Raw genomic sequence first — 111,917 nt, 5'->3', positions numbered from 1 at the left:
CTGGTCGTGGTCGCGGTCCTGCGGCCGCCGTCGCTGGCCCGTTCGTGCGCGATCTTCCTGATCACCTACTGCCTTTCCGCCTCCTACACCGAGGCGGGACTCGGCGACGCGTCGCCGTACCTGCTGCATCTGGCCCTGGCCGCGTCGCTTTTGGTGCGCGCACCAGCCGAAGAACCGGAATTCCTCACGGCGAAGGAGACCGCGTGAAGGTCCTCGTGGTCCACAACCGCTACCGATCCGAGCAGCCGAGCGGGGAGAACAACGTCGTCGACCAGGAGGTCGCGCTGCTCGCCGAAGCCGGGCACGACGTCAGCCTGTTCGAACGGCGCAGCGACGACATCGCCGAGATGTCCTTGCCGCGCAAGGCCATCGTCCCGCTGCAGGTGCCGTGGAACCGGGCGGTGCGCGCGGAACTGGCGCGGCTCCTGAACGACGACCGGCCGGACGTCGTCCACATCCACAACACGTTCCCGTTGCTTTCGCCGTCGGTGCTGGCCGCGTGCGCCGAGGCCGGGGTCCCGACGGTCGCGACCGTGCACAACTACACGCTGATCTGCCCGCCCGGCACGCTGTACCGCGAGGGTTACGTGTGCACCGATTGCGTGGGGCGCAAGCCGATCCCGGCCGTGCGGCACGGGTGCTACCGCGGTTCGCCGCTCGCGACCGTGCCGATGGCGGCGAGCATGGTGCTGAACCGCAAGCGCTGGTGGTCCGGCGTCTCGCGGTTCTTCTGCATTTCGCGGGCACAACGCGAGATCCTGATCGCCGCCGGGATGCCCGCCGAACGGCTCGCGGTGAAGTACAACTACGTCGCCGACCCGGGTGCCACTCGCAAGGGGGCGGGGGAGCACGTGCTGTTCCTCGGCCGGATCACCGAGGAGAAGGGCGTCGGGCTCCTGATGACGGCGTGGGACCGGCTCGCCGCCACCGGCTGGATCGGCCTGCCGCTGGTGATCGCCGGCACCGGCCCGATGCAGGACGAGGTCGCCCGCTGGGCCCACGGCCGCGACGACGTGTCGTATGTCGGGCTCCAGTCCAAAGAGGGCTGCCGCGACCTGATCGCCCGCTCGAACGTCGTCGTCGCCCCCTCGGAATGGCTCGAAGCGTTCGGCCTGGTCGTGGTCGAGGCGATGGCCGCCGGTGTCCCCACGGTCGCCGCCGCGCACGGCGCGTTCCGCGAGCTCGTCGAGGACGGTGTCACCGGCCTGCTGCACGAACCCGGGAACCCCGACTCCCTCGCGGCACGGGTACGGGAGATCGTCGGCGACGCCGAGCGGAACTACGAGATGGGCTGGGCGGCCCGGCTGGTGTACGAGCAGGAATTCACGCCGAAGGTCGGCCTCGAACGACTTATCGGCGGGTACCGTGCCGCGATCGACGCCGCTGAGGGAGTATCGGCCGAGTGATCACCGGCCCACCCGCACTCCCGCCGCAGTCGCGGGCACCGCTGTCGATCCTGGGCGTTTTCGGTTTCCTTGTCGCACTCGTGCTCGGCCTGCGCTACGCCGGGACCTCCGACACCACCGGGCTGGACGCCATCCTGCTCCCGGCCTTCGAGCGGGTCGAGGGGCCTTTTTGGTACGTGGCGACCGTCATCGACTTCGCCGGCGAACCGGTGGGCGCGGTGGTGGTCATCTCCGCGTTCGGCCTGGTGTGCCTGCGCCACGGGCGGCCGCGGACCGCGATCCTGCTGATGGCCGCGTCCGGCGTGACGGTGGCCCTGACCACCGGCCTCAAACCGATCATCGGCAGGCTGATCCACGGCGAGTTCCTGTCCTTCCCCAGCGGGCACACCGCCTTCGCGGTGACAGTGACGACGGTGGTGGGTCTGCTGGTCATCGACGTGCGCGACCTGGGGCCGGTCGCCGGGGCTTCGGTGCTGGTGGGGCTGGTCGCGTTCTCGGGGCTGGCGATGGGGTGGGCCGAGGTGGCGCTGGGGGCGCATTTACCGACGGACACTTTCGGGGGCCTCGGGGTCGCGCTGGCGGTGGTTCCGGTGGCGGGGTGGGCGGTGGACCGGCTCACGGACCAAGGGCAGTGACGATGTGGGAATTGGGACGTTGAGTGTCCCAATTCCTACATCGTCGAGCAGTTCCTGAGCAGGATGTTCGGGCGCGGGCGGGCTTGCGCGGTCCGGAACGCGGCGTGAAGCTCGCCGAGTACCAGGTCGGGCTCGGTGCGCAGGCGCGACGGCAGGGTCTGGAGCACGACGATCCCGGCGCGGACGTACCTGGCGTTGCGGGCGACGGTGGCGCGGTGGTCGTCGAGACTCGTGTGATGGCGGTAGGAGTCGATCTCCCAGGCGAAGGCGACGCGGTCGTACCAGAAGTCCGGGGTGGCGATGTAGGTTCCGTCGGCGTCGTAGATCGGGACGTTCCATCGGCCTGGCGGGAGGCCGGATCTTCGCCAGAGTCGCCAGGCGTCGGCTTCGGCGACGGAGTTGGCTCCGGCGAGGAGTGGGGTCAGGGCTCGCCTCGGGATGGCAGTTCCGGCTCGGCCTGCTTGGTCGAGTTCGTCCTCGAGCATCGCGGTCGTGCAGAAGCGGCGTTGGACCGACTCGGCCATCATCGCTTGGATCTCGTCGTCGTCCGTGAGCCTTCTAGCTGCGTCGATGACCGCTCGGGGCACGGGCGCGGCAGGTACACCTTCCCTCAGGCGCGGGCGTGGTAGTCGGTGAGTCCGCTCCACATGGGCGAACCCGACGTCGGCGACGCCACGGTTCGCCGGAATGAGGACATGGACTTCTTCCTTGGCGGGGACCCTTTCCAGACCGTAGCGACGGAGCGCCCAGGTTCCGGTGAGCACCGCGTCGTTCCGAGCATGGAGCAACGCGCCACGGACGCGGTGCTCGTCGGTCGGTTCGCCGTTGCTCAGCAGGATGATGCCGGGCAGCAGTGTTCGCCAGGGGCCGTCCGGCGCGCATCGACGGGAGATGGTCCGGCGCGGCACGCCGATCTGTTCGAGATCGGTCGCGCGGACCACTTCCGGTCGGTCCGGAGCGGTGAGTAGTGGGTCGGTGGGCCAGGTTCCTCGTCGCACCTGATCATCGTGCGACCACGCACCGACAATTCCCGCTTCTCGCTTGCACCAAAGTCCCAGTCACGCTCGCCCTAACACCCACCGTCCCCGAAGGAACTGCAAGCGTCCTGAAGGTAAGGAGCCTCCTGCCAGGCCGAAGCTCCCACAACCCGCGAAGTGTCATGAACGACGAACCGCCAGTCGCCCACATAAGCGTTGTCGTACCACCGGTTGTCCTGCCGGAACGTGACCGCGTCCGAGACCACGGCACCCTTGTACGGCGACCACTCCGGATAGGTCCCGTAGTTCGACAGCATCGCCATCCGCCCGCAGAATCCCGAGCAGCCGGACCCGATCCGGAAAGCGTTCCCGTGCACCGAAACCCGCTGCGTCTTCCACCGGCAATCGTCGTATAGCGGCTTCGACGCGATCCCCGGCGAAGAACAAGACGAGACCGAAGAAACGAGACGTGTACAAGAGCCGGAGGAAGTGTTCGCCGGGCTGTTGCAGAACCGGTCCGCGTTCTCCCACAGGGTGATCCCGGCCCAGTTGTCCTCGAAGACGTTGTCCGTGATCTCCACCAAAGACGTCCGCGCTGGAACACGCGGTTCCCCGCCGGCTTCGGACAGGTAGATCGTCCCGACCGGGAAGTCGTCCCCGCGCGCGGCGAACTCGCGTCCTTGCGTAAGGGTGTTCCGCCGGAAGGTGTTCCCGCGCACCACCAGGTTGTAGGAGATTTCGTAGAACAACGCCTCCGCCGCGTTGTCCTCGATCAGGTTGTCCTCGATGAGGAAGTCGTTGTTGTTCGTGTCCGCCCACAGGCCCGCGCCGTGGTTGTGGTGGACCCAGTTGCCGCGGACGTCGGCGCCGTCGACCGCCCAGAACTTGGCGCCACCGCTGCAGCCGCAGCCGGGGACCTTCTTCTCCCAGTCGTCGGTGTTGTTCCCGGAGATCTCGTTGCCCTCGACGACCAGCCCGGTGATCCCGTCGCCCGCGCGGTAGGCGTTGATGCCGTACTGCCCGTTGTCGCGCAGGCAGTTCCCGCGTACCTCCTGCCGCGCGCCGGCCATCATCGCGGCGCCGCGGTTGTCCTCGATGGTGTTGCCTTCGATGATCCAGTGCTCACCGGAGTCGTGGTTGACCACGCCCTGGTCCTGCGGTGCGGCGAAACCCCGGATCGTCAGGCCTTTGATGACGACGTCGCGCGCTTGCTGGGTGAACGCGTAGCGGTTGACGCCGGCGCCGTCGAGGACCGCGCCAGGCGCGCCGAGGTAGGCGTTGCCGTCCTTCGGGATGATCTGGCCGAACTCGTCCGCGCCCAGCGTGTGCTTGCCCCCGGCCAGCCAGAACGTCGTGCCGGCCGGGAGCTCGCGGGTCTTCAGCGATAGGTCGGTCCCTGGTTCGACGACCACCGCGCCCTCCGGGAGAGACGGGCTCGCCGGTCCTCTCTCACAGGCCGCCGCGGGCGCGGCCGAAGCCGGTAGGGCCGAGACGAGCCCGGCCACGAGCAGCATCGACAGAACCACGGACACGGGTCTCCACGAAGGCATACCCGAAACGGTAGGCCACCTGGGACGGTCCCAGATGGACACTTACAGGTGAATTCAGCAGGTCTCGGACTCGCCGAAGCCGCTGCAGACGTCCTGCAGATATGGCGCGGCCTGCCACTGCGCCGGGGTCAGCCGCCGCGAAGTGTCGTGGGCGACGAACGTCCACGGACCGTAGTACTTGTTGTCGTGCCACCGGTTGTCCTGCCGAAAGGTGACCGCGTCCGAGACCACGGCACCCTTGTACGGCGACCACGCCGGGAAGGTCCCGTAGTTCGACAGCACCGCCATCCGCCCGCAGAGTCCCAGGCAGCCTTCCATCGACGAATCGAATTCGAAGGTGTTGTCCCGCACCGAAACGCGCTGGGTCTTCCAGCGGCAGTCGCTGTACAGCGGTTCGGTGGCGATCCCCGGATCGGAGCAGGCGGGAGTCGGTGATACCAGCGCCGTGCAGGACAGCGTCGACGTGTTGGCCGGACTGTTGCAGAACCGGTCCGCGTTCTCCCACAGGGTGATCCCCGACCAGTTGTCGGAGAACATGTTGCCCCGGATGTCGATCCGGTCGGTCCGGGCCGGAAGCCTGGGTTCTCCGCCGGATTCGCTGATGTACACCGACCCGACCGGGAAATTGTCGCCCTTGGCCGCGCGGGTGCGGCCCTGGACCAGGGCGTTCCGGTTGAAGGTGTTCCCGACCAGTTCGAGGTTGTAGGAGATCTCGTAGAACACGCCTTCGGACGCGTTGTCCTCGATCAGGTTGTCCTCGATGAGGAAGTCGTTGTTGTTCGTGTCGGCCCAGATCCCGACACCGTGGTTGTGGTGGACCCAGTTGCCGACGATGTCGGCGCCGTTCACGGCCCAGAACTTGACCCCGCCGCTGCAGCCGCAGCCGGGGATCTTCGTTTCCCAGTCGCCGGTGTTGTTCCCGGCGATCTCGTTGCCCTCGATGACCAGATCGGCGAGCCCGCCACCGAACCGGTAGGCGTTGATCCCGTACTGGCCGTTGTTCCGCAGGCAGTTGCCCACCACCCGCTGGCCGGTCCCGGCCATCATCGCGGCGCCCTCGTTGTCCTCGATGACGTTGCCTTCGATGACCCAGCGTTCACCGGAATCGTGGTTGACGACGCCCTGGTCCCGTTCGGCGACGAAACCCCGGATCGTCAGCCCGCGGATCACCACGTCCTTGGCCGCCGTGGTGAAGGCCGCGCGGTTGATCCCGCGTCCGTCGAGAATCGCCCCGGGGGCACCGAGGTAGACGTTGCCGTCCTTCGGCATCACCTGCCCGAACTGGTCCGAGCTGAGCGTGTGCGTGCCGGGGGCGAGCCAGAACGTCGTCCCCGGTGGACTGAAGCGGGTCCTGTCGGTCAAGTCGGTACCTGGTGGGACGACCTCGGCGCCTTCCGGTGCGGAGGGGACGCCGACAGCGGTGCCGCAGGCCCTGGCCGCGGCTTCTTCGGATGCCACCGCTGGGGATGCTATGCCCGCAACGGTGACCTGGAGCAGTAATACCGACAGCGCGATCGACAGTGCCGTTGAAAGCACGCGCGAACCGGTCGAGCGACGGGAGAACCCGAACGTCATACCCTTCTCCGAAATACCGGCTTCACCGGACGGCCACCCAGCCACGGCGCCGGATCATCCGCGTCGAGCGCTTTGCGGTACACAAGACAAGCCTGCGAGACCACTTCGACCGTCCGGTCGATGTCTTCTTCGGACAGTGCGCTGCTGACCACAAAGGACGGTCCGATGATCCCGCCCGTGACCAGTTGCCGCAGGAACAACGTTCGGTAGTCCTGCGACGGTTTCTTCTCCGCGTCGAGCGTGCCGAAGACGAGGTTGCTCGCCCGGCCGCGCACGACGACGTTTTCCTCGACCCCCGCCGAGGCCGCGACCTCGCGGACGCCGGCGGCGAGCCGTTCACCGAGGGCCATCAGGCGCGCGGAAATGCCTTCCTCGGCGTAGGTCTCCATGACCGCGATCGCCGCGGCCAGTGAATGCGTCTCGGCGCCGTGTGTGGTGGAGAGCAGGAAGACCCGCTCCCCGCCGGTGCGGAGCCCGCCGAGTTCCATCAGTTCCCGTTTGCCCGCCAGCGCCGAGACAGCGAACCCGTTGCCGAGCGCCTTGCCGAACGTGGAAAGGTCCGGCGTGACGCCGTAAAGTCCCTGCGCTCCCGCCTCGGACCAGCGGAAGCCGGTGATCATCTCGTCGAAGATCAGCACACAGCCGTACCGGGTGGTGAGTTCCCGAAGGCCGGCCAGGTAGCCGGGCGGCGGTTCGTGCTGGGTCGACGCTTCCAGGATCAGGCAGGCGATCCGCCCGGCGTTGTCCTGCAGCACCTTTTCCGTGGCCGGAAGGTCGCCGTACGGGAACGACACGGTCAGATCCGTGATCTCGCCCGGGATCCCGGCCGACATCGGCGTCGTGCCGATGAACCAGTCATCGATGGAGAAGAAGGCGTGGTCAGCACAGATCGCGACCAGCGGCCTGCCCGTGGCCGCCCTGGCGAGCTTGACCGCCGCCGTGGTGGCGTCCGAGCCGTTCTTGGCGAACTTGACCATCTCCGCGGTGGGTACGGTCGACAGGAACTTCTCGGCCGCCCTCTCCTCCACAATGGACGGACGGACGAAGTTGGCGCCCCGGTCGATCTCGCGGCGGGCGGCCTCGGAGACCCGCGGATGGACGTGCCCGAGGCTGACCGCGCGCAGCCCCGAGCCGTACTCGATGTATTCGTGCCCGTCGACGTCCCAGACGTGCGAGCCGCGCCCGTGGGAGATGACCGGTGCCAGGTTCTCGGGGTACTGGTCGTCGCCCTTGGCGTAGGTGTGGGCGCCTCCGGGGATCATCGCGTGGAGGCGTTCGTTGGCTCGCATGGATTGGGGAAGATGCCGGTGCACCGGTCTCACCTCGTCTTCAGTAGGGCCTCGGAGAGAGTGAGGGCCTTGCGGTCCCGCTCCGAGATGAGGGACACCGGAAGCGGCCAGGAGATCGCCAGTTCGGGGTCGTCATGGGCGATCGCGACGTCTTCGGCGGGATCGTGCGCGCGGTCGATCCGGTAGGAGACGTCGGCGATCTCGGTGAGCGCCTGGAATCCGTGCGCGCACCCGGCCGGGATGTAGAGCGAGACCTGGGTTTCCCCGGACAGCTCGAACGTCTCCTTGCCGAGGTAGGTCGGCGAATCCGGCCGGAGATCGACGACGACGTCGAAGACGGCGCCCCACGAGCACCGGACCAGTTTCGCCTCGCCGAGGCCCGAACGGAGATGCATCCCGCGCAGTACTCCCTTGCGGGAGCGGGAAACGCTGTCCTGGAGGAAGCCGTTCGGGTCGATCCCGGCCGATCGGACGACGTCGGCGTCGAAGGTGCGGCTGAAGAAGCCGCGTTCGTCGGCGTGCGGCGTCGGTTCGAACAGGTACGCACCCGCGATGGCGGGTACTCCGGTCGCCTTCATCGGACTCCCATCGGCAGGAAGGTGGCCGACAGTTCGGAGAACTGCCGCTCCAGGAGCCGTGTCTGCTCGGCACCGCGTTTCGCCAGCGTCTCGGACAGCTCTTCCGCCCGGCTCTCGAGTTCGGTGAACTGGCCGACCAGCCCGTCGACATCGATGTCCCGGGCCGACTGGCAGAACTCCCCGAGGCCCAGCTGGGCCATCAGGACCTCGTTCTTGCGGGCATAGCCGACGGACAACGTCGGTTTCGCCAGCTTCAGCGCGCACAGGATGTTGTGATACCGGGTGGCGACGACGGTTTCGACCGTCGACATCGCCCGCATCACGTCGTCCAAAGTGGACGTGTCGGCGGCGGAGATCAGCGGCGAGTCGAGCTCCTTCATGATCTCGTCGACGACCTGATGGTCGGCCAGGTCCCCGATGAACAGGCGGACCGGGCGGCCGTCCTCGACCAGATGGGCGACGAACTTGGTCATCTTGTCCACATAGGACTCATAGATTTCGTGGGCACGGGCCCGGTCGTCGTTCCCGCCGTGGTAGGCCATCACACCGACCCCGACGGAACGGGGGACCACCGGTTCCGACGGTGCCTGGAGGGCGAAGGCGAGGTCGGGGTAGACGCGGTCGTTCGTGACGTCCACCCCCATCTCCCGCATCGCCTCACGCGACGGCTCGTCCCGGTAGGACCGGAACGACGCCAGCCGCGCGGCCCGGCCGATGATCGACCGCGTGGCCCGGTGCCCGCTCACGTTGGCGCCGACGCTGACCAGCGCCACCTTGGTGCCCACGAGCCTGCCGGACGCCGAAAGCAGCAACAGCGAGTACGGGAAACCCCACGGGCGCAACGGAAGCGTGGATTCGAGGACACCCATGCCCGGCACGATCACGACGTCCTGTTTACGTACCCAGGACGCCGTGCGGCCGATGTCGACGAGCTTGCCCATCGCCTTCGTGGCGATGGCCCAAGGTCTCGACGCCGTCCGGTATTCCCCCTGGTACCAGTTCAACGCGATCGTCTCGATTTCGTGGCGTGACGCGACGATTTCCGGACCGCCGCACATGACGCTGATCGCGGCGTCCGGATGTTCCGCACGCAGGTAACCGAGAACCGCCTCGAAGGAACCGTCGTTGCCGAGGTTCCCGGACCCGAGGAGCCCGAACAGCCCGATCCTGACGGACGGGATCAAGGGACTCTTCCCTCCTGGCCGGCGACGACCGAGACCACGGACACCTGGCGCGGTCCGAGTTCCGCCTCGGCCTGCTCCGGCATCTTGCCCATGGCCGGGTTCCCCGCCCGGTTCAGCATCCATTGCCGCAGGTAGCGGAAGCACTCGCGTTTGTCCGCGGCGGAGATCGGCGCGCGCCGGATCCCGTTGACGTAGCCCAGCACGTACTCGCCGAGCAGCCGGACCATCGGGTGGCGCAGCTTGTCGGCCCGCTTCGGGTCCAGGTTGCTGGCCCGTTTGCGGACGGTCGGGTACTCGTGCTCGGACCGCCCGGGGTGGTCGCGGCGGAAGTACAGCCAGTCCGGCACCTGGTGGAACGGGCCGTGCAGGGCCAGTTCCGTGATGATCGTCCGGTCCGCGTGGTGGTAGCTGTCCAGCGGCGCGACCCGGCGAAGCACCTTGGTCCGGATGACCGCCCCGTCGTCGTCCCCGCCGGGGGCGAAAAGCGTGCTGCGGAAGCGTTCCGGGGCGTTCGGCGACATCGTGTTGAGCGGGTATTCGAGCGCCTGCGTGACGACGGCCTTCTCGTCGATCATCGCGGTCCACGAGTGCGACAGCACGAACTCGGGGTGCTCGTCGAGCGCCTCGATACAGCGTTCGAGCAGGTCACGCGCGTAGAGATCGTCGTCGGAAGCCCACTTGAACAGCTCGCCGCGGGCAACGTCGAGACAGTAGTTGTGGTTGGGCGCGCAGCCGATGTTCACCGGCTGGCGCACATAGCGCACGCGGGAATCCAGCTTCGCGTACTCACGGCTGATCTCTTCGGTGCGGTCCGCCGAAGCGTTGTCCGAAATGATCAGTTCGAAGTTCTCGTAGCTTTGGCCGAGGAGCGCGTCCAGTGATTCGGCGAGGTAGTCCTCGCCGTTGTAGACCGGGAGCCCGATGCTCAGCCGAGGAGCGGTGCTCATGACGTCCTCATCTCTTTCTTCTCCGAAGTCAGGTGGTCCTGAAGAGTCAGGTGGTCCTTGATGCCGGCGTGGAGCTGGAGCCACCACACCGCTGAACCGCTGGTGATCGCCAACGCGACCCCCCAAGCGGATCCGGGCGCCCCGGCCAAGAAGGCGCCAATGAGCCCGAAACCGACATAGCCGGCCGAGTTGATCAGCTGGGCGCGAAGGCTCCTTTTCGCAGCGCCGAGCGCACGCAGTCCGGCTGCCGCTCCGGTGTTGAATCCCGCCGCGGCGATACCGATGGTCACCGGGAGGATCAGTTCCGACGCGGGATCCCAGACGTCACCGAGCACGAATCGGCCGGCGTCATGGGGTACCAGAAGCAGGGCCAGACCCCAGAGCAGGGCCGCGGCCGCCTGGCCGGCACCGAGAATGGCGCAGAAGTTCCGAAGGCGGTGCGGGGCCCGTTGGAGCACCCGTGCGCTTTCGGCCACCGTGACCAGGGAAAGTCCCATCAAGAGGGCGAAGAACGGCCCGAGCAGCAGTTCGGCGCCGCGCACCGCGCCGACGCTCGCCAGCCCGGCGATCGCGCCGAGGCCGTACATCCGCAGTTGCGTCGAGCCGCTGTTGCTGACGTTTTCGATCAGGTACCGGGTGCCGAGGTCGCGGTGCCGTTTGAGCCATTCGCGCGCGCCGCGCGGATCCGGCCGGACCCCCGCCTGCAGGCAGCCGTAGACGGCGGCGACCGCGCCGGACAGGCCCCACGCCAGGATGAAGGCGACGACCGTGTCGAACCACCGGTGCGCGATGAACAGTGCCGGGAGCAGGGCGATACCCCAGACGACGTCGTTGATGAACGCCTTCTTCCCGTGCCCCGCGGCGAAGAACGTGAACCGCCAGGCGTCCTGCAGCAGCAAACCCGGGATGACGAACCCGAGCGCGACGAACGCCATCCCGATGTCCGCGCCGACCAGGAGCCCGGCCGTCACACTGACGGCGCTCGCCGCGACACCCGCGGTGAGCGCCGTGCCGGTCGCCTGCGCGGTCGCCCTGCGCCAGGACTCGGTGGACACCCCGGAGAACCGCACCATCAACGGGTCGGTCGTCAGGCCGCGCGACAGGTTGAGCACCACGCCGTAGCTCACCCACGCGAGGCTGAACATGCCGAACGCCGTCGTGCCGAGCGATCGCGCGACGTACAGGCCGACGACGAAGTTGGTGATGCTGGAGACGGCCTGGTCGCCCAGGCCCCAGCTGAGCCGTCCGGCCATCGCCCGGACGGCCTGGGAACGCAGAAGTGATCGCATGGGCCTCAATCCTTGAGCAATCCGGCGTCGTGCAGCGCCTGAGCGGCGGCGGCGACGGAATCGAACGGCAGCCCGGACCGCTCGGCGACGTCGAGCAGGCTGTGCTCGCCGTCCGAGAGGTTGAGCACCCAGAGCATGGCCATCTGGGCGTTTTTGGCGTCACTGCGACCGCCGAGCGAGTCGTACAGCCCGCGCTTGCCGAGTTGCGGCTCGCCGTAGGGGCTGAGGTTGACGTAGCTGCGGTTGCGGTCGAGGACGGCGTGGGTGTCCCGCAGGGTCTGGAGGGTTTCCTCCATCGCCTCCGTGGAGAGGAAATCGAGGTTGTCGGCCGACGTGTGGTACTCGGGATAGCCCGCGTACGGCGTCCTCGTCAGCGATCCGACACCGAGGTTGAAGCCGGGGGAGCAGAACTGCCGCTCGTCGTACCCGTACGGCGAGAAGTCGACGATCTTGTGCGTGCGCCCGGAGAGGACGTACTCCAGCACACGGTCGATCTCGGCGTCGCCGCGGCGGCTTCGCTTGTAGGTCAGCGATCCCGGGTCACCGGCACACGCCAGCACGAGCCCCGCCTTGATCCGGCCGACGCGCTCGTGGTTGCGCGCGAGCCAGGTGATGGCGCCGATCGTGCCGGGCATGAACAGGAACCGGTAGGTGTAGTACGGGTTTTCCAGCTTCTGCGCGAACGCGGCGGCGATCGCGATCCCGGCGACGTTGTCGTTCGCCAGCGAGGGATGGCAGGTGTGGCAGGAGATGATCACCTCTTCGGCGACCTGGCCCGGCACGACGTGCTCGGCGTAGGTCAGGTGCCCGTCGTCCAAAGTGGAATCGACGCACACCTCGTAGTCGCCGTCCGGCAGCGCGTCGAGGGTGTCCTGCGCCAGGCAGAAACCCCACACCGGCGAGTAGTAGCTGGTCCGGTACGGCACCCAGGCCGGGTGGTCGGGCAGCGTGTGCAGATGTTCGCGCAGTTCGGCCAGCGGCATCGTCCGCGAAACCGGGACGCTGTAGCCGACCACGTGCAGGTTCGACTCCTGGAAGTCGATCACGCGGCGGCCGGCGGCGTCCTTGACATAGGCGTCGCGGATGTTCCATTCCTGCGGAACGGTCCAGTCCAGCACCTGAGTCCCGGTGGGGACCTCGTGGACCTCCAGCGGGATGTACTCGCCGAGGATCTCCAGCGTGCGGCGGACGCCGTCGCCGGTGATGCTGCGGCAAAGCGGATACAGGCGCGCGACCAGCTCTCGCAGGTCGGCGCCCGTCTCCAGGTCCCGGTGTGTCGTCACCGTCGTCGCAGCGTTTCGTCGATCTCGCCGGCCGCGGTCCGTGCGTTGAGCACGCTCAGCCGGGTGAAGCGCTGCTTGAAGTCCTGCTCGGTCAGGCCGTGCCGCCGGTAGGCGTAGATCAGGTCGAGCGCGCCGTCCTTGACCGACCAGTCGCATTCGAAGCCCGGGATCGCCTCACGGAACCGGGCGAAGTCGACGCGGTAGGACCGCGGGTCGGCGCCGGACTCGCCGGTGATCCGCAGGGTCGCGCTGGGCATGGCCTCGACGACCTGCTGCGCGATCTCGGCCACGGTCACGTTGTTGCGTTCGGTGCCGATGTTGAACGCCTTGCCGTGGACGGCCTCCTTCGGCGCGTCCAACGCCGCGGTGAAGGCGCGCGCGATGTCCTTGGCGTGCACCAGCGGCCGCCACGGGGTGCCGTCGGACAGCACCAGGACCTCGCCCGAAACGTAGGCGTGGGCGGTGAGGTTGTTGAGCACGATGTCCGAGCGCAGCCGGGGCGAGAAGCCGAACGCGGTGGCGTTGCGCATGAACACCGGGGAGAAGTCGTCGTCGGCGAGGTCCTGGACGTCGTCCTCGACCCGCACCTTCGACTCGGCGTACGGCGTCACCGGGCGCAGCGGCGCGTCCTCGTCGACCAGGCCGTCGCCGCCCGAAGCGCCGTAGACCGAACACGTCGAGGCGTACAGGTAGCGCTTGACGCCCGCTTCCTTCGCCAGCTTGGCCAGCCGGACCGACGCGTGGTGGTTGATGTCGTAGGTCAGCTCTGGCGCCAGCGAACCGAGCGGGTCGTTGGACAGCGCGGCGAGGTGGATCACGGCGTCCACACCGGACACGTGCTCGGCGGTGACGTCGCGGAGGTCGACCTCGTAGCCGTCGGGATCCTTGGGGAGCGGACCCAGCACGCACGACTCGAAGAGGCCGGAGTCGAGCCCGATCACCTCGTGGCCGGCTTCGGCCAGCACCGGGGCCATCACCGTGCCCAGGTATCCCTTGTGCCCGGTCAGCAGCACACGCATCGCTTTCAGCCTTTCGAGGAGAGATCGAGCGTCATTTTCTTGATGTCGAAGGCTTCCGCATAGCGTTGCCCGCATTCGATGCCACGAATGCGGGCCAGGCCGAGGAAGGCTTCCCGGTCGTACCAAGGGCGGTGCCGCTGCGAGGCGTAATGCTCCTGCAGCAGACGGACCTTCTCCTCGGCGCGTTCCGGGGAAAGCGGGACGTACGCGGAGGGTTTGCCGAGGTCGCCGTCCCATTTGGCGATCTCGTACTCCAGGTGCAGATGCGTGCGGAAGACCGTCGGCACCAGCGTGGCCAGGCCGCGGTGGTCCTGGTGCGCGTCGGCCGTGCGCGGCGACAGGACCAGGTCCGGATCGGTGCGCCGGCGCAGCTCCTCCAGCCCGTTCTTGGCCTCTTCCCAGTGCGCGGGGAACCGGCCGTCGGGCAGTTTGAGCACGGTGACCTCGACGTCGGCGCCGGGGCAGAAGGCCGTGAGCGCGGCGCGCTCCTCGGCCTCCCGGTCGGTACCGCCGCCGGACAGGACGAGCGCGTCGACCCGGACACCCGGGTTGTCGCCGCAGATCGTCAGCAGTGTGCCGCCCGCCCCGATGGCGATGTCGTCACAATGCGCTCCGAGAGCGACGATCCGCTCGAGCCCGCCCGTTCCGAGTCCGATCACGCCGAGCTCGCCGGCGCCGGTTCGTGCTCCCACAGCGCCCACGGCTTGTTGCCGTGCGCGTAGGCGTCGTCCAGCTGGACGCGCTCCTTCACGGTGTCCGTCGGTTTCCAGAACCCGCGGTACGGGTAGGCGAGCAGCTTGCCCTGCTTGGCGAGTTCGCCGCAGCCGTCGGCGACCAGGTCGCCGCCCTCGGGGATGTGGTCGAAGACCTCCTGGCGCAGCACGAAGTAGCCACCGTTCTCCCACAGCGGCATTTCGCTCACCGGGGTCAGCGCGTCGATCCGGCCGTCTTCGCCCATTTCCACGCAGTGGAACGACGATTGCGGCGGCACGACCATCATCGAGGCGCCGGCGTCGGAGGCGGTGAACCGCTCGATCATCGCCGGCAACGGCGCGTCGGTGAGGACGTCCGCGTAGTTGGCGAGGAACATCTCGTCGCCGTCGAGGTGCGGGCGCACCCGGCGCAGCCGCTCGCCGATGGCCGATTCGAGGCCGGTCTGCACGAACGAGATCGACCAGTCCGAGATATCGGTCGAGAGGAGCTCCGCCTTGCCGCCCTTGAGGACGAAGTCGTTGGAGGTGGTCTCCTCGTAATGGAGGAAGAATTCCTTGATGTGGTGCGCGCCGTAACCGAGGCACAGAATGAACTCGGTATGCCCGAAATGCGCGTAATAGCGCATCACGTGCCAGATCAAGGGTCTCGGACCGACCATGGCCATCGGCTTGGGTACGTCGGACGCGTCACCATTGCGCATCCGCATGCCGTACCCGCCGCAGAAGAGGACTACCTTCACGACTTCACCTCGACGATTTCCAGGTGCGGGATGGGGAAGACCAGTTTTCCGCCCCATTCATCCACAAAGGACAATTGGGCGGTGAGTTCCTTCCGGAGGTTCCAAGGAAGGACGAGCACGTAATCGGGCCGGTCCGCCTCGATGTGCTCCGGCGGGAGGATGGGGATCCGGGTGCCGGGGGTGAACCGGCCATGCTTGTACGGGTTGCGATCCACGGTGTACCGCAGGACGTCCGGGCGGATGCCGCAGTGGTTCAGCAGCGTGTTGCCCTTGCCCGGCGCGCCGTAGCCGACGACGGTCTTGCCTTCGAGCGCCGCGTCGGTGAGGAACTTGTTCAGGTCGAGCCGGACCTTGGTGACCCGCTCGGAGAACTCGGTGTACCCGGACATTTCGTGCAATCCGGCGGCCTTCTCGGCGTCGAGGATCTCCATCATCCGCTGGCTCGGCTCGCCGGCCACGGCGTCCGGGCGAGCCCACAGGCGGATGGACCCGCCGTGGGTGGGGAGGAGTTCGACGTCCACAACGGACAAACCGCCGCGCGAGAGGGCCCGGCGCGCCGATTCCACCGTGTAGTACTGGAAGTGCTCGTGGTAGATCGTGTCGTACTGGTTCTCCTGGATCAGCGTCAGCAGGTGCTGCACCTCGATGCTGACCCAGCCGTCATCGGCGACGAGGGCGCGGAGCCCGTGCGTGAAGCCGATGATGTCCGGAATGTGCGCATAGACGTTGTTCGCCACGACGAGGTCGGCGGGACCGTGTTCCTCACGGACGTCGCGCCCGGTTTCGGGGCTGAGGAAAGCGGTCTTCGTCGGCACCCCGGCGTCACGCGCGGCTTGGCCCACGTTCACCGAAGGTTCCACGCCGAGACACCGGATCTGCTGCGCCACAACGTGTTTCAACAGGTAGCCGTCATTACTGGCGACCTCGACGACGAAAGAGGACTCGTCGAGACCGAGCCGTTCGACGGCGCCGTCGAGGAACGTCTTGGCGTGTTCGACCCAGGAGGCGGAATACGACGAGAAATACGCGTATTCGGTGAAAGTCTCTTCCGGGGTGATCAGCGGCGGGATCTGGGCGAGCCAGCATTCCGTGCAGACCTGCAGGTGCAGGGGGTACGTCGGCTCCGGTTCCGCGAGCTGTGCCGCGGTCAGAAAACGTTCGCACGGCGGCGTCGCCCCGAGGTCGACGACACTGGCGAGATGGGCCGAGCCGCAGAGTCGGCAGGTGGTCATCGAGAAGCTCCTTGGCTCGCGTCACGTATCCCAGACGTCGGCACCTCGGGTCGCCTCGTTACATGCCTTCCAGGGCTCTCACGCTTCTGTCTCACAACCGAAACCTGACGTCTCGGCCATCGGCGCAGACGTCTCGCCCATCCGGGCGCGGGCAATGCGCAATTTATGCGCGTGAAGGCCCCCTTCCCTCGACTGAGCCGAGGGAAGGGGGCCTTCACGTACTAAGGATTGAGGTGCCTCTCACATGTCAAGAAACCACCAGCGCGTAGTCGGCATCGGTCGCCGACGTTTCCGGGTGCCCGTCCGCGTTGACCTGCGTCGCGACGACCTCGACCGTCCACGTGCCCGCGGCCGGCCTTTCGAGGATGACGTTCTCCACCGTGTCGAGGGTGTTCGGCGAGCCGCCCGCGGTCGAGAAGTTGCCCGCACGCAGGCCGTTGTTGCCGTAGTAGACGGTCCCGTTCGGAGCGGTGACCTTCAGTGTCAGGTCGTTGACCCGGGTGACCGAGGCGCTCGGGGAGCCCGCCGGGTCGGTGTAGGCCAGCGTCGCCTTGAACTGCTTCGATCCGTTCACCGCGACCGTGTACTTCTTGGCCTGGCCGGTGCTCAGCAGGTCCGTCTCGTTGACCAGCACCGGCAGCTTCCACCCGTTCGCCTTGGCCTGCTCGTGCAGGTAGCGCACGTTCGCGGTACCCCAGCCCTGGTGCGTCCGGGTCATGTCGTGCGCGGTGCCGGTGAACGCGAACTGGTCGGCGCCGTTGATCAGCAGCGCCTTCGCGGTCGAGGCATGCGGGCGGCTCGTGAAGACGTCGCGGGCCTTGCCGGGGGCGCCGTCGAACACGCCGTCGGCCCACATCTGGAACAGCAGGCCGGCGTTCCCGCAGGTGATCGGGGTCGCGCCGCTCGTCCCGCCGAACGACGTCGTGTACGAAGTGTCGCTAGTGGACGACGTGGTGTCGATCCGGTCGTAGTAGTTCGACAGTTCCGGCTTGATCCGGCCGTCGGCGGCCGGGCCGATGCTGGCGCCGCCGCTCCACTTGTCGTCGGTGCGGCCCAGGGTGTTGTAGTGGTACTGCCCGCCGACCGAAAGCACGTTCTTCGACCACGCCTGCGGCCGCGACTGCTGCGTGCCCGCGTTGCTCTGCGACTGGCAGATCAGCAGGTCGTGGTCGAAGACGATCTTGTCGAGTTCGGCCGAGACCGAGTTGTACGCCGTGGTCAGCCCGCCGCCCCAGCTGTTGCTCTGGAACACCGCGCGGTACTTGCCCGCCGGGTCGACCAGTTCCTTGGTGTGGGCGTAGCGGTCGGGCTTGTTGTAGGTCGCGAAGATGCCCTGGGCCTCGGGCAGCAGACCGCGCTGCGGCGCGCTCACCCCGGAGGCGAAGATCTGCCCGTACGTCGACGTCCCATGGCTGGTGCTGGTCGAGTTCGAGCCGTGCAGCACCGTCGGCCGCGCCTTGAACTCCTGGTGGGTGACGCGCAGGCCGCCGTCCATCACCTCACCGCGCACCCCCTGCCCGCGGTAGCCGCCGACGCTCTCGATGTAGTTCGCCCCGCTGCTTTCCCGGGCGTTGGCCATGTCGGTCTCCGGAGCGGTCACCGCGCCGACGGCGAGCACCTCGGCACCTTGCGCCACGGCGGCGACCTGGCCGGAGCCGAGCTTGGCGACGATGTGCTGCCCGCTCTGTGAGATCGCCTCGATGCCGCCACCGAGCCGGAGGATCCTTTCGGCCACCGCGCGCTGGTCCCTCGCATCGGGCTCGACCAGCGTCACCAGATAGCTTCCTGTCCCGCTCACCGAGAATGTCGACGCCTCGATCTTGTCGTCCGGCCGGTATTCGCCGACCCAGCGGACGAAATTCAATTTCTCGACCGATTGCCTGCTTTGTGCCGGTAGCCGGACCACGTACGCGAAATCGGGAATGTAGGTGCCGATTCGCACGCCGAGTCCGCGCAATCGCGTGCGCTGGGCGTCGGTCAGCGCGCTCCGGACCTGCAGCAGGTACGCGCCCCGCCAGTCCTGGCTCGCGGCGCCCTGACCTGCGTTTAGCCGCCTAATCGCGATCTGGCCGGAGGCGGTCTCCTGGGTGAGTGGATCGAAGGTTCTGCTGGCCAGGCGGATGAACTGGGGATCGCCGTCGGGTGGTGCGGCGGCGGCCGTCGCGGCCACCCCGCTCGAGAGGAGTAGTGCGCCGACCAAGGGCGCGAGAATGCGGACAGACTTCGGCCGTGGCATGAAATACCTCCGGGGGTCTCTGCAGGGAGAGGCTCTTTCGAAGGTACCGGCCAAAAGGGGTGATGATCAGCCGCTGAACGGCCCAGCCGTATTCGACGGGCTGAGGGAAATGGAGCATAAACTGTTAAAAAGAATTCCGGCCCGGGTCTTGCTCAGTGTGCGGGGATCTCGTCGACCGTCCCGCTGAACCGCGTCAGCCGTGCGCGCTCTTCCTCGTCGAGCCGCCGCGCCGTGCCTTCGGGCAGGGTGCACGCGACCCAGATGGTCCGGCATCGCGAGTAGACGAAACCCCGGTCGTGCAGCCTGCTGCTGACCACGATGTCGCAGGTCCCGATCCGGCTGACCACGGTTTCGACCTCGACCGGGTTGTCGCGGAACGTCAGTCGTCGCACAAAGCTCACGTTGTGCTTCGCGATCAGGAAAGCGGGCCCCCGGGTCTGGAAAAGATGCTCACGGCGCGGGTCGAGCAGGGCGAACTGCGCTTCCTGGAAATAGTCCAGCAGCCGGGCGTTCCCGACGTGCCCGAGGTGGTCCAGGTCGGTGACACGCAGGCGATGACGGTGAAGGTGGATCTCGGGAGCGGGACGCGCACTCGTCGTCCCCAGTGGATGTGCGTGCACGAAGTGGATCTTCAACGATCACGCCGTTCCGGCCGCGCGGCGCAACGAGCGCCGTCCCGGGTTCACTCCATCAGGGCTTCGGAGAGTTCACGGATCGCGGCGGTCTCGGCCTCGTGGATGTCGTGGATCTTCGCGCTCAAGGTGTCGAAGAGTTCCCTGGCCTCGGCCGAGGTGAACGGCGTTTCGTCGTTGTAGTGCGCGCGCAGTTTCCACATCTCCTCGCCCGCGGCGGCGGCCGCCTCCTGGCCCGCGTCGCCTTCGCGGACGCCGGCCGAGACCGCGCTGACCAGGCCTCGCACCCAGGCGAACTCCGCGTGGGAGGCCGGGACGGCGACCTCGGCCAGTTCGGCCCAGCGCTCGGCGATCCCGCGCCAGGTCGACGCCTGTTCGCCCAGCGCCGGGAGGTCCAGCAGCCCGGAAGCCTCGGTGAGCGAGTCGGCGAACAGCCCGCGCAGGTGCCCGCCCTCCATGCCGGCCGGGGTGACGTTCTCCCAGACGTTCAGCAGCGCCCCGACGAGCCCGCGCCGCTCGCCGAACGCCCGCGGCCAGCCCTTGGGATCGCGTTCGTCGGTCAGGGCCTTCGCCCAGCGGCCCCAGGCCGGCAGCGAGAACGACTTCGACGGCGCCGAGAGGTTCTTCGCGCAGTCGGCCAGCCCGCCGCGCACGGCCGCCGGCCAGTCGGTGACCTCGCCGGGCTCGATCGTCGCGAGCAGGTTCTTGTACGAGCCGACCCGGGCACGCGCGGCGTCGAACGCCTTCCGCTCCACGGTCAACGGCGCGAGGTTCCGGTCGTCGACCAGGACACGGCCGTCCTCTTCGCCGTACGCGACGACGAAATGCCCGCCGCCACCGGACCTCTCCGCGGGCAGGTGCCAGTAACCGAGCGCGTGCAGGTCGGGGAGGACGATCACCGGCCGTCCCGCTTCGAGGTCGGCGGTGAGCCGTTTCGCGGCGGCGCGTTTGCCGCCGGTGGTGTGGATGTCGACCGCGAGGCCGAGACGGTCCACTGTGGACTTGAGCCAGTCCTGCGGATACTGCCAGCGCGCGCGGAAGCCGAAGACGACCGTCGACATCGTCTCGTGCGCGAAGTCCCAGAGGATGTAGCCGGCCCCGATCCCGCCGGACGCGGCGAACACCAGCGCCTCGCCGGGTGCCGTCCCGTCCGGTCCTTCGACGCCGTAGTGCGCCAGCACGGCGGTCACCGCCGAGACGTCCGGTTGCAGTCCGCCGCGCAGTTCGTACTCGCTCACCCCGCCATCATGCCTTCCGGCGGCGGGGTGAGCGAGCGTCAGAGTTTCCCGGCCGCGGGAATGACGTCGGTGGCGAACTTCTCGATCAGGATCGGCGGACTCGGTTCCGAAAGCGCCTGCGGCACGTTCAGCAGCCGCTCGGCCTCGACGTGCGTGCCCTGGAACGGCCCGTCGTCGGCCGACCACATCCGTTGGAAGAAATGGTCCATCACCGAGAGAGAGGCGAATCCGGCGTCGTCGGTCGCGCGGGCGACGGCGGCGAGGTCGGTGCGCAGCCCCGGAGCCCCGTTCGGCCAGGTGAAATCCGGCAGGTGCAGGCCCAGTTTCACAGGTCCTCCAGTTTCACAGCTTCGCGGCGACCGGGATGACGTCGCTGCCGATCTTCTCGATCAGATCGAGATCGGGAAGGCCGGGGATCGCACCGAGCGCGACGTCCACGCCGAGTTCGGCCAGCTTGCCCAGCGCGTCGTTGAGTTCGCCGGCCTTCTCGCCCTTCGGCCCGACGTCGAGGATGTGGTAGACGGTTTTGGTGATGTCGTTGTAGTCGCGGCCCTCGTTCTCGCAGTGCTGCTTGAGGACATCGAGTTTGCGTTCGAGGTCCGGGCCGTTGAAGAGATTGCACATGTCGCCGTACTTCGCGACGAAGCGCAGCGTCTTCTTCTCCCCGCCGCCCCCGATCATGATCGGCGGACGCGGTTTCGCCAGCGCCTGCGGCACGTTCAGCAGCCGCTCGGCCTGATAGTGCTTGCCGCGGAACGGACCGTCGTCGTCGCTCCACATCTGCAGGACGTACTGCAGCGTCTCTTCGAGCCGTTCGAACCGCTCGGCGGTGGAGGGGAAGGGAAAACCGAGCCCGAGCGATTCCTCTTCGTTCCAGCCCGCGCCGATCCCGAGAATGGCGCGACCGCCGGAAAGGACGTCGAGTGTGGTAACTGCTTTGGCCAAGAGTCCGGGCTCGCGGTAGTGCACACCGGTGACGACGGTGAGCAGCTTCGCGCGTTCGGTGTGCGCGGCCAGGAAACCGAGCGCGGTGTAGGCCTCGATCATGTCGTTCTCGGGCGGGCCGACCACCGAGATCTGGAAGAAGTGGTCCATCAGCGCGATGGAGTCGAAGCCGACCTCGTCGGCCTTCCTCGCGACCGCCGCCAGATCGGCGCCCAGCGCACTCGCGCCGTTCGGCCAGGTGAGGTCCGGGATCTGCAAACCGAGTTTCATGCCTTCGACGGTATACCCGGAGTTACTCCACGTGAGAAGTCAGAAATCCCTGATCAAGGAAACCCTGCCACGTAAGGGATCCGTCACGTACACCGCTTTGGAGCGCTGATCGACCGCGACCGCACCGGGGTTCACACCGAGGGAAAGATCGCCGGTGAGCAGGTTCGTCACGCCGTCGATCCGGGCGACGCCGTTGGGGCCTCCGTTGGCGTACACGGTGTTCGAGCTTTCGTGGATCGCCACCGCCGAAGATTCGGAGCGCAGCAGCACCGTCGCCTTCTCCTTGCGCGCGGCGGAGTCCACAACGGACAGATGATGGATCGCCGAATTCGCCACGAACACCGTCCCGGACCCGCGGTGCACGGCGACACCGGTCGGGGCCTTGCCGACCTTGACCCCGGCGGTGAACGCGCCGGCGCCGGCGTCGAAGACCTCCAGGGAATCGGTGGTCGTGCTGGTGCAGTGCACGAGTTTGCGGCCGGTGTCGACCGCGACCGCGGACAGTCCCGAGGTGGGCCCGGGGACCATTTTCAGCAGGCGGCAGCCGACCCCGTCGATGACGGCGAGCATGCCGGTGGTGCCGCTGACCGCGTAAATCCGGTTCGCCTGCTCGTCGACGCCGATACCGGACGCGCCGGGCCCGGCGGGGACCACGCTGACGACGTCGTGGGTCAGCCCGTCGACGACGAGGACGGTCCCGGCGGGCGGGTTGGTGACGTAGACGCGGTTGGTCACGGTGTCCACGGCGAGATCCCCGGGCTCGCCGCCGACCTGGATCACCGCGCCGACGGTCGCGGTCCGCCCGTCGATCACGACGACCGTCCCGGTGCGGGGATCGGAAACGTAGGCGAAGCCGGTGACGGAATTCACCGCGATGGCTTCCGGAGCGCCTCCGACCTCGATCAGGAGGACCTTCTCGGCTCTGGCCGCCGGCGCGAAGGCGACCGCCGACGCACCGGCCGCGGCCAGCGTGAGCAGGGCTCGGCGGCTCAGTTCGGGTCCTCGCATGCGCGCCTCCCCATGATCGTTCCGGGGCTCGACGATAACCCGCCCCACGCCGGAGTGAAGGAACTTCGCGTCCCCCGATCGCGTTGTTTCCGGTGAGTAACCACCCTCGTGGGCAGACCCGGAGAAAGAAAGGAGCAGGACGCCGTGCACAAACACCAGAACGAGCTGAAGACCGTCGTCCTGCTGGGCGTGCTGTCCGCGATCATCGTCGGGATCAGCGGATTCTTCGGCCGGGGAGCCCTGTTCATCGGCCTGGTGGTGGCACTGAGCGTCAACGCCTACGCCTATTTCAAGTCCGACAAGCTGGCTCTGCGGGCGATGCGCGCGCGGCCGGTCTCCGAGGCCGAGCAGCCCGCGATGTACCGGATCGTGCGTGAATTGGCGACCACCGCGCGCCAGCCGATGCCGCGGCTCTACATCAGCCCGACACAGGCCCCGAACGCCTTCGCCACCGGCCGCAGCCCCCGGCACGCGGCGGTGTGCTGCACCACCGGCATCCTCGACCTCCTCGACGAGCGCGAACTGCGGGCGGTGCTCGGGCACGAGCTGTCCCACGTCTACAACCGCGACATCCTCATTTCGTGTGTCGCGGGCGCGCTGGCGAGCGTGATCAGCGTGGTCGCCAATATCGCGATGTTCTCGAGCATCTTCGGCGGCAACGACCGTGAAGGGGGTGCGAATCCGCTGGTCACGGTGGTGCTGGTGCTTCTCGGGCCGATCGCGGCCGCCGTCGTGAAGCTCGGCGTGAGCCGGTCGCGCGAGTACCAGGCCGACGCGTCGGGCGCGGAGCTGACCGGCGACCCGCTCGGGCTCGCGTCGGCGCTGCGGAAACTCGACCGGGGGACCCGCGCGGCGCCGCTGGTCCCGGAGCCGAAACTGGTGTCGCAGTCCCATCTCATGATCGCGAACCCCTTCCGTCCGGGTGAGGGCCTCTCGAAGCTCTTCTCGACCCACCCGCCGATGGACGAGCGCATCCGGCGCCTCGAAGAGATGGCCCGCCGCCCCTTCTGAATCCCGCCCTGACCCGCGTTTCGTCCTCTAGTTGCGGTAGTTGGCGATACGAACGACCGCAACTAGAGGACGAAACGCGAGGGTAAAGGCGGTGTCTCACCTCGTGGGAGCGGGAATCGAGGGTCCGGCGGGGGAGTTCCCCGGGCATGGGATCCGCACAGCAGTTGCACTTCGGGGTCGCCCTCGACGGCGCCGGGCAGCACCCGGCCGCCTGGCGGGTCTCCGCCGTCCCGCCGGCCGCCTTGTTCACCGCCGCCCACTACCTGGCCCACGCGAAGCTCGCCGAAGCGGCTTCGCTCGACTTCGTCACCCTCGACGACACTCTCGGGCTTCACCCCGGCGGTGAGGACGTCGTCCGAGGACGGCTCGACGCACTACTGACCTTCGCCGCCATAGCTCCCGTGACCAGCGGAATCGGCCTGGTCCCGACGATCACCACCACGCACACCGAGCCGTTCCACGTCTCGACGGCCGTCGCGTCGCTCGACCACGCGAGCCGTGGCCGTGCCGGGCTGCTCGCGGTGCCGTCCCGGACCGAAGCGGAGGTCGCTCACTTCGGCAGGCGAACCCTTCCGTCCGAGGTGGACGCCGAGGCGGAGAACGCCGAGGTCGTCGACGTCGTCGCCCGCCTCTGGGACAGCTGGGAGGACGACGCGATCATCCGCGACGAGCCGACCGGCCGGTTCATCGATCGCGAGAAGCTCCACTACGTCGACTTCGAGGGCCGCTTCTTCAGCGTCAAGGGACCTTCGATCACGCCGCGTCCGCCGCAAGGACATCCCGTGGTCGCGGTGTACGGCGACTCGCCGTACGCGCACGGCGCCGACGTCGTCCTGGTCGACGAGGTCCGAGGAGCCCGCGAGCGGTTCCCGGACGCCAAGCTCCTCGCCGGTCTCACGATCGTGCTCGCCGAGACCGAGCAGGCGGCGATCGACCGGCGACGCGCACTGGAGGCCTACGCACCCTTCCCGGCCGGCGGCCGCACCTTCACCGGTACCCCGGCCGAACTCGCCGACGAACTGCCCCGCCTCGCCACCGCGAACGGTCTCGACGGCTTCCACATCCGGCCCGCCGTCCTGCCCGACGACCTGGAGCTCTTCACCGCCGAGACCATCCCCGCGCTCCGGGCCGCGGGCGCGTTCCGGCAGGCCTACACCGGCACCACCCTGCGCGAGCACCTCGGCCTCGGGGTCGCCGCCAACCAGTACGCGGAGGCGTGACAGATGCCCAAGCAGGTCAAACTCGCCGCACATTTCCCCGGCGTCAACAACACGACCGTGTGGAGCGATCCACGCTCGGGTAGCCAAATCGACTTCTCGTCCTTCGAGCACCTCGCGCGCACGGCTGAGCGGGGCAAGTTCGACTTCCTGTTCCTCGCCGAAGGCCTGCGCCTGCGCGAGCACGCCGGCGAGATCCTCGACTCCGACGTCGTCGGGCGGCCGAACACCACCACCGTGCTGGCCGCGCTGTCCGCGGTCACCACCCGGCTCGGGCTGGCCGGAACGCTGTCGTCGACCTTCAACGAGCCGTACGAGGTCGCGCGGCAGGTCGCCAGCATCGACCACCTCTCCGGCGGCCGCGCCGCCTGGAACGTGGTCACCTCACCCGACGGGTGGACCGGGCAGAACTTCCGGCGCGGCGGCTTCCTCAACCGCGAGGACCGCTATCACCGCGCCGAGGAATTCCTCGCCACCGTGAGGGAACTCTGGGACAGCTGGGCGCCGGACGCACTGGTGGGGGACAAGGAGAACGGCGTCTTCGCCCGCGGTATCTCCCGGTTCGTCCACAAGGGACCGCAGTTCGACATCCACGGCGAGTTCACCGTGCCGAGGACACCGCAGGGGCAGCCGATCGTCATCCAGGCCGGGGATTCCGACGAGGGCAGGGAATTCGCCGCGAAGACCGCCGACGTCATCTTCAGCCGCCACGGTTCGCTGGAGAGCGGCAAGGAGTTCTTCGCCGACGTCAAGCGGCGGCTGGGTACCTACGGTCGTGAGCCCGGCGAGCTGCTGATCATGCCCGCCGCGACGTTCGTGCTCGGCGACACGGAGGAGGACGCGCACGAATACGCGCGCGAGATCCGCTACCAGCAGGTGCGCCCGGCGACCGCGATCCAGTTCCTCGAACAGGTCTGGAGCCGCGACCTCTCCGCCTACGACGCGGACGGCCCGCTACCCGAGATCGACCCGGACCCCGACGCCGAACCGCTGACCTGGGGCCGGGTCCGGCACGAGAAGGATCCGCTTGCGGTGGCGGCGAAGTGGCGCGTGATCGCGGAGGAGAAGAAGCTCTCGATCCGCGAACTCGTCATCGAGGTGACCGCGCGCCAGCAGTTCGTCGGCACGGCCCGGCAGATCGCCGATTCGGTCAACGAATACGTGCAGAGCGACGCCGCCGACGGGTTCGTGCTGGTGCCGCATCTGACCCCGGGCGGGCTGGACGAGTTCGTCGACGACGTCGTCCCGCATCTGCAGGAGCTGGGTGTCTTCCGGACCGATTACACCGGAGACACCCTGCGAGAACACCTGTTCAGCTAGGGCGGGTCGCTTGGCAAGGGCTCGTGAGTGATTCGGGTCGTTCTAACGACCCGAATCACTCACGACAACCCAGGCGCGTAGTTCAGCCGGTAGCGCCTTGCGTCCTCGCGACGTTCATCAGGTATTCGCCGTAGCCGGACTTCGCCAGCTTCGCGCCCAGCGCGAAGCACTGGTCCGCGTCGATGAAGCCCATCCGCAGCGCGACCTCTTCGAGGCAGGCGATGCGGACTCCCGTCCGGTGCTCGAGGACCTGCACGAACTGGCCCGCTTCCAGCAGCGAGTCGTGTGTGCCGGTGTCGAGCCAGGCGAACCCGCGGCCGAGGTCGACCAGGGTCGCGCGATCCTGCCGCAGGTAGGCGAGGTTGACGTCGGTGATCTCCAGTTCGCCGCGCGGGGAGGGCTTGAGGTCGCGGGCGATCTCGAGGACGTGGTTGTCGTAGAAGTACAGGCCGGTGATCGCCTTGTTCGACTTCGGCTTCTCCGGTTTTTCCTCGATCGAAAGGAGTTTGCCGTCGGCGTCGATCTCGCCGACGCCGTAGCGCTGCGGGTCCTTCACCGGGTAGCCGAACAGCACGCAACCGTCGAGCGCGGTCGCGGCGGCCTGCAGCCTGGTGGAGAAACCCTGGCCGTAGAAGATGTTGTCGCCGAGCACCAGCGCGACGTCGTCGTCGCCGACGAAGTCCGCGCCGATGACGAACGCCTCGGCCAGCCCGTTGGGCGCCGCCTGCTCGGCGTAGCTGAAACTGAGCCCGAACTGGCTGCCGTCACCGAGGAGTTTGCGGAAACTCGGCAGGTCGGCCGGGGTGGAGATGATCAGGATCTCGCGGATCCCGGCGAACATCAGCACCGAGATCGGGTAGTAGACCATCGGTTTGTCGTAGACCGGGAGCAGCTGTTTCGAAATCGCCTGGGTGATGGGATGCAAGCGCGTCCCGCTGCCCCCCGCCAGCACGATGCCCTTCATCCAGTGCCCCCGCTTCGTAGCCCGTTTCAGTCAACGGATCACACTACCGGGTAAATGCCGGGTACTGCTTCTCGCTGGACGCGACCTAGAAAGCCGGTCCCTTGGCGAAGTACGCCTTGCAGCCCTTATCGAATTCAGTGGAGATCTGCACCACATTCTTGCCGCCGTCGACCGGGAGCAGCGTCGAGCTGTAGTTGGGGCAGAAGTTGTCGTAGATTCCGGTGATGTGCAGCGGCGCGGGCAGTTCGTACCAGTTGCCGGAGCCGAAGTTGTCGTTCGCGAGCAGGACCCGGCCGTTCTTGTCCTGCGGGACGCCGCGGGCGTTGGTGTAGATCTGCCCGACCATCACCAGCCGTACCCCCTTCGGGCCGCCGGGGAACAACGTGATGGTCTGCGCGTGCTGGAAGTGGTTGCCGTTGGCGGTGTCGACGCGGGTGCCAGGATCGGCGGGGTCGCCCCAGTTCGCCCCGTCGGCGGAGATCTTGAAGTACGGATCGCAGAAGCGGTCGCGGAAGTTGCAGATCTCGTAGGCCAGGTAGTACCGGCCGTCGGGCAGCCGGCGGATGATCGGCATACCCGGGCGTACCCGGTGCGGCGGGATGGCCATGGTGCGCTGCTTGGTGCCCCAGTTCACCCCGTCGGTGGTCGCGACCCGGTTCATCACCTGCGCGTGCTGCGGCGACTCGGTCTCGTCGGCGTAGTGCAGCCACAGCGTGCCGCCCGCGTCGACGACGAACTCGGGCTCCCAGATGCCGTCGTGGTTGTGCGACCGGGCGGCCTCGGACAGGAACGACCAGCTGCGGCCGGCGTCGCGGCTGTACCAGATCCGGATGCCGATCCGGCGCTGCGGACCGGCCTCCTGGCGGTAACTCGCGGCCCACAGCAGTGTGCCCGCGCGCAGCCTGCCGACGCGTTGCGGCAGCTCGTACAGCGTTCCGCAGCACATGCCGACCCGGCCGTCGGGATCGCGGACCTCGCCGATCTTGTGGAAGCTCTGGCCTTCGTCGGTGCTCTCCATGATCGGCGTGAACTTGCCGCGCTCGTCCGCGCTGGTCAGCGACGCGACGATGCGGCCACGGCCGATCGGCGAGTGCTCCAGCCGGATGAGCCGCGCGTAGGAGCCGTAGCCCGGCACCAGCTGTTTCCGCTCGCCGGCCTGTGCGGACGTGAGCAACGACGCGATCACGGTAAGTGACAGCGCGAGGGCGAGTGCGGAGCTGAAACGGCGCTTCATGGAAACCTTCCTTTACGCAACCGCGCGATTACAGCACGTGTATTTGCCCTCCTGCGGGGGCGCGCGGAGGCGTTGCGGGAGAAACCCTCGCCCGGGTGGTCCCCCTCGCCCGGCCGGGTCACCCGGTAACGCTGGGCTACCGGGCGGCGAAGATTCATTGACTGCTCGAATTGGGGGAAATCACGTGATCAGGCGCCTTTGCGCGGCCTTGGGTGCCGTGCTGCTGACCGTCGGCCTGGCGGCCTGCTCGACGGAGAACTTCGGCCGCGTCGTCCCACGCGCCGCCGCCGACGGACTGCACTCGCCCGGCGCCCCCACGCCGTCGTCCCCGCCGACGTCCACGACCACCCCGCCGCCCGGCCCGCAAGAGACGGAAACCCACTCGGGCAAGGGGAACGCGACGGTCACCACGTCCTGGCCCGCCCGCCTCGGCTTCGTGAGCTTCGACTGTCCTAAGTGTTCCGGGCACGTCGCGGTCAACACCGAGAACGAGCTGATCGTGAACGACGTCGGCCCGTACAAGGGCACGCAGTGGATCAACGACATGCCCGACGACCAGGCGAAGACGTTCACCGTCAAGGCCAACGCCGCCTGGACGCTGACCATCACCGACGAACGCGGCGTGCCCATGCTGGAGAAGGGGAAGGAACTCAAAGGCAAGCGCGACGCCGTGCTCACCGTTCCCGCCGGCGCCTCGGCGGTCGCCGTCACCACCAAGGGCAACGGCAACACCGCGATCTGGGTGCACCACAGCGGCGACTACTCGGACCTGCCGGTGAACCAGCTCGGTGACTACAAGGGCACCGTGCCCGTCTCGGGCCCGGCGTTCGTCTCGCTGGAAGGCGACGGCACCTGGACGATCACCGCGTCGTAGACAGGGCGAAGGCCACCTTCGGACGTCCGAAAGTGGCCTTCTGCCGCGCTGGGATCAGCGGAGGAGCGCCCGAAGTGCGGTGGCTTGTTCGGCGAGCAGAGCGGGAGCGATCGGAGCTTCGTCGCCGCGCTGGGGCAGCGGGAAGGGCCGACCGGGGGCGGGGTCCTCGACAAAGCGGGGGAGCAAGTGAGTATGGAGATGTGGAACGGTGTTCCCCAGGGTCTGGTAGTTCATCTTGAGTGGTTGGTAGAAGGCGGCTAAAGCCTTCGCCACGGTCAAAGTCGCCTTCCCATAGGAATTCGCCTCTGACTCGGTCAATTCGAACGGTTCGACAACATGGCGTCCACGCCAGATAATGATTGTGTACCCGCGTTGAATATCTGCCCGCTGGAGAACCGCGTCAACCTCCGGCGTGCTGTAAATGCGCACGCCATAGGAGTCTTCATCCAGTCGTGGAGATTGGCACATCTCGCAGGCGTGACCACTGATTCGATCGATCCAGTTGCTCGGCCATTCCATTCTCATGGCTCGATTTTACCTTCTCGTCAGCCAAAGACGAGCTCATGCTCGGCTCCCGCGTAGACGTCATGGGCTACCTGGAGTGGCTTGTCATCTCTGTCGGTTTCTTCCGGTTTTGGCATGTGGGTGCCGAATACTTCGACCCTTGGAAGAAAGACGTGCCATAGCGGGGTAGTAGCGGGCCCGTCGACCTTGTGTTCACCCGGGGTGACGGTCGCCCGATCCGCCGGGGCCGGCTGGTCGTACATCTGGCATCCGGCTGCGAAGGCTGTGGGTCACACCACGCCTACAGTGACGCTCAACACCTACGTCGGCTACTGGCCGGACGTCGTCACCAGACGCGCACGCGCGCCGAGTTGTACCGGGGTTGTACCCACGGGCACCCGTTGACGGATACCCGCAGGTCAGAGCCCGTCGATCAGCGGTAGTTCGTGAACTGCAGCGCGATCTCGAAGTCCTTGCCCTTCAGCAAGGCGATCACGTCCTGCAGCTGGTCCTTCTTCTTGCCGGACACCCGCAGCTGGTCGCCCTGGATCTGCGCCTGGACACCCTTCGGGCCCTCGTCGCGGATGAACTTGGCGATCTGCTTCGCCTTGTCCGACTCGATGCCCTGCAGGATCTTGCCGCTCAACTTGTAAATCTTGCCGGACAGGGCCGGCTCGTCCGCCTCGAAGGCCTTCAGGGAGATGTTGCGCTTGATCAGCTTCTCCTTGAACACCTCGACCGCCGCCAGAGCCCGCTCTTCGGTCTCCGACTCGATCGCGATCGCCTCTTCACCGGACCAGTCGATCTTCGTCCCGGTACCCCGGAAGTCGAACCGGGTGCCGAGTTCTTTGCTGGCCTGGTTCAGGGCGTTGTCCACCTCCTGGCGATCGACCTTGCTCACCACGTCGAAAGAGGGATCCGCCACGTGTTCTCACACCTCGTACTCGCTTGTCAGGAGCCTCCACCCTAGCCCTGTGCAACCCGGTTGACCGGGCCGCCACGGCGTTGGGTATTCTTTCGTCTCGGCCGGGCTTGCTCGGCCACGGCGAGTTGCCCGAGCGGCCAAAGGGATCTGACTGTAAATCAGACGGCTCAGCCTTCGGGGGTTCGAATCCCTCACTCGCCACCCGCGATCGCCTCGTGACCGAACAGGTCACGGGGCGATCGTCTTATGCGGGCCGGTACCGCGACAGCACGATTCGCGAGGTGAACGCCCGGTTCTCGACGAGCCGCAGCTTCGGGACCGCGGTCGCGCCGTCGAACAGCCGGTGTTCTCCCACTCCGGCTCCGTCCCGCATTCGAACTCCCGCCCACCGGTCCGCCAAAGCCCGACCGTACCGCCGACGTCGGACAAGAACGGGCTGCTTCTCTAGGTGTCCGAACGGCCGTGAACGGCTCGCCTCGACTCGTACCAGGTCTCGCCGACGGGTTCACCCGCCATGTTCCAGCTCCACGACACCGTCGGCGTGACGCGCGCGTAGATCCCCGGGCCGACGACGCCCACGCGCTCGACCGGGTCGGCGGCCTCCCCGTAGATCCGGATCCCGCGCGCGACGAACGGCTCGAACGAGACCATGTCGTCGACGACGAGGGCCACCTTCCGCTTACCCGCCTTGATGTTGCGGAACTTCCGGGTCGCCAGGACCGATTCGCCGCCTCCGCCCACCCAGAAGTCCGTTCCGTCGAACTCGAACGACAGCGGGACGACGTCGGGCTGCTCGCCGTCGGGGGACAGGGTCGCGACGCGGGCCAGAGGCTGCGAGCGCAGGTAGGCGATTTCTTCGTCGGTGAAGGACATGGCGGACTTCCTTTCCCTAGGATGGCTCCCTCGATGAAGGGGGACTTGAGTGTTCGCGATCCAGCCGTGGCATCTGATCATCCTGCTCTTGGCGGTCGTTTTCGTCGCGGCCGTGGCCGTCGCGGTGGTGCTGGCCACGAAGAAGCGGTGACTCACTCCGTTCGGATCGCGTAGTCGCCGAACGACGGCTCCAGCAGCTCGAAGGCTCGCTTCGTCGCCTTGGTCAAGGCCACGGCGATGTCCTCGTTGCTCTCCCCGGCGCCTGAGCGCCGAAGCACCTCGCGGAACAGCACACGGTCGATCGCGTTGAGTTCGGCCGCGGCCATGATCGGGGTGACGTCGTCCGCGGCGGCGCCGGTCTCGGTCGCGAGTTGCGTGGCCAGCGCCTCCTCACGCAGTTCGTGCAGCTCTCGCAGGCGCGCCGTCAGCGTCGGGCTCTCCAGCACCATTTTCGCGAACACCGGACCGGTGAACCCGATCACCGGCGAGTGTTCCGCCACCGCGTCCAGGAAGGTGTGCCGTAGCGCGGCCAGCGCCGACTCACCGGCCTTCCTGGAGCCGACGGCCTTCGCCAGTCCGTTCGTGAACTCCTCGTGCTGGTCCAGCGCCAGATCCTCCTTGCGGGGGAAGTAGTTGGTGACGGTCTTCTTCGCGACCCTCGCCGACGCTGCGATCTCCGCGATCGTCGTCTCTTCGAAGCCCTTCGCGATGAAGAGGACGGTCGCGTGGTCGGAGATCAGCTGCCGCGTCTCCTGCTTCTTGAGCTCTCGCAAGCCCACATCCGTGCTGGTCATGAGCGAACTTTACCACCGGCGTAAAAATATCCTTGACGTTTGGTAGTTCCGATGTAAACTTACGTCCGTACTACCGACCGATGAGAGAGAAGAGGCTCCTTGACTGCTCGAATCCCCCAAGGCAACGAAGGCTCCAACCGCGCTCAGGTCCGCCGGAACGACCGCCGTCACCAGCAGCCGTTCACCGGCCGCACCCTGCCGGCGCGCCGCTCGACCGGTGTCCCGCGGCGCCGGTCGTACTGACCGCCCGCTCGTCCGAAATCACTCGCTGACCAAAGGGGATCGCCCATGAACGTCCTTGCTTCCACTCTTTCGCTGACCGTCGACGACGTCGCCGCTTCCAGCCGCTTCTTCACCGAGCACTTCGGCTTCACCGAGCAGATGGCCGCGGAAGGTTTCGTCTCCCTCGGGCACGAGACCGCCAAGCTGTCGATCGTCCTGCTTGCGGCGGGGATCGAGGTCCTGCCGGAGAACCTGCGGCAGCAGCGTGCGTCCGGAGTGATCGTGGCCTTCACTGTCGAGAACCTCGAAGCCGAGGAGAAGCGACTTCGCGAGGAAGGTGTCGAGATCACCTTGCCGCTGCGGGAAGAGCCGTGGGGTGAACGCCTCTTCATGGTCACCGACCCGAACGGGGTGCCGGTGGAACTGGTGGAGTGGGTTCAGCGGTAAAGGAAACGCCGAAACGGGGCTTGGTCCGCAATGTCCATAGTGGACACTTCGGATCAAGCCCCGCTTTTCGTTGTGCGTCAGGCGACCGGCCGGTCGAGGAAGGCCGGGATGATCGGCGTCAGCATCGCCGCCTGGTGTACCAGCGTGACGTGCGTCGTGCCGGGCAGAATGGCCAGCTGCGAGTCCGGCAGCCCGACGTTGTCCCCCACGACGCCGCCGCCGAGCAGGCGGAACAGCTCCACCGAATGCTCGGGCCGCACGATGTCCGAGTCACCGGTCAGCAGCAGGGTCGGCTTCTTCATCGCGCGGATCCGCTCGTCGGCGATGGTCGGCATGTGCCGGTTCATGTCCTTGACCTGCTCCACCAGCCGAGGGAAGTCCTCCGGTCGCGGCGCGGTCCGCAGGTACTCCTCGTGGAACGGCGACCCGTGCAGGTCTTCGGGCTTGAGCTGGTCGAGTCCTTCGAGCAGGCCTGGGTGCAGACCACCCGGCTTCGACGTCACCGACGCGAGTACCAGCTTGCCGACGATTTCAGGCCGGCTCACGCCGATCTGCAGCCCGATACCCGCGCCCATGCTGTAGCCGAAGAAGTCGGCCTTGCCGACGCCGATCTTCCGCAGGAGCGCGGTGGTGTCCTCGGCCATCTGCTCGATCCGCAGCGGGCGGTCGATGTCCGCCGTATGGCCGTGTGCCTGCTGCTCGATCGAGATGATCTTGCGGTGCTTCGCGAGCGCCGGGAGCAGTTCGCCGAACGAGGTCCCGGTCGCCGAAAAGGCGCCGTGGAGCAGGACGAGCGGCCGCTGGCCGGGTTTCCCTCTGCCATGGACCTCGTAGTACATGTTCAGCCCGTTGACCTGCTCGTAGTGCCCTCGGCCGCGCGAGCCGGAGTCTTCGGTGCCCGCTTGGGCGGCCCCGGCCGCCAGCAGTGACGTGACCAGCGTGATCGCGGCGAAAATCGTCTTCTTCATGTGGTGTCCCGCTCCCTCGGTAGGCGTTTCTGCCTACGCGTCGATCGCGGGACGGCGGATTCGACAAGCCGCCGGGACTTTCTGTTCCCGCCGGTCAGGAGCCCAGATACCGCAGGATCGCCAGCACCCGGCGGCTGTACCCCGAGGTGTTGGCCAGGCCGAGCTTGTCGAAGATCGCGTTCACGTGTTTCTCGACGGCGCTCTGCGACACGTAGAGCGACTCGGCGATCCCGGCGTTGGTGTGCCCCTGCGCCATCTTCTCCAGCACTTCGCGTTCGCGTGCGGTCAGCTTCGCGAGCGGGTCGGCGTGCGTGGTCCGGGCGAGCAGCCGCCGCACCACCTCCGGATCGAACGCCGCCCCGCCCGCGGCGACCCGGTCGAGCGCGTCCAGAAACTCGCCGACCTGGGCGACCCGGTCCTTCAGCAGGTATCCGACACGTTCGCCGTCGCCGGTGATCAGCTCGGCGGCGTAGCGCTTCTCGACGTACTGCGAGAGCACCAGCACCCCGATCTCCGGCCAGCGGCGCCGGATCTCCAGCGCCGCGCGGAGTCCTTCGTCGGTGTGGGTCGGCGGCATGCGCACGTCGGTGACGATCACGTCCGGCTGATACGCGGCCGTCGTCGAGAGGAGCGCGTCGCCGTCGCCGACCGACGCCACCACGTCGTGTCCCTCTTCGACCAGCAGCCGGACCAGGCCTTCCCGCAGCAGAGTCGAGTCCTCGGCGAGGATCACTCGCACGGCAGCACCGCCGTCACCACGGTCGGACCGCCGTGCGGACTGTCCACAGTGAACTCCCCGTCCGCCGCCGCGACGCGCCGCGCGAGACCGGAAAGGCCGCCCCCGGACTCCTGCGCGCCACCCGTGCCGTCATCGGCGATCCGCACCCGCACCCTGTCCCCGTCCCGCTCGGCCTCGATGTCGATCCGCGTCGCCGCGGCGTGCTTGATCGTATTGGTGACGGCCTCGGACGCGACGAAGTAGACGACGGTCTCGATCGCGGCCGGTGGGCGTTCCGGCAGGTCGACGCGGAGATGGACCGGGACATCAGAGCGTTCCGCGAGCGCTTCCAGCGCCGGGTGCAGCCCGTCGGTGTCCAGGGCGATCGGGTACACCCGCCAGGACACTTCCCGCAGGTCGTGCAGGGAACGCTGGGATTCCTCGTGCGCCTGCCGCAGCAGTTCCGACGCGTGTCCGGGGTCGCTCGTGCGGCGGGCCCGGCCGAGCAGCATGCCGAGCGCGACGAGCCGCTGCTGGACGCCGTCGTGCAGGTCCCGTTCGATGCGGCGGCGTTCGTCGTTGACCGCCTCGACCACTTCGGCGCGGCTGGTCGCCAGCTCCGACACCCGGCGGCGCAGCTGTTCCTTCTTGCTGGGGCCGAAAAAGCGCCTGGCCAGCTTGCGTTCCAGTGTCGCGATCCCGATGAGTCCCTGCACGGAAAGGAAGATGAGCAACGCGCCGAAGAGGCCGGTGGTGATGAAGTCGTACCAGTCCGCGGGCGCCCCGCCGCCGGGCGACTGGCCGTTGAGGAGCTGATAGACGATGACGGCGCCGGATCCGGCGCCGAACAGGATCAGGAGGAAGATCCCGGCACCGAGCAGGCCGACGACGCTGCGCGGGATGAGGTAGGCCATCGCCCGGCGCCCGGTGTAGTCGGTGGCGTTCTCGGCGTCGAGGTATCTCTCCAGCCGTCGTCGCTCCACTTCGGACAGAACGCGGGCGCCGGCGAAGACGGGCCCTCGCAGGTGAGGGATCGCGAGCGCCAGGCCGCCGAGGACGACGTAGAAGAGCTCCGCGAACGCGGTCGCGGAACCGATCGCCAGGCCCAGCGTGCCGCGGAGCATCTTGCGCAGGTAGCGGCGTGAAGGGGCCGGAACAGGCATTACGCCAGGTTAGCGGGGTATCCGGAGGCCGGTACTGCGGTTTTCCCCAGTGATCTGTGCCGCTTCACCGCAGGGTGTGGAACTCGGGCAATTCGTACGTTCGTTGGCACCAGCAGACGACCACGAAAGGCCGCCATGAACCTCCACCTCGCCGATGCCGCCAACGAATCGATGGGCGGCCTCGCCGGCTGGGCAGTCTCACTGATGGACTCACTGGGAGGTCCGGGGGCCGCGATCATCGTCGGCCTCGACAACCTGTTCCCGCCGATCCCCAGCGAACTGGTCCTGCCGCTCGCCGGATTCTCCGCCAGCCAGGGGACGTTCTCCCTGATCGAAGCGCTGGTGTGGACCACTTTCGGCTCGGTGGCGGGCGCGATCATCGTGTACTACCTCGGAATGCTGCTGGGCCGTGACCGTACGCGCCGCTGGATGGCGAAGATCCCGCTGATCAAGGCCTCCGACTTCGACAAGACCGAAGCCTGGTTCCAGAAGCACGGCGCCAAGGCGGTGTTCCTCGGCCGGATGGTGCCGATCTTCCGCAGTCTCATCTCGCTGCCCGCCGGGATCGAACGGATGCCGTTCTGGCGCTTCCTGACCTTGACCACCCTCGGCAGCCTGATCTGGAACACGGGATTCGTCCTGGCCGGATACGGGCTCGGCGAGAGCTGGCACCTCGTCGAGGAGTACGCCGGGTTCTTCCAGTACTTCGTGGTCGCGGCCGTCGTGATCGCGCTGTCCCTGTTCGTCATCACCCGGCTCCGGGACAAGTCCCGCACCGACGCCTGAGAAGTCCGTGAAGGACTCCTTGAGGGACTCAGAGTCCCTCAAGGAGTCCTTCACGGAACATCAGGAGCGGAAGGGACCGGTCACCTCGTAGGTGATCCCGCCCGAGGAAGAGCCGGAAGTGCCACGCTGCGAGGAGAAGTACAGCCGCGTCCCGGCCGGGGTGAACGCGGGACCGCAGATCTCCGACGAACCCTGGCCGCTGATCCGCAGGAACGGCGCCACGATGTCGTTCGGCGTGATGATGCAGATCTCCATGTTCCCGCCGTCCTCGGCGACGAACAGGTCACCCGACGAGGTGCCGGTGACGTTGTCCACGCCGGTCAGGGGCGCCGAACCGGGGCTGACCAGCGAATCGTCGTAAGCCAGCTCATACGTGTTGTTCGTCAGGTTGAGCTGCCAGACGCGGTTGTCGCCCTTGGTGGTGAACCACGCGGTGTCGTTCGCGTAGTGCAGGCCTTCGCCGCCCGTGAACCGCTTCGCGCCGGACACCTGATTGCGGGTCGCGGTGGGGGAGCCGTCGGGGTCGGGCACGTTCGCCCAGGTGAAGCTGCCCGACGTCGCCGAGCCCGCCTTCAGCACTTGCAGTGTTCCGGCGGCGAGGTTTCCCCAGGTCGTCGGGATGAAGCGGTAGAAGCAGCCGTCCGAGACGTCTTCGGTCAGGTAGACGACCTTGCGCACCGGGTCCGCCGCGGCGGCCTCGTGCTTGAACTTCCCCATCGCGGGCCGCTGGACCGCCGCCGAAGCCGGCCCGTTCGGCTGGCATTCGTAGACGAACCCGAGGTCGACCTCCTCGCAGGAAAGCCAAGTGCCCCAAGGGGTCTTGCCGCCCGCGCAGTTCTGCCTGGTGTTGGCGAGGATGCGGTGGGCGCCGGTGATGTTCGCGCTCGCGTCGAATTTGACGGCGCTCGCGCCGCCGCTCGGGGTGATCTCGGAGTTCGACACGTAGATCCAGCCGCTGCCGTCGGCGAACACCGCACCGCCGTCGGGCGCGCTGTGCCAGGTGTAGCCGGTGCTCGCGACCTGCCGGCCGGAACGCGCGATGACGCGGCTGGTGAACCCCGCCGGCAGCTGGATCCCGTTGGCGTCGGCCGCCTGGAGCGCGCCGTACGGGCTGGGGCCGTTCTGCGCGGGCGCCGCCAAAGCTGACCCCGAGAGCCTGTTGCCGAACGCCGTCACGCCGGCGCCGACCACGGCCGCGCGCAGGAAATTCCGTCGCTTCACTCATGCCTCCAAGACATCCGCTGATGTGGTGGTGCGGGAAGGAGCGGATCGGAGGTTACGGGCGAAACGGGGCCGATAGGTGAATTCCCGACGTACTCCATGGTAGGTCGGAACTTTCGTAGTACGCGGGAACCCCGTGCTTCGTCGACGAAGCACGGGGTTCCGGGCACGTCAGGCCGCCTGGGCGACCGGAGCCGACGCCGGAGTCAGGGCGATGTCCAGCACTTCGCGGACGTTCGCCACGGCGTGGACGTCCAGCTGTGCCAGCACCTCGGCCGGGACGTCGTCGAGATCCGGCTCGTTGCGCTGCGGGATGATCACCGTCTTCATCCCCGCCCGGTGCGCGGCCAGCAGCTTCTGCTTGACCCCGCCGATCGGCAGCACCCGCCCGGTCAGCGACACCTCACCGGTCATCGCGACGTCCGTCCGCACGACCCGGCCCGAAAGCAGGGACGCCAGCGCGGTCGTCATCGTGATCCCGGCGCTCGGCCCGTCCTTGGGCACCGCGCCCGCCGGGACGTGCACGTGGATGCCGCGGTCCTTCAGGTCGCCGACCGGCAGTTCCAGCTCCGCGCCGTGCGAGCGCAGGTAGGACAGCGCGATCTGCACCGACTCCTTCATCACGTCGCCCAGCTGGCCGGTCAGCGCCAGCCCGGTCGCGCCGGATTCCGGATCCGCCAGCGACGCCTCGATGTAGAGGACGTCACCGCCGGCACCGGTCACCGCCAGGCCGGTCGCCACGCCAGGGGTCGACGTGCGCTGCGTCGACGCGGGCAGCGAAGACTCCGGCAGGTGCCGCGGGCGGCCGAGGAAGGTCTCGAGCCCGTCGGCGTCGATCGTCAGTGGCAGTTCGACCTCGTCGAGCGCCACCTTGGTCGCCACCTTCCGCAGCACCTTCGCGATGGTCCGGTTCGCGTTGCGCACCCCGGCTTCCCGCGTGTACTCGGCGGCGATGCGGCTGAACGCGTCGTCCGTCAGCGTGACGTCACCCTGGTCGATGCCGGCGCGTTCCAGCTCGCGGGGGAGCAGGTGATCGCGGGCGATGGTGACCTTCTCGTGCTCGGTGTAGCCGTCGAGGGTGACCAGCTCCATCCGGTCCAGCAGCGGGCCGGGGATGGACTCGAGCGCGTTCGCCGTCGCCAGGAACACGACGTCGGACAGGTCCAGCTCGACCTCGAGGTAGTGGTCACGGAACGTGTGGTTCTGCTCCGGGTCCAGCACCTCCAGCAGCGCCGCCGTCGGATCGCCGCGGTAGTCGGCGCCGACCTTGTCGATCTCGTCGAGCAACACGACCGGGTTCATCGAGCCCGCTTCCTTGATGGCGCGGACGATCCGGCCGGGCAGCGCGCCGACGTAGGTGCGGCGGTGACCGCGGATCTCGGCCTCGTCGCGGATGCCGCCGAGCGCGACGCGGACGAACTTGCGGCCCATCGCCTTCGCCACGGACTCGCCGAGCGACGTCTTGCCGACCCCGGGCGGACCGGCGAGCGCGAGCACGGCACCCGAACGGCGTCCGCCGACCGGTCCCAGCCCGGATTCCGCACGGCGCTTGCGCACGGCCAGGTACTCGATGATGCGTTCCTTCACGTCGTCGAGGCCGGCGTGATCGGCGTCGAGGATGTCGCGCGCCGCGGCGATGTCGTGGACGTCGGTGGTGCGCTCGGTCCACGGCAGTTCGAGGACGGTGTCGAGCCACGTGCGGATCCAGCCGCCTTCGGGGGACTGGTCGGAGGTCCGCTCCAGTTTGTCCACTTCGGACAGTGCGGCCTTCTTGACGGCGTCGGGAAGTTCAGCACCCTCGACCCTGGCCCGGTAGTCGTCGTCGCCGGCGGTGCCGTCGAGTTCGCCCAGCTCCTTGCGGATCGCTTCGAGCTGGCGGCGCAGCAGGAACTCCTTCTGCTGCTTCTCCATGCCCTCCTGGACGTCCTTGCGGATGGTGTCGGTGACCTCCAGCTCCGCGAGCTGCTCGCGGCTCCATTCCAGGGCCTTTTCGAGCCGCGTCGAAACGTCGAGGCCGGTGAGCAGTTCGAGCTTCTGCTCGGTGCTGAGGTAGGACGAGTTCCCCGCGAGGTCGGCGAGCGCGGACGGATCCTCGACCTCCTGGACGGCGTCGATCATCTGCCAGCCGCCGCGCTGCTGGAGGATCGCGAGGACGACGGACTTGTACTCCGACGCGAGCTTCGCGGAACGGTCGTCGGTGGTCTCGGTGGCGACGTCGGCGTGGACCCAGCGGGCGGCGCCGGGGCCGTCGGCGATGCGGCCGACGACGGCGCGGCGGGTACCGCGCAGCAGCACCGCGGTCTTGCCGCCGGGCACGCGCCCGATGCGTTCGACGGTCGCGATGGTGCCCACTTCGGCGTACTCGCCGTGGACGCGGGGGACGATCAGGACCTCGGCCTTGGCCGTGGCGGCGCCGGACCGGATCCCGGGGAAGGAAGCCTGGGCAGGCGTGTTGGCCTGGGCGGACTCCACCGCGGCCCGCGTCTCCGTGTCGGCGAGGTCGAGCGGGACGATCATGCCCGGCAGCACGACGTCGTCATCGAGCGGGAGAACGGGCAGGAGGCGGTTGTCGGTCATCTGTGCACTCCTCGGGTAGTTGAGTCTGTCTACCTCAACTCTCCGATCGACCCGTTTGTTTCCTTTCGTTGTTCGCCCTCAGCGGATTGCCCACCCCTCCGACCTCTGCGCGCAAAAGCATCGCGATTAGGGGGCTAAACGCAAGTGCTCGGGGTCAGAGGTCGGAGGTCAGGGGTGGACGGAGACGCCGCACCAGGCGAAGGGCCGGGCGCCTTCCTCGTCTCGCCGGAGCTCGCGCACGGGGCGCCAGTCGGGCAGGTGGACGACGCCGGGGTCGAGAAGCGGCCAGTTCGCGAAGAGCACTTCGATCTCTTCGCGGTCCCGCATCCACACCGGGTTGCTCGTCTTCCGATACTGCTCGACGAGCCAGTGGAGCCCGTCGGCGTCCTCGCCGGTCTGGCCGCCGAAGCTCATGTGCGAGAGCCCGAGCCAGCTGCCCGGAGCGAGCGCTTTCCGATACGCCGAGACCAGTCCCGGCGGATCGTCTTGCGGCCCGGCGAAATGCAGGACGGCCATCATCATCAGGCATACCGGCTGCTCGAAGTCGATCAGCCGCCGCGTCTCCGGATGCCGCAGGACGTCCTTCGGCCGCCGCATGTCCGCCTGCACGATCCCGGCCCAGTCGGTCGCCTCATGCCGTTCGAGGATCAGCTCCGCGTGCGCCACCGCCACCGGCTCGTAGTCGACGTACACGACCTTCGCCTGATCGCCCGGCTCCAGTTCCTCCTGGACGATCTCGTGCACGTTCCCGGAAGTCGGGACACCGGAACCCAGATCGACGAACTGCCGGATACCCGCCTTCAGCGCCGCACGCACCACGCGGTTCATGAACTCTCGGTTGTGCTGCGCCCCGGGTTTGACCCAGCGCCACTGCTGTTCCATCTTGCGGGCGAACTCGCGATCGACGGCCCAGTTGTGGGTCCCGCCGAGATACCAGTCGTAGATCCTCGCCGCGGACGGCTTTTCGGTGTCCACCCCGGTCGGCGCCACCGGCGCCGAATCTTTGTCGCTGGTCAAAGAAACCCCCTGATCTCCCGTAGATCAGCGTAGCGGGATCAGTACACCGCCGGCCGCCGCTGCCAGTACGTCCACAGCGGCCGGTAGCCCTGCGCGTACCAGAACGGCGTCGAGCGCGGATTGGCCAGTGCGTGGTGCAGCAGCACGGCTTCGGTCCCGGATTCGTCGAAGACCTGGTGCGCGTGCGCGGCGAGGGCGGTGCCCACCCCGCTCGACCGCGCCTCCTCGGCCACCGCCAGCGACGACAGGTAGCCGACCCGGTCGGCGGCGACCCGGTCGCGGATCCACGCCGTTTCGGCGGGGAACTGCACCTGGACCATGCCGAGCGGGCGCCCGTACAGCTCGGCGATCCACAGCGTGGGATTTTCCCGCTTCAACTGTTTCGACAGGTCGGCCGTGATCGCTTCCTTCGCGCCCTCGCGCAAAGTGACAGAACCGAACTGCGCGTCATAGCGCTGCAATTCCAGCTGGAGTCCGACGGCGGTTTCGAGATCATCCGCTTCGGCCGGCCGGATGTGCACTCCAGGAGTCTTGGGAGGACCGGTCGCGGCGAGCCGGTCGGCCGGGCGGACCGCGATCACCAGCACCGGCGCGAATCCGCGGCGCAGCAATTCGGCCGATCCCGGCGAATCGCGACTCGGCCGTACGACGGTCGCCGCCGTTTCGACATCCCCCGCTGGGGCGACGGTCTTCAGATGTTCATCCCATCGGGTGAGTAAGGCGTCAAGAGCCGCTTCCGGGCGGGGTCCGGTGAGCCTGGCATCGAGGCGATGTTCGACGAGGGCCCGCCACGGAGCGTCAACAGAATCGGGGCCCGCCTCGGTCCGTACCGACAATCCGGCGGCGGCCGAGTCGCCGTCTGTCGCGGAGAGTGACACGGCGCCGTCCGCAGGCTCCAGTGCAGGCATTTCCGGGAGCAGGGCGTCCACAGTGGCGAGCCGCGCGGCATGGCCGGCGGCGATCGCGTGGCTATTCATAGGACTATTCAAGCCCCTGCCGACCGACACTGACAGGTCGGCGGGGAACTTCACGAGATTGGCTCGACCGTGGCGCCAGGTGACTTCCGGTAGTCGGCGGGAACGCGAATAACGCTCCCATTTCACCCCTTGGTCCACGCAGGTCAGCGCGACGAGCCCATTGTTAACCCTGGGGTGATCTCATACTGTCTCGAATGGGACTTGGGTACGCCCTCCGGGGTACTGTATTGCCCCTGTCCCCGAGGTCGCGGTAGGACAAGGCCGGTTGGGCAGCCGGGAAGGAAGGTCGGATGCCGGACACGAACGGCAGGCCCGGGAGCGCCGCACAGGCGGCACCGGGCAAGGGAGGCGCCGTTACGGAGGCTCGTACCGACGAGCGACGGTTCCGCGTCTACACCTTCGCGGTACTCACCATGGGCATCGCCGCCGCCGCGGCGGTCAGCCTGTGGCTGGACTTCGAGGCCTCGGACGACCTGTTGTGGATCGGGCCGATCCTCGCGCTCGCCTTCCTCCTCGCCGAACAGCTCGGGATCAACGTCGACGTCCGCAGCGGCATCTCCTGGACGATCTCGTTCACCGAGATCCCGCTGGTCATCGGATTCTTCGTCGCACCTTTCGAAGTCGTCCTCGCCGCGCATCTCGCGGCGGGCATCGGAACCCTGCTGGCACGCAAGGTCGCCGGCCGTGTCCTCTACAACGCGGGCGCGTTCCTGCTGGAGATCACCGGCGCGTTCGCCGTGGCAGGCCTGGTGAAACAGGCCTCCGGCGCCCACGACATGACGTGGATCGCCGCGCTGGCAGGCACTTTGACCGCACCGCTGGTCAGCACGCTGCTCGCGCTGGCCGCCGTCCGCGTGCTGCGCCGCCGGATGCGGGTCAGTACCGCCATCCGGCTGACCGGCCGCATCCTCGTCGTCGGTTTCGTCAACGCCTCGGTCGGCCTTTCCGGCTACCTCGTCATTTCCGGCACGCCGAAGGCCTGGCCGCTCGTGCTGGCCGTGTTCCTCGGGCTCACCGCGTTGTACTGGGCCTACTCGGATCTCCTCCGCGAGCAACGCGACATGGAAGCGCTCTCCGACGTCAGCCTGATGGTCGCGCGATCCGGTCAACAGGCCGCCGCTCGCCCGGCCGGGCGAGCGGACGAACTCGTCGGCGGTGTGGACGTCCGCGAGTGGGCGACCATCGCCGAACGCATCAAGGACCAGCTTGCCGCCGGCCGCGTCGTGCTCAGGCTGCGGCTGGAACCCAAGGACACCATGCGGATGGTCGTCGCGGGCGACGAACTGCCGCCGGTCGACCCGGCCGCCGACGACCCGTTGCTGCGCCTGCCCGGCGCGCACGTCCGGCATTTCCGGATCACCGAAGCCAATCCCGACGTCCGGTCCGCGTTGCTCGACCGCGGCGCGCAGGAGGCGCTGGTCGTCCCGTTGCGCAGTGCGAACCAGCTTCTCGGCGTCGTCGAGGCGCACGACAGGCTTTCCCGCTGGCGTGGTTTCGGCAAGTACGACGTCCAGCTGCTCGGCACGATGGCCAGCCACCTCGCGACGTCGCTGGACAACCGCCGTCTCCTCGCGACCCTGCGCCACGACGCCTACCACGATCCGCTGACCGGCCTGCTCAACCGGCCGGGCTTCCGCCAGGTCGCCAAGGAACCGTTGCGGGAACAGGTCAACGCGGTCGTGCTGCGGGTCGACCTGGACGTCTTCTCGACGGTCAGTGACGCGCTCGGCTACGTGTGGGCCGACCGGATGGTCATCGCCGCCGGCCGCCGCATCCGCGACGCGCTCGGCCCCGACGTCCCGCTCGCCCGCCTCGAAGGCGCGTCGTTCGCGGCGCTGCTGGTCGGCTGCCCGCCGGAACGCGCGCAGGCCGCCGCGGAACTGCTCCGCGCCGAACTCGTCGCGCCGTACCCGGTCGACAGGCTGTCCGTCGAAGCCAACGCGATGATCGGCTACGCCACGTCGTCGGCGGACGACGAAGGCGACCAGGTCGACATCGACGGCCTCCTGCAACGCGCCGACGTCGCTGTCCGGGCGACCAAGGGCGGCGAAGAGGTCAAGGGCTACATGGCCAGCATGGGCCACATCTTCATGCGCCGGTTCCAGATGGTCACCCAGTTCCGGCAGTCGCTCGAAGAAGGTCAGCTCAGCGTCCACTACCAGCCCAAGATCACCTTGCCGAACCGGCAGATCCAGGGTGTCGAGGCGCTGGTGCGCTGGGTGCACCCCGAGTTCGGCAGGCTCGGCCCGGACGAGTTCGTCCCCGCCATCGAAGCGGCCGGCCTCATCGGCGTCCTGACTTCCTTCGTGCTCGAAGAGTCGCTGAAGCGCGTACGCAAGTGGCTCGACGAAGGCCTGCGCATCTCGGCGGCGGTCAACCTGTCGGTGCGGAACCTGGCCGACGAGGACTTCCCGACGAAGGTCGCGCGCGAACTCGACCGCTTCGGCATCCCGCCCGAACTGCTCACCTTCGAGCTGACCGAGTCCGGTGTGATGTCCGACCCGCAGAAGGCGCTCCCGATCCTGCGCGAACTGCACTCGCTGGGCATCGTGCTCGCCGTCGACGACTTCGGCACCGGGTACTCGTCGCTGGCCTACCTGCGGCAGCTCCCGGTCGACCAGGTCAAGATCGACAAGAGCTTCGTCCTCGGCATGGGCACCGACCTCGGCGACCTCGCCGTCGTGCGGTCCATCGTCGAACTGGGCCACTCGCTCGGCCTCACCGTCGTCGCCGAGGGCGTCGAAGAAGACGTCGCGAGGGATCAGCTCGAGGCGATGGGATGTGACGTCGCCCAGGGCTACCTCATCTCGCGGCCGTTGCCGGAGGACCGCCTGGAGGCGTGGCTGCAGGCGCGCACGGCGCGCTCGCCGGGCCGACACTCCGAGACCGTCTTGACCCTGCTGACCTGAGGTTTTCCGGTAAAGTGACCCCTCCTTCACGGGGCTCGCGAAGGTGTTGCTAGTCTTTCCAAGTCCTCGCGAGAGGCCAGGCCCCTTTAGCTCAGTCGGTAGAGCGTTTCCATGGTAAGGAAAAGGTCTACGGTTCGATTCCGTAAAGGGGCTCGCAACCTCAGCCGCGTCACGCATGCGTGTCGCGGCCAGGGTTATGTAAGGGCGGTGTAGCTCAGCTGGCAGAGCAAGCGGCTCATAATCGCTGTGTCGCCGGTTCAAGTCCGGCCACCGCTACGCGGTAACCCTGGGTTTCCCAGGCCTAGTAGAGAAGGAAATGCTGTGGCTGCCACTGACGTGCGACCGAAGATCACGCTCGCGTGTGAGGAGTGCAAGCACCGCAACTACATCACCAAGAAGAACCGGCGGAACGACCCGGATCGCCTGGAGATGAAGAAGTTCTGCCCGAACTGCGGTACGCACCGGACTCACAAAGAGACCCGCTGAGCGACTAGCGGTTCTACACGCCTCACCCGAAGCCGTCCTGGTTCACCAGGGCGGCTTCGTGCTTTGTAGGGGTTCTGTAGCCTGCTCGGGTGGCCTTGGACCAGTCGTTCACCGGGCGGGTGTACCCGCCGACAAGCACCTATGAAGTGAGCCGCGAGAAGATCCGGGAGTTCGCCGACGCACTCGGCGACGGCAACCCGCTCTATCGCGACGCCGAAGCGGCGAAGGCGGCCGGGTATCCCGACGTCATCGCGCCGCCGACGTTCCTCACGATCATCAACCTCGCCTCGATCAACGCGATCGTCACCGACCCCGAGCTCGGCCTCGACTATTCGCGGATGGTCCACGGCGACCAGCGCTTCACCTATGTGCGGCCGGTGCACGCGGGCGACGTCCTGTCGCTCACCACGCATATCGACGGCATCATGGCCCGCGCCGGGAACGACTTCATCAACCTGCGCGCCGAGATCGCCGGCGCCGACGGCGGCTCGATCGCCACCACGCACGCCCAGCTCGTGGTCCGAGGGGAGGGCGCGTGAGCACGTTCACCGCCGGGGAAGAGCTGACGCCGCTGACCGTCGACATCACCAGGGAACAGCTGGTGCGCTACGCCGGGGCTTCGCTGGACTTCAACCCCATCCACTGGAACGAACCCTTCGCCAAGAACGTCGGGCTCCCGGACGTCATCGCGCACGGGATGCTGACCATGGCGCTCGGCTCGCGGCTCGTCACCGACTGGCTCGGTGACCCGGGACGTCTCATCGACTACTTCGCGCGCTTCACCCGCCCCGTGGTCGTGCCCAGCGACGGCGCGGCGCGGGTCGAGTTCACCGGCAAGGTCGCCGTGGTCAACGACGACGGCACCGCCCGGATCGACATCACCGCCAAGTTCGACGGCAAGGCCATCCTGGGCAAGGCCCAAGTGGTCGTCCGAGCCTGACCCGAAACAGGAGCAAGGGACCTTTGCTCCCGCTCGCTTAGCGTGCCTAAGTAAGCGGTAGCAAAGGTCCCTTGCTCTCTTTCCGCAGGTCAGTCAGGTCAGTCAGGTCAGGGGAGCTTCAGCAGCTTCTGGATGACCTCCGCCATGCCTTCCTCACCTCGCGCGTTCGGATGCAGCGGAGCCGCGGGGACGGCGGGCGCGGGGCCTTCGACCCAGCGCCGGTTCGCGGCGCTGCACATGTCGCGCCCCTTGCTCGCGGTCGACATGTCGGCGAAGCCTGCTTCGTGCGACTTCGCGGTCTCCTGCAGCGCGGTGTTCAGCCGCTCCAGCGAGTCTCGGAAGTAGGCGACGTCCCCGGCGCCCACCGGCAGGACCGGCCAGCAGCCGCTGTCGTCGTCCGGAAGCACGGTCGGGTACCCGACGACCACGATGCGGGCTTCGGACGCCTTCGCGCGGATCTGATCGAGGATCCCGCCGAGCCGGTCGGTCGCGGCCTTGATCCGCTCGGCGAGCTGATCACGTCCGCCTGCGGTGAGCTGGGTCTTGCAGGGCGAAGCGGTCGAGTGCTGCGTCGCGCATTGGGCGGCGAAGCCGACGAAGCCCACGTCGTTGCCACCGATCCCGACGGTCACCAGGGTGGTGTCGCCGTTGATGGCGTCGAGCTGTGCCGCGTTCGTGCCGTCGCGGGTCTTCTGTTCGCCGGTGAGGTGCTCGGTGGTGGCGCCACCGCAGCTGACGTCGGCGAACTCCGCGGGACGCAGCTTCGCCGACAGCAGGTTCGGGTAGTTGTTGTCCGAGCGATCGCACCCCTTGGGCGTCCCTGTCGGCCGCCCGGTCCCGGGCGAAGACGTGTACGAATCGCCCATCGCCACGTATCGGCCCGCTCCGCCCGGCGTGCTGACCCCCGGTGGCGTGTCCGACGTGCCGCTCTCCCACAGGTGATAGGCGATCCCCAGAACGGACAGCACGATCACCAGGAACAGACAGCCGCCGCCAGTTCTCCGCTGCGTCACCCATTCGTTGTACGCGAGCCAGGTCACATTTGTCATCGGTACTACCGTCGGTGAACTTCGCGTGAACGGGTGATCACCGGTTGCTTAGATCGTGGATCAAGTTCAGGGTTGGGCACGTACCTAGCCCCGAGGAAAGGCGAAAGACGTGAGCCTGAACTTGAACAAGCTGGTCGACAAGGCGTGGGAGGACAAGAGCATCAACGAGCTGCTGGACGCACCGCCGTCCGCGCTCGAGGGTCTGACCTCGAAGCATGACGAACTCCTCGCGGAACTCAAGATCAAGACCGTCCGGGACCTCGGCAACTGGAAGTACGCCGCGAAGGCCCACGCGCTCATCCAACTGGCCGACGGCGAATCCTGAGCCCTCTGAAGGCCTCTTCCCGCCAGGGGAGGGGCCTTCAGTCGTTCGGGACGAGAGCGCGCAGCTCGGCGGCGATGTCGAGGGCGTGGTCGACGTCGCGGGCCAGGTAGTGCGGGTCGACGAAGGCCTCGCCGATCCCGGTTTCGGAAGCCGCGGCCAACTGCGCCGCGACGTCCTTGAGATCCGTGCCGGGCTTCGGGTTGATCCGCAGCACCCGGCGCAGTGTCCCGGGATCCCGGCCGGCCTTCTCGGCGGCGCCCACCACGGTATCCCAGAGCTTCGCGAGACGGGGCGCGGGCAGCCCGGCGGGCAGCCAGCCGTCCGCGCGGCGGCCGACGCGGTCCAGCGCCGCCGCCGACAGCCCGCCCAGCAGTACCGGCGGATGCGGGCGTTGCGCGGGCCGCAGACCCACCTTCGACGCGGGGATCTGCCAGCGCTCGCCCTTGTGCTCGACCGGATCGCCGGTCCAGAACTCCCGAAGGACGTCGAGCAGCTCCTCCAGCTGCTTGCCGCGGCCCTTCCACGGCGTGCCGGTCGCGGTGTATTCGTCCCGGAGCCAGCCGGTGCCCAGGCCGACGTCCAAGCGGCCGCCGCTCACCTGATCCAGTGAAGTGAGCATCCTGGCGAGCAGCACGGCGGGATACACCGTCCCGGTGAGCGTGCTGGTTCCCAGCCGCACCGTCTTCGTGGCGCCGGCCGCGACCGTCAGCAGGATCAGCGGGTCGGCGAAGGTGACGAATTCGGGCGGATACGGCCGTTCGGGCGTGCCGCCCGGATAGAGGTCCGACGGCGAGACCGGGGTCAGTACCCGATCGCCGACCCAGAGTGACGTGTAGCCGAGTTCCTCGGCGGCCGTCGCGAAACCCGCGACGGCGTCCATCGTCGCAAGTGGACCGTACTGCGGAAGGGTGATTCCCAGGCGCATAGCGGTCACCGTGCTTCGGCGAGCAGGTCCGCCATCCTGGTGATCCCTTCGACCAGATCGTCTTCCGCCAGCGCATAGGAAATCCGGAAGTACCCGGGCGTCCCGAACGCCTCACCGGGGACCACGGCGACCTCGGCCTCACGCAGGATCAGGTCGGCGAGGGCCACCGTATCGGCCGGTCGTTCGCCGCGGATCTCCTTGCCCAGCAGGGCTTTCATCGACGGGTACAGGTAGAAGGCGCCGAGTGGCACCGGAATCTCGACACCCGGGATCGCGGACAGCAGGGAAAGCGCCCTTTTACGTCGCGTATCGAACGCCGAGCGCATCGCGAAAACGGCGTCGAGCGGCCCGCTCACCGCCGCCAGCGCGGCCCGCTGCGCCACGTTCGAAACGTTGCCGCACAGATGCGACTGGTACGCCGTCGCGGCCTTGACGACGTCCTGCGGACCGATCAGCCAGCCCACCCGCCAGCCGGTCATCGAGTACGTCTTCGCGACGCCGTTGAGCACCACCGTCCGGTCCGCGAGTTCCGGCACCACGACGGGCATCGAGGGTGCTTCGGCGCCGTCGTAGACCAGGTGCTCGTAAATCTCGTCGGTGATCACCCAAAGGCCGTTCTCGTGCGCCCAGCGCCCGATCGCCTCGACCTGCTCGCGCGGGTACACCGCTCCGGTCGGGTTCGACGGCGAGACGAACAGCAACACCTTCGTGCGCGGCGTCCTGGCGGCTTCGAGCTGCTCGACGGTGACCAGGTAGCCCGTCGTCTCGTCCGCGGTGACCTGCACCGGAACGCCGCCGGCGAGCACGATCGACTCCGGATACGTCGTCCAGTACGGCGCTGGCAGCAGCACTTCGTCGCCTGGGTCGAGCAGCGTCGCGAAGGCCGAGTAGACCGCCTGCTTGCCGCCGTTGGTCACCAGGACACGCCCCGGGTCCTGGTGACCAACGTCGAACCCGGAGTCGCGGACGGTCTTCGCCGCGATCGCCTCGCGCAGCTCCGGCAGCCCGCCCGCCGCCGTGTAACCGTGGTTCCCGCGATCCCGCACGGCCGCCTCCGCGGCTTCGAGCACGTTGTCCGGGGTGGGGAAGTCCGGCTGACCCGCACCGAACCCGATCACCGGCCGGCCCTGCGCTTTGAGCTCCCTCGCCTTCGCGTCGACAGCCAGCGTCGCCGACGGTGTGATGCCGCCGATCCGGGCCGAAACGCGGGAGGACGAGGGTGCGGGAGCGCTCATGGCGACATCGTGGCACGATCATGAGGTCGGCCGCGGGGGAGTTTCCTCACGGAAGGCTGCTCCGCGCCGGTTCGAGGGGCGCGGTTGCGAAGCTGTTCGGGGGTTACCGTAGACTTCTGGTCTTGGAACGCACTACGGTCATCCCCGCCACGGCGGTGGGGATGCTGGAATGTGTCCTCGGGAGCCCCAGACAGCGGGGCTTCAAAGGGGTGTAGCTCAATTGGCAGAGCAGCGGTCTCCAAAACCGCAGGTTGCAGGTTCAAGTCCTGTCACCCCTGCGTAAGCGAACTGGTGAAGGCGGAGGAGTGGTCGTGAGCGACAGCGACGCCAACGGCGATAAGGCGCGGGACGGCGCCGGGCAGAAGCCCGAGGAGCAGTCCCGTCCCCTGACCGCCGCTGCCCGGCGTGAGCGCCGCGCGTCCGCGCGCCCATCCGGTAAAGCCGACGCGAAGTCGGACGACAAGACCCGCCCCGCCGGCAAGGCGAAGGCCGGGGACAAGACCGACAAAGCCAAGGACGCCAAAGGCACGGCGACCCCCAAGCGCGACCGCAAACCGAAGCAGGCGTCGATCTTCGCCCGCCTCATGCGGTTCGTCCGCGAGGTCTGGGCCGAGCTGCGCAAGGTCATCTGGCCGAACCGCAAGCAGATGGTCACCTACACCGCGGTGGTACTGGTCTTCGTGGTGTTCATGGTGGCGCTGGTGAGCGGCCTCGACCTGGCCTTCAAAGAGGTCGTCGGTGCCGTTTTCGGCTGAGGCAATCGTCGGCGATGTCTTGTAGCACATCGCACGCCTGCCTTACGCCACGGCAAGCGATCAACTGAGAGGACGGAACGTGACCTCCGAAAACGGCACAGCAGCCGGTCATGAGCTGACCGAGCTTTCCGACGAGCAGGTGCACGCGGCACTCGGCGACGAGCAGTCCGAGCACCTGGACTCCGTCGAGGTGCCAGCCGCAGGCGACGAGGTCGACGAATCCGGAGATGTCGCGGAGGCCGAAGAGGCTTCCGACGAGACCGAAGACGCCGCCCCCGCCGAAGAGGCCGAGGAAGAGGACGTCGACCCGGTCGCCAAGCTGCGCGCGGAACTCAACGCCGCTCCCGGCGAGTGGTACGTCGTGCACTCGTACGCGGGTTACGAGAACAAGGTGAAGACCAACCTCGAGACCCGTACGCAGACGCTGGACGTCGAGGACTACATCTTCCAGATCGAGGTCCCGACCGAAGAGGTCACCGAGATCAAGAACGGCCAGCGCAAGCTGGTGCAGCGCAAGGTGCTGCCCGGTTACATCCTGGTCCGGATGGACCTCAACGACGCCTCGTGGAGCGCGGTGCGCAACACGCCGGGCGTCACCGGGTTCGTCGGAGCCACCTCGCGTCCGTCGCCGCTGACCGTGGAAGAGGTGCTGAAGTTCCTCGCCCCCAAGGTCGAGGCCGCCGCACCCGCCAAGTCCGGCAAGGGAGACTCCTCCGCCGAGTCGCAGCTGGGCGGCCCCGCGGTCGAGGTCGACTTCGAGATCGGCGAGTCGGTCACCGTCATGGACGGCCCGTTCGCGACGCTGCCCGCGACGATCTCCGAGGTCAACGTGGACGGGCAGAAGCTGAAGGTCCTGGTGTCGATCTTCGGCCGGGAGACCCCGGTCGAGCTGTCGTTCACCCAGGTCTCCAAGATCTGACGGCCGCCAGACGGCCGGCAGTCCCCGCGTACTGGCAGGTGTGCGGGGGACTCAAAGTCAGTAAGAAGGAACAAACGAAATGCCACCCAAGAAGAAGAAGCTTGCGGCGATCATCAAGCTGCAGATCAAGGCCGGTGCGGCCAACCCCGCGCCGCCGGTCGGCCCCGCGCTGGGTCAGCACGGCGTCAACATCATGGAGTTCTGCAAGGCCTACAACGCCGCGACCGAGTCGCAGCGCGGGGACGTCGTCCCGGTCGAGATCTCCGTGTACGAAGACCGTTCGTTCGACTTCAAGCTCAAGACGCCGCCGGCCGCGAAGCTGCTGCTGAAGGCCGCGGGCGTGGAGAAGGGCTCCGGCGAGCCGCACAAGACCAAGGTCGCCAAGGTCACTTGGGACCAGGTCCGCGACATCGCGAAGACCAAGGAATCCGACCTGAACGCGCACGACGTCGACCAGGCCGCGAAGATCATCGCCGGCACCGCCCGCTCCATGGGCATCACGGTCGTCGACTGAGCTTTTTTCCAGCACCACGTGGGAGAGCCCGTGCCGGCTCAAGCACCACACTGATCCGTTTGAAGAGTTAAGGACAGAAGCATGACCAAGCACAGCAAGGCCTACCGTCAGGCCCTTGAGCTGGTGGACCGTGAGCGGCTGTACGCCCCGCTCGAGGCCGCGAAGCTGGCCAAGGAGACCTCCAAGACGAAGATGGACGCCACCGTCGAGGTCGCCATGCGCCTCGGTGTCGACCCTCGTAAGGCCGACCAGATGGTCCGCGGCACCGTGAACCTGCCGCACGGCACCGGTAAGACCGCTCGCGTCATCGTCTTCGCCGTCGGCGACAAGGCCGCCGAGGCCGAGGCCGCCGGCGCGGACGTGGTCGGCACCGACGAACTGATCGAGCGCATCCAGGGTGGCTGGCTCGACTTCGACGCCGCGATCGCGACGCCGGACCAGATGGCGAAGGTCGGGCGCATCGCCCGCATCCTCGGCCCGCGTGGCCTGATGCCGAACCCGAAGACCGGCACCGTGACCCCCGCGGTCGCGAAGGCCGTCTCGGACATCAAGGGCGGTAAGATCAACTTCCGCGTCGACAAGCAGGCCAACCTGCACTTCGTGATCGGCAAGGCGTCGTTCGACACCGAGAAGCTGGTGGAGAACTACGCGGCCGCGCTGGACGAGGTCCTCCGCGCCAAGCCGTCGTCGGCCAAGGGCCGTTACCTGCGCAAGGTCGTCGTCTCCACGACGATGGGCCCGGGTATCCCGGTCGACCCCTCCCGGACCCGCAACCTCCTCTCCGAGGAAGCGTAAGTCTGATTGTCTGTTGTGGACCTGTGTGGCTGATTTCCGCTGCCGCCCAGCTCCGCCACCGGCTCTGAGTCACACATCACTGATGAAGGGGCGGTCCCGCTACAGCGGGGCCGCCCCTTTTTCGTGTTTGCTGAAGGGCATGCCTACTTTCGCGTCGTTCGACGGGCTCCAGCTGAGCTACACCGTGTGGGAGGGCGAAGGACGTCCGGTGCTCCTGCAGCACGGATTCGCCGCCGACACGAACGCCAACTGGATCGCGCCCGGCGTCGTCTCCACCCTCCAGGTGGCGGGGCTGACCGTGATCAGCCTCGACGCGCGGGGGCACGGGCGGTCGGCGAAGCCGCATGACGAGGCGAGCTACGGCGACAACGCGATGGTCCGCGACGTCTCCGCGCTGCTCGACGAGCTGGGGCTCGACGAGGTGTCGATGGTCGGCTACTCGATGGGCGCGATGATCGCGCTCGGCGCGGTGGCCGCCGACCCGCGGATCCGGTGCCTCGCGATCGGCGGCGTCGGCTCGGGGATCGTCGACTTCGGCGGCGTGGACACGCGAGTCGTGACGCCGGAGGCGATCAGCGAGGCGCTGCTCGCTTCGGACCCTTCGACGCTGCCGCCGTCGTCGGCGCCGTTCAGGGCGCTGGCCGAGGCAGTCCGCGCGGACCGGGTCGCGCTGGCCGCCGTCGCCCGTGGGACGGCGAACCCGAAACTGGACCTGACGGCGATCGCAGTGCCGACGCTGATCCTCGCCGGCGACACCGACCCGCTGGCCGCCGAACCCGAACGCCTGGCCGCCGCCATCGCGGGCGCCCGGCTGGTCCGGATCCCCGGCGACCACATGACCGCGGTCCTGCACCCCGCCTTCGGCTCCGCCCTGACCGGCTTCCTCACCTCGCACGACCTCTGACTTGCGTTTAGCCCCCATATCGCGATCTGTCCGGCCCGGCGACCTGATCGCGATATGGGGGCGAAACGCAAGTCAGCGGGGGGTGGTGGACGGGGGCGGCGGGGGGCAGATCTTGGGGCCGGGGGCGTGCCTGGTGATCAGCCACTGGCCCTTGTCGACCTGGGTGACGGTGAACGTGCCGAGCGCGGGGCCGCCCTTGACGGCATAGGTGCACGAGTCGATGGTCAGGGTGGTCCCCTCGACCGGCACGGACGTGTAGGACGGCAGCGATTCCGCGTAGTCGTTCTTCTTGGTCACCTGGGCGTGCAGGCCCTCGACGGCGAGACGGCAATCCTCGTAGCCCAGGTCGAGGGCGAAGGTCGTCTGGATGTTCTCTTCGAACCGGCCGCACGCGTCGTCGACCCGGCCCTGCGCGACGTTGTGATAGACGAACCGGACGGCTTCGTACGGGCTCGTCGAGAAGACGTGGTTGGTGCGGTACCTGCCGCCACCCTCCGCGGCGATCTGCTCCGACGTCTTGCCTTCGTCACTCGGGAAGATCTGCCGGTAGACGATGGTGCCCGCGATGGCGATGAGCAGGATCGCGATCAGCCAGGCGACGACCTTGCCGCCCAGGCGCCGCAGCCAGCGTGGGGCGCGCGGCCGGGGCGGCTTGACGAGCTCGCCGGGAGGTGGTCCCGGAGGCGCCGGAGGTTGCCCTCCGTAGTGCTGGGTCAGGGGCTGCGCGGGCTCGGACGGCGTGAGGCCCTGCTTCTGCGCCTCGGTGAACTTCAGATAGTCCTGGAACTGCTGAAACTGCTGGAACTGGCGCAGCTGCTCCTCGTCGATCCGAGGCGCGGGCTGACCTCCCGCCTTGGGCTCGATGTCCGTGCCGGGCTCGTTGCCCGGCTTTCCGTCATCACGCTGCTCCGCCACGTCACCATGATGCCCCGCGACACCGCCGGGGAACTCCGCCGGTCGCGTTTAGCGAGCTGAACGCAACTTGGGAGGGGGTGTGTGAGGAGGTCAGAGGGGTGTCGTATTCTTATCGAGGTTCTACCGAAGACCGCTGGTCTTCTCCTGGTCATCTGGCCTGGAGAACGAAGGCCCCGCTAGGGCGGGCGACCCGCGCAGGAGGAACGAGGCTCGCCCGCGATGCTCGTCATCGTGTGCCCCGACGCCCCGCGCCTGTCTGCGCTGGGGCGTTTCGTCGTTTCAGGGCTCTCAAGGCCAGTGGCCACTAGCCAAGAGAGGAGGCGACCATGGCGAAGCCCGATAAGGAGGCGGCCGTCGCCGAGATCGCGGAGAGTTTCCGCAGCAGCTCGGCCACAGTCGTTACCCAGTACACCGGCCTCTCCGTGTCCCAGCTGTCCCAGCTGCGCCGCGCTCTCGGCACCAGTGCCAAGTACCGGGTCGCGAAGAACACCCTCGTCAAGCGTGCCGCCACGGACGCGGGCATCGAGGGCCTCGAAGACCTGTTCGTCGGCCCGACCGCCATCGCCTTTGTCGAAGGTGAAGCTGTTGACGCCGCGAAGGCGCTTCGCGACTTCGCGAAGGACAACAACGCGCTTGTGATCAAGGGCGGCTTCATGGACGGCAAGACGCTGTCCGTGGCCGAGATCAACCAGATCGCCGATCTCGACAGCCGTGAGGTCCTGCTCGCCAAGGCGGCGGGCGCGTTCAAGGCGAAGCTTTCCCAGGCCGCCGCGCTGTTCCAGGCGCCGGCGTCCCAGGTCGCTCGCCTGGCTGCCGCGCTGGAGGACAAGCAGCGCAACGCCGGTACCGAAGCAGCCGAAGCACCCGCCGAGAGCTGAACAACCCCCACCTCGAACTTTTAGTTCGTTTCAGAGAGGAAAGCCACCATGGCGAAGCTGAGCACCACCGAGCTGATCGACGCTTTCAAGGAGCTCACCCTTCTTGAGCTGTCCGATTTCGTCAAGGAGTTCGAGACCACCTTCGACGTGACCGCTGCCGCCCCGGTCGCCGTCGCCGCCGCCGGCCCGGGTGCCGCCGCTGCCGCGCCGGTCGAGGAGCAGGACGAGTTCGACGTCGTTCTCGAGTCCGCCGGCGAGAAGAAGATCCAGGTCATCAAGGTCGTCCGTGAGGTCGTCTCGGGTCTGGGCCTGAAGGAGGCCAAGGAGCTGGTCGAGGCCGCTCCCAAGGCCCTCCTGGAGAAGGTCGACAAGGAGGCCGCCGAGGCCGCCAAGGACAAGCTCGAGGCCGCGGGCGCCAAGATCACCATCAAGTGATCTCGGGCGCGTCAGCGCCTACCGCAGCATCGCCGAAGGGGCGGGCATCCATCACGGGTGCCCGCCCCTTTCGCTGTCTCCAGGCCCCCGCCCGACCTGCGTTTCGCCCCCTAATCGCGATCCGTCGGCGCCTCGACCTGGGGCGGGACGGGGAGTTGTGGATCTGCGCGCCCGAGTGACGTGCACTACGGTGCCGCTAGCGGTGCACGGGCCGGTAGCGGGCTGCGCGAAAAGTTACCCGCGGGTCTGGCCAGAAAAGAAAACTCGTGAGTAACCTGTTCGGACTCAGCTCGTTGCACCTGGTTGACGCGGGTATCGCTGCGCGGACGCGTGCGTTCTCCCGAGCCAGTGGCGCGGGACGGCAGTGCGCGACGACGCGGAACAGCTCCTGGAGGTGCGATGGGTGCCGAGGTGGTCATCGAAGGTCTGAGTAAGTCCTTCGGTAAGCAGGCCATCTGGCGGGACGTCACGCTGACCCTGCCTCCGGGCGAGGTTTCGGCGATGCTCGGTCCGTCCGGAACCGGTAAGTCCGTTTTCCTGAAGTCGATGATCGGGCTGCTCAAGCCCGACCGCGGCCGATGCATGATCAACGGCGTCGACATCGTGACGTGCTCCGAACACCAGCTTTACGAGGTGCGAAAGCTCTTCGGCGTCCTCTTCCAGGACGGTGCGCTGTTCGGCTCGATGAACCTCTACGACAACGTGGCGTTCCCCTTGCGGGAGCACACGAAGAAGTCGGAGACCGAGGTCCGCCGGATCGTGCTCGAGAAGCTCGAGATGACCGGTCTCACCGGCGCCGACAAGAAGCTGCCCGGCGAGATCTCCGGCGGTATGCGCAAGCGCGCCGGCCTCGCCCGCGCCCTGGTGCTCGACCCGCAGATCATCCTGGTCGACGAGCCGGACTCCGGTCTGGACCCGGTCCGCACCACCTATATCTCCCAGCTCTTCCTCGATGTCAACGCGCAGATCGACGCGACGTTCCTGATCGTCACGCACAACATCAACCTCGCCCGCACCGTTCCGGACAACCTGGGCATGCTGTTCCGCAAGGAACTGGTCATGTTCGGCCCGCGCGAGGTGCTGCTGACCAGCGAGGAGCCGGTCGTCAAGCAGTTCCTCAACGGCAAGATGGACGGCCCGATCGGCATGAGCGAGGAGAAGGACTCGGCTCAGCTCGCCGCCGAGCGCGCGTTGTTCGAGGCCGGTCACCACGCGGGTGGTGTCGAGGACGTCACCGGTGTGCCGCCGCAGATGCAGCCGACGCCCGGTGTGCCGACCCGGATGGGCGCGGTCCGCCGTAAGGACCGGGTCATGCAGATCCTGTCCGGTCTTCCGCACGAGGCGCAGCAGAGCATCATCGAGTCGCTCTCGCCGGAGGAGCAGCAGCGGTACGGCGTCCGCCCGGAGCGGCTCGCCACCGCCGGAGCCCGGTCGCAGCAGTCCGCGCCCGCCGACTCCGGCCCGGTGCCGAGCCACCACCAAGGCCAGTTGCCCGACGACCAGGTCGCCCACATCCCGCATCCCGGGAGAGCGGGCAACCACCGCTTGCGGCCACATGATCCGGGGTCAGGTGGCGCGTGAGTTCTCCCGCTTCATCGGCGAAGATCCCCGGAATCGGCATGCTGCGCGAGACCGGGAACCTGTTCGCCTTGGGCCTCGACATCGTTCGTGGCATCTTCCAACGCCCGTTCCAGCTGCGGGAGTTCATCCAGCAGGCCTGGTTCATCGCGAGCGTCACGATCCTGCCGACGGCGCTCGTCGCGATCCCGTTCGGCGCTGTCATCTCGTTGCAGTTCGGTTCGCTCGCCCGCCAGCTGGGCGCCCAGTCCTACACCGGCGCCGGTTCGGTGCTCGCCACCGTGCAGCAGGCCAGTCCGCTGGTCACCGCGCTGCTGGTGGCGGGCGCCGGCGGTAGCGCGGTCTGTGCCGACATCGGCGCGCGGACGATCCGTGAAGAGATCGACGCGATGGAGGTGCTCGGCGTCTCCGCGGTGCAGCGGCTGATCGTGCCGCGTGTGCTGGCGATGATGCTCGTCGCGCTCCTGCTGAACGGCATGGTCAGCGTCATCGGCGTGCTCGGCGGCTACTTCTTCAACGTCGTGCTCCAGGGCGGGACGCCGGGTGCGTACCTGGCGAGTTTCTCCGCGCTGGCACAGCTACCCGACCTTTGGGTGGGTGAGCTGAAGGCGCTGATCTTCGGCTTCATCGCCGCCGTCGTCGCCTCCTATCGGGGACTTAATCCGTCCGGCGGCCCGAAGGGCGTCGGGGACGCGGTGAACCAAGCGGTCGTCATCACGTTCCTCATGCTGTTCGTGGTGAACTTCGTGATCACGCTGATCTACCTGCAGATCGTGCCCGGAAAGCTGGACTGATGACTTTTCTCCAGGGCGCCAAGCGGGTCGCCAACCGTCCTTTGCAGACTCTGGACAACCTCGGTGACCAGATGTCCTTCTACGGCCGCGCTTTGCTGTGGACGCCGAGGACACTCCGCCGCTACACCAAAGAGGTCCTGCGGCTGCTGGCCGAGGTGAGCTTCGGTTCCGGCTCGCTCGCGGTCATCGGCGGCACGGTCGGCGTCATGGTCGGCCTGACCTTGTTCACCGGTGTCCTCGTCGGCCTGCAGGGCTATTCGGCGCTGAACTCGATCGGCACGTCGGCCTTCACCGGCTTCCTGACCGCGTTCTTCAACACCCGCGAGATCGCCCCGCTGGTCGCGGGGCTCGCCCTTTCCGCGACGGTCGGCGCCGGGTTCACCGCCCAGCTGGGCGCGATGCGGATCTCTGAGGAGATCGACGCGCTCGAGGTCATGGGCGTCCCCAGCCTGCCGTATCTGGTGACCACGCGGATCATCGCGGGGTTCGTCGCGGTCATCCCGCTGTACGTGATCGGGCTGCTGAGTTCGTATCTGGCGTCCCGCTTGGTCGTTATCTATATCTACAACCAGTCAGCGGGTACCTACGACCATTATTTCGACCTCTTCCTACCTCCACAGGATGTGCTCTATTCGTTCATCAAGGTGCTGTTGTTCAGCGTCCTGATCATCCTGTCCCATTGCTATTTCGGTTACCGGGCCACCGGTGGCCCCGCCGGTGTCGGTGTGGCGGTCGGTAAGGCGGTCCGGCTGAGCATCGTCACGGTGTCCATCATGAACTTCTTCATCGGTTTCGCGATCTGGGGAACCGACGTCACGGTGAGGATCGCAGGATGATCGCGACTGTGCGGCGCAGGCTTCTGGGCCTGCTCTTGGTCGCCGTGCTCATCGGCGGGGTGGCGCTGAGCATCGCGCTGTACCAAAGGGCGTTCACGCCCGTGGTCAAGGTGAAACTCCAGTCGAGCAGTATCGGGAACCAGCTGCTGGTGCAGTCCGACGTGAAGGTGCGCGGGCTGATCGTCGGCTCGGTGCGGGACATCGCCGCGACGCCGGACGGTGCCGAACTCACGCTCGCGCTGACCCCGGAGTCGGCGAAACTGATCCCCCAGAACGTTTCGGCGCGATTCCTGCCGAAGACGCTGTTCGGTGAGCGGTTCGTTTCCCTTGAGATCCCGGACGCCCCTTCGACGACGACGATCGCCGAGGGCGACGTCATCACGCAGGACCGCACGTCCAGCGCGGTCGAACTCGAGCAGGCGTTCTCGCATCTGATGCCGGTGCTGCAGGCGGTCCAGCCGCAGAAACTGTCGAGCACCCTTTCCGCCATTTCCACCGCGCTCAACGGCCGCGGCGACCAGCTCGGCGACACCCTGGCGAAACTGGGCACCTACGTCGGCGACCTGAACCCGCACGAGCCCAAGCTCCAGCAGAACCTCAAGGAGCTCGCGGAGTTCTCGGACAACCTCAACGCCGTCGCCCCGGATCTGGTGCAGACCTTGGACAACCTGAGCACGACCACGCGCACCGTGGTGGACCAGAAGATGAACCTGGCGAACCTCTACGGAAGCGTCACCCAGGCCTCGGTGGACCTGCAGACCTTCCTGCAGAACAACGCCGACAACCTGATCCGCCTCGCCGACACCGCCCGCCCGACGGCGGAGCTGCTGGCGAAGTACGCGCCGGAGTACCCGTGCGTGATGGGGCAGATGGCCGGGGTGCTGCCGAAGATCGACCAGGCGCTCGGCAAGGGGACCAATCGGCCCGGGCTGCACGCGACCATCGAGATCACCGTCAACCGCGGCCCGTACCTGCCGGGCAAGGACGAGCCGAAGTTCGAGGACAAGCGCGGACCGCGTTGTTACGACCTGAAGCAGTTCCCGGACCCGTTCCCGCAGGACCCGCCGGACGGCCCGATCCAGGACGGCACGACGCACAAGCCGCCGGCCCGCTCGACCAACGACGGTCTCTCGCCGTCCAACAACTTCGCCAACTACGGCGGCTACAACGGAAACGGCGGCGGCGCTCCCGCCGGTAACCCGGCTTACAGCACGTCCGAGTCCGACTTCCTCGCGCAGCTGGTCGCCCCGCAGGTCGGGATGGACGCCGCCGAGGTGCCCGGCTGGGGCTCGCTGCTCGTCGGTCCGCTCTACCGTGGGGCGGAGGTGCACGTCCAGTGAGGGGATTGCTCGCTCCGCTGATCAATCTCTGCGTGTTCGTCGTGGTGACGGTGCTGTTCACCACGATCCTCGGGATCAGCATCGCCAACATCAACACCACCAGCACCAACGCCTACAAGGCGCGGTTCACCGACGCGACCTTGGTGCTGCCCAACGACGACGTCCGCATCGCGGGGGTCCGGGTCGGGCAGGTCAAGGAGGTCCGCATCGTCGACCGGCGCCAGGCCGAGGTCGAGTTCGAAGTCGACGCCGGCCGCAAGCTGCCCGCCGGGGTGCTCGCGCAGATCAAGTTCCGGAACCTGGTCGGCCAGCGCTACGTCTCGCTCGAACAGGGCACCGACACCTCCGGCAAGACTCTGGCGCCCGGCGGCAACATCCCGCTGGAGCGGACCAAGCCGGCGCTGGACCTGACACAGCTGTTCAACGGCTTCAAGCCGCTGTTCACCGCGCTCAACCCGGACGACATCAACAAGCTGTCCTACGAGGTCATCCAGGTCCTGCAGGGTGAGGGCGGCACGATCGAAAGCCTGCTGCAGCACACCGCGTCGCTGGCCACCACGATCGCCGACAAGGACCAGGTGATCGGTGAGGTCATCGACAACCTGAACTCGGTGCTCGACACGGTCAACCAGCACACGCCGCAGCTGAACGACCTGATCGTCAAGCTGCAGCAGCTGGTCTCCGGGCTGGCCGCGGACCGCGAGCCGATCGGCGACGCCATCGAATCGCTCGGCGGCCTCGCGCAGACGACGTCCGGCCTGCTCGGCGAAGCTCGCGAGCCGCTCAAGCAGGACATCGCCGCGCTCGGCACGCTGACGAAGAACCTCAACGACAGCCAGCCGATCGTCGAGCACTTCATCCAGTTCCTGCCGCAGAAGGTGACGGCGCTGACCCGCACCGCCGACTACGGCTCCTGGTTCAACTTCTTCGCCTGTGAACTGACAGGAGCCGTCGCCCTGCCTCCGCTGATCAACGAGCCGATCAACCTGCCGCTGCTGCCGGTGAACCGGGCGAGGTGCACGGCATGAAGTCCTTCCAGAAACGCAATCCGATCCCGATCGCGCTCGTCGGTATTTCGGTGCTGCTGCTCGGTTTCCTCGCCGCGCTCAACTCCGAGGACCTGCCCGTGATCGGTGGCGGGACGACCTACAGCGCGGACTTCGCCGAGACCTCGGGCCTGCAGAAGGACAACGACGTCCGCGTCGCCGGGGTGAAGGTCGGCAAGGTCTCCGACATCGAACTCGACGGCGACAAGGTCCGGGTCTCCTTCAAAGTGAAGGACGCCTGGCTGGGCGACAAGACCAGCGCGGCGATCAAGATCAAGACCGTCCTCGGCCAGAAGTACCTCGCGCTCGACCCGCAGGGGCAGCGCAACCTCGACCCGAGCGCGACCATCCCGCGTGAGCGCACGATGTCGCCGTTCGACGTGCTCGACGCCTTCCGTGGGCTTTCGCAGACCGTCGACGACATCGACACCACGCAGCTGGCACAGAGCTTCGACGTCATCTCGCAGACCTTCGCCGACACCCCGGCCGACGTGAAGGGCGCCCTGACCGGCCTTTCGCGCCTTTCGGACACGATCGCCACGCGCGACTCGCAGCTGGCGAACCTGCTCTCCAACACGCGGCAGGTCTCGCAGACGCTGGTCGACCGCGACGCCGAGTTCCAGAAGCTCCTGTCCGACGGCAACAAGCTGCTCGGCGAGGTGTCCCGCCGCAAGGACGCGATCTCCGCGCTCCTGGACGGTTCGCGCAACCTCGCCACCCAGCTGAAGGGCCTGGTCGACGACAACGACCAGCAGCTCGACCCGGTGCTCACCCAGCTCGACCAGCTGACGTCGATGCTGCAGCGCAACCAGGACGCCCTCGGCCAGGGCATCGCCCGGTTCGCGCCGTTCATCCGGGTGTTCACGAACACGATCGGCAACGGCCGCTGGTTCGACAACTACATCTGCGGGCTGGTCCTGCCGTCGTTCGGGCCGATCAACGAGAAGGGGTGCTACGAGAAATGAGTACCCGTCTCGGACAATCGCTGACCCGCGGGTTCACCGTGGCGATCGTCCTCGCGCTCGTGGTCGCCGGCGCGCTGTGGTGGACCCTCAAGGACGCCGGCCGCAACCACCTGACCGCCTACTTCGCCGGTACCGTCGGCCTTTACGAGGGCAACAGCGTCCGCATGCTCGGCGTCGACATGGGCACCATCACCCGGATCCAGCCGATGGGCAACCAGGTCCGCGTCGAACTCGAATACGACCGCACGGTGGCGGTGCCAGCCGACGCGAAGGCGATCATCGTGTCGCCGTCGCTGGTCAGCGACCGCTACGTGCAGCTCGCCCCGGCCTACAAGGGCGGCGCGCGGATCGACGACGGCGCCGTCATCGGCCTGGACCGCACCGAGGTGCCCCTCGAAGTCGACGAACTCGCCGCCAGCCTCTCCCGGGTCAGCAAATCGCTCGGACCCAACGGCGCCAACAAGAACGGTTCGCTTTCGGACCTGCTCGACACCGCCGCGAAGAACTTCGACGGCAACGGGCAGGCACTGCACGACACGATCACCAAACTCGGCCAGGCCGCGGGAACGTTGTCGGGCAACAAGGACGACCTGTTCAAGACCGTCGAGAACCTCGGCTCCTTCTCCCAGACGCTGGTGAACAGCGACAAGCAGGTCCGCGACTTCGAGCGGCAGCTCGCCGACGTCAGCGGATTCCTCTCGGGGGAGCGGGAAAACCTCGCGGCCACGGTGAAACAGCTGTCCGACACACTCACCGCGGTGCAGGCGTTCGTCGAGAAGAACCGCGACCGGCTCAAGTCCAATGTGGACAAGCTGGCCAGTGTGACCAAGGTGCTCGTCGACCAGCGCGGCGCGCTCGCCGAGATCCTCGACGTCGCCCCGGTCGGCCTCGGGAACCTGGTCAACACCTACAACGCCTCGTCGGGCACGCTCGACGCGCGGGCCAACCTCAACGAGCTCACCCAGCCGCCGCTGGTGATGGTGTGCAACCTGCTCAAGCAGACCCCGGAGGCGCTCGACGTGCTGGGTGACGCGTGCAAGGGGATCGCCGGGCTGGTCGACGGGCTGGTGCCGCTGCCGTCGATCGCGCAGGTGATCCAGTCCTCTCAGGCGGGCCAGCTGCCGCCGCTTCCGCTGCCCATCGCGGGTCAGCTCTATGGAACGGCGGCGAAGTGATGAAGAAGAGGACTCTCGCTCTCATTGCTGCCGGAACGGTCGCCGCGCTGACCCTGAGCGGCTGCGGGTTCAGCGGGATCTACGACATCCCGCTGCCCGGTGGCGCCGAACTCGGCGACCACCCGTACACGGTCAAGGTGCAGTTCCGCGACGTGCTCGACCTGACCCCGCAGGCCGGGGTGAAGGTCAACGACGTCGCCATCGGCCGGGTCGAAGCGATCGGGCTGACCCAGGACGGCTGGAACGCCGAAGTCACCCTCCGGGTCAACGGTGCGGTGAAACTGCCGGCGAACGCGCTGGCCAACGTCAGGCAGTCGAGCCTGCTCGGTGAGAAATACGTCGAGCTGGCCGCACCCGCCGACGGACAGGGCAAGCTCGCCGACAACGCGGTGATCCCGCTGGGCCGCACGAACCGCAGCGTCGAGGTCGAGGAGCTGCTCGGCGCGCTTTCGCTGCTGCTCAACGGCGGTGGCGTGGAGCAGCTCAACACGATCACCAAGGAACTCAACAACGCCACGAGCGGCCGCGCGCCGGAACTCAAGGCGCTGCTCAACAACACCAACCAGCTGGTGACGAACCTGGACAAGCAGTCCGCGAACATCACGCGGGCACTCGACGGGCTGAACCGGCTCTCGCTCACGCTGAACGGCCAGAAGGACAAGCTGGTCGGCGCGGTCGACAACCTCGGGCCCGGCCTCGGCGTGCTCGAACAGCAGCGCGGCCAGCTGGTGACCATGCTCAACGCGCTCAACAACCTCTCCGGCGTCGCCACCGACACGGTGAACAAGAGCAAGGACGACCTCGTCGCCGACCTCAAGGCCCTGCAGCCGACGCTGCAGAAGCTCGGCGAGGCGGGTTCGGATCTGCCCAAGGCGCTGGAGATCCTGTTGACCTTCCCGTTCAGCGACGCCTCCTACGACGGCGTCAAGGGCGACTACTTCAACCTGTTCGCGAAGGTCGACCTGAATCTCAACGAGATCCTCGCGAACCTCGGCCGCAGCCGCGAAAACCCGCTCAAGGACGTCATCCCGGTGCCCGGGCTGACCGGCGGGACCGAAGGGCCGGGGGTGAATCCGCCGCTGCCGATCCCGGACAGCGTCGGCGGTGTCGCCGGTAACCAGGCGGGGGCGCCGCAGGGCGGCGGGCAACCGCAACAGACCGGACCCGCCGGAATCTTCGGGCTGCTGTCGGGAGGTGCGGGCTGATGCTGATCCGCAGGACGAAGATCCAGCTGGTCGCTTTCGTGATCATCTCCGTCGTCGCCATCGTGTACGCGCTGATCCGGTTCGCCGGCCTCGGCCAGGTCTTCGGCAACGAGGGCTACACGGTGAAGCTCGAACTCAAGCAGTCGGGCGGCATCTTCCAGAACGCCGAGGTCACCTACCGCGGCTTCAACATCGGCCGCGTCGGCGAACTGCGCCTGACCAAGACCGGGCTGGAAGCCGACCTCAACATCGCCCCGGACGCCCCGCAGGTGCCGAGCGACCTCGACGCCGTCGTCGCGAACCGGTCCGCGGTCGGCGAGCAGTTCGTCGACCTGCGGCCCCGCGGCGATGCCGGGCCTTTCCTGCGGACCGGGTCGGTCATCCCGGCCGACAAGGTCAAGACCCCGGTGCCCACCGAACAGCTCATCGGCGACCTCGACAGCCTCGCGGCGTCCGTCCCGACCGATTCGCTGCGCAAGGTCGTCGACGAGTCGTACAACGCCTTCAACGGCACCGGCCCGGACCTGCAGACGCTGCTCGACACCGCCCGCAGCTTCACCGCGACGGCGCAGGAGTACCTGCCGCAGACCGTCCAGCTGCTGGAGAAGGGCGGCCAGGTCCTCGACACGCAGAACGACATGGCGAGCTCCATGAAGTCGTTCAGCGCCGACCTCAACAAGCTGTCCGGCCAGCTCAAGAACTCCGACGCCGACATCCGGAAGCTGATCGGGATCACGCCGCAGGTCGCGACCCAGATCAGCGAGGTCCTCGCGGAATCCGGTCCGGGACTCGGCGCGCTGACCGCGAACCTGCTCACGACGTCGAACCTGCTGGTGACCCGGCTCGACGGCCTCGAGCAGGGCCTGGTGACCTACCCGGTGCTGGCCGCGGGCGCGAACAGCGTCGCCAAGGACGGCACCGCGCACCTCGGGCTCGCGCTCAACCTGTTCAACCCGCCGTCCTGCACGAAGGGCTACGTCGGGCTCGACAAGTACCGCGAAGGCACCGACACGACGGTGCGCCCGCCGAAGGACGACGCGTACTGCGCCGAGCCGAAGGGCAGCCCGATCAACGTGCGCGGCTCGCAGAACGTGCCGTACAACGGTGTTCCGCAGATCCCGTCGCAGGGCGAGGTCGCCGCGAACGCCGGCCGCTCGGCCGAGGAACTGGCGAGCCTGCGTGCGGCGCAGGGCATGCCGAGCGTCCTGCAGAGCCCGGGTGTCAGCCTGACCAGCCTCGGAGCGTTGCTGGGCCTGCCCGGCTGAGTACGAGACCGCATACCTACCCTGGAGTGTCATGAGTTCTTCCCGATCGCGGACCCTGGTCCTTGGCGCGGCGGCGTTCGCGCTCGCGGCGTTCATCGCCGCTGCGATCTTCGGTGCCCTGTGGGCGGTGGCCTCCGCCGACGACAACGCCGATCTGGCTCGCTCGCGGGACGACGTCGTCAAGGCGGGCGGCACCGCGATCAAGGCCTACACCGAGGTCGACTTCGAGAACCTCGACGAGTTCTTCAACCGGCAGAAGGCCGTCTCCGACGACAAGATGGCCGAGCAGCTGAAGCAGCTGGAGCCGACGTATCGCAAGGCGCTCGGCGACGCGAAGACCAAGGTCGCGACCACGATCCAGGACATCGCGGTCGAGGAACTCGACGACCACGAGGGCAAGGCGAGCTTCCTCGCCGCCATCACCACCCAGGTCACCCAAGGCGACAAATCGAGCTCGAAGGCGCTGCGCCTGGAGGTCTCGATGACCCGGGTCGGCGAGGAGTGGAAGCTGTCCGGGATCGACAACGTGCCCCTCGTCGCGGCCGGCCAGTAAGAGCGTCACCTAGAACGGAGTCCTGTAGTGCCCCCCTCCCGCCGCCAGCCCCCTCGCAGCACTCCGCCGGTGCGCCGCCCCCGGGTGGCCGGTCTGCGCCGGCCCGGTGCCGCCGAGTCGCCGGCCTCGTCTGTCGACTCCGTGGACTCCGTTTCCGAGGTTTCGGAGGAGACGCCTGCTCCGGTCCGGCGTCCGTCGCCGCGACCCGCGCCGCGTCCGGAGCCCGAGGTCGCCGCTGTCGAGGCCCCAGAGGCTCCTGAGGCCGACGAGATCGCCGTGGAGGAGGTTCCGGAGGCTGTTGAGGTCACCGAGGCTCCTGAGGCCACTGAAGCCACTGAAGACGCTGAGACCGCCGAAGACGCTGAGGCTCCTGAAGACGACGAGACGCCCGCGAAGCCCAGCCCGCGCGCGAAGGCTCGCGCCGCCGTCCAGGCGAAGCCGGACGACATCGAAGAGGCCGAGGCGGAGGCCGCCGGTTCTGCCTCCGATGCGGAGCCGGTGAAGACGAAGCGGCCGGTGTCCAGGCAGCTGGTGCTGGCGGGCGCGCTGGTCGTCGTCGGGTTGCTGCTGGCCGCGGCCGCGGTGCTCTTCAAGATCCAGGGCGACGACGTGTCGAACTCGACGGACAACACCGCGCTGCTGGACGTCGCGAAGACCGCGCAGGTCAAGGACCAGGTCGCGAAGGCGACCGAGGCGCTCTTCTCGTACGACTACAACAACATCGCGAAGACCGAGACCGCGGCGGGCGATCTGCTGGTCAACGACGACGTCCGGGCGAAGTACAACCTGCTGATGGGCGAGGTCAAGCGGCTCGCTCCGCAGCAGAAGATGGTCGTGACCTGCAAGGTCACCCGCAGCGCCGTCATCCGGCTGGAGGGCGACCGGGCCGACGTGATGGTGTTCGTCGACCAGAGCTCGACACGGGCCGACACGAACAAGACCACCGCCGGGAGCGCGCAGCTTCACTTGAACGCCGAGCTGCAGAGCGACAAGTGGAAGATCACGGCGATGAACACCTACGCCGCTCCGCCCACCCCCGGCGCCCCTGCCCCCTCGGCCCCCGCTTCCCCCGCCCCCAGCAAGTAGCCCGGACCTGCGTTTAGCCCCCAAATCGCGATCCGGTGCCCTCGGTCTCGACCGTCGGTGCCGCGAGCGATGACGGCCGCGATTAGTCCTCTACTTGCGTCAGACCCTCCCGCCCGTGCGCAAGCGTCGTGATCGCCGTGAGGGCCACCCTCAGGGACTCAGAGTCCCTGAGGGTGGCCCTCACGGCCTAACGCCGCCCGACTCCAGCCCGCAGGCGCCCGGACTTGCGTTTAGCCCCCAAATCGCGATCTGGGGGCCTTTCCTGTGTGCCGCATCAGACGGCTCACCGGTCACAGCGGCCACACGAGAGCGGTCCCTCGCCGGACCTGACGTCCCCGACTGGTGACTCTGCGGATCGCTCCGCCCGCCGGATCGCGATTTGGGGGCTAAACGCAGGTCGGCACCCCGAGGCCGTCACCTGCGGGTATCGGGCGGTAACCGGGATGAGCGCCGCCGTTCGTCACCCTGTGCGTGGCTTCTTCGACGCTGCGCCAACCGGCGGGACCACTGCGTGGCATCTTGACTCCGAGCCCGCCTGGGGTCACGCTTACTGCCAACGGTGAGAACCGGCGGTGCCCTTGCGGGAGGGACGGTCCGGGGAAGCCGAGGAGAGGCATACCTGAAGACGTTGCGATGCAGGCTGGGCCCCATCAGGAGCGCCCCCTGGACATACCGTGACGTTCGGGCTAGACTGCTTCTTTGCGCTGCCCTCTTTCAGGCTGCCCGGAGCCGGTAGTTAGAGTAGTGGGCACACGGCACCCTTGACAGACCGCATCAGCTGTTGCTGACACGGCTGCTCACCGCTCATTGTCCCCGGAAGGACGCATCTTGGCAGTCTCTCCCGCGAACCAGGCCACTGCTGCGACCACCTCGGCTGTATCTCGCTCGGAGTCCACGGGAATCCCGGGAGCCCCCACACGGGTCTCCTTCGCAAAGATTCGCGAGCCGCTCAGCACCCCGAACCTGCTCGACGTGCAGATCAGGTCCTTCGAATGGTTCACCGGCGACGAGGCGTGGTTCGAACGCCGCGTCGAAGAAGGTGAAGAAAACCCGGTCGGTGGCCTGGAAGAGGTCCTCAACGAGATCTCGCCGATCGAAGACTTCTCCGGATCCATGTCGCTGTCCTTCTCCGACCCGCGCTTCGACGAGGTCAAGGCCTCCGTCGAGGAGTGCAAGGACAAGGACATGACGTACGCGGCCCCGTTGTTCGTGACCGCCGAGTTCGTGAACAACAACACCGGCGAGATCAAGAGCCAGACGGTCTTCATGGGCGACTTCCCGGTGATGACCGACAAGGGCACCTTCGTCATCAACGGCACCGAGCGTGTCGTCGTGTCGCAGCTGGTCCGTTCGCCTGGCGTGTACTTCGACACCAGCGTCGACAAGACCACCGACAAGGACGTCTTCAACGTCCGCGTCATCCCGAGCCGGGGTGCCTGGCTCGAGTTCGACGTCGACAAGCGCGACACCGTCGGCGTCCGCATCGACCGCAAGCGCCGCCAGCCCGTCACCGTGCTGCTGAAGGCGCTCGGCTGGACCACCGAGGCGATCCGTGAGCGTTTCTCCTTCTCGGAGACGCTGCTCGCCACCCTCGAGAAGGACCACACCGCCGGCACCGATGAGGCGCTGCTCGACATCTACCGCAAGCTGCGCCCGGGCGAACCCCCCACCAAGGAGAGCGCGCAGACGCTGCTGGAGAACCTGTTCTTCAAGCCGAAGCGCTATGACCTGGCCAAGGTCGGCCGGTACAAGGTCAACAAGAAGCTCGCCCTCACCACGCCGTACGACACCGGGACGCTGACCGAAGAGGACATCGTCTCGACGATCGAGTACCTGGTCCGGCTGCACGCCGGCGAGGACAAGGTGACCGTCGGCGACCAGACCATCCCGGTCGAGACCGACGACATCGACCACTTCGGCAACCGTCGTCTCCGCACCGTCGGCGAGCTCATCCAGAACCAGATCCGGGTCGGTCTGTCCCGGATGGAGCGCGTCGTCCGCGAGCGGATGACCACCCAGGACGTCGAAGCGATCACGCCGCAGACCCTGATCAACATCCGTCCCGTCGTGGCGGCGATCAAGGAGTTCTTCGGTACTTCGCAGCTGTCGCAGTTCATGGACCAGAACAACCCGCTGTCGGGGCTGACGCACAAGCGTCGTCTGTCCGCCCTCGGCCCCGGTGGTCTGTCGCGTGAGCGCGCCGGCATGGAGGTCCGTGACGTTCACCCGTCGCACTACGGCCGCATGTGCCCGATCGAGACGCCGGAAGGCCCGAACATCGGCCTGATCGGCTCGCTCTGCTCGTACGCGCGGGTCAACCCGTTCGGTTTCATCGAGACCCCGTACCGCAAGGTCGTCGAGGGCCGGGTCACCGACCAGGTCGACTACCTCACCGCGGACGAGGAAGACCGTTTCGTGAAGGCGCAGGCGAACGCGCCGATCTCCGAGGACGGCACCTTCGTCGAAGACCGCGTCCTGGTCCGTAAGAAGGGCGGCGAGGTCGAGCTGATCGACCCGCTGGACGTGGACTACATGGACGTCTCGCCGCGACAGATGGTCTCGGTCGCGACGGCGATGATCCCGTTCCTCGAGCACGACGACGCGAACCGCGCGCTGATGGGCGCGAACATGCAGCGTCAGGCCGTTCCGCTGCTGCGTAACTCGGCCCCGCTGGTCGGTACCGGCATGGAGCTGCGTGCCGCGGTGGACGCCGGTGACGTGCTCATCGCCGAGCAGTCCGGTGTGGTCGAGGAGCTTTCGGCCGACCTGATCACGGTCATGCACGACGACGGCACGCGGAAGAGCTACGGACTGTACAAGTTCCGCCGCTCCAACCACGGCACCTGCTTCAACCACCGCCCGATCGTGAACGAGGGCGACAGGGTTGAAAAGGGTCAGGTCATCGCCGACGGCCCGTCCACCGAGAACGGTGAGATGGCGCTCGGCAAGAACCTGCTCGTCGCGGTCATGCCGTGGGAGGGCCACAACTACGAGGACGCGATCATCCTCTCCGAGCGCCTGGTGCAGGACGACGTGCTGACGTCGATCCACATCGAGGAGCACGAGATCGACGCCCGCGACACCAAGCTGGGCGCCGAGGAGATCACCCGGGACATCCCGAACGTCTCCGAAGAAGTGCTAGCGGACCTGGACGAACGAGGCATCATCCGCATCGGTGCCGAGGTCCGCGACGGCGACATCCTCGTCGGCAAGGTCACGCCCAAGGGCGAGACCGAACTGACGCCGGAAGAGCGCCTGCTCCGCGCGATCTTCGGTGAGAAGGCCCGCGAAGTCCGCGACACCTCGCTGAAGGTGCCGCACGGCGAGACCGGCAAGGTCATCGGCATCCGCGTGTTCTCGCGCGAGGACGACGACGAGCTGCCCCCGGGCGTCAACGAACTGGTCCGCGTCTACGTGGCCCAGAAGCGGAAGATCCAGCCGGGCGACAAGCTCGCCGGCCGCCACGGGAACAAGGGTGTCATCGGCAAGATCCTCCCCGCCGAGGACATGCCGTTCATGGAGGACGGCACGCCCGTCGACATCATCCTGAACACCCACGGTGTCCCGCGTCGTATGAACATCGGTCAGGTCCTGGAGCTTCACCTGGGCTGGCTGGCGTCGCAGGGCTGGAAGATCGAGGGCAACCCGGACTGGGCGAAGAACCTCAACGAGGAGCTCTACGACGTCGAGCCCGGCACGAACACCTCCACCCCGGTGTTCGACGGCGCCAAGGAAGAGGAGCTCACCGGGCTGCTCGGCGCGACCAAGCCGAACCGCGACGGCGAGCGCATGGTCAAGCAGAACGGCAAGGCCACGCTGCTGGACGGCCGCTCCGGCGAGCCGTACCCGTACCCGGTCGCCGTCGGCTACATGTACATCCTGAAGCTGCACCACCTTGTCGACGACAAGATCCACGCCCGGTCCACCGGTCCGTACTCGATGATCACGCAGCAGCCGCTGGGTGGTAAGGCGCAGTTCGGTGGCCAGCGCTTCGGTGAGATGGAGTGCTGGGCGATGCAGGCCTACGGCGCGGCTTACACGCTGCAGGAACTGCTGACGATCAAGTCGGACGACGTGGTCGGCCGCGTGAAGGTGTACGAGGCGATCGTCAAGGGGGAGAACATCCCCGAGCCGGGTATCCCCGAGTCGTTCAAGGTGCTCCTGAAGGAGCTCCAGTCGCTCTGCCTCAACGTCGAGGTGCTATCCAGCGATGGCGCCGCGATCGAGATGCGCGACTCCGACGACGAGGACCTCGAGCGCGCCGCGGCGAACCTCGGCATCAACCTGTCCCGCAACGAGTCGCCCTCGGTGGACGACGTCGTGCACTGACGGCCGGCTGAGGCGGGGCCTGCCTCCCGTGGGTCCCGCCTCGACCGCCAACCCCTCTAGTCGAATCAACCCCAAGGGGATGCAAAGACGTGCTGGACGTCAATTTCTTCGATGAGCTCCGGATCGGCCTTGCCACCGCTGACGACATCCGTCAGTGGTCCTTCGGTGAAGTGAAGAAGCCGGAGACCATCAACTACCGCACGCTCAAGCCCGAGAAGGACGGCCTCTTCTGCGAGAAGATCTTCGGCCCGACCCGGGACTGGGAGTGCTACTGCGGTAAGTACAAGCGCGTCCGCTTCAAGGGCATCATCTGCGAGCGCTGTGGCGTCGAGGTCACCCGCGCCAAGGTGCGCCGTGAGCGGATGGGCCACATCGAGCTGGCCGCGCCCGTCACCCACATCTGGTACTTCAAGGGTGTTCCCTCCCGCCTGGGTTATCTGCTCGACCTGGCGCCGAAGGACCTCGAGAAGATCATCTACTTCGCGGCCTACGTGATCACCGGTGTGAACACCGAGCTGCGGCACACCGACCTCCCGACCCTCGAGAACGAGATCGGTGTCGAGCGCAAGAACCTCGAGACCAAGCGTGACTCGGACATCGAGACCCGGGCGCAGAAGCTGGAAGCCGACCTGGCCGAGCTGGAGGCGGAGGGCGCCAAGTCCGACGTCCGCCGCAAGGTCAAGGAAGGCGGCGAGCGCGAGATGCGTCAGCTGCGTGACCGCGCCGGTCGCGAGCTGGACCGTCTCGAGGAGGTCTGGACGACCTTCACCAAGCTCGACGTCCGTCAGCTGATCGCCGACGAGCTGCTCTACCGCGAGCTCATCGACCGCTACGGCGAGTACTTCACCGGCGGCATGGGCGCGGAGGCCATCCAGAAGCTGGCCGCCGAGTTCGATGTCTCGGCCGAGGCCGACCACCTGCGCGACACCATCCGCAACGGCAAGGGGCAGAAGAAGCTCCGCGCGCTGAAGCGGCTCAAGGTCGTCGCGGCCTTCCAGATGACCGGAAACGACCCGCGCGGCATGGTGCTCGACGCCGTCCCGGTGATCCCGCCGGACCTGCGCCCGATGGTCCAGCTCGACGGTGGCCGGTTCGCCACCTCCGACCTGAACGACCTCTACCGCCGGGTCATCAACCGCAACAACCGGTTGAAGCGGCTCATCGACCTCGGCGCGCCCGAGATCATCGTCAACAACGAGAAGCGGATGCTGCAGGAGGCCGTCGACGCGCTGTTCGACAACGGCCGCCGCGGCCGCCCGGTCACCGGTCCCGGTAACCGCCCGCTGAAGTCGCTGTCCGACCTGCTCAAGGGCAAGCAGGGCCGGTTCCGTCAGAACCTGCTCGGCAAGCGTGTCGACTACTCCGGCCGTTCGGTCATCATCGTCGGCCCGCAGCTGAAGCTGCACCAGTGCGGTCTGCCGAAGGACATGGCGCTCGAGCTGTTCAAGCCGTTCGTCATGAAGCGGCTGGTCGACCTGAACCACGCGCAGAACATCAAGTCCGCCAAGCGGATGGTGGAGCGTTCACGCCCGCAGGTGTGGGACGTGCTCGAAGAGGTCATCACCGGTCACCCGGTGATGCTGAACCGTGCGCCGACCCTGCACCGCCTCGGTATCCAGGCCTTCGAGCCGCAGCTGGTCGAAGGCAAGGCCATCCAGCTGCACCCGCTGGTCTGCGAGGCGTTCAACGCGGACTTCGACGGTGACCAGATGGCCGTGCACCTCCCGCTGTCCGCGGAGGCGCAGGCCGAGGCCCGCATCCTGATGCTGTCGGCGAACAACATCCTTTCGCCGGCGTCGGGCCGCCCGCTCGCCATGCCGCGTCTGGACATGGTGACCGGTCTGTTCCACCTGACCCGTCTCGCCGAGAAGGACCCGGGGGCGGGCAACGCCTACTCCTCGCCGGCCGAAGCGATCATGGCGTACGACCTCAAGGCGCTGAGCCTGCACGCTCCGGTCAAGATCCGCATCACCGATCGTCAGCCCGCCAAGGCCGACGAAGCGAGGCTCGCGGAAAAGGGCTGGGAGCCGGGCAAGGCTTGGCTGGCCGAGACCACCCTGGGCCGCGTGCTGTTCAACGAGCTGCTGCCGGCGGACTACCCGTTCATCAACGAGCCGATGCCGAAGAAGCGTCAGGCCCTGATCGTGAACGACCTCGCCGAGCGGTACTCGATGACGCAGGTCGCGCAGACCCTGGACCGCCTGAAGGACGCCGGTTTCTACTGGGCGACCCGCTCGGGTGTCACGGTCGCGATCTCCGACGTGCTGGTCCCGACAGGCAAGAAGGCCATTCTGGACGAGTACGAAGGCAAGGCCGACCAGGTCGAGAAGCGGTACCAGCGTGGTCAGCTGTCGCACACCGAGCGCAACAACGAGCTCGTCAAGGTGTGGACGCAGGCCACCGAAGAGGTCCACAAGATCATGGAGACGGCGCTGCCGGACGACAACCCGATCGCGATGATCGTGAAGTCGGGCGCGGCGGGCAACATGACGCAGGTCCGGTCGCTGGCCGGTATGCGTGGGCTGGTGTCGAACCCGAAGGGTGAGTACATCCCGCGTCCGATCAAGGCCAACTTCCGTGAAGGCCTGTCGGTGGCGGAGTACTTCATCGCGACGCACGGTGCCCGTAAGGGTCTGGCGGACACGGCGCTCCGTACCGCCGACTCGGGTTACCTGACCCGTCGTCTGGTGGACGTTTCGCAGGACGTCATCGTCCGCGAGACCAACTGTGGCACCACCCGCGGTATCAACATGCCGATCGGGCAGGACGTCGGCGACGGCAAGGTCCTGCGCGACCAGCACGTCGAGACCAGCGTGTACGCGCGGAACCTGGCGACCGACGCGGTCGACGCCAAGGGCAACGTCGTGCTCAACGCCGGTGACGACATCGGCGACCCGGCCCTGGACAAGCTCGTCTCGAGCGGGATCGTCAAGGTCAAGGTCCGTTCGGTCCTCACCTGTGAGTCGGCCGTCGGTATCTGCGCCACCTGCTACGGCCGGTCCATGGCGACCGGTCAGCTCGTCGACGTCGGCGAGGCCGTCGGTATCGTCGCGGCCCAGTCGATCGGTGAGCCGGGTACGCAGCTGACGATGCGTACGTTCCACCAGGGTGGTGTCGCCGGTGACGACATCACGACCGGTCTGCCCCGTGTCCAGGAGCTGTTCGAGGCCCGGGTCCCGAAGGGCAAGGCGCCGATCGCCGACGTCGATGGCCGGGTGCGCATCGAGGAGAGCGAGCGGTTCTGGAAGATCACGCTGATCCCGGACGACGGCAGCGAAGAGATCGTCTTCGACAAGCTGTCCAAGCGTCAGCGGCTCGCGAACACCCCGAACGGCCCGCTGGGCGACGGCGACCACGTGTCGGTCGGCCAGCAGCTGCTCGAAGGTACTCCCGACCCGCACGAGGTTCTGCGGGTCATGGGGCCGCGCGAGGCGCAGATGCACCTCGTGGACGAGGTCCAGAAGGTGTACCGGGCGCAGGGTGTGTCGATCCACGACAAGCACATCGAGGTCATCGTGCGGCAGATGCTGCGCCGCGTGACGATCATCGACTCCGGTGCCACGGACTTCCTGCCGGGCGAGCTGCCCGAGCGGACCAAGTTCGAGGCGAAGAACCGCGCGTCGGTCGCCGAGGGTGGCGAGCCCGCTTCGGGTCGCCCGGTGCTGATGGGGATCACGAAGGCCTCGCTGACCACGGACTCGTGGCTGTCGGCGGCTTCGTTCCAGGAGACCACGCGTGTCCTGACCGACGCGGCCATCAACGGCCGTTCGGACAGGCTCGTGGGCCTCAAGGAGAACGTGATCATCGGTAAGCTGATCCCGGCCGGTACCGGGATCAACAAGTACCGCAACATCCAGGTGCAGCCGACCGAAGAGGCGCGGGTCGCCGCTTACGCGATCCCGTCCTACGACGACGGCTACTACACCCCGGACGTCTTCGGCTCCACGCCGGGCGCCGCGGTGCCGCTGGACGACTACGACTTCGGCCGCGACTTCCGCTGACCGAAGCGAAATCCACGAGAAGGGCCCTCGCCGATCCGGCGGGGGCCTTTCCCGTTTCCGGGCGGTCGCGGCTTTGCTTCATTGACTCGTAAGGGGTCTTAACCGCCGAAAGTCACGTTAGAGTGATCCCGTTCCGCGCGGCTCGGGGGCTTTGCGCGTTTCCATGGGGTGATCTGGGGTGGCTCTGCGTGAAAAGAAAGCTGGGCGCGAGATCTGTCGCGCGTACCGCGTCGATCTCTTTGGCGACGATCGTGATGACCGCGGCGCTGACCGGTGTGTCCGCCGCGGCGGATCCGGAGCCTCCGGCACCGACTTCCAATGCGCCGGCGACGTCCGAAGTACCGAGCAGTTCCGCGGTGCCGAAGCCGAGCGCGCCCAGCTCGACCGCGCCGGAGACTTCGAAGCCAGCGGAACCCGTCGCCGTCATGGGGCGGAGGGTCGAGACGACGATCGTCTTCGACAAGCCGTCCATTCGGACCGATGAGAAGGTCCAGTTCACCTTCAAGGTCAAGAACATCAGCTCCGAGCGCTTGCCCGGACTCCGGGCCAACTACTCCTTGCAGGAGCCGGCCGCCCTGTCCATCGTCTCGAAGGGCCAGGAGGACGGCTACGGATGGGGGCCGCTCGGACGCGATCCCGGGGTGACGCTCGAGCCTGGGGCGAGCACGGAAGTGAAAGTCACCGCGCAGGTCAAGGACATCCAAAAGGACACCGCGTCCCTCCATGGCTTCGTCAGCGTCGACATGGGCAACGGTGTCGGGCTCAGCGTCGGCGAGTTCAGCTCCAGCATCCGCGTCATCGCGGTCGCCAGCCGCGTGACAGGCGTCGCGTTCGGCGACAAGAACGGCAATGGCGTGGTCGACCAAGGTGAACAGCTGGCCGGCGTCACCCACACCTTGAGGTACATCAACGGTCCGGCCGAATACACGGCGACGAGCGCTGCCGACGGACGGATCGATTTCGGAAGCATTCCGGCCGCCGAGTACACCTACGGTGGCGGTGACGAGATCAAGGGCTGGCTGGTTCCCTGGAAGACCGTCCAGATCCGACCGGACGGGAAGGAACTGCTCTTCCGGTCGGTTCCGCCGTTGAATGGTGCGCTTACGGCATCGATCGCCTTCACCAGGGACAGCTACAAAAAAGGCGAGCTCGCGCGCCTCGTCGTGACGCTGACCAATTCCGGGCCGATCCCGCTGACCGAAATCGAAGCGAGGTGTAACCGCGTCGACGTGTCCTTCGGCCTGAAGGGTGGTCCGGGCTGGGGGCCGCTCAGCCGTAAGGCGGGCGGAGTGACGATCGCCGCCGGCCAGACGCGCACGTTCAACGTGTCCGAACCTGTGCCGGACGACGCTTTCGCGCATGGGTACATCGGGGCAGGTTGCGACTTCGGTTACAGCGAGGTCGGCTTCGACAACCGTCCGACGGCCAACGCCAAGGCCGCGGTGCCGGGTGCCAGGGCCAGTGTCGTCGGCGATGTCGTCCACGACCCCGGCCAGGGCAAGCCGCGGCAGGGCCTCGCCGGGGTGAAGGTCGTGCTCGTCTCCGACGAGAAATGTCCGGTCGCGGGCGAGCAGGTGACCGACGCGAAGGGCCACTTCGAGATTCCGAACGTGGCCCCGGGGCCCGACTATCGCCTGTACTTCCTGCCGCCCCAGGGCTGGCGGATCAAGTACGACAACCCGACCTCGATCCTCTTCATCGCCCAGGGCAAAGTCGGAGCCAAAGTGGGAATCGAGGTCGAGCCCGGTGATGCGCCGTTGCCCACCGTGCCGACCCAGGTCCCGAACTGTGGCGTGACCCCCACCCCTCCCGCTCCCGCACCCGGCGGACAGCCCGGCTCCGGCAGCGGCCAAAGCGGCAACGCCGCCCTGGCCAGCACCGGCGCCGACGTCCTCGGCCTCGGTGCCTTCACTCTGGTCACCCTCGCCCTCGGTGCCGGCCTACTCCTCGCCTCCCGCCGTCGCCGCCAGCCCGACTGACCCCGCCGCCACGACTTGCGTTTAGCCCCCAAATCGCGATCCGGGCAGGTCGCGGCTTTGCTTCATTCGCTCGTAAGGGGTCTTAACTTCCGAAAGTCACGTTAAAGTGAGTCCGTTCCGCGCGGTCGGGGATTTGCGCGTTTCCACGGGTAATCAGGGGTGACTCGGCGTGACCAAACGGCTTGGCGCGAGATCCATCGCGCGTACTGTGTCGATCTATCTCGCGGCGCTGGCGGCCACGGCGGCGCTCGCCTCGCCTGCCATGGCGGATCCGGAGCCTCCGGCGCCGACCTCGGCGACGCCGACCACGTCCGCGGCACCTGAGCCGAGCGCTCCCAGTTCGACCGCCCCTGAGCCCTCGAAGCCTGAGGCACCGAATCCGCCTGTCGCCCCCGCGGCCCAAACCTTGGTGGAGGCGAAGGTCGTCTTCGACAAGCCGCGGTATCGGACCGACGAGGACGTCCGGTTCACCTTCAAGGTCAAGAACATCGTCTCCGCACCCCTGGTGGGTCTTCGGGTCGTCCACGACTTCATGGGACCGACCGATGTGAGCGTCCCGCCCGGCCCGGCTCCGCAGTGGCCGGGTTGGGGACAGCTCGGAAGCCGTCCGGGCGTGACGCTAGAGCCGGGGGCGACCTTCGAGGTGAAGGTCACCGGGCAGATCAAGGACGTCGAGAAGGCCATCGCGACCGTCCGAGGCTTCGTCAGCGCCGACACGGGGCAGGGCTACGGACTCGGCATCGGCTATTTCGACTCCTCCGTCCCTGTCGAGAAGATCGCCGGTCACTCGGCAGGAGTCGTGTTCGGCGACAAGAACGGCAACGGCCTGCTCGACAGCGGTGAACAGTTGGCCGACACCACCCTCAACCTGCGGTACGCCAACGGAACCAAGGTGTACACGGCCAAGAGCGACGCGAGAGGCCGCATCGACTTCGGGAACATCCCGGCCGCCAAGTACGTCTTCGAAGGTGAGGTCATCAAGGGCTGGTTGTTCCCCTGGGAGACCATCCAGATCAGGCCGGACAAGAAGGATCTGCTCATCCGCGGGGCTCCGCCGTTGAACGGCGCGCTCAAGGCATCCGTGGCCTTCAACAGACACGACTACACGAAGGGCGAGCTCGCCCGCATCACCGTGACGCTGTCCAACACCGGCCCGATCCCGCTCACCGGCATCGTGGCCGAGTGCAACCGCATCGGTGATGATTTCTCCGTGGGGGGCGGCGCTGGGTGGGGACCACTCAGCTATTTCGCGAACGGGGTGACGATCGCTCCCGGCCAGACGCGCACGTTCCAGGTGTCCGATCCGGTGCCGGACGCGGCCTTCGACCGCGGCATCCTGAAGGTGGACTGCGACTTCGGCTATCGCGGTGTCGACATCGGAAACCACGCGCAGGCCGGTGACAAGGCGCCGGTTTCGGGTGGAAAGGCCACCGTTCGCGGCTTCGTGTTCCACGAACCCGGGGAGGGCAAGCCGCTGAAGGGGCTCGCCGGGGTGAAGGTCGTGCTCGTGTCCGAACGGGCCTGCCCGGTCGTGGGTGAGCAGACGACCGACGCGGACGGGAACTTCGAGTTCCACAACGTGGCGCCGGGACCGGACTACTGGCTGTACCTCTTGCCGCCTCAAGGCTGGCGGACCACAGCCGAAAACCCGCAATCGACCATTGTCACGGGCCCGGTGGAGCAGCCTGACCGGCGGTGGATCGGGGTCGAGCCCGGTGATGCGCCGCTGCCCACCGTGCCGACCCAGGTTCCGAACTGTGGCGTGACCTCCACCCCTCCCGCTCCTGTACCCGGCGGACAGCAGCCCGGCTCTGCCAGTGGCCAAAGCGGCAACGCCGCCCTGGCCAGCACCGGCGCCGACGTCCTCGGCCTCGGTGCTTTCACCTTGGTCGCCTTGGCCCTCGGCGCGGCCCTGATCCTCGCCTCCCGCCGTCGCCGCCAGCCCGACTGACCCTGCCGCCACGACTTGCGTTTAGCCCCCAAATCGCGATCTGTCCGCACGCGGGCCGCTCTCTCGCCGGATCGCGATTTGGGGGCTAAACGCAAGTCGGCGCGTGGGCCGGGGGCGGTTGCCGGTTTCGGCGCAGGTCGCCGCATTGGTTCACGTTAGAGTGATCCCGTTCCGCGCGGCCGGGGGCTTGGCGCGTTTCCACGGGTGATCAGGGGTGGCTCGGCGTGAACAAGACATCGGTCGCGCGTATCGCGGCGATCCATCTCGCGACGCTGGCGATCGTCTCGGCGCTGACCGGCGTGTTCGCCGCGCCCGCCCTGGCTGATCCGGAACCTCCGGCGCCGACCTCCAGCGCGCAGGCATCGCCCGAACCGCCGAGCGGGCCCACTGCTCCGGAGCCCAGTTCGACACCCCCGCAGACTTCGAAGCCCGCGGAACAGGACCCTCCCGCCGCCCCTGCGGTGCAGAAGAAGGTCGAGACGACGTTCGTCTTCGACAAGCCGTCCTATCGGACCGACGAGGACGTCCGGTTCGTGTTCAGGGTCAAGAACATCAGCGCCGGTCGTTTGGCCGGGCTCAAGATCAACTACTTCCCCCATGAGCCGGGCAGCCTGAAAATCATGGGGACGAGCGAGGCGGACGGCTGGGGGCCGTTCGGGCACAGTCCGGGTGTGACGCTCGAGCCAGGGGCGGCTTACGAAGTCAAGGTCACCGGGCAGCTCACGGACATCGAGAACGACACCGCGATCTTGCGCGGCTTCCTCAGCCTGGACTCGGGACGCGGCGCCGGACCCAGCGTCGGTTACTTCGACACGAGCGTCCGTGTCACCAGGGTCGCCGGCCATGCGGCGGGACTTCTCTTCGGTGACAAGAACGGCAACGGCGCGCCCGACGAAGGGGAGCGGCTGGCCGACACCGCCATCACCTTGCAGTACGCCAACGGCCCCGCCAAGTACACGGCCACGAGCGATGCCGACGGACGGGTGGACTTCGGGGACGTCCCGGCCGCCAAGTACCACCTCGGCGGCGAGATGATCAAGGGCTGGCTGTTCCCGTGGGAGGTCGTCCAGATCAGGCCGGACAAGAAGGATCTGCTCCTTCGCGGGGCTCCGCCGTTGAACGGCGCGCTCAAGGCATCCGTGGCCTTCAACAGACACGACTACACGAAGGGCGAACTGGCACGCCTCACCGTGACGTTGTCCAATTCCGGCCCGATCCCGCTCATCGGCGTCGTGGCCGAATGCAACCGGATCGGCGATCCCTTTTCGTTGGGAGGCGGCGCCGGCTGGGGACCCATCGGCTATCACGCGAACGGCGTGACGATCGCTCCTGGCCAGACGCGTACGTTCGCCGTGTCCTCTCCAGTACCGGACGCGGCCTTCGACCGCGGCATCCTGAAGGTGGACTGCGACTTCGGTTATCGCGGTGTCGACATCGAAAACCACGCGCAGGCCAGCGACAAGGCGCCGGTGTCGGGAGCCAAGGCCACCGTCGCCGGCCACCTGTACCACGTTCCCGGCGAGGACAAGCCGTACCAGGGACTCGCCGGAGTGAGGGTCGTGCTCGTCTCCGATGGGGCCTGCCCGGTCGTGGGCGAGCAGACGACCGACGCGAACGGGGACTTCGAGTTCCACGACGTCGTGCCGGGGCCGAAGCACTGGCTGTACCTTCTGCCGCCTCCGGGCTGGCGGACCACGGGTGACAACCCGGAGTCGATCATCGTCAGGGCCTCGGCGGGAAAGCCCGACCGGCGGTGGATCCAGGCCGAGCCCGGCGAGGCGCCGCCGCCTGCCGTGCCGACCCAGGTCCCGAACTGTGGCGTGACCCCCACGCCTCCTGCCCCGACGTCCGGAGCCCCGGGCTCCGGCAGTGGCCAGAGCGGCAACGCCGCTCTGGCCAGCACCGGTGCCGACGTCCTCGGCCTGGGTGCTTTCACCTTGGTCGCCTTGGCCCTCGGCGTGGCGCTGATCCTCGCCTCCCGCCGTCGCCGCCAGCCCGACTGACCCTGCCGCCACGACTTGCGTTTAGCCCCCAAATTGCGATCTGTCCGCACGCGGGCCGCTCTCCCGCCGGATCGCGATTTGGGGGCTAAACGCAAGTCGGCGGGAGGGGAAGTGCAGGTCAGGGGCAGGTCAGGGAGCGCCGGGTGACGGGGAAGTCGAAGAACGTGGCGGGGTAGGGCTCCGCGTTGAACGTGTAGTGCCACCACTCCTCGGCGAGGTTCCGGAACCCGGCCGTCGCGAGCGTGCCCTTGAGCAGTTGCCGGTTCGCCCGGGCCTCTCCGGTGATCCGCAGGTCCTCGGTGTGCGAGAGCGTGTCGAAGCAGTCGTAGCCGGTCCCCATGTCGGCCATGTTGTCCGGGAACCGGTCCGGCGCGAAGCAAGGGACCAGCCGCTCACCCGGGCGGTAGGGCCGCTGCGGGTGCGGCGGCAGCTTCACGATCGTCAGGTCCACCGTGCTCCCGCGGCTGTGCCCGGACTTCTCCGCGATGTAGCCGTCTTCGAACAGGCGGTCCTTCGCGACGTTCGGGTAGAACTCCGCCTTCATCTTCTCGTCGTCGAGGTCTTTGGCCCACCGGACGAAGTGGTCGACGGCGCGCTGCGGGCGGTAGCAGTCGTACACCTTGAGGGTGTAGCCCTGCTTCAGCAGTTGCCGCTGGGCCGTCCGCAGCCCTTCCGCGGTCTGGCGGGTCAGGATGCACAGCGGTTCGAGGTAGCCGTCGATCTTGCGGCCGACGAAGTTGTGCTGCCCGCGGTACCGGATCTCGTGCAGGATCGTCGGTGCGACATCGGAGAGCGCGACGAACTCCGGCGGCGCTTTCTTCTCGGAAGCTTGTGCGGGCACGGGAATCGCGGTGAGTACGGCGAGGGCGGCAACGGCCAGTGCCCTTCTGAACGTCTTCGGCATGCGCCTGTCTTACCGTGTCCGGAGGCCGCATGGACCCGCCGATCGTGCGGTGGTCAGGGCAAGTTCCCGAGAGTCGATAACGAACTCGTAACGCCGTGGCGTACGCCGGACCCAGGTTACTGGGTCGCTGTGACCTGTAGTGATGCCGCCAGGTGGCCTAATTCCCACTGCTCGGAAAATCGCCACCCATTCGGCCTAATGGGCCATCCGCATGGTGGGAAATTCACTCGACCGAGTCGTGTCCCATTCTTTGATCACGAGATTGACACCTTGACGCCTTCACACGAGTATTTCGCTCATGCAATCCCCAGTCGCCTTGGTGTGGCGCCGGCACGTTGACTTGCGACAGCAAGCAAGCGCGCTGTGTATGGATTCCTGACTCTTTCCGGCTCGCCGCACGTAAACGCATAAGCGCATCCTGAACGGCTGCGCCCGTTCTTCGTGCGCTGACGCTTTCCTCTGTGCCGCAACGGTTCCCCAGGGTGAATCGGCGGTTGATTGCTTTCCTTTGATCCGTGGCGGTCCGGCCTGCGCGGAAACAGGGGAGAGGTGTGCCAATTGTCTGGCGCTTCGGTAGCGAAAACAGGGAGTAAGAATGCTATCCAACTCGCCTAGCTGGCGAAAAGAGTGGCGAAAAGTGGTGATAGGCGCCATGGCGGCGGCGCTCGCCGTGGGCACGGTGACCTATACCGGTTCCGCCACGAGTGCTTATGCCGATGTCCAGGTCGTCAAAGACGCCAAGAAGGCGGCAGACGGCAAGGACTACTGGGTCCAGAACCACTTGGTGTCCAAGGACGTCGCCGCGTCGACGCGAGGCGCCGACGGCAACCGCAAGAAGTGGCTGCTGGTCTGGGCCGGTGACGAGAACATCGCCGACACCTTGGTCAAGGACGTCAAGAACCTGCCGGGCTCGCTCGGCGGCGGCCTGAACAAGATCAAGAACGCGTTGCCCGGTCCGGACTTCCTCGCCGTGATCGACGCGACGCAGGGCTCGCCGACCTACGGCAAGGTGGTCAACACCGCCACCGTCGGCCCGCTCGTCGAAAACGAGCCGCACCACATGCAGTACGTGTGGCACAAGGGCGACACGATCTACGCGGGCGCGCTGTTCGCCGCCGCGACGTACGCCTTCGACGTCTCCGCGCTGCCGCAACTGAAGCTCAAGGGCGTCAGCCTTCCGACCCAGACGCTCGGCGGCTCCGTGCCGGACGCGTACTGGGTGCTCAAGGACGGAACCGCGTACGGCACGTACATGGGTGGTCCGGTCGTCCCCGGCCCGCACACCTACGCCAACGGTTCCACCGTGGTGGGCAACGGTTTCGCCGGCAGTCCCGGTGAGGTCGTCCGCTTCGACCAGAACGCGCAGGTGCTTTCCGAATCCCCGGCGGCCACCCCGCAGGGCGACAACAAGAAGCTGTGCGACAACCTCCCGCAACTGGACAAGCCGACCTGCGCCAACCCGCACGGCATCCAGGCCCGCGAGGACCTCAACACCCTGGTCACCAGTGACTACGCCGAGCCGCGCAACATCATTCTCGACCCGGTGAAGCAGCCGTCGCCGTACCTGCGGCGACCGACGGTCCGGACCTGGGACATCTCCGACCGCAACAAGCCGAAGCTCAAGGCGGTTTCGTACCTGCCGGACGGCCCCCGCGCCGACCCGGCGGACCCGCTGCACGCCGAAAGCCGCGCGGTCATGGAGACCACGGTGACCAACCTGCCCGGTCACAAGGGCGCCTTCGCCCAGACCATGCAGGGCGGCGCGGTGTTCTACACACCGGACATCACCGCCAAGGAGCCGCACTGGATCCAGGTGTTCGACGACGGCGCCGCGAACAAGGCGATCTACCCGAACAACGACTCCAACGGCGGCGGGTCGAACGGTGGCTGGATCCAGACCAGTCCCGACGACAAGTACCTCTACCGCGCGATCACCGGACGTCAGAAGGGCGCGCTCGGCCCGGACGACCCCGGCACCACCGGCGGCGTGTACGTCCTCGACATCCAGAAGCTGCTGGCAGCGGGCGACAAGGTCGAGAACATCAACGGCCGGATCGACACGAAGGAGAAGTCCCAGCAGGGCGGTGGCGGCGACCTGCCGACCGTCGTCGGCGCGGCGCCGATCAACCCCGGCACGCCGGGTGGTGGCCCGCACTGGGGCGCGTACGACAACTTCGTGCTCGGTGACGACGGGTACTACCACGAAACCGACAAGCCGCAGCACCTCGCGGTGTCGAACTACTTCGTCGCACGGTCCGGTTTGGACGGTGACCACAAGGTCAACCTGCTGAACCTCGGCGAGGACGGAAAGCTCGGCGTCGACCAGAACTTCCGGGACGAGTTCACCGGACAGGTCGGGATCAACTTCAACCGGAAGACCTGGCCGCACGGGTCCTTCGGCAACGCCAAACCGCACTCCGAACTGTTCGTCGTAGCGGACGCGGATCTCAAATAACCCTGCTCGGCGCGGAAGGCCGTGGGTGGCGGGTTCGCCCGCCACCCACGGCTCCGCCCCGACTGCCCCGGAAGGTCCCCATGGATCACCACGTCATACCGGCGAGCTCGGGTTCGGCCGGAGTCGACATCGCCTTGGTCCTGCTTCGGCTCGGCCTGCTGCTGGCGACGGCTTTCCTTGCCGGCAGCGGGATCCTGCGCCCTCTGGTGGGTGAACTGCCCAAGCGCCTGTACGTCACCATCGGCGCGCTCGGCGTGGTTTCCGCCGCGCTCGCCGCGATTTCGGCCGTCACCGTCGACGTCAACGTCGTCGCGTTGATCGTGCACATCCTGTTGGCCTTGGCCATTCCCGTGCTGATCCGCCGGCCATCGGCGGGGCGCTGGGCCGGTCTCGCGCTCGCCGCTCTGGTGGTGCTCGAAACCTCGCTCGGGCGGTCCGGCGTTGAGTTCGCCATCGACACCGTTTACGTCGCGGCCGCGGCGTTGTGGTTCGGCGTGACGGTGCTTTCGGCGTGGGTTCCCGCCGAGCAGTGGCGCCAGACGAACTTCCGGCTCAGCCCGCTTTCCCTGACGCTGGGCGGACTTCTCGTCGTCGCGGGCGCTGTTCAGCTGTTCTCCTCCGGTCTGGGTTTCGACCGCAGGATCTACGAAACCTTCTTCGGCATCACGTTGCTGGTCATCGCCGTCCTTCCGGTCGCGGCCACCGTTATCGCCGGATTCTCCTTTTCAGGCACGGATTCCACTCGCGCCTACCGGTTCGGCGCCGCCGCCGTCACGATCGGTTTCGTCGCCTGGAGCGCCCTCGCGGCCATTCCGAAGCCGTCCGACCTGCCGGTTCCCGGTGTCCCGTTGCTCGCCGACGCCGCCGTGGGTGAGCAGCGGTTCCCGGTGCTGGTGAGCCCGCAGCGACCCGGCCGGAACCTCGTGCACTTCCCCGCGAGCGCGGGTGACGACCTGTCGGCCGGCGTCGAGGGCGGCCTGATCGGCAAGGCCATCGCGCGTCCCGGCGCCGAAGGTTCCTGGGCCGAGGTCGATCTGCCGCGGGGACGCAGTGACCTGATCATCGGCCGTGGCGGGGAAAAAGCGACGATCGAGGTCGACGCCGGCCAGGAGCAAGGGCCCGCCGTCGAGGACTCGGACGCGCCCGAGTGCGCCTCGGCCGCGCTCGGCGGCCTGATCGCCGACCGCCGCGAAACCCTCACCTCGTGCCCGGCCGACGCGCTTTCGGGCGAGGACAGCGGTTCGCTCGTCAAACTCGTCGAATTTTTGGCCGGACGTAAGCCTTCCGCGCTCACGCTGGTCGACGACAGTTCGCCGCGCGGTGTGGCGGCCGCGAAGCTGGTCCGGGACACCGCCGCGCGATCCGGGCTCCCGGTGCAGGCCGAGGCCGGCCCGAACACCGCGCTGGTCGTGGTGTCCGGCTGGGCGGGCGGCTACACGGCGATGACCCGCGCGGCCGAGTCACAGCGGCTCAAGCCGATCCATCAGTACGGCCTGTACCTGGCGCCCTGGCTGCTCAACGGCCCGATCGTCAACTCCGTCGCGAGTTCGTCGCTGCCGCTGAGGTTCGACCCGCGCGAGCAGGTCGCGGTGAGCTTCGCCGTCGCCGCCGGCAACGCCTTCGGCGGCGAGAGCCCGACCCTCGGCGGCTTCCGCAACTGGCTCGGCGCCCCAGGGAAGTCGGTGCTCGGCGACGTCCAGATCTTCGCGGCGGCACAGGTCAACGCCATGCCGATGTACCCGGGCGAACCGCACGCCGTCGGGATGATCGGCGACCGGAACTACGCGGGGCAATGGATCCCCGACGGCACGATCGTGCCGGTCAGCTCGGTGCTGCGGTGAAGGATTCCGCTCGATTCCAGCAGCGGTAAGAGAAAGAGAGAAGTAATGAAGCGAATCGCGGCCCGTGTGCTGCTGCCCCTCGCCGTGGCGGGCGCCCTGTCCGGACTGGCCGGCGGGGTCGCCTCGGCCGACCCGTTGCCGAGTCTGCCGACCGGTGGCGGAAGCCCCGCGCTCTGGCTCATCCCGGGCGTGGACCTCGGCGGCCTGCTCGGCCCGGCCGTCCAGGCGCCGACCGGCCTGCTCGCCCCGATCTCCGGGATCATCACGCCGATTTCGTAATAACCGTTACCAGTAAAGGAGAATCTCATGAAGAAGACCCTCGTCCGCGCGATCACCGGCGCGGCGCTCGCCGGGCTCGTCGTCCTCGGCTCGGCCGCTCCCGCGCTCGCCGCCACCCCGCTCGCGCAGGAAGCCTCGAACGATGTCGTGGTCGTCGACGAGCCCGACACGAGCGACCTCAACAACATTTGGACGTTCGCGCCGCTCGGCGTCCCGGTGCTGGGCCTGATCCAGTCCCTCAACGGCGTTCCCGGCCGGCTCCTGCCGTCCTGACTCTCGCGGCGGCGCGGCTCCGGCTTGGTCCCGGCGCCGCGCCGCCTTCGCTTTCGGTGAGGAGATCCGATGGCCGACAGACAACTGATCGGGCGCATCGCCATCGCGGGGATCGTGGTGGCCGCGCTCGCGACCTGTGTGGTGCTGCTCAGCGGCGGGGAGGAACCGCAACCCGAGACCGTCGCGGTCGTCGGTGAGCCGACCGCCGCGCCGTCGCCGGGGCCGGACCGCACGATCACCCGGACGTTGAGCCAGGAGCAGCCGCAGCCGGTATCGAGCGACTGGAAGATCACCTACGAACTCGCCGGGACGGGGACCGCGACCGTGGTCTACGACTCGAACGGGCTGGGGCTCGTGCACCAGGAACTGCAGGTGGCGCTGCCGTGGCGCAAGGAGTTCACCTGGAAGAACACCGGCACCCCGCCGACCGTCCAGCTGATGGGGCAGGGCGAGGGAGCCGTCGAGTGCCGGGTCGCCGTGGGCGGCGCCGTCGTCACGTCGGAGAAGTCCGCCCCCGGCGACGTCGCCACCTGCGCCGGCCGCCTTTCCCCCTCCTGACCCGGCCGACCTGCGTTTAGCCCCCAAATCGCGATCCGGTGGCGAAACTCGCTGGCCAGGGCCGGGAGGATGGGCCCATGACCTGGAGCTTCGAACTCACCCCCGCCGACCACCCGGACGCCGACCTGATGCTGCGCGAGTACATGGACGACGTCGCTTCGCGGTACTACGGGCGCCAGGCCACCGACAAGGAGCTCGAAGACGCGCTCGAGGAGATGCACAGCCGGGACCTGGTCCCGCCGACCGGGGCGTTCCTGCTCGCTCGGCGGAGCGGGGTACTCGCGGGCTGCGGCGGGGTGCGGATCGTCGCGCCCGGCATCTCCGAGCTCACCCGCGTCTTCCTCCGGCACGCCGAGCGCGGGAAGGGCGGGGCCGCGCTGCTGGTGACCGCCGCCGAGGACGCCGCCCGGGACCTCGGCGCCACGGTCATCCGCCTCGACACCCGCCACGACCTCGTCGAGGCCCGGGCCCTCTACACCCGCCTCGGGTACGACGAGGTCGAGCCGTTCAACGCCGAGCCCTACGCCGAGCACTGGTTCTCGAAGTCCCTGGTCCAGGTGCCCGCCGACTTGCGTTTAGCCCCCTAATCGCGATTTGGCCCGGCGGGGGCGCGGCAGGTAGGTCGTCTTGGCGAGAAGGGTGCCGGCGAGGACCGGGGCCAGGCCGAGCAGGAGCAGGAAGAACGCGGTGTCGTCGCCTTCGATGATCGGGTGCCACCACAGCGGTCCCACGGCCACATCGACGACGTCGCCCCGCTCGGGGAAGGTGCCGAACGACATCCACCGCAGATCGGTGACCGGGTGCGTCACGCCGTCGAGTTCGTAGGCGCCGTCCACCAGGTTGCCGTTGCCGCAACTGGTGCAGTTCGACGTGCTCGCCTCCGCCCGCTGGGTCGTGGTCACGGTGAGCCTCGCTTCAGGCGCCAGCCCGGTCAAGGCCGTCAGCGAGTTCACCGCGAGCGCCAGTCCTGGCAGCACCAGCGCGAGCGCGATCACCGAACGTGCCACCAGGGACAGCGAGGACAGCGGCTGACGGCCGGTGCCTTCCCGGCGCCGGTTGAGCGGCCCGCGGACGAACGAAAGACCGCCGAGGCGTTTGCCGAGCCATCCGGTGTCGGTGGTGTCGGCTTCTGTTGCGAGCGAACGGAAGTCCGCGTCGGCCCAGTCCACTGTGGATGCCAAGACGGCCAGGCGACGGGAGTCGGCGAACATCATTTCCTCGGTCAGCGTCCCCGCTTCCGAGGCCCACAGCGAGCCGCCGTGGAACGCCACTTCGCGAACCCGGAACCAGGGGTCGCCGGTCAGTAGTTCGCGGACGCCAGGGGAGAGCAAGGTACGGGCGAACTCGGGATCCGACGTCGCCACGGTGAACCGGCGGTCGAACTCGGTGCCGGTCTCGAGCCGCTGAAGCAGGGCGTCCGGTTTCGGTGCCCCGACGGTGTTCCGCGTGATGCGGGCGTCCTCCCACGGGGTGAACCGCTCCGGCTCGAAAGCACCCGTGTTCGGGGTGATGACCACCGACGGTACGACCGGCGTCCGGAGCTGAACCAGGGCGTACGTCCCATCGATCAGGTCGGCTGTCCTGGCCAGTTCGGGGAAGCCCGGCTCCCCGGATCCGCCGAGCGTGTATTCGACGCCGAGCAGCCGATGCCCGTGGTGGCCGAACTCGACCGCCGTCACCACACTTTCGGTGGACGCGTCGGCGTGGGCGACGGCGATGCCGCGCCGGGGGACCACCCCGAAGCCCGGCTCTCCGGCCCCGTCGAGCCGGCTGATCCAGGTTTTCTGCCGATGGCCGCGCCACGCCGCCAGGGCCGCGATCGCCGGCGGGAACGCGAACCACAGCCAGCCGGGCACCGCACTGCCGGTCCCGGCCGAAAGCCAGTACAGCGACGTCTCGGACAGGACGATCCCGGAGAGGGCGTAACAGACGGCCGCCGCGGTGGGCCGCCGTCCGTCGAACCGCCCGCCGAGCAGCAGGAGCGCCAAGGCCACGGTGTAGCCACCGGCGATGAGCCACGGCCCGGCCAGCTGATCGTCCATCCGGCGACCCTACTGATCACTGATCCATGTCGAGGTTCTCGCGGGTCTCTTCTTCGCTGTGATGGCCCCCGGTCCGGCCGTACTCCTGCCCGGTGATGGTGGTCTTGGAGTTCTCGATCGTCTTGTTCACGAAGTCGAAACCGGCCTTGCCCGCGTACGCCGACCCCTTCGAGATGTCGGCGGGGTTGACCCCGACCACCTGCTTGATCGCCTGGTTCGGCACGCTCTTGAGGACGTCCTTCGCGGCATCGCCGAAGGTGCCCAGCTGGGTACCGGAGCCCTTGGCGATCGCGCCGACGAGCGACTTCTCCTGGCCCGGGGTCATCCCGATCTTGCCGGCCTTGGTCAGCTTCGAACCCTGTTTGACCAGGTCATCGGTCCACTTGAGCATGAAGCCCATGAACTTGTCGAGCAGCTTGCCGAGCTTGCCGAGGTGCTTGGTGATCTTGCCCATCGCGCTCGCGGCCTTGGCGATCGTCGCGGTCATCGCGGCGGCGACCGAGGAGCCGAGGCTGACCACCGACGCGGCCAGCGCGGGCAGCCAGATGTAGATCGCCCAGGTGACCAGCTCGGAGATGATCGACTTGACGACCTCCTCGATGACGGTCATCACCATCGACCACATCTGCAGCGTCTCGGCCACGGTCCCGGCGCTGGCGCCGATGCCCTTGATGCCGACGGCGAAGTCGCCGAGCGCGTTGCGAGCGGCGTCGCCCGCGTCGCCCACCCAGTCCTTCAGCGACTCGTCACCGGTCTTGACGAAGTCGTCGGCCAGGGTGACGAAGCCCTTGGCGATGTTGCCGAAGTTGCCGGCCGCGGTCTTGAGCGCCGGGCCGTCACCAGTGACGAAGTGGAGCGCGTCCTGCAGCGGCTGGATCAGTTCGATCAGGATGTTCAGCCCGTTGCTGACCAGCCAGCCCACCGGGTCGAGCACGAAGCTCGCCAGGTCCGCGCCGGCGCCGGCGATGAACCCCGCCCCGTCCACCACGAGCTGCCCGCCGGCGGCCGCGAGGTCACCGGGGCCCTGCGCGGTGCTGATCTTGTCGTAGGCGTTGGAAATGGTGGCGACGCCCTTGCCCGCGACGGGCACCTTCTTCGCCGCGTCGAGCGCGTTCTTGCCGAAGCTGTCGTCGCCGGTGATCTTGACACCGCCCGCGATGCTCGCCTTCTCGTCGGTCATGCCGTTCCCCCTGCTCAGCGCGGTCCGTCGATCTTGGCTTCGTACTTACCCAGGGTGACCGTCGCGTCGTTTTCGAAGCCGTTGTAGATCGACGCCGCCTGGTTGAGCTTCCCGGAGAAGGCGTCGACCCCGGTCTTCATCAGTTCGAGCAGCTCACGCAGGTCGGCGAGCTTGCCGGTGTAGGTCTGTTTCACCGCGAGCCCGATCAGGCCCCACGATTTGTCCGTCACGTCGGCCTGGTCGACGAGACCGCCGAACTTGCCTGCCTCGTCCTTGTAGAACCCGAGGTTGTTCGCGTAGTCGGTCAAGGCCTGCGTCTTGACCTCGTGCCCGCCGGGACCGCCCATCAGTGTTCCTCCTGGTCGTCGAACAGGTTCTTGAGGAACTGGTCACCGGCCGAGTCGCCGCCCGGCTTCGTGCCGGGAGTCGGTTCGTCCGACCGCCGGAGCACCGTCTCCTCGCTGAAGTCGTCCTCGTTGCGAGGCCGGCGTCCGGCGGGGCGGGCGGTGTCGGGCGGTGGCTCCTCCGACATGTTCGACCGCAGATCGTCCGCCGTGGTTCCCAACGCTTCGGCTTGAGCTTCGAGAACCTGCTCCTCGACGTTCAGATGGAACGCGTTCCCGAACTGCGCGTCGACGATCCCGGCCTGCTTCAGCGCCGCGTCGGCCACCGCGGTGTGCATTGTGGACAGAATCGCGGCGGCGAGCTGTTGTGGTTGCTGCCGCAGGGCTTCCGGGGTGAGCCGAATGTCCTTGACGGACCCTCCGGGGCCCGCGACGACGGTGATCGCACGGTCCGGGGACGTCGCCACCGATTCCAGCTCCGCCAGCTCGCCCTGCATGTCGCCGACCTTCGCGAACTGCGTTTCGGCCTGTTTGATCTTGGACTGGAACTTCTCGAATTCCGCGACCAGCTGTTCGAACTCGGCCGACATGGAGCCTCCCGTGCGTGCGTCATCACTGTGACCGGTGTCATCGTGACCTATTCACCGGTTTGACGCGATGGGGTGCTTCTCGGATCCGTCCTGCTCACTCGTCCGGGGAATAGGTAGCGTCATTCGGCGAGTAAGGCGGCACCGCAACAGCGAGGGAGGGCGTCGTGGACGCCGAGCAGCAGGAAAACCGGGAAGAACCGCACGCCGAGGCCAGGCGGGGGAGTCACGCGGCGCCGGAGGGCGCTCCCGTGCACCCGTTGATCGATCTCAACCGCGATCCGAACCCGGGCCGGGGGGACCACGCGAAGCCCGAAGAAGAATGAAGGCCGGGCGCGCAGCGCCTCCGTTGAGGGCGGCGGCGGGGGCATGGATGGAGAAACGGGCCGAAACGCGGTTCCATCAGGGTGGCCGCGGGCTCACGCCCGGCACGATATAGTTATCGACCCCCCGACTTGGTCTGCCCGGGAGTCGACCGGTATCTTTGGAGACCGTGCCCGGCAGGCGTCGGGCCGTCCCGTGTGCCGTGCGGCGCGGACGGGGTGCTCAGGCATCCGGTCCGAAGGCTTCGCCCACACGGGGTCCGACGGAAAATCCCTTCGGGAAGTTACCGGTCGAGAGACCGTGACGCGGGCCGACACGCCCGACCGCGGGGGCCGGAGACAGACTCGAAGTAAGCACGATCTCGAACAGAAAGCTGGTCCATTGCCCACGATCCAGCAGCTGGTCCGAAAGGGCCGCCAGGACAAGGCTGCCAAGCAGAAGACCGCGGCCCTCAAGGGGAGCCCGCAGCGGCGTGGCGTGTGCACTCGGGTGTACACCACGACGCCCAAGAAGCCGAACTCGGCGCTGCGCAAGGTCGCGCGTGTGAAGCTGACCAGCGGCATCGAGGTCACCGCCTACATTCCCGGTGAGGGCCACAACCTGCAGGAGCACTCGATGGTGCTCGTGCGCGGTGGTCGAGTGAAGGACCTTCCGGGTGTTCGCTACAAGATCATCCGCGGGTCGCTCGACACCCAGGGTGTGAAGAACCGTAAGCAGGCGCGCAGCCGTTACGGCGCGAAGAAGGAGAAGAGCTAATGCCCCGCAAGGGTCCGGCCCCCAAGCGGCCATTGATCTCCGACCCCGTCTACGCCTCGCCGCTGGTCACCCAGCTGGTGAACAAGGTGCTGAAGGACGGCAAGCGCTCCCTGGCCGAGCGCATCGTTTACGGGGCCCTCGAGGGCGCTCGCGAGAAGTCGGGCACCGACCCGGTCGTCACGCTGAAGCGCGCCCTGGACAACGTGAAGCCGAGCATCGAGGTGAAGAGCCGCCGTGTCGGTGGCGCCACCTACCAGGTGCCGATCGAGGTCAAGCCGGGCCGCTCCACCACGCTCGCCCTGCGCTGGCTGGTGTCCTTCTCCGCGGCTCGCCGCGAGAAGACCATGATCGAGCGCCTGCAGAACGAGCTGCTCGACGCGAGCAACGGGCTTGGCGCGAGCGTCAAGCGTCGCGAAGACACGCACAAGATGGCCGAGTCCAACAAGGCCTTCGCGCACTACCGCTGGTGATGACCGCCCGGCTGCCGATCAACGCCTTGCCGGGCCCCAATTTTGAGACAGGGGAACACTCTCGTGGCACGTGAAGTGCTGACCGACCTGCACAAGGTCCGCAATATCGGCATCATGGCCCACATCGACGCCGGAAAGACCACCACCACCGAGCGGATCCTGTTCTACACCGGGGTCAACTACAAGATCGGCGAGGTGCACGACGGCGCCGCGACGATGGACTGGATGGAGGAGGAGCAGAAGCGGGGTATCACCATCACCTCGGCTGCCACCACCACCTTCTGGGCCGACCACCAGATCAACATCATCGACACCCCGGGCCACGTCGACTTCACCGTCGAGGTGGAGCGTTCGCTTCGGGTGCTCGACGGTGCGGTCGCCGTCTTCGACGGCAAGGAAGGTGTCGAGCCGCAGTCCGAGCAGGTCTGGCGTCAGGCGGACAAGTACGAGGTTCCTCGTATCTGCTTCGTCAACAAGATGGACAAGCTCGGTGCGGACTTCTACTACACGGTGAAGACCATCGTGGAGCGTCTCGGCGCCAAGCCGCTGGTCATCCAGCTGCCGATCGGCTCCGAGAACGCCTTCGAAGGCGTCGTCGACCTGGTCCGCATGAAGGCGCTGACCTGGCGTGGCGAGGTCCAGAAGGGCGAGGACTACAGCGTCGAGGAGATCCCCGCGGATCTCACCGAGCTGGCCGCCGAGTACCGGGAGAAGCTGGTCGAGGCCATCGCCGAGACCGACGACGACCTGATGGAGAAGTTCCTCGGTGGCGAGGAGCTGACGGAAGCCGAGATCAAGGCCGGCATCCGCAAGCTCACCATCGCCCGCGAGGCCTACCCGGTGCTCACCGGTTCCGCGTTCAAGAACAAGGGCGTCCAGCCCATGCTCGACGCGGTCATCGACTACCTGCCGACCCCGCTCGACGTCCCCGCCGTGGAGGGCATCCTCCCCAACGGTGACACCGCGCTGCGCAAGCCGAACACCGAAGAGCCGTTCGCGGCTCTCGCGTTCAAGATCGCCGCGCACCCGTTCTTCGGCAAGCTGACCTACATCCGGGTCTACTCGGGCAAGATCAGCAAGGGCTCCCAGGTCGTCAACGCGACCAAGGAGCGCAAGGAGCGCATCGGCGGCCTGTTCCAGATGCACTCCAACAAGGAGAACCCGGTCGAAGAGGGCCAGGCCGGCCACATCTACGCCGTGCAGGGCCTCAAGGACACCACCACCGGTGACACCTTGGCGGACCCGCAGAACCCGATCGTCCTTGAGTCGATGACGTTCCCGGCGCCGGTCATCCGCGTCGCGATCGAGCCGAAGACCAAGGCCGACCAGGAGAAGCTGTCGCTGGCGATCCAGAAGCTGGCCGAAGAGGACCCGACGTTCCAGGTCAACCTGGACGAGGACACCGGCCAGACGATCATCGCCGGTATGGGCGAGCTGCACCTCGAGGTGCTGGTCAACCGCATGAAGTCCGACTACAAGGTCGAGGCGAACATCGGTAAGCCGCAGGTCGCCTACCGCGAGACGGTGCGCAAGACGGTCGAGAAGCTCGACTTCGTGCACAAGAAGCAGACCGGTGGTTCCGGTCAGTTCGCGAAGGTCATCGTCAAGCTCGAGCCGCTCGAGTCCACCGACGGTGCTCTTTACGAGTTCTCCAACAAGGTCACCGGTGGCCGCGTGCCGCGGGAGTACATCCCGTCGGTCGACGCGGGCGCACAGGACGCCATGCAGTACGGCGTGCTGGCCGGCTACCCGCTCGTCGGGTTGAAGTTCACCCTGCTCGACGGTGCGTACCACGAGGTCGACTCCTCGGAAATGGCCTTCAAGGTCGCCGGTTCCATGGCGATGAAGGAAGCCGCGAAGAAGGCCAGCCCGGTCATTCTCGAGCCGCTGATGGCCGTCGAGGTCACCACGCCCGAGGATTACATGGGCGATGTGATCGGTGACCTCAACTCCCGCCGTGGCCAGATCCAGGCCATGGAGGAGCGCACCGGTACCCGTGTCGTCAAGGCACTGGTGCCGCTGTCGGAGATGTTCGGTTACGTCGGTGACCTGCGGTCGCGTACCCAGGGACGGGCCAACTATTCGATGGTGTTCGACTCCTACGCCGAGGTTCCCGCGAACGTCGCGAAGGAAATCATCGCGAAGGCGACAGGGGAGTAGTTCCCTTTCGCTCGCGGGCATAAGGAAAACTCCTGAACGTCCGCACCACCCACCGAGAAACGAATCTCCGTCTGACGACAGCCACGTCGGCCGGTGAATAAGCAAAGCAGTCCAGGAGGACATTCCAGTGGCGAAGGCGAAGTTCGAGCGGAATAAGCCGCACGTCAACATCGGAACCATCGGTCACGTCGACCACGGTAAGACCACTCTGACCGCGGCGATCACCAAGGTTCTGCACGACAAGTACCCCGAGCTGAACACGGCGTCCGCGTTCGACCAGATCGACAACGCGCCGGAAGAGAAGCAGCGCGGTATCACGATCAACATCTCGCACGTCGAGTACCAGACCGAGAAGCGCCACTACGCCCACGTGGACGCCCCCGGTCACGCGGACTACATCAAGAACATGATCACCGGTGCCGCTCAGATGGACGGCGCGATCCTCGTGGTCGCGGCGACCGACGGCCCGATGCCGCAGACCCGTGAGCACGTGCTGCTCGCCAAGCAGGTCGGCGTTCCCTACATCGTGGTCGCGCTGAACAAGGCCGACATGGTGGACGACGAGGAGATCCTGGAGCTCGTCGAGCTCGAGGTCCGCGAGCTGCTGTCCTCCCAGGATTTCCCGGGTGACGACGCTCCGGTCATCAAGGTCTCCGGCCTGAAGGCCCTCGAAGGCGACGCCAAGTGGGGCGAGTCCGTCCTCGAGCTGATGGACGCCGTCGACGAGAGCGTTCCGGACCCCGTCCGTGAACTCGACAAGCCGTTCCTGATGCCGATCGAAGACGTCTTCACGATCACCGGCCGTGGCACGGTCGTGACCGGCCGTATCGAGCGTGGCCGCGTCAACGTGAACGAAGAGGTCGAGATCGTCGGCATCAAGGAAAAGTCGACCAAGACCACCGTCACCGGTGTCGAGATGTTCCGCAAGCTGCTCGACCAGGGCGAGGCCGGCGACAACGTCGGTCTGCTGGTCCGTGGCATCAAGCGCGAGGACGTCGAGCGCGGCCAGGTCGTCGTGAAGCCGGGTACCACCACCCCGCACACGGAGTTCGAGGGCTCGGTCTACATCCTGTCGAAGGACGAGGGTGGCCGTCACACCCCGTTCTTCAACAACTACCGCCCGCAGTTCTACTTCCGCACGACGGACGTGACCGGCGTGGTGACCCTCCAGGAGGGCACCGAGATGGTCATGCCGGGCGACAACACGGACATCAGCGTCACGCTGATCCAGCCGATCGCCATGGACGAGGGCCTACGGTTCGCCATCCGTGAGGGTGGCCGTACCGTCGGCGCCGGCCAGGTCACCAAGATCAACAAGTGATTTAGACGCCCCTTACCCGGGGGCGCTCGATTGGGTGAGCTGTGCTCGCCGAGAGCGCGAGCCTTATCGAGTGCCGGTGTCTTGTGGGGGCGAGCCCCCACACCCCCGGATACACCCCCGGGTAAGGGGCGTCAAATCACGTGTGCGACACTATTCAGGTTGCTCGTCCCGGGGCGGCCGAACCTTGCAAGTCATTAGACGAGCAGGTTCCGGCCGCCCTGGTGTGAGCGGCCACGGTCCGCGGAGCGCTTCCTTCGGGTGAGGCTAGCGGGCAAGGGCATTTGAGACGGCGATTCAGCATTTCGCCGGCTCGGTGCCTCCTCACGTTGAGGAAGACCAGGCAAGACGAAGATCCTGCGGGATCCGTCTGTGCGTCGGGCGCGACACGCCCGACCGCGTGGACCGGGGACAGGGCCGTTGAACTGGGAAAACCTCAGTCACGACCGAGGTTTGAAAAGACAAAAGCGGCACGAGACGACAAGGAACGAGCAGCCACCATGGCGGGACAGAAGATCCGCATCCGGCTCAAGGCCTACGACCACGAGGCGATCGACACCTCGGCGCGCAAGATCGTCGAGACGGTCACGCGCACCGGCGCCCGTGTTGTCGGGCCGGTGCCGCTGCCCACCGAGAAGAACGTTTACTGCGTCATCCGCTCGCCGCACAAGTACAAGGATTCGCGCGAGCACTTCGAGATGCGCACGCACAAGCGTCTGATCGACATCCTCGACCCGACGCCGAAGACGGTCGACGCGCTCATGCGCATCGACCTGCCGGCGAGCGTCGACGTCAACATCCAGTAGCGGCTGGCGAGCGGCGGAGAGTAAGAGACTCATGTCTGACAGGCAAATGAAGGGCATCCTGGGCACCAAGCTCGGCATGACCCAGGTCTTCGACGAGAACAACCGGGTAGTCCCGGTGACCGTCGTGCAGGCCGGCCCGAACGTGGTCACCCAGGTTCGGACTCAGGAAAGCGACGGCTACAAGGCCGTGCAGCTGGCTTTCGGCGCGGTCGACCCGCGCCGGGTGAACAAGCCGCGCACCGGCCACTTCGACAAGGCGAGCGTGACCCCGCGCCGTTTCCTTGCCGAGCTGCGTACCACCGACGCCGACACCTACGAAATCGGTCAGGAGATCACCGCTGAGGTGTTCGCCGCCGGCGTCGAGGTCGACGTGACGGGTACCAGCAAGGGCAAGGGCTACGCCGGTGTCATGAAGCGTCACGGCTTCAAGGGCCAGGGCGCGAGCCACGGTGCACAGGCCGTGCACCGTCGGCCGGGCTCGATCGGTGGCTGTGCCACCCCGGGCCGCGTCTTCAAGGGCGTGCGCATGGCCGGCCGGATGGGTTCCGACCGGGTCACCACGCAGAACCTGACCGTGCACGCGGTGCGTGCCGAAGACGGCCTGCTGCTGATCAAGGGCGCCGTGCCCGGTCCCAAGGGCGGTCTGCTGTTCGTCCGCAGCGCCGCGAAGGGTGGTAACTGATCATGACCAGCGTCGAGCTGAAGACCCCGGCCGGTAAAGCCGACGGCACGGTCGAGCTCCCCTCGGAGATCTTCGACGTGCAGGCCAACGTGCCCCTCATGCACCAGGTCGTGGTGGGCCAGCTGGCCGCCGCGCGCCAGGGCACGCATGACACCAAGACCCGCGGTGAAGTCCGCGGTGGTGGCAAGAAGCCTTACCGCCAGAAGGGCACCGGCCGCGCCCGCCAGGGTTCGACCCGCGCCCCGCAGTTCACCGGTGGTGGCGTCGTCCACGGCCCCACGCCGCGTGACTACACCCAGCGGACCCCGAAGAAGATGAAGGCCGCCGCTCTGCGTGGCGCCCTCTCCGACCGGGTTCGCGCCGGGCAGCTGCACGTCGTGACCGAGCTGATCGCCGGCGACAAGCCGTCGACCAAGTCGGCCAAGACCGTGATCGCCGCGATCACCCAGGCGAAGCGCGTCCTCGTGGTCCTGAACCGCGACGACACGATCAGCTGGGCGTCCGCGCGGAACCTGCCCGAGATCCACCTCATCGCGCCTGACCAGCTCAACACTTACGACGTGTTGGTCAACGACGACGTGGTGTTCACCAAGTCCGCTTACGACGCTTTCGTCGCCGGTCCCGTTCGGGGCAAGGGCGTCAAGGCCTCGGCGCGGTCGAGCGAGGTTTCGGAAGGGAGTGACGAGCAGTGAGTGCTATCGCCATCGCCGATCCTCGCGACATCTTGCTCGCGCCGGTGATCTCCGAGAAGTCCTACGGGCTTCTCGAGGACCACAAGTACACGTTCATCGTTCGCCCGGACGCCAACAAGACCCAGATCAAGATCGCGGTCGAGCAGGTTTTCGGCGTCAAGGTGGTCAGTGTCAACACGTTGAACCGCCAGGGCAAGCGTAAGCGGACTCGCGCCGGCTTCGGCAAGCGCAAGGACACCAAGCGCGCCATCGTGACTCTTTCGGCTGAAAGCAAGCCGATCGAGATCTTCGGCGGACCCACCGCGTAAAGGACTGAGCTGACACATGGGCATCCGCAAGTACAAGCCGACGACCCCGGGTCGTCGTGGCTCCAGCGTCTCCGACTTCGCCGAGATCACTCGGTCCACCCCGGAGAAGTCGCTGCTGCGCCCGCTGAGCAAGACCGGCGGCCGTAACGCCAGCGGCAAGATCACCACTCGCCACAAGGGCGGTGGCCACAAGCGTGCGTACCGGCTGATCGACTTCCGCCGGAACGACAAGGACGGCGTTCCCGCCAAGGTCGCGCACATCGAGTACGACCCCAACCGGTCCGCTCGTATCGCGCTCCTGCACTACGCCGACGGCGAGAAGCGCTACATCATCGCCCCGGAGAAGCTCAAGCAGGGTGACACGGTTGAGAACGGCCCCCGCGCCGACATCAAGCCGGGTAACAACCTGCCGCTGCGCAACATCCCGGTCGGTACCGTGATCCACGCGATCGAGCTCCGCCCCGGTGGCGGCGCGAAGATGGCGCGGTCCGCCGGTGCCAAGGTGCAGCTGGTGGCGAAGGACGGGCCTTACGCCCAGCTTCGTCTCCCGTCGGGCGAGATCCGCAACGTCGATGTGCGCAACCGCGCCACCGTGGGTGAGGTCGGTAACTCCGATCACTCCAACATCAACTGGGGCAAGGCGGGCCGTAACCGCTGGCGCGGCAAGCGTCCCACCGTCCGTGGTGTCGTCATGAACCCGGTCGACCACCCGCACGGTGGCGGTGAGGGTAAGACCTCCGGTGGTCGCCACCCGGTGAACCCGAACGGTAAGCCCGAGGGTCGTACCCGTCGCCGCAAGGCTTCGGACTCGATGATCGTCCGACGTCGCCGTACCGGCAAGAACAAGCGCTGAGCAGGGAGGTAGAAGCACATGCCACGCAGCCTTAAAAAGGGCCCCTTCGTGGACGACCACCTGCTCAAGAAGGTGGACGTTCTCAACGAGTCGGGCAAGAAGACCGTGATCAAGACTTGGTCGCGTCGCTCCACGATCATCCCGGATTTCCTGGGTCACACGATCGCGGTGCACGACGGGCGCAAGCACGTCCCGGTGTTCGTCACCGAGGCGATGGTGGGTCACAAGTTGGGCGAATTCGCGCCGACTCGGACCTTCAAGGGCCACATCAAGGACGACCGCAAGTCGCGCCGCCGCTGAGCGGGCACGAGAGAACAAGGAAGCTAGCGATGAACGCCCAGAACGACGTGGCCGAGGCATTGCCGACGGCTTACGCGCGGGCTCGCTTCGTCCGAGACTCGCCTACCAAGGTGCGCCGGGTGATCGAGCTGATCAAGGGACGTAGCGCCGCCGACGCCTTGGCCGTGCTCCAGTTCGCCCCGCAGGCGGCAAGCGAGCCGGTCGCGAAGGTGCTCGCCAGCGCCGTGGCCAACGCCGAAAACAACCTCGATCTTGACCCGGACACCCTCTGGATCAAGAACGCCTACGCCGACGAGGGCCCGACCCTCAAGCGAATCCGTCCGCGGGCCCAAGGCCGCGCGTACCGGATCCGTAAGCGGACCAGCCACATCACCGTAGAGGTGGAGTCGCGTCCGAAGGCCGAGGCCAAGAAGGCACAGGGCAAGAAGAAGGCAGGTGGCCGGTAGTGGGCCAGAAGATCAACCCGCACGGCTTCCGCCTGGGTATCACCACGGACTGGAAGTCGCGTTGGTACGCCGACAAGCAGTACGCGGAATACGTGGCCGAGGACGTCAAGATCCGGAAGCTGCTGTCCACGGGCATGGAGCGCGCCGGCATCTCCAAGGTCGAGATCGAGCGCACCCGTGACCGTGTTCGCGTCGACATCCACACCGCCCGGCCGGGCATCGTCATCGGCCGTCGTGGTGCGGAGGCCGACCGGATCCGTGGCGCGCTGGAGAAACTGACCGCCAAGCAGGTTCAGCTGAACATCCTCGAGGTCAAGAACCCCGAGGCCGACGCCCAGCTTGTCGCTCAGGGTGTCGCGGAGCAGCTGAGCAACCGTGTGGCGTTCCGCCGCGCGATGCGCAAGGCGATCCAGACCTCCATGCGTTCGCCGCAGGTCAAGGGCATCCGCGTGCAGTGCGGCGGTCGTCTCGGCGGTGCCGAGATGTCCCGCTCCGAGCACTACCGCGATGGCCGCGTCCCGCTGCACACGCTGCGCGCCGACATCGACTACGGCTTCTTCGAGGCCAAGACGACGTTCGGTCGCATCGGCGTGAAGGTGTGGATCTACAAGGGTGAGCTCGTGGGTGGTCTCAAGGCCAGGGAGGCGCGTGACGCCGCCGCGGCCGCTGAGCGTGCCCCGCGCCGTGACCGTGGTGACCGTCCCGCCCGCCCGCGCCGTTCCGGCGCGTCGGGCACGACGCCGACCTCGACCGAAGCCGGCCGGGCCGCCGCCGCCGCCAAGAGCGACGACGCTGCCCCCGCGGCCACCGAGGCCCCGGCTGCTGAGACTGCAGAAAAGACGGAGGGCTGACACGTGCTCATCCCGCGCAGGGTCAAGCACCGGAAGCAGCACTCCCCGAAGCGCCACGGTGCCGCCAAGGGCGGTACGAAGGTCAGCTTCGGCGAGTACGGCATCCAGGCGCTTGAGCACAGCTACGTGACCAACCGGCAGATCGAGTCCGCTCGTATCGCCATGACGCGTCACATCAAGCGTGGTGGCAAGGTGTGGACGACCATCTACCCGGACCGCCCGCTGACCAAGAAGCCGGCGGAAACCCGCATGGGTTCCGGTAAGGGTTCGCCCGAGTGGTGGGTCGCCAACGTCAAGCCGGGCCGCGTGATGTTCGAGATCAGCTTCCCGAACGAGGAGACCGCCCGTGAGGCGCTCCGTCGCGCGATCCACAAGCTGCCCATGAAGTGCCGCATCGTGACCCGTGAAGGTGGTGAGTTCTGATGGCGAAGGCAGGCGCCGCCCTGGCGACGGATCTGCGTGAGCTCACCGCGGAGGAGCTCGTTCTGCGTCTGAAGGAATACAAGGAGGAGCTCTTCAACCTCCGCTTCCAGATGGCGACCGGACAGCTCGACAACAACCGTCGTCTGCGCACCGTCCGTACGGACATCGCGCGGATCTACACGGTCATGCGCGAGCGTGAACTCGGCCTGTCCGTTTCCCCTGACGCCGAGAGTGAAGGTGCCGCATGAGCGAGCAGCCCACTGAGGCGGCCGGCCGCAACGACCGCAAGGTCCGTGAGGGCTATGTCGTCTCGGACAAGATGAACAAGACGATCGTGGTCGAGCTCGAGGACCGCAAGAAGCACCGTCGTTACGCCAAGGTTCTCCGCAGCACCACCAAGGTCAAGGTGCACGACGAGAACAACGAGGCGGGCACGGGCGACAAGGTCACCTTGATGGAGACCCGTCCGCTGTCGGCGACCAAGCGCTGGCGCCTGGTGCAGATCGTTGAGAAGGCCAAGTAAGTAGGGCTCTTTTCGAGTCCCTTAGTTCCGCAAGGCTCGCCATGAACGCGAGAACCAGCGCGACATACAGGAGTTGACGTGATCCAGCAGGAGTCGCGGCTTCGGGTTGCCGACAACACGGGCGCGAAGGAAATCCTTTGCATCCGCGTTCTCGGCGGTTCGGGGCGGCGCTACGCGGGTATCGGCGACATCATCGTCGCCACCGTGAAGGACGCCATGCCGGCTGCCGGCGTGAAGAAGGGTGACGTCGTCAAGGCGGTCATCGTTCGCACGCGCAAGGAGCGCCGTCGTCCGGACGGTTCTTACATCCGCTTCGACGAGAACGCTGCTGTGCTCATCAAGAACGACAATGAGCCCCGCGGCACCCGCATCTTCGGCCCGGTGGGCCGCGAGCTGCGCGACCGAAAGTTCATGAAGATCATTTCGCTCGCGCCGGAGGTGTTGTAGAGCATGAAGGTGAAGAAGGGCGACACGGTCGTCGTCGTCGCCGGCAAGGACAAGGGCGCCAAGGGCAAGGTCATTCAGGCCTACCCCGAGCGCGAGCGTGTGCTGGTCGAGGGCGTGAACCGGATCAAGAAGCACACCCGGATCTCCCAGACCCAGCGTGGCGCGCAGTCCGGTGGCATCGTCACCCAGGAGGCGCCCATCCACGTGTCGAACGTGATGGTCGTCGACTCCGACGGCAAGCCGACCCGGGTGGGCTACCGCATCGGCGAGGACGGCAAGAAGGTCCGGGTCTCGCGCCGTAACGGTAAGGACATCTGATCATGACCACCGCAGAGAAGATCGCCCCGCGCCTCAAGGTGCGGTACCGCGAGGAGATCAAGGGACAGCTCCGCGAGGAGTTCTCCTTCGAGAACGTCCACCAGATCCCGGGCGTCGTCAAGGTCGTCGTGAACATGGGTGTCGGAGACGCCGCCCGTGACAGCAAGCTGATCGAAGGCGCCATCAAGGACCTGGCCGCGATCACCGGGCAGAAGCCCGAGGTTCGCAAGGCCCGCAAGTCCATCGCGCAGTTCAAGCTGCGTGAGGGCCAGCCGATCGGTGCGCGCGTCACGCTGCGCAACGACCGGATGTGGGAGTTCCTCGACCGGCTGCTGACCATCGCGCTGCCGCGTATCCGTGACTTCCGCGGGCTTTCGCCGAAGCAGTTCGACGGCAACGGCAACTACACGTTCGGTCTCAACGAGCAGTCGATGTTCCACGAGATCGACCCGGACGCCATCGACCGCCCGCGCGGTATGGACGTCACTGTCGTTACCACCGCCAACACCGACGACGAGGGTCGCGCGCTGCTTCGCAAGCTCGGCTTCCCGTTCAAGGAGAACTGAGTCGATGGCCAAGAAAGCACTGGTCCACAAGGCCGCTAAGACGCCGAAGTTCAAGGTTCGCGGTTACACGCGCTGCCAGCGTTGCGGTCGCCCGCACGCGGTGTTCCGCAAGTTCGGGCTCTGCCGGATCTGCCTTCGCGAGATGGCACACGCGGGCGAACTGCCCGGCGTCCGCAAGTCCAGCTGGTAAGAGTCTTTTTTAACTCCCACTTCGCCACAGGCCTTGCATCGAGTGCAGGGAACCAGGCGAGAAAGGTTGACAGGTCACCATGACGATGACCGACCCCATCGCAGACTTCTTGACCCGTCTGCGTAACGCGAACTCGGCATACCACGACGAGGTCGTGCTTCCCCACTCGAAGATCAAGGCCAACATCGCCGAGATCCTCAAGCGCGAGGGCTACATCGCTAGCTACCGCGACGAGCCGGGCGAGAAGCACAAGAACCTCATCGTGGAGCTGAAGTACGGCCCCAACCGTGAGCGCAGCATCGCCGGCCTCCGCCGCGTGTCCAAGCCCGGCCTGCGGGTCTACGCAAAATCGACCGAACTGCCGAACGTTCTCGGTGGCCTTGGCGTCGCGATCATCTCGACGTCCTCCGGCCTCCAGACCGACCGTCAGGCCAAGCGAAACAGCGTGGGCGGCGAAGTCCTCGCCTACGTCTGGTAAGGAAGGGGGCACAGACATGTCACGCATCGGAAAGCTGCCGGTCGCCGTCCCCTCCGGGGTCGACGTGACCATCGAAGGTCAGCAGATCAAGGTCAAGGGGCCCAAGGGCACCCTTGAGCACACCATCGCCGAGCCGATCACCGTGGAGCGCGCCGAGAACGGCACGCTGCAGGTGAAGCGTCCCGACGAGGAGCGCACCAGCCGTGCCCTGCACGGTCTCACCCGGACGTTGGTCAACAACCTCGTCGTCGGTGTGACCGAAGGCTACGAAAAGAAGCTTGAGATCCACGGTGTCGGTTACCGCGTGCAGGCCAAGGGCTCGGACCTCGAGTTCGCCCTCGGCTACAGCCACCCGGTGAAGATCGAAGCCCCGGAAGGCATCACCTTCAAGGTCGAGACCCCCACCCGGTTCTCGGTCTCGGGCATCGACAAGCAGAAGGTCGGCCAGATCGCCGCGGTCATCCGCAAGCTGCGCCGTCCGGACCCGTACAAGGGCAAGGGCCTGCGCTACGAGGGTGAGAAAATCCGCCGCAAGGTCGGAAAGACGGGTAAGTGATCATGAGCGACACGACTACGAAGCGCAAGCCGGTCGGCAAGGACATCTCGACCCGCCGCCGCGTCGCGAAGGCCCGTCGGCACTTCCGGCTCCGCAAGAAGATCAACGGCACGGACCTGCGTCCGCGTCTGGTCGTCAAGCGGTCCTCGCGGCACATCGCCGTGCAGCTGATCGACGACATCGTCGGCAAGACCGTCGCGTCGGCGTCCACCCTCGAGGCGGACGTCCGTGCACTGGACGGCGACAAGAAGGCCAAGGCCGCCAAGGTCGGGGAGCTTCTCGCCGCCCGTGCCAAGAACGCCGGCGTCTCGGCTGTGGTGTTCGACCGTGGCGGTAACGCCTACCACGGCCGCATCGCCGCACTGGCCGACGCCGCCCGTGAAGCGGGGTTGGAATTCTGATGCAGATGCTCGTGAATGGAAGGAAAGCCTGATGCCGGGACGTACACGGCAATTCGGCGGCGGCCAGGGCGGACCCGGCGGGCAGGGCGGCAACGACCGCAATGAACGTCGTGGTGGCGGCCGGGATCGTCGCGACAGCGGCCGTGGCGGGGCCGGCCAGGACAAGACCCCGCACCTTGAGAAGGTCGTGACGATCAACCGCGTCGCCAAGGTCGTCAAGGGTGGTCGTCGCTTCAGCTTCACTGCTCTGGTCGTCGTCGGTGACGGCGACGGTCAGGTCGGCGTCGGCTACGGCAAGGCCAAGGAAGTTCCCGCGGCCATCGCCAAGGGCGTCGAGGAAGCGAAGAAGAACTTCTTCCGCGTTCCCCGCGTCGGTGGCACCATTCCCCACCCCATCCAGGGTGAGGAAGCCGCCGGTGTGGTCCTGCTCCGTCCGGCCAGCGCCGGTACCGGCGTCATCGCCGGTGGCCCGGTCCGCGCGGTCCTGGAGTGCGCGGGTGTCCACGACGTGCTGTCGAAGTCGCTTGGCTCCGACAACGCGATCAACATCGTGCACGCCACCGTCGCAGCGCTGAAGGGCCTGCAGCGTCCCGAAGAGGTCGCGGCTCGCCGCGGTCTCCCGCTCGAGGACGTCGCCCCCGCTCGGATGCTGCGTCAGCGTGCGGGTCAGGGGGTCTGACATGACTCAGCTCAAAGTGACCCAGATCAAGAGCAAGATCGGCACCAAGCACAACCACCGTGAATCGCTGCGCACCCTCGGGCTGCGCAAGATCCGGCAGTCTGTGGTGCGTGAAGACACCCCCCAGGTTCGCGGCCTCATCCACACGGTCCGCCACCTGGTGGAGGTCGAGGAGGTCAAGGCATGACGGCCATCAAGATCCACCACCTGCGCCCGGCTCCGGGCTCGAAGCGCGAGAAGATGCGCGTCGGTCGTGGTGAAGGTTCGAAGGGCAAGACCGCCGGTCGCGGTACCAAGGGCACCAAGGCCCGGAAGAACGTGCCCGCCGGTTTCGAGGGTGGGCAGATGCCCATTCACATGCGGCTGCCGAAGCTTCGCGGCTTCAAGAACCGCTTCCGCACCGAGTACCAGCCGGTGAACCTGGGCGACATCGCCCGCGTTTTCCCGGATGGCGGCAAGATCGGTAACGAGGAGCTCGTCGCGAACGGTCTCGTCCGCAAGGGCAAGCTCGTGAAGGTGCTCGGCAACGGTGAAGTGGACGGCGTCAAGCTGGACATCACCGCCGATGCTTTCTCCGGCTCCGCCAAGGAGAAGCTCTCCGCCGCCGGTGGCTCCGCCACCACGCTCTGAGCGCTTCGCCTGCTACACCCGGCTCCCTCCGCTTCGCTGCGGGAGCCTCAGCTTCACCGAAAGGCCCGCCCGGCTCCGCCCGGCGGGCCTTTCGCTTGCGCTCCCTTCGCTCCGCTCCCTTCGCGCCTTCGCTCCGCTCCGGCTCCGCCGACTTGCGTTTCGCCCCCTAATCGCGATCCGGCAGTCGCCCAGGTGCCCGGCGCCCAGATCGCGATTAGGGGGCGAAACGCAAGTCCCCGGTCGCCCGGGTGCCCACCGCTCAGATCGCACTTAGGCCGCGAAAGTCGACTTGCCGCCCCGGGCGGGAGCGTGGCGGCTGCGGGGCTGAGCTGGAAGGATCGCGAGGTGGACACACCTTCAGGGCAGGATCGGCAGCCCTTCCAGCAGCAGCCGGACGTCCCGCCGACGGTCGTGTCGGTCCCAGGCCCCATGGACGCCGTCGCCACTCCGGCGCGGTATGGCCGGCCCGAGCCTCGCCGGCTGATCGCGACGGGCCTTGCCGCTCTGGCGATGGTCTTGACCCTCGTCGGCTGCTTCTTCCCGCTCTTCCGCACGCAACACCGAGCCGACTTCGGTCAAGGCCAGAACTTCGAGCTGGTAACGCTGCTGACCGCGTGGGGGTCGGAGTTCGCCCAGATGGGAGAGACGGCCAAGCAGTCGTCGGCGCCCGTCGGCGTCCCCTTGCTGGTCGCCCTGGCCTTGCTCTTGGCCGCTCTCCTCATCAGCGCGAGGGCGGCTTACCGGCGACCGCCGAGCGCGCTCGACCGTTGGTCGACCACCTGCGCGGCGTTGTTCCTGGCCGGTGTCGTGATGACCATCGGAATGCTGGGCATCGGTGTAGGAATCGGGCCGGAGATCAAGTCGACGACGACGCTCGAAGCGGGGATGTGGGCTCTCTTCGCCGCGGTCGCCGCCTCAGTGGCCGCGGCGGTCATGAGTCACCGCGTCGAGGAGGCCGAAGTCCCGCTGAGCGGCGACCTGAGTCTCGCGGATATGCCCACGCCGAAGGAGGGCATCTCCATCACGGTGCTCCCGCCTGCGCCCCTGCCCGAGCCGCCGGACTACTCGGCCTTCGCACCTCCGCCGGATCCTGGGTCGAAAGAGCGCGATTAGCCCGCTAAATGCGATCGCGTCGGCCGATACGGTGGGGGAGGAGGTGGCCGATGACTTGGGCGGTGGTCTTTTTCGGTGCGGCGGTGCTCGTGGCTTTTACGCCAGGGGCGAACAACCTGCTCGGCCTGCACCACGGCATGACGCAGGGTGCATGGAAGGGCCTCGCCGGCCTGTTAGGCCGATTGGCCGCATTCACCGTGTTGATCGCGGCCGTCGCCGCGGGGCTGGGGCAGCTCCTCGCGGCCTCGGAACTTGCACTCACGGTGATCAAATGGGCCGGCGTCGCCTACCTGGTCTGGATCGGCGGACGGCTGCTGTGGTCGACGTACCGGGGTGAGCGGACAACGGTGGTCAAGGGGAGCGAAGGTGTCGCCCCCGTCTCGGCCCTGCGGATCGCGCGGAAGGAATTCGTCGTCGCGATCACGAATCCGAAGGCGATCCTCATCTTCACCGCGTTCGCGCCCCAATTCATCGACGCTGCTCACGGCTCATTTCCCGCCCAGATCGCGATTCTCGGCGCCATCTACCTGCTCGCCGAATTCGTCGCGGGCGCGACCTACGTCGGGGCGGGAGCGCTCGTGAAATCGCTGCGGCTGTCCCGCCGAGCCACGCGCAACGTCGACCGCGGCACCGGTGTCGTGCTCCTCGGCATGGCCGGCGCGCTGGCTGCCTCGACCGCCTGAGCGCGCTTCCTGATCACAGTGCGTTCAGCGGGCCGAGTGCGATCGGCAGAGCCCGGAAAGCGAGTAATGGCAAGGCGATCTGTCAAGGCTCCGGAGCAGGATGCGGAACCCGATCGACCTCGCGGACCAACCTTCGTTCGGAAAACCCACACGCACTGCGGACACGCCCTGTGAAGCTGTTAGAGTCGGCGACACGCTTCGGGACGAGTGTGCCCCGAAGCGTTCCTGGCTTGTGCCAGAAAGCTGTGTGTTCCTGCCGGCCCCCAGGCCGGCCAAGCCGATCGTCGGTACGACAGCCGACGACGCCGAGGAGGTCCCCCGCGTGCTCAGCGCCTTCCGCTCGGCTCTCGCGACGCCGGATCTACGTAAGAAGATCCTGTTCACGCTAGCCATCGTCGCGGTCTACCGAATCGGTGCCACCATCCCGGCCCCGGGCATCTCTTACTCCGCCGTACAGGCGTGTACCGAGACCGGGTCGCAGGAGGGCGTCTATCAGCTGCTGAACCTGTTCAGCGGCGGTGCGCTGCTGCAGCTGTCGCTGTTCTCGACCGGCATCATGCCTTACATCACGGCCAGCATCATCGTTCAGCTCCTCACCGTGGTCATCCCGCGGTTCGAGGAACTGAAGAAGGAAGGCCAGGCCGGCCAGGGCAAGCTGACCCAGTACACCCGGTACCTGACGATCGCGCTCGCGATCCTGCAGGCCACCGGTGTCGTCGCGCTCGCGGACCGCAAGCAGCTGTTCCCCCAGTGCGACACCGCGATCATCCCGGACAACAGCGTCTACACGCTGGCCATCATCGTGATCACGATGACCGCCGGTACCGCCGTCATGATGTGGCTGGGTGAGCTGATCACCGAGCGCGGCGTCGGCAACGGCATGTCCGTCCTGATCTTCCTGAACATCGCGGCCCGTATCCCGATCGAGGGTGGCAACATCCTCAGCAGCGCGGGTGGCCTCGTCTTCGCCTTGATCTGCGTGTTCGGCCTGGTGATCATCGCCAGCGTCATCTTCGTCGAGCAGGGCCAGCGCCGGATCCCGGTGCAGTACGCCAAGCGCATGATCGGCCGCCGCATGTACGGCGGGACGTCGACCTATCTGCCGATCAAGGTGAACCAGGCCGGCGTCATCCCGGTCATCTTCGCCTCGTCGCTGCTGTACCTGCCGGACCTGATCAGCCGCCTTGTCGGCGACGCCAACAGCAACGCCGGCTGGCAGGTCTTCATCCAGAACTACATCGTCAACCAGTCCAGCTGGGCGCACGTCCTGCTGTACTTCGCGTTGATCATCTTCTTCACGTACTTCTACATCACGATCACGTTCAACGTGGACGAGCGTGCGGAAGAGATGAAGAAGTTCGGTGGCTTCATTCCGGGTATCCGGCCGGGCCGCCCCACCGCGGAGTACCTCAGCTACGTCCTCGGCCGGATCACCCTGCCGGGCTCGCTGTACCTGGGCATCATCGCGATCCTTCCGAACTTCTTCTTGTCCGTCACCGGTAGTGGGAACAACCAGAACTTCCCGTTCGGTGGCACGGCTGTGCTGATCATGGTCGGTGTCGGTCTCGACACCGTGAAGCAGATCGAAAGCCAGCTGATGCAACGTAACTACGAAGGGTTCTTGAAGTGACGCGCCTGGTTCTCGTTGGCCCTCCTGGCGCGGGCAAAGGTACTCAGGCGGTAGCACTGTCCGAGAAGCTCCGGATCCCGCACATCTCGACCGGCGATCTGTTCCGCGCCCACGTGGGCGAGCAGACGCCGCTGGGCCAGGAAGCCAAGCGTTACCTGGACTCCGGTGAACTCGTGCCCGACTCGGTCACGAACGAGATGGTG

General features: G+C 67.3%; 117 protein-coding genes and 4 tRNA genes (2 of these 121 running past the window's edge). 78 read left to right on the top strand and 43 right to left on the bottom strand.

Translation table 11 applies throughout. The features are described 5' to 3' along the window. The 3 genes in view from ACLJRL_RS14725 to ACLJRL_RS14715 are tightly spaced (each overlapping or abutting the next) and all read left to right on the top strand, a layout consistent with a single transcriptional unit that may run on beyond the window. Window positions 1-207: the 3' portion of an O-antigen ligase domain-containing protein gene (locus ACLJRL_RS14725; RefSeq protein ID WP_410656681.1), read on the top strand. It extends 1,020 nt beyond the left edge of the window; the window shows 207 of its 1,227 coding nt (coding positions 1,021-1,227); the start codon falls outside the window, past its left edge; the stop codon is at window positions 205-207. Further along, complete coding sequence (locus ACLJRL_RS14720; RefSeq protein WP_410656680.1) at window positions 204-1,406, top strand: glycosyltransferase family 4 protein; 1,203 nt, start codon at window positions 204-206, stop codon at window positions 1,404-1,406. The genes ACLJRL_RS14725 and ACLJRL_RS14720 overlap by 4 nt, the downstream gene beginning before the upstream one ends. After that, window positions 1,403-2,041: a phosphatase PAP2 family protein gene (locus ACLJRL_RS14715; RefSeq protein WP_410656679.1), complete on the top strand. Its 639-nt coding sequence runs from the start codon at window positions 1,403-1,405 to the stop codon at window positions 2,039-2,041. The genes ACLJRL_RS14720 and ACLJRL_RS14715 overlap by 4 nt, the downstream gene beginning before the upstream one ends. A gap of 35 nt (window positions 2,042-2,076) precedes the next feature. Here ACLJRL_RS14715 and ACLJRL_RS14710 read toward each other — a convergent pair whose 3' ends face one another. From ACLJRL_RS14710 to ACLJRL_RS14620, 19 genes are all read right to left on the bottom strand, one after another. Next, a complete protein-coding gene (locus ACLJRL_RS14710; protein WP_410656678.1) occupies window positions 2,077-3,039 on the bottom strand; it encodes a hypothetical protein in 963 nt (320 codons plus the stop codon). A gap of 71 nt (window positions 3,040-3,110) precedes the next feature. Continuing rightward, a complete protein-coding gene (locus ACLJRL_RS14705) occupies window positions 3,111-4,532 on the bottom strand; it encodes a right-handed parallel beta-helix repeat-containing protein (RefSeq protein WP_410656928.1) in 1,422 nt (473 codons plus the stop codon). A 90-nt stretch (window positions 4,533-4,622) separates the two neighbouring features. After that, a complete protein-coding gene (locus tag ACLJRL_RS14700) occupies window positions 4,623-6,143 on the bottom strand; it encodes a right-handed parallel beta-helix repeat-containing protein (protein ID WP_410656677.1) in 1,521 nt (506 codons plus the stop codon). Then, complete coding sequence (locus ACLJRL_RS14695) at window positions 6,140-7,456, bottom strand: glutamate-1-semialdehyde 2,1-aminomutase (RefSeq protein ID WP_410656676.1); 1,317 nt, start codon at window positions 7,454-7,456, stop codon at window positions 6,140-6,142. The genes ACLJRL_RS14700 and ACLJRL_RS14695 overlap by 4 nt, the downstream gene beginning before the upstream one ends. Window positions 7,457-7,461: 5 nt before the next feature. After that, complete coding sequence (locus ACLJRL_RS14690; protein WP_410656675.1) at window positions 7,462-8,010, bottom strand: dTDP-4-dehydrorhamnose 3,5-epimerase family protein; 549 nt, start codon at window positions 8,008-8,010, stop codon at window positions 7,462-7,464. Further along, on the bottom strand, window positions 8,007-9,194 hold the full coding sequence (locus ACLJRL_RS14685; protein WP_410656674.1) for a polysaccharide pyruvyl transferase family protein: 1,188 nt from the start codon (window positions 9,192-9,194) through the stop codon (window positions 8,007-8,009). The genes ACLJRL_RS14690 and ACLJRL_RS14685 overlap by 4 nt, the downstream gene beginning before the upstream one ends. Continuing rightward, window positions 9,191-10,141 carry a glycosyltransferase family 2 protein gene (locus tag ACLJRL_RS14680; protein ID WP_410656673.1) on the bottom strand — a complete coding sequence of 317 codons (951 nt, stop codon included), beginning with the start codon at window positions 10,139-10,141 and terminating at the stop codon, window positions 9,191-9,193. Before ACLJRL_RS14680 ends, ACLJRL_RS14685 begins: the two co-directional genes overlap by 4 nt. Continuing rightward, on the bottom strand, window positions 10,138-11,430 hold the full coding sequence (locus tag ACLJRL_RS14675; RefSeq protein ID WP_410656672.1) for a hypothetical protein: 1,293 nt from the start codon (window positions 11,428-11,430) through the stop codon (window positions 10,138-10,140). Before ACLJRL_RS14675 ends, ACLJRL_RS14680 begins: the two co-directional genes overlap by 4 nt. 5 nt (window positions 11,431-11,435) lie before the next feature. Then, window positions 11,436-12,713, bottom strand: coding sequence for a DUF4910 domain-containing protein (locus ACLJRL_RS14670; RefSeq protein ID WP_410656671.1), 1,278 nt, complete (start codon window positions 12,711-12,713; stop codon window positions 11,436-11,438). Further along, the gene (locus tag ACLJRL_RS14665; protein WP_410656670.1) at window positions 12,710-13,732 is read right to left on the bottom strand and encodes an NAD-dependent epimerase/dehydratase family protein; all 1,023 of its coding nucleotides are present in this window, start codon (window positions 13,730-13,732) and stop codon (window positions 12,710-12,712) included. Before ACLJRL_RS14665 ends, ACLJRL_RS14670 begins: the two co-directional genes overlap by 4 nt. A 5-nt stretch (window positions 13,733-13,737) precedes the next feature. Beyond that, window positions 13,738-14,391: a PIG-L deacetylase family protein gene (locus ACLJRL_RS14660; protein WP_410656669.1), complete on the bottom strand. Its 654-nt coding sequence runs from the start codon at window positions 14,389-14,391 to the stop codon at window positions 13,738-13,740. Next, complete coding sequence (locus ACLJRL_RS14655) at window positions 14,388-15,185, bottom strand: sugar phosphate nucleotidyltransferase (RefSeq protein ID WP_410656668.1); 798 nt, start codon at window positions 15,183-15,185, stop codon at window positions 14,388-14,390. The genes ACLJRL_RS14660 and ACLJRL_RS14655 overlap by 4 nt, the downstream gene beginning before the upstream one ends. Next, on the bottom strand, window positions 15,182-16,417 hold the full coding sequence (locus tag ACLJRL_RS14650) for a class I SAM-dependent methyltransferase (RefSeq protein ID WP_410656667.1): 1,236 nt from the start codon (window positions 16,415-16,417) through the stop codon (window positions 15,182-15,184). The genes ACLJRL_RS14655 and ACLJRL_RS14650 overlap by 4 nt, the downstream gene beginning before the upstream one ends. A gap of 247 nt (window positions 16,418-16,664) precedes the next feature. Further along, complete coding sequence (locus tag ACLJRL_RS14645; RefSeq protein WP_410656666.1) at window positions 16,665-18,653, bottom strand: S8 family serine peptidase; 1,989 nt, start codon at window positions 18,651-18,653, stop codon at window positions 16,665-16,667. A 152-nt stretch (window positions 18,654-18,805) separates the two neighbouring features. Beyond that, complete coding sequence (locus ACLJRL_RS14640; RefSeq protein ID WP_410656665.1) at window positions 18,806-19,273, bottom strand: acyl-CoA thioesterase; 468 nt, start codon at window positions 19,271-19,273, stop codon at window positions 18,806-18,808. Between the two features lie 62 nt (window positions 19,274-19,335). Further along, window positions 19,336-20,523 carry a BtrH N-terminal domain-containing protein gene (locus ACLJRL_RS14635; protein WP_410656664.1) on the bottom strand — a complete coding sequence of 396 codons (1,188 nt, stop codon included), beginning with the start codon at window positions 20,521-20,523 and terminating at the stop codon, window positions 19,336-19,338. 38 nt (window positions 20,524-20,561) lie between these two features. Continuing rightward, entirely contained in the window at window positions 20,562-20,852 is a 291-nt protein-coding gene (locus tag ACLJRL_RS14630) for a hypothetical protein (protein ID WP_410656663.1), read from the bottom strand. 13 nt (window positions 20,853-20,865) lie between these two features. Beyond that, complete coding sequence (locus tag ACLJRL_RS14625; RefSeq protein WP_410656662.1) at window positions 20,866-21,738, bottom strand: LLM class F420-dependent oxidoreductase; 873 nt, start codon at window positions 21,736-21,738, stop codon at window positions 20,866-20,868. 39 nt (window positions 21,739-21,777) lie between these two features. Continuing rightward, the gene (locus ACLJRL_RS14620; RefSeq protein ID WP_410656661.1) at window positions 21,778-22,746 is read right to left on the bottom strand and encodes a YncE family protein; all 969 of its coding nucleotides are present in this window, start codon (window positions 22,744-22,746) and stop codon (window positions 21,778-21,780) included. Between the two features lie 144 nt (window positions 22,747-22,890). Between ACLJRL_RS14620 and htpX the strand changes: the two genes are divergently transcribed. From htpX to ACLJRL_RS14605, 3 genes are all read left to right on the top strand, one after another. Further along, complete coding sequence (gene htpX / locus ACLJRL_RS14615; RefSeq protein ID WP_410656660.1) at window positions 22,891-23,757, top strand: zinc metalloprotease HtpX; 867 nt, start codon at window positions 22,891-22,893, stop codon at window positions 23,755-23,757. Window positions 23,758-23,903: 146 nt separating this feature from the next. Then, complete coding sequence (locus ACLJRL_RS14610; protein WP_410656659.1) at window positions 23,904-24,977, top strand: LLM class flavin-dependent oxidoreductase; 1,074 nt, start codon at window positions 23,904-23,906, stop codon at window positions 24,975-24,977. A gap of 3 nt (window positions 24,978-24,980) precedes the next feature. Beyond that, window positions 24,981-26,294 (top strand): NtaA/DmoA family FMN-dependent monooxygenase, encoded by a 1,314-nt coding sequence (locus ACLJRL_RS14605; RefSeq protein WP_410656658.1) that lies wholly within the window; start codon window positions 24,981-24,983, stop codon window positions 26,292-26,294. Between the two features lie 82 nt (window positions 26,295-26,376). Here ACLJRL_RS14605 and rfbA read toward each other — a convergent pair whose 3' ends face one another. Both rfbA and ACLJRL_RS14595 read right to left on the bottom strand, forming a co-directional pair. Then, on the bottom strand, window positions 26,377-27,258 hold the full coding sequence (gene rfbA, locus ACLJRL_RS14600) for a glucose-1-phosphate thymidylyltransferase RfbA (RefSeq protein ID WP_410656657.1): 882 nt from the start codon (window positions 27,256-27,258) through the stop codon (window positions 26,377-26,379). A gap of 85 nt (window positions 27,259-27,343) precedes the next feature. Next, on the bottom strand, window positions 27,344-28,492 hold the full coding sequence (locus ACLJRL_RS14595) for a sialidase family protein (RefSeq protein ID WP_410656656.1): 1,149 nt from the start codon (window positions 28,490-28,492) through the stop codon (window positions 27,344-27,346). Between the two features lie 184 nt (window positions 28,493-28,676). On the opposite strand from ACLJRL_RS14595, the gene ACLJRL_RS14590 reads away from it, so the two are divergent. Beyond that, window positions 28,677-29,366: a hypothetical protein gene (locus ACLJRL_RS14590; protein WP_410656655.1), complete on the top strand. Its 690-nt coding sequence runs from the start codon at window positions 28,677-28,679 to the stop codon at window positions 29,364-29,366. 54 nt (window positions 29,367-29,420) lie between these two features. Here the strand turns inward: ACLJRL_RS14590 and ACLJRL_RS14585 are convergent, their stop codons facing one another. Beyond that, on the bottom strand, window positions 29,421-29,891 hold the full coding sequence (locus tag ACLJRL_RS14585; RefSeq protein WP_410656654.1) for an HIT family protein: 471 nt from the start codon (window positions 29,889-29,891) through the stop codon (window positions 29,421-29,423). A gap of 412 nt (window positions 29,892-30,303) precedes the next feature. Then, window positions 30,304-30,795, bottom strand: coding sequence for a YajQ family cyclic di-GMP-binding protein (locus ACLJRL_RS14580; protein WP_410656653.1), 492 nt, complete (start codon window positions 30,793-30,795; stop codon window positions 30,304-30,306). 119 nt (window positions 30,796-30,914) lie between these two features. Between ACLJRL_RS14580 and ACLJRL_RS14575 the strand changes: the two genes are divergently transcribed. Continuing rightward, a tRNA-Tyr gene (locus tag ACLJRL_RS14575) sits at window positions 30,915-30,996 on the top strand. 43 nt (window positions 30,997-31,039) lie between these two features. On the opposite strand, the gene ACLJRL_RS14570 is transcribed toward ACLJRL_RS14575, so the two are convergent. The 3 genes from ACLJRL_RS14570 to ACLJRL_RS14560 form a co-directional block, all read right to left on the bottom strand. Further along, the gene (locus ACLJRL_RS14570) at window positions 31,040-31,168 is read right to left on the bottom strand and encodes a hypothetical protein (RefSeq protein ID WP_410656652.1); all 129 of its coding nucleotides are present in this window, start codon (window positions 31,166-31,168) and stop codon (window positions 31,040-31,042) included. 71 nt (window positions 31,169-31,239) lie between these two features. Continuing rightward, window positions 31,240-31,668 carry a PPOX class F420-dependent oxidoreductase gene (locus ACLJRL_RS14565; RefSeq protein WP_410656651.1) on the bottom strand — a complete coding sequence of 143 codons (429 nt, stop codon included), beginning with the start codon at window positions 31,666-31,668 and terminating at the stop codon, window positions 31,240-31,242. A 152-nt stretch (window positions 31,669-31,820) separates the two neighbouring features. Next, a complete protein-coding gene (locus tag ACLJRL_RS14560) occupies window positions 31,821-32,462 on the bottom strand; it encodes a TetR/AcrR family transcriptional regulator (RefSeq protein ID WP_410656650.1) in 642 nt (213 codons plus the stop codon). Between the two features lie 99 nt (window positions 32,463-32,561). Between ACLJRL_RS14560 and ACLJRL_RS14555 the strand changes: the two genes are divergently transcribed. After that, window positions 32,562-32,705: a hypothetical protein gene (locus ACLJRL_RS14555; RefSeq protein ID WP_410656649.1), complete on the top strand. Its 144-nt coding sequence runs from the start codon at window positions 32,562-32,564 to the stop codon at window positions 32,703-32,705. A 45-nt stretch (window positions 32,706-32,750) separates the two neighbouring features. Next, window positions 32,751-33,131, top strand: coding sequence for a VOC family protein (locus ACLJRL_RS14550; RefSeq protein WP_410656648.1), 381 nt, complete (start codon window positions 32,751-32,753; stop codon window positions 33,129-33,131). A 77-nt stretch (window positions 33,132-33,208) separates the two neighbouring features. On the opposite strand, the gene ACLJRL_RS14545 is transcribed toward ACLJRL_RS14550, so the two are convergent. The 3 genes from ACLJRL_RS14545 to ACLJRL_RS14535 all read right to left on the bottom strand — a co-directional run bounded on the left by ACLJRL_RS14545 (window position 33,209) and on the right by ACLJRL_RS14535 (window position 35,980). Next, window positions 33,209-34,099: an alpha/beta fold hydrolase gene (locus tag ACLJRL_RS14545; RefSeq protein WP_410656647.1), complete on the bottom strand. Its 891-nt coding sequence runs from the start codon at window positions 34,097-34,099 to the stop codon at window positions 33,209-33,211. A 94-nt stretch (window positions 34,100-34,193) separates the two neighbouring features. Further along, window positions 34,194-34,838, bottom strand: a complete 645-nt coding sequence (locus tag ACLJRL_RS14540; protein ID WP_410656646.1) for a response regulator — start codon at window positions 34,836-34,838, stop codon at window positions 34,194-34,196. Further along, window positions 34,829-35,980 carry a histidine kinase gene (locus ACLJRL_RS14535; protein WP_410656645.1) on the bottom strand — a complete coding sequence of 384 codons (1,152 nt, stop codon included), beginning with the start codon at window positions 35,978-35,980 and terminating at the stop codon, window positions 34,829-34,831. The genes ACLJRL_RS14540 and ACLJRL_RS14535 overlap by 10 nt, the downstream gene beginning before the upstream one ends. A gap of 135 nt (window positions 35,981-36,115) precedes the next feature. Between ACLJRL_RS14535 and ACLJRL_RS14530 the strand changes: the two genes are divergently transcribed. Then, window positions 36,116-36,766, top strand: a complete 651-nt coding sequence (locus ACLJRL_RS14530; protein ID WP_410656644.1) for a DedA family protein — start codon at window positions 36,116-36,118, stop codon at window positions 36,764-36,766. A gap of 60 nt (window positions 36,767-36,826) precedes the next feature. On the opposite strand, the gene ACLJRL_RS14525 is transcribed toward ACLJRL_RS14530, so the two are convergent. The 4 genes from ACLJRL_RS14525 to ACLJRL_RS14510 form a co-directional block, all read right to left on the bottom strand. Further along, complete coding sequence (locus ACLJRL_RS14525) at window positions 36,827-37,987, bottom strand: alkaline phosphatase PhoX (RefSeq protein ID WP_410656643.1); 1,161 nt, start codon at window positions 37,985-37,987, stop codon at window positions 36,827-36,829. A gap of 171 nt (window positions 37,988-38,158) precedes the next feature. Beyond that, window positions 38,159-40,564 (bottom strand): endopeptidase La, encoded by a 2,406-nt coding sequence (gene lon, locus ACLJRL_RS14520; RefSeq protein ID WP_410656642.1) that lies wholly within the window; start codon window positions 40,562-40,564, stop codon window positions 38,159-38,161. Between the two features lie 168 nt (window positions 40,565-40,732). Beyond that, window positions 40,733-41,581: an SAM-dependent methyltransferase gene (locus ACLJRL_RS14515; protein WP_410656641.1), complete on the bottom strand. Its 849-nt coding sequence runs from the start codon at window positions 41,579-41,581 to the stop codon at window positions 40,733-40,735. A gap of 38 nt (window positions 41,582-41,619) precedes the next feature. Further along, window positions 41,620-42,558: a GNAT family N-acetyltransferase gene (locus tag ACLJRL_RS14510; protein WP_410656640.1), complete on the bottom strand. Its 939-nt coding sequence runs from the start codon at window positions 42,556-42,558 to the stop codon at window positions 41,620-41,622. A 290-nt stretch (window positions 42,559-42,848) separates the two neighbouring features. On the opposite strand from ACLJRL_RS14510, the gene ACLJRL_RS14505 reads away from it, so the two are divergent. The 6 genes from ACLJRL_RS14505 (at window position 42,849) to ACLJRL_RS14480 (ending at window position 46,893) form a co-directional block, all read left to right on the top strand. After that, a complete protein-coding gene (locus ACLJRL_RS14505) occupies window positions 42,849-45,467 on the top strand; it encodes a putative bifunctional diguanylate cyclase/phosphodiesterase (protein ID WP_410656639.1) in 2,619 nt (872 codons plus the stop codon). A gap of 80 nt (window positions 45,468-45,547) precedes the next feature. Continuing rightward, a tRNA-Thr gene (locus ACLJRL_RS14500) sits at window positions 45,548-45,620 on the top strand. Window positions 45,621-45,670: 50 nt separating this feature from the next. Next, window positions 45,671-45,743, top strand: a tRNA-Met gene (locus ACLJRL_RS14495). A 45-nt stretch (window positions 45,744-45,788) separates the two neighbouring features. Further along, a complete protein-coding gene (rpmG, locus tag ACLJRL_RS14490) occupies window positions 45,789-45,953 on the top strand; it encodes a 50S ribosomal protein L33 (protein WP_020668467.1) in 165 nt (54 codons plus the stop codon). Window positions 45,954-46,042: 89 nt separating this feature from the next. Next, complete coding sequence (locus tag ACLJRL_RS14485) at window positions 46,043-46,492, top strand: MaoC family dehydratase N-terminal domain-containing protein (protein ID WP_410656638.1); 450 nt, start codon at window positions 46,043-46,045, stop codon at window positions 46,490-46,492. Continuing rightward, window positions 46,489-46,893: a MaoC/PaaZ C-terminal domain-containing protein gene (locus tag ACLJRL_RS14480; protein ID WP_410656637.1), complete on the top strand. Its 405-nt coding sequence runs from the start codon at window positions 46,489-46,491 to the stop codon at window positions 46,891-46,893. The genes ACLJRL_RS14485 and ACLJRL_RS14480 overlap by 4 nt, the downstream gene beginning before the upstream one ends. 107 nt (window positions 46,894-47,000) lie before the next feature. Here the strand turns inward: ACLJRL_RS14480 and ACLJRL_RS14475 are convergent, their stop codons facing one another. Then, entirely contained in the window at window positions 47,001-47,933 is a 933-nt protein-coding gene (locus ACLJRL_RS14475; protein ID WP_410656927.1) for an SGNH/GDSL hydrolase family protein, read from the bottom strand. A 118-nt stretch (window positions 47,934-48,051) separates the two neighbouring features. Here ACLJRL_RS14475 and ACLJRL_RS14470 point away from each other — a divergent pair, with 118 nt between their 5' ends. Beyond that, window positions 48,052-48,267 carry a hypothetical protein gene (locus ACLJRL_RS14470; protein ID WP_410656636.1) on the top strand — a complete coding sequence of 72 codons (216 nt, stop codon included), beginning with the start codon at window positions 48,052-48,054 and terminating at the stop codon, window positions 48,265-48,267. 37 nt (window positions 48,268-48,304) lie between these two features. Here ACLJRL_RS14470 and ACLJRL_RS14465 read toward each other — a convergent pair whose 3' ends face one another. Both ACLJRL_RS14465 and ACLJRL_RS14460 read right to left on the bottom strand, forming a co-directional pair. Continuing rightward, window positions 48,305-49,201 (bottom strand): TIGR03619 family F420-dependent LLM class oxidoreductase, encoded by an 897-nt coding sequence (locus tag ACLJRL_RS14465; RefSeq protein ID WP_410656635.1) that lies wholly within the window; start codon window positions 49,199-49,201, stop codon window positions 48,305-48,307. Continuing rightward, window positions 49,198-50,427: a pyridoxal phosphate-dependent aminotransferase gene (locus ACLJRL_RS14460; protein ID WP_410656634.1), complete on the bottom strand. Its 1,230-nt coding sequence runs from the start codon at window positions 50,425-50,427 to the stop codon at window positions 49,198-49,200. Before ACLJRL_RS14460 ends, ACLJRL_RS14465 begins: the two co-directional genes overlap by 4 nt. Window positions 50,428-50,632: 205 nt before the next feature. Between ACLJRL_RS14460 and ACLJRL_RS14455 the strand changes: the two genes are divergently transcribed. The 6 genes from ACLJRL_RS14455 to ACLJRL_RS14430 all read left to right on the top strand — a co-directional run bounded on the left by ACLJRL_RS14455 (window position 50,633) and on the right by ACLJRL_RS14430 (window position 54,314). Then, window positions 50,633-50,705 (top strand) — tRNA-Trp (locus ACLJRL_RS14455). Window positions 50,706-50,732: 27 nt separating this feature from the next. After that, on the top strand, window positions 50,733-51,182 hold the full coding sequence (gene secE / locus ACLJRL_RS14450) for a preprotein translocase subunit SecE (protein WP_410656633.1): 450 nt from the start codon (window positions 50,733-50,735) through the stop codon (window positions 51,180-51,182). Between the two features lie 79 nt (window positions 51,183-51,261). Continuing rightward, on the top strand, window positions 51,262-52,101 hold the full coding sequence (gene nusG / locus ACLJRL_RS14445; protein WP_410656632.1) for a transcription termination/antitermination protein NusG: 840 nt from the start codon (window positions 51,262-51,264) through the stop codon (window positions 52,099-52,101). A 79-nt stretch (window positions 52,102-52,180) separates the two neighbouring features. Next, a complete protein-coding gene (gene rplK / locus ACLJRL_RS14440) occupies window positions 52,181-52,615 on the top strand; it encodes a 50S ribosomal protein L11 (protein ID WP_076164368.1) in 435 nt (144 codons plus the stop codon). An 81-nt stretch (window positions 52,616-52,696) separates the two neighbouring features. Continuing rightward, the gene (gene rplA / locus ACLJRL_RS14435; protein ID WP_410656631.1) at window positions 52,697-53,410 is read left to right on the top strand and encodes a 50S ribosomal protein L1; all 714 of its coding nucleotides are present in this window, start codon (window positions 52,697-52,699) and stop codon (window positions 53,408-53,410) included. Between the two features lie 139 nt (window positions 53,411-53,549). Next, a complete protein-coding gene (locus ACLJRL_RS14430) occupies window positions 53,550-54,314 on the top strand; it encodes an alpha/beta fold hydrolase (protein WP_410656630.1) in 765 nt (254 codons plus the stop codon). A 72-nt stretch (window positions 54,315-54,386) separates the two neighbouring features. Here ACLJRL_RS14430 and ACLJRL_RS14425 read toward each other — a convergent pair whose 3' ends face one another. Further along, window positions 54,387-55,229 (bottom strand): hypothetical protein, encoded by an 843-nt coding sequence (locus tag ACLJRL_RS14425; protein ID WP_410656629.1) that lies wholly within the window; start codon window positions 55,227-55,229, stop codon window positions 54,387-54,389. A 326-nt stretch (window positions 55,230-55,555) separates the two neighbouring features. Here ACLJRL_RS14425 and rplJ point away from each other — a divergent pair, with 326 nt between their 5' ends. The 15 genes from rplJ to ACLJRL_RS14350 all read left to right on the top strand — a co-directional run bounded on the left by rplJ (window position 55,556) and on the right by ACLJRL_RS14350 (window position 76,715). Next, entirely contained in the window at window positions 55,556-56,107 is a 552-nt protein-coding gene (rplJ, locus tag ACLJRL_RS14420; protein WP_410656628.1) for a 50S ribosomal protein L10, read from the top strand. Between the two features lie 48 nt (window positions 56,108-56,155). Further along, window positions 56,156-56,542, top strand: coding sequence for a 50S ribosomal protein L7/L12 (gene rplL / locus ACLJRL_RS14415; RefSeq protein WP_410656627.1), 387 nt, complete (start codon window positions 56,156-56,158; stop codon window positions 56,540-56,542). A 399-nt stretch (window positions 56,543-56,941) separates the two neighbouring features. After that, window positions 56,942-58,123, top strand: a complete 1,182-nt coding sequence (locus ACLJRL_RS14410; protein WP_410656626.1) for an ABC transporter ATP-binding protein — start codon at window positions 56,942-56,944, stop codon at window positions 58,121-58,123. A 38-nt stretch (window positions 58,124-58,161) separates the two neighbouring features. Next, window positions 58,162-58,914, top strand: a complete 753-nt coding sequence (locus ACLJRL_RS14405) for an MlaE family ABC transporter permease (protein WP_101612142.1) — start codon at window positions 58,162-58,164, stop codon at window positions 58,912-58,914. Then, complete coding sequence (locus tag ACLJRL_RS14400) at window positions 58,914-59,750, top strand: MlaE family ABC transporter permease (protein WP_410656625.1); 837 nt, start codon at window positions 58,914-58,916, stop codon at window positions 59,748-59,750. The genes ACLJRL_RS14405 and ACLJRL_RS14400 overlap by 1 nt, the downstream gene beginning before the upstream one ends. After that, on the top strand, window positions 59,747-61,090 hold the full coding sequence (locus ACLJRL_RS14395) for an MCE family protein (RefSeq protein WP_410656624.1): 1,344 nt from the start codon (window positions 59,747-59,749) through the stop codon (window positions 61,088-61,090). Before ACLJRL_RS14400 ends, ACLJRL_RS14395 begins: the two co-directional genes overlap by 4 nt. Next, entirely contained in the window at window positions 61,087-62,118 is a 1,032-nt protein-coding gene (locus ACLJRL_RS14390; protein WP_410656623.1) for an MCE family protein, read from the top strand. The genes ACLJRL_RS14395 and ACLJRL_RS14390 overlap by 4 nt, the downstream gene beginning before the upstream one ends. Then, the gene (locus tag ACLJRL_RS14385; RefSeq protein WP_410656622.1) at window positions 62,115-63,101 is read left to right on the top strand and encodes an MCE family protein; all 987 of its coding nucleotides are present in this window, start codon (window positions 62,115-62,117) and stop codon (window positions 63,099-63,101) included. The genes ACLJRL_RS14390 and ACLJRL_RS14385 overlap by 4 nt, the downstream gene beginning before the upstream one ends. Then, window positions 63,098-64,276 (top strand): MCE family protein, encoded by a 1,179-nt coding sequence (locus tag ACLJRL_RS14380; RefSeq protein WP_410656621.1) that lies wholly within the window; start codon window positions 63,098-63,100, stop codon window positions 64,274-64,276. Before ACLJRL_RS14385 ends, ACLJRL_RS14380 begins: the two co-directional genes overlap by 4 nt. Continuing rightward, complete coding sequence (locus ACLJRL_RS14375; protein WP_410656620.1) at window positions 64,276-65,481, top strand: MCE family protein; 1,206 nt, start codon at window positions 64,276-64,278, stop codon at window positions 65,479-65,481. The genes ACLJRL_RS14380 and ACLJRL_RS14375 overlap by 1 nt, the downstream gene beginning before the upstream one ends. Further along, window positions 65,481-66,746, top strand: a complete 1,266-nt coding sequence (locus ACLJRL_RS14370; RefSeq protein WP_410656619.1) for an MlaD family protein — start codon at window positions 65,481-65,483, stop codon at window positions 66,744-66,746. Before ACLJRL_RS14375 ends, ACLJRL_RS14370 begins: the two co-directional genes overlap by 1 nt. 31 nt (window positions 66,747-66,777) lie before the next feature. Further along, a complete protein-coding gene (locus ACLJRL_RS14365) occupies window positions 66,778-67,299 on the top strand; it encodes a hypothetical protein (RefSeq protein WP_410656618.1) in 522 nt (173 codons plus the stop codon). Between the two features lie 27 nt (window positions 67,300-67,326). Next, entirely contained in the window at window positions 67,327-68,385 is a 1,059-nt protein-coding gene (locus ACLJRL_RS14360; protein WP_410656617.1) for a hypothetical protein, read from the top strand. Between the two features lie 828 nt (window positions 68,386-69,213). After that, a complete protein-coding gene (locus ACLJRL_RS14355; protein WP_410656616.1) occupies window positions 69,214-72,714 on the top strand; it encodes a DNA-directed RNA polymerase subunit beta in 3,501 nt (1,166 codons plus the stop codon). Window positions 72,715-72,803: 89 nt separating this feature from the next. Next, complete coding sequence (locus tag ACLJRL_RS14350) at window positions 72,804-76,715, top strand: DNA-directed RNA polymerase subunit beta' (protein WP_410656615.1); 3,912 nt, start codon at window positions 72,804-72,806, stop codon at window positions 76,713-76,715. 112 nt (window positions 76,716-76,827) lie between these two features. Here ACLJRL_RS14350 and ACLJRL_RS14345 read toward each other — a convergent pair whose 3' ends face one another. Continuing rightward, window positions 76,828-77,142, bottom strand: coding sequence for a hypothetical protein (locus ACLJRL_RS14345; protein WP_410656614.1), 315 nt, complete (start codon window positions 77,140-77,142; stop codon window positions 76,828-76,830). On the opposite strand from ACLJRL_RS14345, the gene ACLJRL_RS14340 reads away from it, so the two are divergent. The 3 genes from ACLJRL_RS14340 (at window position 77,141) to ACLJRL_RS14330 (ending at window position 82,648) form a co-directional block, all read left to right on the top strand. Next, a complete protein-coding gene (locus tag ACLJRL_RS14340) occupies window positions 77,141-78,694 on the top strand; it encodes a hypothetical protein (RefSeq protein WP_410656613.1) in 1,554 nt (517 codons plus the stop codon). The genes ACLJRL_RS14345 and ACLJRL_RS14340 overlap by 2 nt on opposite strands. Before the next feature lie 169 nt (window positions 78,695-78,863). Beyond that, window positions 78,864-80,645, top strand: coding sequence for a hypothetical protein (locus ACLJRL_RS14335; protein WP_410656612.1), 1,782 nt, complete (start codon window positions 78,864-78,866; stop codon window positions 80,643-80,645). A gap of 224 nt (window positions 80,646-80,869) precedes the next feature. Next, window positions 80,870-82,648, top strand: a complete 1,779-nt coding sequence (locus ACLJRL_RS14330; RefSeq protein ID WP_410656611.1) for a hypothetical protein — start codon at window positions 80,870-80,872, stop codon at window positions 82,646-82,648. A gap of 118 nt (window positions 82,649-82,766) precedes the next feature. On the opposite strand, the gene ACLJRL_RS14325 is transcribed toward ACLJRL_RS14330, so the two are convergent. Then, complete coding sequence (locus ACLJRL_RS14325) at window positions 82,767-83,552, bottom strand: M15 family metallopeptidase (RefSeq protein WP_410656610.1); 786 nt, start codon at window positions 83,550-83,552, stop codon at window positions 82,767-82,769. A 652-nt stretch (window positions 83,553-84,204) separates the two neighbouring features. Between ACLJRL_RS14325 and ACLJRL_RS14320 the strand changes: the two genes are divergently transcribed. The 6 genes from ACLJRL_RS14320 (at window position 84,205) to ACLJRL_RS14295 (ending at window position 89,545) form a co-directional block, all read left to right on the top strand. Next, window positions 84,205-86,007 carry a hypothetical protein gene (locus ACLJRL_RS14320; RefSeq protein WP_410656926.1) on the top strand — a complete coding sequence of 601 codons (1,803 nt, stop codon included), beginning with the start codon at window positions 84,205-84,207 and terminating at the stop codon, window positions 86,005-86,007. Window positions 86,008-86,087: 80 nt separating this feature from the next. Then, complete coding sequence (locus tag ACLJRL_RS14315; RefSeq protein ID WP_410656609.1) at window positions 86,088-87,848, top strand: hypothetical protein; 1,761 nt, start codon at window positions 86,088-86,090, stop codon at window positions 87,846-87,848. Window positions 87,849-87,893: 45 nt separating this feature from the next. Then, a complete protein-coding gene (locus ACLJRL_RS14310; RefSeq protein WP_410656608.1) occupies window positions 87,894-88,127 on the top strand; it encodes a hypothetical protein in 234 nt (77 codons plus the stop codon). Window positions 88,128-88,154: 27 nt separating this feature from the next. Beyond that, the gene (locus ACLJRL_RS14305) at window positions 88,155-88,400 is read left to right on the top strand and encodes a hypothetical protein (protein ID WP_410656607.1); all 246 of its coding nucleotides are present in this window, start codon (window positions 88,155-88,157) and stop codon (window positions 88,398-88,400) included. 69 nt (window positions 88,401-88,469) lie between these two features. Next, window positions 88,470-88,958 carry a hypothetical protein gene (locus tag ACLJRL_RS14300; protein WP_410656606.1) on the top strand — a complete coding sequence of 163 codons (489 nt, stop codon included), beginning with the start codon at window positions 88,470-88,472 and terminating at the stop codon, window positions 88,956-88,958. A 77-nt stretch (window positions 88,959-89,035) separates the two neighbouring features. After that, window positions 89,036-89,545 carry a GNAT family N-acetyltransferase gene (locus ACLJRL_RS14295; protein WP_410656605.1) on the top strand — a complete coding sequence of 170 codons (510 nt, stop codon included), beginning with the start codon at window positions 89,036-89,038 and terminating at the stop codon, window positions 89,543-89,545. Here ACLJRL_RS14295 and ACLJRL_RS14290 read toward each other — a convergent pair. The 4 genes from ACLJRL_RS14290 to ACLJRL_RS14275 are packed head-to-tail and all read right to left on the bottom strand — an operon-like array spanning window position 89,534 to window position 93,114. Beyond that, on the bottom strand, window positions 89,534-91,000 hold the full coding sequence (locus tag ACLJRL_RS14290; RefSeq protein WP_410656604.1) for a hypothetical protein: 1,467 nt from the start codon (window positions 90,998-91,000) through the stop codon (window positions 89,534-89,536). The two genes, ACLJRL_RS14295 and ACLJRL_RS14290, sit on opposite strands and share 12 nt — an antisense overlap. Before the next feature lie 16 nt (window positions 91,001-91,016). After that, window positions 91,017-92,180 (bottom strand): hypothetical protein, encoded by a 1,164-nt coding sequence (locus ACLJRL_RS14285; protein WP_410656603.1) that lies wholly within the window; start codon window positions 92,178-92,180, stop codon window positions 91,017-91,019. Between the two features lie 14 nt (window positions 92,181-92,194). Continuing rightward, entirely contained in the window at window positions 92,195-92,527 is a 333-nt protein-coding gene (locus ACLJRL_RS14280; RefSeq protein WP_410656602.1) for a hypothetical protein, read from the bottom strand. Beyond that, window positions 92,527-93,114, bottom strand: coding sequence for a YbaB/EbfC family nucleoid-associated protein (locus ACLJRL_RS14275; protein WP_410656601.1), 588 nt, complete (start codon window positions 93,112-93,114; stop codon window positions 92,527-92,529). The genes ACLJRL_RS14280 and ACLJRL_RS14275 overlap by 1 nt, the downstream gene beginning before the upstream one ends. Window positions 93,115-93,278: 164 nt before the next feature. On the opposite strand from ACLJRL_RS14275, the gene ACLJRL_RS14270 reads away from it, so the two are divergent. The 30 genes from ACLJRL_RS14270 to ACLJRL_RS14125 form a co-directional block, all read left to right on the top strand. Continuing rightward, entirely contained in the window at window positions 93,279-93,437 is a 159-nt protein-coding gene (locus ACLJRL_RS14270) for a hypothetical protein (RefSeq protein WP_410656600.1), read from the top strand. A 379-nt stretch (window positions 93,438-93,816) separates the two neighbouring features. Continuing rightward, the gene (rpsL, locus tag ACLJRL_RS14265; RefSeq protein ID WP_003102113.1) at window positions 93,817-94,191 is read left to right on the top strand and encodes a 30S ribosomal protein S12; all 375 of its coding nucleotides are present in this window, start codon (window positions 93,817-93,819) and stop codon (window positions 94,189-94,191) included. Continuing rightward, window positions 94,191-94,661, top strand: a complete 471-nt coding sequence (rpsG, locus tag ACLJRL_RS14260; RefSeq protein ID WP_410656599.1) for a 30S ribosomal protein S7 — start codon at window positions 94,191-94,193, stop codon at window positions 94,659-94,661. Before rpsL ends, rpsG begins: the two co-directional genes overlap by 1 nt. 63 nt (window positions 94,662-94,724) lie before the next feature. Beyond that, a complete protein-coding gene (gene fusA, locus ACLJRL_RS14255) occupies window positions 94,725-96,821 on the top strand; it encodes an elongation factor G (protein ID WP_410656598.1) in 2,097 nt (698 codons plus the stop codon). Between the two features lie 127 nt (window positions 96,822-96,948). After that, window positions 96,949-98,142 carry an elongation factor Tu gene (gene tuf / locus ACLJRL_RS14250; protein WP_410656597.1) on the top strand — a complete coding sequence of 398 codons (1,194 nt, stop codon included), beginning with the start codon at window positions 96,949-96,951 and terminating at the stop codon, window positions 98,140-98,142. A gap of 497 nt (window positions 98,143-98,639) precedes the next feature. Next, window positions 98,640-98,945 carry a 30S ribosomal protein S10 gene (rpsJ, locus tag ACLJRL_RS14245; RefSeq protein WP_003102098.1) on the top strand — a complete coding sequence of 102 codons (306 nt, stop codon included), beginning with the start codon at window positions 98,640-98,642 and terminating at the stop codon, window positions 98,943-98,945. Between the two features lie 31 nt (window positions 98,946-98,976). Further along, a complete protein-coding gene (gene rplC / locus ACLJRL_RS14240; RefSeq protein WP_410656596.1) occupies window positions 98,977-99,627 on the top strand; it encodes a 50S ribosomal protein L3 in 651 nt (216 codons plus the stop codon). Between the two features lie 2 nt (window positions 99,628-99,629). Beyond that, window positions 99,630-100,319 (top strand): 50S ribosomal protein L4, encoded by a 690-nt coding sequence (rplD, locus tag ACLJRL_RS14235; protein ID WP_409489795.1) that lies wholly within the window; start codon window positions 99,630-99,632, stop codon window positions 100,317-100,319. Further along, entirely contained in the window at window positions 100,316-100,627 is a 312-nt protein-coding gene (gene rplW, locus ACLJRL_RS14230; RefSeq protein WP_410656595.1) for a 50S ribosomal protein L23, read from the top strand. Before rplD ends, rplW begins: the two co-directional genes overlap by 4 nt. 16 nt (window positions 100,628-100,643) lie before the next feature. Further along, window positions 100,644-101,480, top strand: coding sequence for a 50S ribosomal protein L2 (gene rplB, locus ACLJRL_RS14225; protein WP_410656594.1), 837 nt, complete (start codon window positions 100,644-100,646; stop codon window positions 101,478-101,480). An 18-nt stretch (window positions 101,481-101,498) separates the two neighbouring features. After that, entirely contained in the window at window positions 101,499-101,780 is a 282-nt protein-coding gene (rpsS, locus tag ACLJRL_RS14220; RefSeq protein ID WP_026468892.1) for a 30S ribosomal protein S19, read from the top strand. Window positions 101,781-101,809: 29 nt separating this feature from the next. Further along, complete coding sequence (gene rplV / locus ACLJRL_RS14215; RefSeq protein ID WP_076163003.1) at window positions 101,810-102,226, top strand: 50S ribosomal protein L22; 417 nt, start codon at window positions 101,810-101,812, stop codon at window positions 102,224-102,226. Continuing rightward, window positions 102,226-103,077 (top strand): 30S ribosomal protein S3, encoded by an 852-nt coding sequence (gene rpsC / locus ACLJRL_RS14210; protein WP_364026035.1) that lies wholly within the window; start codon window positions 102,226-102,228, stop codon window positions 103,075-103,077. Before rplV ends, rpsC begins: the two co-directional genes overlap by 1 nt. A gap of 3 nt (window positions 103,078-103,080) precedes the next feature. Next, window positions 103,081-103,500, top strand: a complete 420-nt coding sequence (gene rplP, locus ACLJRL_RS14205) for a 50S ribosomal protein L16 (RefSeq protein WP_360279834.1) — start codon at window positions 103,081-103,083, stop codon at window positions 103,498-103,500. Further along, window positions 103,500-103,748, top strand: coding sequence for a 50S ribosomal protein L29 (gene rpmC / locus ACLJRL_RS14200; RefSeq protein WP_410656593.1), 249 nt, complete (start codon window positions 103,500-103,502; stop codon window positions 103,746-103,748). The genes rplP and rpmC overlap by 1 nt, the downstream gene beginning before the upstream one ends. Further along, the gene (gene rpsQ, locus ACLJRL_RS14195) at window positions 103,745-104,023 is read left to right on the top strand and encodes a 30S ribosomal protein S17 (RefSeq protein WP_410656592.1); all 279 of its coding nucleotides are present in this window, start codon (window positions 103,745-103,747) and stop codon (window positions 104,021-104,023) included. Before rpmC ends, rpsQ begins: the two co-directional genes overlap by 4 nt. Before the next feature lie 78 nt (window positions 104,024-104,101). Further along, window positions 104,102-104,470 (top strand): 50S ribosomal protein L14, encoded by a 369-nt coding sequence (gene rplN / locus ACLJRL_RS14190; RefSeq protein WP_005166785.1) that lies wholly within the window; start codon window positions 104,102-104,104, stop codon window positions 104,468-104,470. A gap of 3 nt (window positions 104,471-104,473) precedes the next feature. Continuing rightward, window positions 104,474-104,788, top strand: coding sequence for a 50S ribosomal protein L24 (gene rplX, locus ACLJRL_RS14185; protein WP_076163007.1), 315 nt, complete (start codon window positions 104,474-104,476; stop codon window positions 104,786-104,788). 2 nt (window positions 104,789-104,790) lie between these two features. Beyond that, window positions 104,791-105,354 carry a 50S ribosomal protein L5 gene (gene rplE, locus ACLJRL_RS14180; RefSeq protein ID WP_410656591.1) on the top strand — a complete coding sequence of 188 codons (564 nt, stop codon included), beginning with the start codon at window positions 104,791-104,793 and terminating at the stop codon, window positions 105,352-105,354. 4 nt (window positions 105,355-105,358) lie between these two features. After that, on the top strand, window positions 105,359-105,544 hold the full coding sequence (locus ACLJRL_RS14175; RefSeq protein WP_125788823.1) for a type Z 30S ribosomal protein S14: 186 nt from the start codon (window positions 105,359-105,361) through the stop codon (window positions 105,542-105,544). Window positions 105,545-105,623: 79 nt separating this feature from the next. Next, complete coding sequence (gene rpsH, locus ACLJRL_RS14170; protein WP_101612172.1) at window positions 105,624-106,022, top strand: 30S ribosomal protein S8; 399 nt, start codon at window positions 105,624-105,626, stop codon at window positions 106,020-106,022. 16 nt (window positions 106,023-106,038) lie between these two features. Next, complete coding sequence (rplF, locus tag ACLJRL_RS14165; RefSeq protein ID WP_410656590.1) at window positions 106,039-106,578, top strand: 50S ribosomal protein L6; 540 nt, start codon at window positions 106,039-106,041, stop codon at window positions 106,576-106,578. A gap of 2 nt (window positions 106,579-106,580) precedes the next feature. Beyond that, window positions 106,581-106,979, top strand: a complete 399-nt coding sequence (gene rplR, locus ACLJRL_RS14160) for a 50S ribosomal protein L18 (protein ID WP_410656589.1) — start codon at window positions 106,581-106,583, stop codon at window positions 106,977-106,979. 31 nt (window positions 106,980-107,010) lie between these two features. Beyond that, on the top strand, window positions 107,011-107,658 hold the full coding sequence (rpsE, locus tag ACLJRL_RS14155; RefSeq protein WP_076163010.1) for a 30S ribosomal protein S5: 648 nt from the start codon (window positions 107,011-107,013) through the stop codon (window positions 107,656-107,658). Between the two features lies 1 nt (window position 107,659). Further along, window positions 107,660-107,845, top strand: a complete 186-nt coding sequence (gene rpmD, locus ACLJRL_RS14150) for a 50S ribosomal protein L30 (protein WP_364026050.1) — start codon at window positions 107,660-107,662, stop codon at window positions 107,843-107,845. Then, a complete protein-coding gene (gene rplO / locus ACLJRL_RS14145) occupies window positions 107,842-108,288 on the top strand; it encodes a 50S ribosomal protein L15 (protein WP_410656588.1) in 447 nt (148 codons plus the stop codon). The genes rpmD and rplO overlap by 4 nt, the downstream gene beginning before the upstream one ends. A gap of 345 nt (window positions 108,289-108,633) precedes the next feature. Further along, window positions 108,634-109,401 (top strand): hypothetical protein, encoded by a 768-nt coding sequence (locus tag ACLJRL_RS14140; RefSeq protein WP_410656587.1) that lies wholly within the window; start codon window positions 108,634-108,636, stop codon window positions 109,399-109,401. Window positions 109,402-109,451: 50 nt separating this feature from the next. After that, window positions 109,452-110,084 (top strand): LysE family translocator, encoded by a 633-nt coding sequence (locus ACLJRL_RS14135; RefSeq protein WP_410656586.1) that lies wholly within the window; start codon window positions 109,452-109,454, stop codon window positions 110,082-110,084. 322 nt (window positions 110,085-110,406) lie between these two features. Beyond that, complete coding sequence (secY, locus tag ACLJRL_RS14130) at window positions 110,407-111,714, top strand: preprotein translocase subunit SecY (RefSeq protein WP_410656925.1); 1,308 nt, start codon at window positions 110,407-110,409, stop codon at window positions 111,712-111,714. Next, window positions 111,711-111,917 carry the 5' portion of an adenylate kinase gene (locus tag ACLJRL_RS14125; protein WP_410656585.1) on the top strand. It continues 348 nt past the right edge of the window, so only the first 207 of its 555 coding nucleotides appear in the window; it begins with the start codon at window positions 111,711-111,713; its stop codon lies beyond the right edge, outside the window. Before secY ends, ACLJRL_RS14125 begins: the two co-directional genes overlap by 4 nt.

Source organism: Amycolatopsis sp. lyj-112 (assembly GCF_046549055.1).
Taxonomy (GTDB): Bacteria; Actinomycetota; Actinomycetes; order Mycobacteriales; family Pseudonocardiaceae; genus Amycolatopsis.
The sequence above is the reverse complement of the archived record's forward strand: the minus strand, read 5'-3'. Positions and strand labels throughout refer to the sequence as shown.

What these genes read in the sequence shown, in the direction of transcription:
- ACLJRL_RS14295 (WP_410656605.1), top strand. Translation starts at nt 89,036, where the DNA reads ATGACCTGGAGCTTCGAACTCACCCCCGCCGACCACCCGGACGCCGAC.
- ACLJRL_RS14305 (WP_410656607.1), top strand. Translation starts at nt 88,155, where the DNA reads ATGAAGAAGACCCTCGTCCGCGCGATCACCGGCGCGGCGCTCGCCGGG.
- ACLJRL_RS14395 (WP_410656624.1), top strand. Translation starts at nt 59,747, where the DNA reads ATGATCGCGACTGTGCGGCGCAGGCTTCTGGGCCTGCTCTTGGTCGCC.
- rplA (WP_410656631.1), top strand. Translation starts at nt 52,697, where the DNA reads ATGACCAAGCACAGCAAGGCCTACCGTCAGGCCCTTGAGCTGGTGGAC.
- ACLJRL_RS14400 (WP_410656625.1), top strand. Translation starts at nt 58,914, where the DNA reads ATGACTTTTCTCCAGGGCGCCAAGCGGGTCGCCAACCGTCCTTTGCAG.
- rpsJ (WP_003102098.1), top strand. Translation starts at nt 98,640, where the DNA reads ATGGCGGGACAGAAGATCCGCATCCGGCTCAAGGCCTACGACCACGAG.
- rpmC (WP_410656593.1), top strand. Translation starts at nt 103,500, where the DNA reads ATGGCGAAGGCAGGCGCCGCCCTGGCGACGGATCTGCGTGAGCTCACC.
- ACLJRL_RS14610 (WP_410656659.1), top strand. Translation starts at nt 23,904, where the DNA reads ATGGGATCCGCACAGCAGTTGCACTTCGGGGTCGCCCTCGACGGCGCC.
- rplB (WP_410656594.1), top strand. Translation starts at nt 100,644, where the DNA reads ATGGGCATCCGCAAGTACAAGCCGACGACCCCGGGTCGTCGTGGCTCC.
- ACLJRL_RS14560 (WP_410656650.1), bottom strand. Translation starts at nt 32,462, where the DNA reads ATGACCAGCACGGATGTGGGCTTGCGAGAGCTCAAGAAGCAGGAGACG.
- ACLJRL_RS14280 (WP_410656602.1), bottom strand. Translation starts at nt 92,527, where the DNA reads ATGGGCGGTCCCGGCGGGCACGAGGTCAAGACGCAGGCCTTGACCGAC.
- ACLJRL_RS14530 (WP_410656644.1), top strand. Translation starts at nt 36,116, where the DNA reads ATGAACCTCCACCTCGCCGATGCCGCCAACGAATCGATGGGCGGCCTC.
- rfbA (WP_410656657.1), bottom strand. Translation starts at nt 27,258, where the DNA reads ATGAAGGGCATCGTGCTGGCGGGGGGCAGCGGGACGCGCTTGCATCCC.
- ACLJRL_RS14175 (WP_125788823.1), top strand. Translation starts at nt 105,359, where the DNA reads ATGGCCAAGAAAGCACTGGTCCACAAGGCCGCTAAGACGCCGAAGTTC.
- ACLJRL_RS14535 (WP_410656645.1), bottom strand. Translation starts at nt 35,980, where the DNA reads ATGCCTGTTCCGGCCCCTTCACGCCGCTACCTGCGCAAGATGCTCCGC.
- ACLJRL_RS14290 (WP_410656604.1), bottom strand. Translation starts at nt 91,000, where the DNA reads ATGGACGATCAGCTGGCCGGGCCGTGGCTCATCGCCGGTGGCTACACC.
- rplV (WP_076163003.1), top strand. Translation starts at nt 101,810, where the DNA reads ATGAACGCCCAGAACGACGTGGCCGAGGCATTGCCGACGGCTTACGCG.
- ACLJRL_RS14345 (WP_410656614.1), bottom strand. Translation starts at nt 77,142, where the DNA reads ATGACGGCGACGGGTTCCGCTGGCTTCGAAGTCTCCGGCGCGGTCGAG.
- ACLJRL_RS14275 (WP_410656601.1), bottom strand. Translation starts at nt 93,114, where the DNA reads ATGTCGGCCGAGTTCGAACAGCTGGTCGCGGAATTCGAGAAGTTCCAG.
- ACLJRL_RS14675 (WP_410656672.1), bottom strand. Translation starts at nt 11,430, where the DNA reads ATGCGATCACTTCTGCGTTCCCAGGCCGTCCGGGCGATGGCCGGACGG.
- rpsH (WP_101612172.1), top strand. Translation starts at nt 105,624, where the DNA reads ATGACGATGACCGACCCCATCGCAGACTTCTTGACCCGTCTGCGTAAC.
- ACLJRL_RS14325 (WP_410656610.1), bottom strand. Translation starts at nt 83,552, where the DNA reads ATGCCGAAGACGTTCAGAAGGGCACTGGCCGTTGCCGCCCTCGCCGTA.
- rplK (WP_076164368.1), top strand. Translation starts at nt 52,181, where the DNA reads ATGCCACCCAAGAAGAAGAAGCTTGCGGCGATCATCAAGCTGCAGATC.
- rpmD (WP_364026050.1), top strand. Translation starts at nt 107,660, where the DNA reads ATGACTCAGCTCAAAGTGACCCAGATCAAGAGCAAGATCGGCACCAAG.
- ACLJRL_RS14570 (WP_410656652.1), bottom strand. Translation starts at nt 31,168, where the DNA reads ATGCGGGACGGAGCCGGAGTGGGAGAACACCGGCTGTTCGACGGCGCG.
- ACLJRL_RS14700 (WP_410656677.1), bottom strand. Translation starts at nt 6,143, where the DNA reads ATGACGTTCGGGTTCTCCCGTCGCTCGACCGGTTCGCGCGTGCTTTCA.
- ACLJRL_RS14605 (WP_410656658.1), top strand. Translation starts at nt 24,981, where the DNA reads ATGCCCAAGCAGGTCAAACTCGCCGCACATTTCCCCGGCGTCAACAAC.
- ACLJRL_RS14595 (WP_410656656.1), bottom strand. Translation starts at nt 28,492, where the DNA reads ATGAAGCGCCGTTTCAGCTCCGCACTCGCCCTCGCGCTGTCACTTACC.
- rplE (WP_410656591.1), top strand. Translation starts at nt 104,791, where the DNA reads ATGACCACCGCAGAGAAGATCGCCCCGCGCCTCAAGGTGCGGTACCGC.
- ACLJRL_RS14340 (WP_410656613.1), top strand. Translation starts at nt 77,141, where the DNA reads ATGGGGCGGAGGGTCGAGACGACGATCGTCTTCGACAAGCCGTCCATT.
- ACLJRL_RS14585 (WP_410656654.1), bottom strand. Translation starts at nt 29,891, where the DNA reads ATGAGAATGGAATGGCCGAGCAACTGGATCGATCGAATCAGTGGTCAC.
- ACLJRL_RS14365 (WP_410656618.1), top strand. Translation starts at nt 66,778, where the DNA reads ATGAGTTCTTCCCGATCGCGGACCCTGGTCCTTGGCGCGGCGGCGTTC.
- ACLJRL_RS14375 (WP_410656620.1), top strand. Translation starts at nt 64,276, where the DNA reads ATGAAGAAGAGGACTCTCGCTCTCATTGCTGCCGGAACGGTCGCCGCG.
- ACLJRL_RS14410 (WP_410656626.1), top strand. Translation starts at nt 56,942, where the DNA reads ATGGGTGCCGAGGTGGTCATCGAAGGTCTGAGTAAGTCCTTCGGTAAG.
- ACLJRL_RS14510 (WP_410656640.1), bottom strand. Translation starts at nt 42,558, where the DNA reads ATGAATAGCCACGCGATCGCCGCCGGCCATGCCGCGCGGCTCGCCACT.
- ACLJRL_RS14320 (WP_410656926.1), top strand. Translation starts at nt 84,205, where the DNA reads ATGGCGGCGGCGCTCGCCGTGGGCACGGTGACCTATACCGGTTCCGCC.
- ACLJRL_RS14645 (WP_410656666.1), bottom strand. Translation starts at nt 18,653, where the DNA reads ATGCCACGGCCGAAGTCTGTCCGCATTCTCGCGCCCTTGGTCGGCGCA.
- rplL (WP_410656627.1), top strand. Translation starts at nt 56,156, where the DNA reads ATGGCGAAGCTGAGCACCACCGAGCTGATCGACGCTTTCAAGGAGCTC.
- ACLJRL_RS14370 (WP_410656619.1), top strand. Translation starts at nt 65,481, where the DNA reads ATGCTGATCCGCAGGACGAAGATCCAGCTGGTCGCTTTCGTGATCATC.
- rplR (WP_410656589.1), top strand. Translation starts at nt 106,581, where the DNA reads ATGAGCGACACGACTACGAAGCGCAAGCCGGTCGGCAAGGACATCTCG.
- ACLJRL_RS14690 (WP_410656675.1), bottom strand. Translation starts at nt 8,010, where the DNA reads ATGAAGGCGACCGGAGTACCCGCCATCGCGGGTGCGTACCTGTTCGAA.
- ACLJRL_RS14625 (WP_410656662.1), bottom strand. Translation starts at nt 21,738, where the DNA reads ATGAAACTCGGTTTGCAGATCCCGGACCTCACCTGGCCGAACGGCGCG.
- rplJ (WP_410656628.1), top strand. Translation starts at nt 55,556, where the DNA reads ATGGCGAAGCCCGATAAGGAGGCGGCCGTCGCCGAGATCGCGGAGAGT.
- ACLJRL_RS14505 (WP_410656639.1), top strand. Translation starts at nt 42,849, where the DNA reads ATGCCGGACACGAACGGCAGGCCCGGGAGCGCCGCACAGGCGGCACCG.
- ACLJRL_RS14405 (WP_101612142.1), top strand. Translation starts at nt 58,162, where the DNA reads ATGCTGCGCGAGACCGGGAACCTGTTCGCCTTGGGCCTCGACATCGTT.
- ACLJRL_RS14680 (WP_410656673.1), bottom strand. Translation starts at nt 10,141, where the DNA reads ATGAGCACCGCTCCTCGGCTGAGCATCGGGCTCCCGGTCTACAACGGC.
- ACLJRL_RS14385 (WP_410656622.1), top strand. Translation starts at nt 62,115, where the DNA reads ATGAAGTCCTTCCAGAAACGCAATCCGATCCCGATCGCGCTCGTCGGT.
- ACLJRL_RS14285 (WP_410656603.1), bottom strand. Translation starts at nt 92,180, where the DNA reads ATGACCGACGAGAAGGCGAGCATCGCGGGCGGTGTCAAGATCACCGGC.
- rplF (WP_410656590.1), top strand. Translation starts at nt 106,039, where the DNA reads ATGTCACGCATCGGAAAGCTGCCGGTCGCCGTCCCCTCCGGGGTCGAC.
- rpsE (WP_076163010.1), top strand. Translation starts at nt 107,011, where the DNA reads ATGCCGGGACGTACACGGCAATTCGGCGGCGGCCAGGGCGGACCCGGC.
- ACLJRL_RS14665 (WP_410656670.1), bottom strand. Translation starts at nt 13,732, where the DNA reads ATGCGTGTGCTGCTGACCGGGCACAAGGGATACCTGGGCACGGTGATG.
- ACLJRL_RS14460 (WP_410656634.1), bottom strand. Translation starts at nt 50,427, where the DNA reads ATGAGCGCTCCCGCACCCTCGTCCTCCCGCGTTTCGGCCCGGATCGGC.
- rplO (WP_410656588.1), top strand. Translation starts at nt 107,842, where the DNA reads ATGACGGCCATCAAGATCCACCACCTGCGCCCGGCTCCGGGCTCGAAG.
- ACLJRL_RS14650 (WP_410656667.1), bottom strand. Translation starts at nt 16,417, where the DNA reads ATGACCACCTGCCGACTCTGCGGCTCGGCCCATCTCGCCAGTGTCGTC.
- lon (WP_410656642.1), bottom strand. Translation starts at nt 40,564, where the DNA reads ATGACCGACAACCGCCTCCTGCCCGTTCTCCCGCTCGATGACGACGTC.
- ACLJRL_RS14135 (WP_410656586.1), top strand. Translation starts at nt 109,452, where the DNA reads ATGACTTGGGCGGTGGTCTTTTTCGGTGCGGCGGTGCTCGTGGCTTTT.
- rplX (WP_076163007.1), top strand. Translation starts at nt 104,474, where the DNA reads ATGAAGGTGAAGAAGGGCGACACGGTCGTCGTCGTCGCCGGCAAGGAC.
- rplC (WP_410656596.1), top strand. Translation starts at nt 98,977, where the DNA reads ATGTCTGACAGGCAAATGAAGGGCATCCTGGGCACCAAGCTCGGCATG.
- ACLJRL_RS14380 (WP_410656621.1), top strand. Translation starts at nt 63,098, where the DNA reads ATGAGTACCCGTCTCGGACAATCGCTGACCCGCGGGTTCACCGTGGCG.
- rpsG (WP_410656599.1), top strand. Translation starts at nt 94,191, where the DNA reads ATGCCCCGCAAGGGTCCGGCCCCCAAGCGGCCATTGATCTCCGACCCC.
- rpsQ (WP_410656592.1), top strand. Translation starts at nt 103,745, where the DNA reads ATGAGCGAGCAGCCCACTGAGGCGGCCGGCCGCAACGACCGCAAGGTC.
- ACLJRL_RS14315 (WP_410656609.1), top strand. Translation starts at nt 86,088, where the DNA reads ATGGATCACCACGTCATACCGGCGAGCTCGGGTTCGGCCGGAGTCGAC.
- ACLJRL_RS14565 (WP_410656651.1), bottom strand. Translation starts at nt 31,668, where the DNA reads ATGTCCTTCACCGACGAAGAAATCGCCTACCTGCGCTCGCAGCCTCTG.
- ACLJRL_RS14705 (WP_410656928.1), bottom strand. Translation starts at nt 4,532, where the DNA reads ATGCTGCTCGTGGCCGGGCTCGTCTCGGCCCTACCGGCTTCGGCCGCG.
- rplD (WP_409489795.1), top strand. Translation starts at nt 99,630, where the DNA reads ATGACCAGCGTCGAGCTGAAGACCCCGGCCGGTAAAGCCGACGGCACG.
- ACLJRL_RS14300 (WP_410656606.1), top strand. Translation starts at nt 88,470, where the DNA reads ATGGCCGACAGACAACTGATCGGGCGCATCGCCATCGCGGGGATCGTG.
- ACLJRL_RS14430 (WP_410656630.1), top strand. Translation starts at nt 53,550, where the DNA reads ATGCCTACTTTCGCGTCGTTCGACGGGCTCCAGCTGAGCTACACCGTG.
- ACLJRL_RS14310 (WP_410656608.1), top strand. Translation starts at nt 87,894, where the DNA reads ATGAAGCGAATCGCGGCCCGTGTGCTGCTGCCCCTCGCCGTGGCGGGC.
- ACLJRL_RS14545 (WP_410656647.1), bottom strand. Translation starts at nt 34,099, where the DNA reads ATGAAGAAGACGATTTTCGCCGCGATCACGCTGGTCACGTCACTGCTG.
- ACLJRL_RS14550 (WP_410656648.1), top strand. Translation starts at nt 32,751, where the DNA reads ATGAACGTCCTTGCTTCCACTCTTTCGCTGACCGTCGACGACGTCGCC.
- ACLJRL_RS14620 (WP_410656661.1), bottom strand. Translation starts at nt 22,746, where the DNA reads ATGCGAGGACCCGAACTGAGCCGCCGAGCCCTGCTCACGCTGGCCGCG.
- rpsS (WP_026468892.1), top strand. Translation starts at nt 101,499, where the DNA reads ATGCCACGCAGCCTTAAAAAGGGCCCCTTCGTGGACGACCACCTGCTC.